At 36.4% G+C, this 115343-nt stretch carries 116 protein-coding genes, 8 tRNA genes, 2 pseudogenes and 2 riboswitches; of the genes and pseudogenes, 91 read left to right on the top strand and 35 right to left on the bottom strand.

Translation table 11 applies throughout. From position 1 onward, the window contains the following. Positions 1 to 375: 375 nt before the first annotated feature. Positions 376 to 2094 (top strand): thiol reductant ABC exporter subunit CydD, encoded by a 1719-nt coding sequence (cydD, locus tag ACKVQX_RS11745; protein WP_409136348.1) that lies wholly within the window; start codon positions 376 to 378, stop codon positions 2092 to 2094. Continuing rightward, positions 2078 to 3781: a thiol reductant ABC exporter subunit CydC gene (gene cydC / locus ACKVQX_RS11740; protein ID WP_409136347.1), complete on the top strand. Its 1704-nt coding sequence runs from the start codon at positions 2078 to 2080 to the stop codon at positions 3779 to 3781. Before cydD ends, cydC begins: the two co-directional genes overlap by 17 nt. Before the next feature lie 46 nt (positions 3782 to 3827). On the opposite strand, the gene ACKVQX_RS11735 is transcribed toward cydC, so the two are convergent. The 4 genes from ACKVQX_RS11735 to ACKVQX_RS11720 form a co-directional block, all read right to left on the bottom strand. Beyond that, the gene (locus tag ACKVQX_RS11735) at positions 3828 to 4508 is read right to left on the bottom strand and encodes an ABC transporter ATP-binding protein (RefSeq protein ID WP_068450392.1); all 681 of its coding nucleotides are present in this window, start codon (positions 4506 to 4508) and stop codon (positions 3828 to 3830) included. Next, positions 4508 to 5596: an ABC transporter permease gene (locus ACKVQX_RS11730; RefSeq protein ID WP_325922439.1), complete on the bottom strand. Its 1089-nt coding sequence runs from the start codon at positions 5594 to 5596 to the stop codon at positions 4508 to 4510. The genes ACKVQX_RS11735 and ACKVQX_RS11730 overlap by 1 nt, the downstream gene beginning before the upstream one ends. A 126-nt stretch (positions 5597 to 5722) precedes the next feature. Then, positions 5723 to 7111, bottom strand: a complete 1389-nt coding sequence (locus tag ACKVQX_RS11725) for a cell wall metabolism sensor histidine kinase WalK (RefSeq protein ID WP_285215539.1) — start codon at positions 7109 to 7111, stop codon at positions 5723 to 5725. Then, positions 7108 to 7782: a response regulator transcription factor gene (locus ACKVQX_RS11720; protein ID WP_285215538.1), complete on the bottom strand. Its 675-nt coding sequence runs from the start codon at positions 7780 to 7782 to the stop codon at positions 7108 to 7110. The genes ACKVQX_RS11725 and ACKVQX_RS11720 overlap by 4 nt, the downstream gene beginning before the upstream one ends. Before the next feature lie 130 nt (positions 7783 to 7912). Between ACKVQX_RS11720 and ACKVQX_RS11715 the strand changes: the two genes are divergently transcribed. The 4 genes from ACKVQX_RS11715 to ACKVQX_RS11700 all read left to right on the top strand — a co-directional run bounded on the left by ACKVQX_RS11715 (position 7913) and on the right by ACKVQX_RS11700 (position 12774). Continuing rightward, a complete protein-coding gene (locus tag ACKVQX_RS11715) occupies positions 7913 to 9157 on the top strand; it encodes an MFS transporter (RefSeq protein WP_068450401.1) in 1245 nt (414 codons plus the stop codon). Between the two features lie 57 nt (positions 9158 to 9214). Then, positions 9215 to 9359: riboswitch (cyclic di-AMP (ydaO/yuaA leader) on the top strand. Between the two features lie 119 nt (positions 9360 to 9478). Then, positions 9479 to 11299 carry an APC family permease gene (locus ACKVQX_RS11710; protein ID WP_087681068.1) on the top strand — a complete coding sequence of 607 codons (1821 nt, stop codon included), beginning with the start codon at positions 9479 to 9481 and terminating at the stop codon, positions 11297 to 11299. Between the two features lie 71 nt (positions 11300 to 11370). Then, positions 11371 to 11802 carry an effector binding domain-containing protein gene (locus tag ACKVQX_RS11705; protein WP_068450405.1) on the top strand — a complete coding sequence of 144 codons (432 nt, stop codon included), beginning with the start codon at positions 11371 to 11373 and terminating at the stop codon, positions 11800 to 11802. Positions 11803 to 11883: 81 nt separating this feature from the next. Beyond that, positions 11884 to 12774 (top strand): DMT family transporter, encoded by an 891-nt coding sequence (locus ACKVQX_RS11700; RefSeq protein WP_087681070.1) that lies wholly within the window; start codon positions 11884 to 11886, stop codon positions 12772 to 12774. 19 nt (positions 12775 to 12793) lie between these two features. On the opposite strand, the gene ACKVQX_RS11695 is transcribed toward ACKVQX_RS11700, so the two are convergent. The 3 genes from ACKVQX_RS11695 to ACKVQX_RS11685 are packed head-to-tail and all read right to left on the bottom strand — an operon-like array spanning position 12794 to position 13926. Next, positions 12794 to 13228, bottom strand: a complete 435-nt coding sequence (locus ACKVQX_RS11695; RefSeq protein WP_068450409.1) for a GNAT family N-acetyltransferase — start codon at positions 13226 to 13228, stop codon at positions 12794 to 12796. Positions 13229 to 13273: 45 nt separating this feature from the next. Beyond that, complete coding sequence (locus ACKVQX_RS11690; RefSeq protein WP_068450411.1) at positions 13274 to 13588, bottom strand: multidrug efflux SMR transporter; 315 nt, start codon at positions 13586 to 13588, stop codon at positions 13274 to 13276. Then, positions 13588 to 13926, bottom strand: coding sequence for a multidrug efflux SMR transporter (locus ACKVQX_RS11685; protein WP_336663870.1), 339 nt, complete (start codon positions 13924 to 13926; stop codon positions 13588 to 13590). Before ACKVQX_RS11685 ends, ACKVQX_RS11690 begins: the two co-directional genes overlap by 1 nt. A 58-nt stretch (positions 13927 to 13984) precedes the next feature. Beyond that, positions 13985 to 14086, bottom strand: a riboswitch (guanidine-I (ykkC/yxkD leader). Positions 14087 to 14200: 114 nt separating this feature from the next. Here ACKVQX_RS11685 and ACKVQX_RS11680 point away from each other — a divergent pair. The 3 genes from ACKVQX_RS11680 (at position 14201) to ACKVQX_RS11670 (ending at position 16636) form a co-directional block, all read left to right on the top strand. Continuing rightward, positions 14201 to 15130 (top strand): 1,4-dihydroxy-2-naphthoate polyprenyltransferase, encoded by a 930-nt coding sequence (locus ACKVQX_RS11680; protein ID WP_068450417.1) that lies wholly within the window; start codon positions 14201 to 14203, stop codon positions 15128 to 15130. A 60-nt stretch (positions 15131 to 15190) separates the two neighbouring features. After that, positions 15191 to 16033, top strand: a complete 843-nt coding sequence (locus ACKVQX_RS11675) for a putative RNA methyltransferase (RefSeq protein ID WP_068450419.1) — start codon at positions 15191 to 15193, stop codon at positions 16031 to 16033. Positions 16034 to 16129: 96 nt separating this feature from the next. Then, on the top strand, positions 16130 to 16636 hold the full coding sequence (locus tag ACKVQX_RS11670; RefSeq protein WP_231726968.1) for a GNAT family N-acetyltransferase: 507 nt from the start codon (positions 16130 to 16132) through the stop codon (positions 16634 to 16636). 39 nt (positions 16637 to 16675) lie between these two features. Here the strand turns inward: ACKVQX_RS11670 and ACKVQX_RS11665 are convergent, their stop codons facing one another. After that, a complete protein-coding gene (locus tag ACKVQX_RS11665; protein WP_087681072.1) occupies positions 16676 to 17149 on the bottom strand; it encodes a VanZ family protein in 474 nt (157 codons plus the stop codon). Between the two features lie 104 nt (positions 17150 to 17253). On the opposite strand from ACKVQX_RS11665, the gene ACKVQX_RS11660 reads away from it, so the two are divergent. The 11 genes from ACKVQX_RS11660 to ACKVQX_RS11610 all read left to right on the top strand — a co-directional run bounded on the left by ACKVQX_RS11660 (position 17254) and on the right by ACKVQX_RS11610 (position 24774). Beyond that, positions 17254 to 18195, top strand: coding sequence for an SEC-C metal-binding domain-containing protein (locus ACKVQX_RS11660; RefSeq protein WP_087681073.1), 942 nt, complete (start codon positions 17254 to 17256; stop codon positions 18193 to 18195). Between the two features lie 55 nt (positions 18196 to 18250). After that, positions 18251 to 19270 carry a YcjF family protein gene (locus ACKVQX_RS11655; protein ID WP_409136346.1) on the top strand — a complete coding sequence of 340 codons (1020 nt, stop codon included), beginning with the start codon at positions 18251 to 18253 and terminating at the stop codon, positions 19268 to 19270. Positions 19271 to 19416: 146 nt separating this feature from the next. Next, complete coding sequence (locus ACKVQX_RS11650) at positions 19417 to 19737, top strand: hypothetical protein (protein WP_068450429.1); 321 nt, start codon at positions 19417 to 19419, stop codon at positions 19735 to 19737. A gap of 21 nt (positions 19738 to 19758) precedes the next feature. Next, positions 19759 to 19965, top strand: a complete 207-nt coding sequence (locus ACKVQX_RS11645) for a hypothetical protein (protein WP_068450431.1) — start codon at positions 19759 to 19761, stop codon at positions 19963 to 19965. 67 nt (positions 19966 to 20032) lie between these two features. After that, positions 20033 to 20557 carry a DUF2179 domain-containing protein gene (locus ACKVQX_RS11640; RefSeq protein WP_068450434.1) on the top strand — a complete coding sequence of 175 codons (525 nt, stop codon included), beginning with the start codon at positions 20033 to 20035 and terminating at the stop codon, positions 20555 to 20557. 502 nt (positions 20558 to 21059) lie between these two features. Continuing rightward, the gene (locus ACKVQX_RS11635) at positions 21060 to 21665 is read left to right on the top strand and encodes a 1-acyl-sn-glycerol-3-phosphate acyltransferase (protein ID WP_068450436.1); all 606 of its coding nucleotides are present in this window, start codon (positions 21060 to 21062) and stop codon (positions 21663 to 21665) included. 90 nt (positions 21666 to 21755) lie between these two features. After that, positions 21756 to 22025, top strand: a complete 270-nt coding sequence (locus tag ACKVQX_RS11630) for a helix-turn-helix domain-containing protein (RefSeq protein ID WP_121177101.1) — start codon at positions 21756 to 21758, stop codon at positions 22023 to 22025. A 179-nt stretch (positions 22026 to 22204) separates the two neighbouring features. Next, positions 22205 to 22711, top strand: a complete 507-nt coding sequence (gene lepB / locus ACKVQX_RS11625) for a signal peptidase I (protein ID WP_231726969.1) — start codon at positions 22205 to 22207, stop codon at positions 22709 to 22711. A 14-nt stretch (positions 22712 to 22725) separates the two neighbouring features. Continuing rightward, positions 22726 to 23181 carry a low molecular weight protein-tyrosine-phosphatase gene (locus ACKVQX_RS11620; RefSeq protein ID WP_087681075.1) on the top strand — a complete coding sequence of 152 codons (456 nt, stop codon included), beginning with the start codon at positions 22726 to 22728 and terminating at the stop codon, positions 23179 to 23181. Positions 23182 to 23374: 193 nt separating this feature from the next. Continuing rightward, entirely contained in the window at positions 23375 to 24091 is a 717-nt protein-coding gene (locus ACKVQX_RS11615; protein WP_068450444.1) for a YebC/PmpR family DNA-binding transcriptional regulator, read from the top strand. A gap of 107 nt (positions 24092 to 24198) precedes the next feature. Then, complete coding sequence (locus ACKVQX_RS11610; RefSeq protein WP_087681076.1) at positions 24199 to 24774, top strand: YdcF family protein; 576 nt, start codon at positions 24199 to 24201, stop codon at positions 24772 to 24774. Between the two features lie 43 nt (positions 24775 to 24817). Here the strand turns inward: ACKVQX_RS11610 and ACKVQX_RS11605 are convergent, their stop codons facing one another. Then, a complete protein-coding gene (locus ACKVQX_RS11605) occupies positions 24818 to 25837 on the bottom strand; it encodes a YecA family protein (RefSeq protein ID WP_087681077.1) in 1020 nt (339 codons plus the stop codon). Between the two features lie 191 nt (positions 25838 to 26028). Here ACKVQX_RS11605 and ACKVQX_RS11600 point away from each other — a divergent pair, with 191 nt between their 5' ends. The 4 genes from ACKVQX_RS11600 to ACKVQX_RS11585 all read left to right on the top strand — a co-directional run bounded on the left by ACKVQX_RS11600 (position 26029) and on the right by ACKVQX_RS11585 (position 30124). Beyond that, on the top strand, positions 26029 to 27729 hold the full coding sequence (locus tag ACKVQX_RS11600) for a M3 family oligoendopeptidase (RefSeq protein ID WP_087681078.1): 1701 nt from the start codon (positions 26029 to 26031) through the stop codon (positions 27727 to 27729). Between the two features lie 113 nt (positions 27730 to 27842). Beyond that, entirely contained in the window at positions 27843 to 28922 is a 1080-nt protein-coding gene (locus ACKVQX_RS11595) for an AI-2E family transporter (RefSeq protein WP_068450451.1), read from the top strand. Positions 28923 to 28965: 43 nt separating this feature from the next. Beyond that, on the top strand, positions 28966 to 29430 hold the full coding sequence (locus tag ACKVQX_RS11590) for a hypothetical protein (protein WP_068450452.1): 465 nt from the start codon (positions 28966 to 28968) through the stop codon (positions 29428 to 29430). Positions 29431 to 29518: 88 nt separating this feature from the next. Next, on the top strand, positions 29519 to 30124 hold the full coding sequence (locus ACKVQX_RS11585; RefSeq protein ID WP_285215529.1) for an alpha/beta hydrolase: 606 nt from the start codon (positions 29519 to 29521) through the stop codon (positions 30122 to 30124). Positions 30125 to 30281: 157 nt separating this feature from the next. On the opposite strand, the gene ACKVQX_RS11580 is transcribed toward ACKVQX_RS11585, so the two are convergent. From ACKVQX_RS11580 to ACKVQX_RS11570, 3 genes are all read right to left on the bottom strand, one after another. Continuing rightward, positions 30282 to 32396, bottom strand: coding sequence for an MMPL family transporter (locus tag ACKVQX_RS11580; RefSeq protein WP_409136345.1), 2115 nt, complete (start codon positions 32394 to 32396; stop codon positions 30282 to 30284). 220 nt (positions 32397 to 32616) lie between these two features. Beyond that, on the bottom strand, positions 32617 to 33618 hold the full coding sequence (locus tag ACKVQX_RS11575; RefSeq protein ID WP_068450457.1) for an inorganic phosphate transporter: 1002 nt from the start codon (positions 33616 to 33618) through the stop codon (positions 32617 to 32619). Positions 33619 to 33629: 11 nt separating this feature from the next. Further along, complete coding sequence (locus tag ACKVQX_RS11570) at positions 33630 to 34250, bottom strand: DUF47 domain-containing protein (RefSeq protein ID WP_068450458.1); 621 nt, start codon at positions 34248 to 34250, stop codon at positions 33630 to 33632. Positions 34251 to 34613: 363 nt separating this feature from the next. Here ACKVQX_RS11570 and fumC point away from each other — a divergent pair, with 363 nt between their 5' ends. After that, positions 34614 to 35993: a class II fumarate hydratase gene (gene fumC, locus ACKVQX_RS11565; protein WP_068450459.1), complete on the top strand. Its 1380-nt coding sequence runs from the start codon at positions 34614 to 34616 to the stop codon at positions 35991 to 35993. Between the two features lie 94 nt (positions 35994 to 36087). Further along, a complete protein-coding gene (locus tag ACKVQX_RS11560; RefSeq protein WP_409136344.1) occupies positions 36088 to 36480 on the top strand; it encodes a DUF3139 domain-containing protein in 393 nt (130 codons plus the stop codon). A gap of 45 nt (positions 36481 to 36525) precedes the next feature. Here ACKVQX_RS11560 and ACKVQX_RS11555 read toward each other — a convergent pair whose 3' ends face one another. After that, positions 36526 to 37482 (bottom strand): TDT family transporter, encoded by a 957-nt coding sequence (locus tag ACKVQX_RS11555; RefSeq protein WP_409136343.1) that lies wholly within the window; start codon positions 37480 to 37482, stop codon positions 36526 to 36528. A gap of 112 nt (positions 37483 to 37594) precedes the next feature. Between ACKVQX_RS11555 and ACKVQX_RS11550 the strand changes: the two genes are divergently transcribed. Beyond that, the gene (locus tag ACKVQX_RS11550) at positions 37595 to 38413 is read left to right on the top strand and encodes a LysR substrate-binding domain-containing protein (protein ID WP_409136342.1); all 819 of its coding nucleotides are present in this window, start codon (positions 37595 to 37597) and stop codon (positions 38411 to 38413) included. Between the two features lie 28 nt (positions 38414 to 38441). Here the strand turns inward: ACKVQX_RS11550 and ACKVQX_RS11545 are convergent, their stop codons facing one another. The 5 genes from ACKVQX_RS11545 to nhaC all read right to left on the bottom strand — a co-directional run bounded on the left by ACKVQX_RS11545 (position 38442) and on the right by nhaC (position 45182). Further along, complete coding sequence (locus ACKVQX_RS11545) at positions 38442 to 40175, bottom strand: FTR1 family protein (protein WP_409136341.1); 1734 nt, start codon at positions 40173 to 40175, stop codon at positions 38442 to 38444. Then, positions 40150 to 41418 carry an iron uptake transporter deferrochelatase/peroxidase subunit gene (efeB, locus tag ACKVQX_RS11540; protein WP_342302951.1) on the bottom strand — a complete coding sequence of 423 codons (1269 nt, stop codon included), beginning with the start codon at positions 41416 to 41418 and terminating at the stop codon, positions 40150 to 40152. Before efeB ends, ACKVQX_RS11545 begins: the two co-directional genes overlap by 26 nt. Positions 41419 to 41423: 5 nt before the next feature. Continuing rightward, on the bottom strand, positions 41424 to 42296 hold the full coding sequence (efeO, locus tag ACKVQX_RS11535; RefSeq protein WP_342302950.1) for an iron uptake system protein EfeO: 873 nt from the start codon (positions 42294 to 42296) through the stop codon (positions 41424 to 41426). Positions 42297 to 42548: 252 nt separating this feature from the next. Then, positions 42549 to 43709, bottom strand: coding sequence for an SAM-dependent methyltransferase (locus ACKVQX_RS11530; protein WP_342302949.1), 1161 nt, complete (start codon positions 43707 to 43709; stop codon positions 42549 to 42551). Positions 43710 to 43790: 81 nt separating this feature from the next. Continuing rightward, a complete protein-coding gene (gene nhaC / locus ACKVQX_RS11525) occupies positions 43791 to 45182 on the bottom strand; it encodes a Na+/H+ antiporter NhaC (RefSeq protein WP_068450478.1) in 1392 nt (463 codons plus the stop codon). A gap of 283 nt (positions 45183 to 45465) precedes the next feature. On the opposite strand from nhaC, the pseudogene putP reads away from it, so the two are divergent. The 8 genes and pseudogenes from putP (at position 45466) to ACKVQX_RS11485 (ending at position 55021) form a co-directional block, all read left to right on the top strand. Then, a pseudogene (putP, locus tag ACKVQX_RS11520) lies at positions 45466 to 46947 on the top strand (sodium/proline symporter PutP). Positions 46948 to 47023: 76 nt separating this feature from the next. Further along, positions 47024 to 47728: a VOC family protein gene (locus ACKVQX_RS11515; RefSeq protein WP_068450481.1), complete on the top strand. Its 705-nt coding sequence runs from the start codon at positions 47024 to 47026 to the stop codon at positions 47726 to 47728. A 240-nt stretch (positions 47729 to 47968) separates the two neighbouring features. Further along, positions 47969 to 49240: a GTPase HflX gene (hflX, locus tag ACKVQX_RS11510; protein WP_068450483.1), complete on the top strand. Its 1272-nt coding sequence runs from the start codon at positions 47969 to 47971 to the stop codon at positions 49238 to 49240. Between the two features lie 308 nt (positions 49241 to 49548). Further along, a complete protein-coding gene (locus tag ACKVQX_RS11505; RefSeq protein ID WP_409136340.1) occupies positions 49549 to 51036 on the top strand; it encodes a peptide MFS transporter in 1488 nt (495 codons plus the stop codon). 321 nt (positions 51037 to 51357) lie between these two features. Next, complete coding sequence (locus ACKVQX_RS11500) at positions 51358 to 52314, top strand: ABC transporter permease (protein ID WP_068450486.1); 957 nt, start codon at positions 51358 to 51360, stop codon at positions 52312 to 52314. Next, entirely contained in the window at positions 52301 to 53254 is a 954-nt protein-coding gene (locus tag ACKVQX_RS11495) for an iron chelate uptake ABC transporter family permease subunit (protein ID WP_068450491.1), read from the top strand. The genes ACKVQX_RS11500 and ACKVQX_RS11495 overlap by 14 nt, the downstream gene beginning before the upstream one ends. Further along, positions 53251 to 54015, top strand: coding sequence for an ABC transporter ATP-binding protein (locus tag ACKVQX_RS11490; RefSeq protein ID WP_068450493.1), 765 nt, complete (start codon positions 53251 to 53253; stop codon positions 54013 to 54015). The genes ACKVQX_RS11495 and ACKVQX_RS11490 overlap by 4 nt, the downstream gene beginning before the upstream one ends. Positions 54016 to 54031: 16 nt before the next feature. Then, a complete protein-coding gene (locus tag ACKVQX_RS11485) occupies positions 54032 to 55021 on the top strand; it encodes a siderophore ABC transporter substrate-binding protein (RefSeq protein WP_409136339.1) in 990 nt (329 codons plus the stop codon). Positions 55022 to 55071: 50 nt separating this feature from the next. Here ACKVQX_RS11485 and solA read toward each other — a convergent pair whose 3' ends face one another. Then, positions 55072 to 56196: an N-methyl-L-tryptophan oxidase gene (gene solA, locus ACKVQX_RS11480; protein ID WP_409136338.1), complete on the bottom strand. Its 1125-nt coding sequence runs from the start codon at positions 56194 to 56196 to the stop codon at positions 55072 to 55074. A 110-nt stretch (positions 56197 to 56306) separates the two neighbouring features. On the opposite strand from solA, the gene ACKVQX_RS11475 reads away from it, so the two are divergent. Continuing rightward, positions 56307 to 56906 carry a phosphatase PAP2 family protein gene (locus ACKVQX_RS11475; protein ID WP_068450501.1) on the top strand — a complete coding sequence of 200 codons (600 nt, stop codon included), beginning with the start codon at positions 56307 to 56309 and terminating at the stop codon, positions 56904 to 56906. A 40-nt stretch (positions 56907 to 56946) separates the two neighbouring features. Here ACKVQX_RS11475 and ACKVQX_RS11470 read toward each other — a convergent pair whose 3' ends face one another. After that, positions 56947 to 58185, bottom strand: a complete 1239-nt coding sequence (locus tag ACKVQX_RS11470) for an MFS transporter (RefSeq protein WP_409136337.1) — start codon at positions 58183 to 58185, stop codon at positions 56947 to 56949. A gap of 118 nt (positions 58186 to 58303) precedes the next feature. Between ACKVQX_RS11470 and ACKVQX_RS11465 the strand changes: the two genes are divergently transcribed. Beyond that, positions 58304 to 59194, top strand: a complete 891-nt coding sequence (locus ACKVQX_RS11465) for a LysR family transcriptional regulator (RefSeq protein WP_409136336.1) — start codon at positions 58304 to 58306, stop codon at positions 59192 to 59194. Between the two features lie 60 nt (positions 59195 to 59254). On the opposite strand, the gene thrB is transcribed toward ACKVQX_RS11465, so the two are convergent. Both thrB and thrC read right to left on the bottom strand, forming a co-directional pair. Then, a complete protein-coding gene (gene thrB, locus ACKVQX_RS11460; RefSeq protein ID WP_068450506.1) occupies positions 59255 to 60160 on the bottom strand; it encodes a homoserine kinase in 906 nt (301 codons plus the stop codon). Beyond that, on the bottom strand, positions 60157 to 61209 hold the full coding sequence (gene thrC / locus ACKVQX_RS11455) for a threonine synthase (protein WP_368634435.1): 1053 nt from the start codon (positions 61207 to 61209) through the stop codon (positions 60157 to 60159). Before thrC ends, thrB begins: the two co-directional genes overlap by 4 nt. Positions 61210 to 61436: 227 nt before the next feature. On the opposite strand from thrC, the gene ACKVQX_RS11450 reads away from it, so the two are divergent. Then, a complete protein-coding gene (locus tag ACKVQX_RS11450) occupies positions 61437 to 62645 on the top strand; it encodes an MFS transporter (protein WP_082701537.1) in 1209 nt (402 codons plus the stop codon). 120 nt (positions 62646 to 62765) lie between these two features. On the opposite strand, the gene ACKVQX_RS11445 is transcribed toward ACKVQX_RS11450, so the two are convergent. Beyond that, a complete protein-coding gene (locus ACKVQX_RS11445) occupies positions 62766 to 63065 on the bottom strand; it encodes a nucleotide pyrophosphohydrolase (protein WP_121177127.1) in 300 nt (99 codons plus the stop codon). Positions 63066 to 63156: 91 nt separating this feature from the next. Between ACKVQX_RS11445 and ACKVQX_RS11440 the strand changes: the two genes are divergently transcribed. Together ACKVQX_RS11440 and menC are read left to right on the top strand one after the other, a co-directional pair. After that, complete coding sequence (locus ACKVQX_RS11440) at positions 63157 to 64329, top strand: M20 peptidase aminoacylase family protein (protein ID WP_087681095.1); 1173 nt, start codon at positions 63157 to 63159, stop codon at positions 64327 to 64329. 9 nt (positions 64330 to 64338) lie between these two features. Beyond that, positions 64339 to 65445, top strand: coding sequence for an o-succinylbenzoate synthase (gene menC, locus ACKVQX_RS11435; protein ID WP_409136335.1), 1107 nt, complete (start codon positions 64339 to 64341; stop codon positions 65443 to 65445). A gap of 42 nt (positions 65446 to 65487) precedes the next feature. On the opposite strand, the gene ACKVQX_RS11430 is transcribed toward menC, so the two are convergent. Continuing rightward, positions 65488 to 66333, bottom strand: a complete 846-nt coding sequence (locus ACKVQX_RS11430; protein WP_409136334.1) for a GNAT family N-acetyltransferase — start codon at positions 66331 to 66333, stop codon at positions 65488 to 65490. 257 nt (positions 66334 to 66590) lie between these two features. Here ACKVQX_RS11430 and ACKVQX_RS11425 point away from each other — a divergent pair, with 257 nt between their 5' ends. The 3 genes from ACKVQX_RS11425 to ACKVQX_RS11415 all read left to right on the top strand — a co-directional run bounded on the left by ACKVQX_RS11425 (position 66591) and on the right by ACKVQX_RS11415 (position 69140). Next, on the top strand, positions 66591 to 67517 hold the full coding sequence (locus ACKVQX_RS11425) for a manganese-dependent inorganic pyrophosphatase (RefSeq protein WP_068450524.1): 927 nt from the start codon (positions 66591 to 66593) through the stop codon (positions 67515 to 67517). Between the two features lie 130 nt (positions 67518 to 67647). Then, positions 67648 to 68355 carry a DsbA family oxidoreductase gene (locus ACKVQX_RS11420; RefSeq protein ID WP_325943715.1) on the top strand — a complete coding sequence of 236 codons (708 nt, stop codon included), beginning with the start codon at positions 67648 to 67650 and terminating at the stop codon, positions 68353 to 68355. 134 nt (positions 68356 to 68489) lie between these two features. Continuing rightward, positions 68490 to 69140 (top strand): FMN-dependent NADH-azoreductase, encoded by a 651-nt coding sequence (locus tag ACKVQX_RS11415; RefSeq protein WP_087681096.1) that lies wholly within the window; start codon positions 68490 to 68492, stop codon positions 69138 to 69140. Positions 69141 to 69266: 126 nt separating this feature from the next. Here ACKVQX_RS11415 and ACKVQX_RS11410 read toward each other — a convergent pair whose 3' ends face one another. Then, positions 69267 to 69800 carry a YceI family protein gene (locus tag ACKVQX_RS11410; protein ID WP_068450528.1) on the bottom strand — a complete coding sequence of 178 codons (534 nt, stop codon included), beginning with the start codon at positions 69798 to 69800 and terminating at the stop codon, positions 69267 to 69269. 268 nt (positions 69801 to 70068) lie between these two features. Here ACKVQX_RS11410 and ACKVQX_RS11405 point away from each other — a divergent pair, with 268 nt between their 5' ends. From ACKVQX_RS11405 to ACKVQX_RS11350, 12 genes are all read left to right on the top strand, one after another. Then, positions 70069 to 70374 (top strand): helix-turn-helix domain-containing protein, encoded by a 306-nt coding sequence (locus ACKVQX_RS11405; protein WP_068450530.1) that lies wholly within the window; start codon positions 70069 to 70071, stop codon positions 70372 to 70374. Positions 70375 to 70454: 80 nt separating this feature from the next. Then, positions 70455 to 71378 carry a UDP-N-acetylmuramate dehydrogenase gene (gene murB, locus ACKVQX_RS11400; RefSeq protein ID WP_068457183.1) on the top strand — a complete coding sequence of 308 codons (924 nt, stop codon included), beginning with the start codon at positions 70455 to 70457 and terminating at the stop codon, positions 71376 to 71378. 90 nt (positions 71379 to 71468) lie between these two features. Then, the gene (locus ACKVQX_RS11395) at positions 71469 to 72230 is read left to right on the top strand and encodes an exodeoxyribonuclease III (protein ID WP_068450536.1); all 762 of its coding nucleotides are present in this window, start codon (positions 71469 to 71471) and stop codon (positions 72228 to 72230) included. Continuing rightward, a complete protein-coding gene (locus ACKVQX_RS11390) occupies positions 72227 to 72586 on the top strand; it encodes a fluoride efflux transporter FluC (RefSeq protein WP_409136333.1) in 360 nt (119 codons plus the stop codon). The genes ACKVQX_RS11395 and ACKVQX_RS11390 overlap by 4 nt, the downstream gene beginning before the upstream one ends. After that, on the top strand, positions 72583 to 72939 hold the full coding sequence (locus ACKVQX_RS11385) for a fluoride efflux transporter FluC (RefSeq protein WP_409136332.1): 357 nt from the start codon (positions 72583 to 72585) through the stop codon (positions 72937 to 72939). Before ACKVQX_RS11390 ends, ACKVQX_RS11385 begins: the two co-directional genes overlap by 4 nt. Before the next feature lie 172 nt (positions 72940 to 73111). Beyond that, a complete protein-coding gene (locus ACKVQX_RS11380; protein WP_068450544.1) occupies positions 73112 to 74230 on the top strand; it encodes a GNAT family N-acetyltransferase in 1119 nt (372 codons plus the stop codon). 114 nt (positions 74231 to 74344) lie between these two features. Further along, positions 74345 to 74764 (top strand): transcriptional regulator MntR, encoded by a 420-nt coding sequence (gene mntR / locus ACKVQX_RS11375; RefSeq protein ID WP_068450546.1) that lies wholly within the window; start codon positions 74345 to 74347, stop codon positions 74762 to 74764. Between the two features lie 38 nt (positions 74765 to 74802). Continuing rightward, positions 74803 to 75660: a S1 RNA-binding domain-containing protein gene (locus tag ACKVQX_RS11370; RefSeq protein ID WP_087681099.1), complete on the top strand. Its 858-nt coding sequence runs from the start codon at positions 74803 to 74805 to the stop codon at positions 75658 to 75660. A 202-nt stretch (positions 75661 to 75862) separates the two neighbouring features. After that, positions 75863 to 76798 (top strand): DUF1002 domain-containing protein, encoded by a 936-nt coding sequence (locus tag ACKVQX_RS11365; RefSeq protein WP_409136331.1) that lies wholly within the window; start codon positions 75863 to 75865, stop codon positions 76796 to 76798. A 131-nt stretch (positions 76799 to 76929) separates the two neighbouring features. After that, positions 76930 to 77901 (top strand): ring-cleaving dioxygenase, encoded by a 972-nt coding sequence (locus ACKVQX_RS11360; protein WP_068450552.1) that lies wholly within the window; start codon positions 76930 to 76932, stop codon positions 77899 to 77901. Between the two features lie 34 nt (positions 77902 to 77935). Next, on the top strand, positions 77936 to 78223 hold the full coding sequence (locus tag ACKVQX_RS11355; protein WP_068450554.1) for a GNAT family N-acetyltransferase: 288 nt from the start codon (positions 77936 to 77938) through the stop codon (positions 78221 to 78223). 111 nt (positions 78224 to 78334) lie between these two features. Beyond that, on the top strand, positions 78335 to 78787 hold the full coding sequence (locus tag ACKVQX_RS11350; RefSeq protein WP_409136330.1) for a DUF4064 domain-containing protein: 453 nt from the start codon (positions 78335 to 78337) through the stop codon (positions 78785 to 78787). A gap of 24 nt (positions 78788 to 78811) precedes the next feature. On the opposite strand, the gene ACKVQX_RS11345 is transcribed toward ACKVQX_RS11350, so the two are convergent. Next, entirely contained in the window at positions 78812 to 79423 is a 612-nt protein-coding gene (locus ACKVQX_RS11345; protein ID WP_409136329.1) for a TetR/AcrR family transcriptional regulator, read from the bottom strand. Positions 79424 to 79779: 356 nt separating this feature from the next. Here ACKVQX_RS11345 and ACKVQX_RS11340 point away from each other — a divergent pair, with 356 nt between their 5' ends. After that, complete coding sequence (locus ACKVQX_RS11340; RefSeq protein WP_068450558.1) at positions 79780 to 80097, top strand: hypothetical protein; 318 nt, start codon at positions 79780 to 79782, stop codon at positions 80095 to 80097. A 61-nt stretch (positions 80098 to 80158) separates the two neighbouring features. Here ACKVQX_RS11340 and ACKVQX_RS11335 read toward each other — a convergent pair whose 3' ends face one another. After that, on the bottom strand, positions 80159 to 81673 hold the full coding sequence (locus tag ACKVQX_RS11335; RefSeq protein WP_068450560.1) for a succinate CoA transferase: 1515 nt from the start codon (positions 81671 to 81673) through the stop codon (positions 80159 to 80161). A 265-nt stretch (positions 81674 to 81938) separates the two neighbouring features. Then, the gene (locus ACKVQX_RS11330) at positions 81939 to 82589 is read right to left on the bottom strand and encodes a LytTR family DNA-binding domain-containing protein (RefSeq protein WP_068450562.1); all 651 of its coding nucleotides are present in this window, start codon (positions 82587 to 82589) and stop codon (positions 81939 to 81941) included. Positions 82590 to 83030: 441 nt separating this feature from the next. Between ACKVQX_RS11330 and ACKVQX_RS11325 the strand changes: the two genes are divergently transcribed. The 4 genes from ACKVQX_RS11325 (at position 83031) to ACKVQX_RS11310 (ending at position 85987) form a co-directional block, all read left to right on the top strand. Continuing rightward, on the top strand, positions 83031 to 83816 hold the full coding sequence (locus ACKVQX_RS11325) for a response regulator transcription factor (RefSeq protein WP_068450564.1): 786 nt from the start codon (positions 83031 to 83033) through the stop codon (positions 83814 to 83816). A 92-nt stretch (positions 83817 to 83908) separates the two neighbouring features. Beyond that, positions 83909 to 84793: a membrane protein insertase YidC gene (yidC, locus tag ACKVQX_RS11320; protein WP_068450565.1), complete on the top strand. Its 885-nt coding sequence runs from the start codon at positions 83909 to 83911 to the stop codon at positions 84791 to 84793. A gap of 118 nt (positions 84794 to 84911) precedes the next feature. After that, positions 84912 to 85157: a hypothetical protein gene (locus tag ACKVQX_RS11315; protein WP_231726970.1), complete on the top strand. Its 246-nt coding sequence runs from the start codon at positions 84912 to 84914 to the stop codon at positions 85155 to 85157. 110 nt (positions 85158 to 85267) lie between these two features. Beyond that, positions 85268 to 85987 carry a D-alanyl-D-alanine carboxypeptidase family protein gene (locus ACKVQX_RS11310; RefSeq protein ID WP_068450567.1) on the top strand — a complete coding sequence of 240 codons (720 nt, stop codon included), beginning with the start codon at positions 85268 to 85270 and terminating at the stop codon, positions 85985 to 85987. Between the two features lie 53 nt (positions 85988 to 86040). Here ACKVQX_RS11310 and cls read toward each other — a convergent pair whose 3' ends face one another. Continuing rightward, the gene (gene cls / locus ACKVQX_RS11305; RefSeq protein ID WP_087681108.1) at positions 86041 to 87510 is read right to left on the bottom strand and encodes a cardiolipin synthase; all 1470 of its coding nucleotides are present in this window, start codon (positions 87508 to 87510) and stop codon (positions 86041 to 86043) included. Positions 87511 to 87672: 162 nt separating this feature from the next. On the opposite strand from cls, the gene ACKVQX_RS11300 reads away from it, so the two are divergent. Beyond that, a complete protein-coding gene (locus ACKVQX_RS11300) occupies positions 87673 to 89064 on the top strand; it encodes an L-cystine transporter (protein WP_285215501.1) in 1392 nt (463 codons plus the stop codon). A gap of 105 nt (positions 89065 to 89169) precedes the next feature. On the opposite strand, the gene ACKVQX_RS11295 is transcribed toward ACKVQX_RS11300, so the two are convergent. The 4 genes from ACKVQX_RS11295 to ACKVQX_RS11280 all read right to left on the bottom strand — a co-directional run bounded on the left by ACKVQX_RS11295 (position 89170) and on the right by ACKVQX_RS11280 (position 93351). After that, a complete protein-coding gene (locus ACKVQX_RS11295; RefSeq protein ID WP_068450572.1) occupies positions 89170 to 90351 on the bottom strand; it encodes an MFS transporter in 1182 nt (393 codons plus the stop codon). A gap of 188 nt (positions 90352 to 90539) precedes the next feature. Beyond that, entirely contained in the window at positions 90540 to 92726 is a 2187-nt protein-coding gene (locus ACKVQX_RS11290; RefSeq protein ID WP_409136328.1) for a heavy metal translocating P-type ATPase, read from the bottom strand. A gap of 84 nt (positions 92727 to 92810) precedes the next feature. Further along, complete coding sequence (gene copZ / locus ACKVQX_RS11285) at positions 92811 to 93020, bottom strand: copper chaperone CopZ (protein ID WP_068450575.1); 210 nt, start codon at positions 93018 to 93020, stop codon at positions 92811 to 92813. Between the two features lie 13 nt (positions 93021 to 93033). Next, entirely contained in the window at positions 93034 to 93351 is a 318-nt protein-coding gene (locus ACKVQX_RS11280; RefSeq protein WP_068450576.1) for a metal-sensitive transcriptional regulator, read from the bottom strand. 397 nt (positions 93352 to 93748) lie between these two features. Between ACKVQX_RS11280 and ACKVQX_RS11275 the strand changes: the two genes are divergently transcribed. Next, the gene (locus ACKVQX_RS11275) at positions 93749 to 93886 is read left to right on the top strand and encodes an Lmo0850 family protein (RefSeq protein WP_165442666.1); all 138 of its coding nucleotides are present in this window, start codon (positions 93749 to 93751) and stop codon (positions 93884 to 93886) included. 149 nt (positions 93887 to 94035) lie between these two features. Here the strand turns inward: ACKVQX_RS11275 and ACKVQX_RS11270 are convergent, their stop codons facing one another. Then, positions 94036 to 95205 carry an FtsW/RodA/SpoVE family cell cycle protein gene (locus tag ACKVQX_RS11270; protein ID WP_082701337.1) on the bottom strand — a complete coding sequence of 390 codons (1170 nt, stop codon included), beginning with the start codon at positions 95203 to 95205 and terminating at the stop codon, positions 94036 to 94038. A 223-nt stretch (positions 95206 to 95428) separates the two neighbouring features. Between ACKVQX_RS11270 and ACKVQX_RS11265 the strand changes: the two genes are divergently transcribed. From ACKVQX_RS11265 to ACKVQX_RS11235, 7 genes are all read left to right on the top strand, one after another. Further along, on the top strand, positions 95429 to 96199 hold the full coding sequence (locus ACKVQX_RS11265) for a hypothetical protein (RefSeq protein WP_307723178.1): 771 nt from the start codon (positions 95429 to 95431) through the stop codon (positions 96197 to 96199). 266 nt (positions 96200 to 96465) lie between these two features. Then, a complete protein-coding gene (locus ACKVQX_RS11260; protein ID WP_068450578.1) occupies positions 96466 to 97533 on the top strand; it encodes a D-alanine--D-alanine ligase in 1068 nt (355 codons plus the stop codon). 15 nt (positions 97534 to 97548) lie between these two features. Beyond that, positions 97549 to 98913 carry a UDP-N-acetylmuramoyl-tripeptide--D-alanyl-D-alanine ligase gene (gene murF, locus ACKVQX_RS11255; protein ID WP_285215496.1) on the top strand — a complete coding sequence of 455 codons (1365 nt, stop codon included), beginning with the start codon at positions 97549 to 97551 and terminating at the stop codon, positions 98911 to 98913. A gap of 68 nt (positions 98914 to 98981) precedes the next feature. Continuing rightward, positions 98982 to 99710, top strand: coding sequence for a carboxylesterase (locus ACKVQX_RS11250; protein ID WP_121177152.1), 729 nt, complete (start codon positions 98982 to 98984; stop codon positions 99708 to 99710). Between the two features lie 308 nt (positions 99711 to 100018). After that, positions 100019 to 101593, top strand: a complete 1575-nt coding sequence (locus ACKVQX_RS11245) for a DEAD/DEAH box helicase (protein WP_068450588.1) — start codon at positions 100019 to 100021, stop codon at positions 101591 to 101593. Positions 101594 to 101727: 134 nt separating this feature from the next. Then, positions 101728 to 102204: a PH domain-containing protein gene (locus tag ACKVQX_RS11240; RefSeq protein WP_068450592.1), complete on the top strand. Its 477-nt coding sequence runs from the start codon at positions 101728 to 101730 to the stop codon at positions 102202 to 102204. Next, positions 102197 to 103675, top strand: a complete 1479-nt coding sequence (locus ACKVQX_RS11235) for a PH domain-containing protein (RefSeq protein WP_087681115.1) — start codon at positions 102197 to 102199, stop codon at positions 103673 to 103675. The genes ACKVQX_RS11240 and ACKVQX_RS11235 overlap by 8 nt, the downstream gene beginning before the upstream one ends. A gap of 37 nt (positions 103676 to 103712) precedes the next feature. Here the strand turns inward: ACKVQX_RS11235 and ACKVQX_RS11230 are convergent, their stop codons facing one another. Next, positions 103713 to 104318, bottom strand: a complete 606-nt coding sequence (locus ACKVQX_RS11230; protein ID WP_068450596.1) for a rhomboid family intramembrane serine protease — start codon at positions 104316 to 104318, stop codon at positions 103713 to 103715. A 69-nt stretch (positions 104319 to 104387) separates the two neighbouring features. On the opposite strand from ACKVQX_RS11230, the gene acpS reads away from it, so the two are divergent. From acpS to ACKVQX_RS11120, 22 genes and pseudogenes are all read left to right on the top strand, one after another. Beyond that, positions 104388 to 104753, top strand: a complete 366-nt coding sequence (gene acpS, locus ACKVQX_RS11225; protein ID WP_285215495.1) for a holo-ACP synthase — start codon at positions 104388 to 104390, stop codon at positions 104751 to 104753. A gap of 94 nt (positions 104754 to 104847) precedes the next feature. Continuing rightward, a complete protein-coding gene (alr, locus tag ACKVQX_RS11220) occupies positions 104848 to 105963 on the top strand; it encodes an alanine racemase (RefSeq protein WP_409136327.1) in 1116 nt (371 codons plus the stop codon). Positions 105964 to 106114: 151 nt separating this feature from the next. Then, a complete protein-coding gene (locus tag ACKVQX_RS11215; protein WP_231726971.1) occupies positions 106115 to 106393 on the top strand; it encodes a transcriptional regulator in 279 nt (92 codons plus the stop codon). Between the two features lie 4 nt (positions 106394 to 106397). After that, a pseudogene (locus ACKVQX_RS11210) lies at positions 106398 to 106747 on the top strand (type II toxin-antitoxin system PemK/MazF family toxin). Between the two features lie 177 nt (positions 106748 to 106924). Beyond that, on the top strand, positions 106925 to 107734 hold the full coding sequence (locus tag ACKVQX_RS11205) for an STAS domain-containing protein (RefSeq protein WP_068450602.1): 810 nt from the start codon (positions 106925 to 106927) through the stop codon (positions 107732 to 107734). Continuing rightward, the gene (locus ACKVQX_RS11200) at positions 107734 to 108105 is read left to right on the top strand and encodes an STAS domain-containing protein (RefSeq protein ID WP_068450604.1); all 372 of its coding nucleotides are present in this window, start codon (positions 107734 to 107736) and stop codon (positions 108103 to 108105) included. Before ACKVQX_RS11205 ends, ACKVQX_RS11200 begins: the two co-directional genes overlap by 1 nt. After that, complete coding sequence (locus ACKVQX_RS11195; protein ID WP_068450606.1) at positions 108102 to 108500, top strand: anti-sigma regulatory factor; 399 nt, start codon at positions 108102 to 108104, stop codon at positions 108498 to 108500. Before ACKVQX_RS11200 ends, ACKVQX_RS11195 begins: the two co-directional genes overlap by 4 nt. A gap of 15 nt (positions 108501 to 108515) precedes the next feature. Next, the gene (locus ACKVQX_RS11190) at positions 108516 to 109535 is read left to right on the top strand and encodes a PP2C family protein-serine/threonine phosphatase (protein ID WP_368634443.1); all 1020 of its coding nucleotides are present in this window, start codon (positions 108516 to 108518) and stop codon (positions 109533 to 109535) included. A gap of 73 nt (positions 109536 to 109608) precedes the next feature. Then, positions 109609 to 109950: an anti-sigma factor antagonist gene (locus ACKVQX_RS11185; protein WP_068450607.1), complete on the top strand. Its 342-nt coding sequence runs from the start codon at positions 109609 to 109611 to the stop codon at positions 109948 to 109950. Then, complete coding sequence (rsbW, locus tag ACKVQX_RS11180; protein WP_068450608.1) at positions 109937 to 110407, top strand: anti-sigma B factor RsbW; 471 nt, start codon at positions 109937 to 109939, stop codon at positions 110405 to 110407. The genes ACKVQX_RS11185 and rsbW overlap by 14 nt, the downstream gene beginning before the upstream one ends. Further along, positions 110385 to 111164, top strand: a complete 780-nt coding sequence (gene sigB / locus ACKVQX_RS11175) for an RNA polymerase sigma factor SigB (RefSeq protein ID WP_068450609.1) — start codon at positions 110385 to 110387, stop codon at positions 111162 to 111164. Before rsbW ends, sigB begins: the two co-directional genes overlap by 23 nt. A 2-nt stretch (positions 111165 to 111166) precedes the next feature. Next, the gene (locus ACKVQX_RS11170; protein ID WP_068450611.1) at positions 111167 to 111766 is read left to right on the top strand and encodes a SpoIIE family protein phosphatase; all 600 of its coding nucleotides are present in this window, start codon (positions 111167 to 111169) and stop codon (positions 111764 to 111766) included. Between the two features lie 57 nt (positions 111767 to 111823). Then, a complete protein-coding gene (locus ACKVQX_RS11165) occupies positions 111824 to 113977 on the top strand; it encodes a Tex family protein (protein ID WP_068450613.1) in 2154 nt (717 codons plus the stop codon). Between the two features lie 71 nt (positions 113978 to 114048). Then, entirely contained in the window at positions 114049 to 114483 is a 435-nt protein-coding gene (locus tag ACKVQX_RS11160) for a SprT family protein (RefSeq protein ID WP_325943725.1), read from the top strand. A 93-nt stretch (positions 114484 to 114576) separates the two neighbouring features. Beyond that, a tRNA-Asn gene (locus ACKVQX_RS11155) sits at positions 114577 to 114653 on the top strand. Position 114654: 1 nt separating this feature from the next. Then, positions 114655 to 114729 (top strand) — tRNA-Glu (locus ACKVQX_RS11150). Positions 114730 to 114739: 10 nt separating this feature from the next. After that, a tRNA-Asp gene (locus ACKVQX_RS11145) sits at positions 114740 to 114816 on the top strand. A 20-nt stretch (positions 114817 to 114836) separates the two neighbouring features. Then, a tRNA-Gln gene (locus tag ACKVQX_RS11140) sits at positions 114837 to 114911 on the top strand. A gap of 15 nt (positions 114912 to 114926) precedes the next feature. Beyond that, positions 114927 to 115002 (top strand) — tRNA-Lys (locus ACKVQX_RS11135). A 72-nt stretch (positions 115003 to 115074) separates the two neighbouring features. Further along, positions 115075 to 115160: transfer RNA gene (locus tag ACKVQX_RS11130), tRNA-Leu, on the top strand. A gap of 31 nt (positions 115161 to 115191) precedes the next feature. Continuing rightward, a tRNA-Arg gene (locus tag ACKVQX_RS11125) sits at positions 115192 to 115268 on the top strand. Positions 115269 to 115271: 3 nt separating this feature from the next. Next, a tRNA-Gly gene (locus ACKVQX_RS11120) sits at positions 115272 to 115342 on the top strand. Position 115343: the final 1 nt, after the last annotated feature.

Genomic DNA, 115343 nt, shown 5'->3' with positions numbered 1-115343 from the left:
TAACGGACCAGTATAATGTTTGCATTATGCTGGTTTTTTATTGTGAGCGAAAGGGGATATTGGGTCGGCGGAACGGGACATTCGCTCGGAGAAATGGGACATTGGAGTGTGGAATGGGACATTGGTTTGTAGAAAGAGACATTCGCTCAACAAAACGAGACATTGGTTCGGCGGAACGGGACATTGGGTTGTGGAATCGAATCATTCACCTCTCATTCTAAAAATTATGACGAAACTTCAAAAACTTTTCACGTTTGTGAAGAAGCGATGTAATTTTTGTGAATGAAAAAGTAATTCTGTCTAGAAAAGGGTATTGGAACAAGAAAAGCATAATAAATTCTTCTATAGTGGAATTAAGAGAGAAGGTGCAATTTCATGATATGGCTACAAAAATGGGCAATGAGACAAAAAGGTGTTTTAGTAGGGAATGCTATTTTTTCTATTTGTATAGGGTTAGCAATTATTGCGCAGTCTTATGCAATTGTTCAAGTTGTCAATGAAGTGTTTATTAAAAAGTCTGCTTTTTCAGCGACATTTCCTTATATAGCAGTATTAATGGGTGCGATTATTATTCGTGTTATTTGTACGAGTGTAAATCGCCAATTAGGTGTCCGTCTATCAACGAATGTGAAAAAACGTGTCCGCCAGTCACTGCTTAAAAAGTGGCAACAAGACCCGCTTCAGATATCCGTCAAAGGACAGACCGGTAGCAAAGTCACAATGTTAATTGAGATGATTGACCAGTTAGAAAGTTATTACCGCGATTATGTGCCACAAGTGATCCAGTCGATGCTTGTACCGTTCATCTTATTAATAGCCGTATTTATGACACATATTTATAGCGGGTTGATTCTTTTATGTACAGCGCCACTTATTCCAGTTGCGTATATTATTGTTGGTTTACAAACGCAGAAAAAATCAGAACGACAATTAAAAGAGCTGACCTTTTTTTCAGGAAAGTTTTTAGATTTAGTACAAGGACTACAAACATTAAAATTATTTGGTCAAGGGAAGCAACAACGAGAAGAATTAGCTGAGAATAATCGTGCTTTTCAAACATCAACGATGAGTATTTTAAAAGTGGCGTTTGCTTCGACATTTTTCATTGAATTAGTTGTAACACTTGGAATTGGACTAGTTGCCATCGAAATTGCGTATCAAATGATTACATTTGAAACGATGACATTTGCCCCTGCATTTTTCATTTTAGCGATTGCCCCTGAGTTTTATAATGCGATTAAAGACTTAGGTAGTGCATTCCATTCAGGGCGTGGTTCTATGGCTGCAGCTGAAATTTTAGAAGAGGAATTAGAGCGTCCAATCGAGCCAGTGAAATGGGGGACACAGTCACTTGAACAACAACCAAGTATTGCGATTGAACAGGGTGCTTTTCAATATGGTGATGCGTTCAAATTAGAACAACTGAATGTGAAAGTCCCTCCGAATAGTCGAACAGCGATTGTAGGACCCACAGGACAGGGTAAGACGACGCTTCTAAACATTCTAGCTGGTGTATATGAAGTAACAGAAGGTCATGTGAAAATCGATGGGAAGCTGCGCCAAGAAGTCTCGAAAGATGCTTGGTTTGAGCAGATTGCCTATATTTCACAACATCCGTATTTATTTACGGGAACGATTGCAGAAAATATTCAAATGAAGAAAGGTGCTTGTGATGAAGTAGCCATTCAGCGAGCAATTGAACAGGCTCAATTAGGCGATTGGATTGCGACATTACCGAATGGTATGCATACAGCAGTAGGCGAAGCAGGTCGCGGTATGTCGGGCGGGGAGAAGCAGCGCCTAGCGATTGCGCGTGCTTTCTATAAACAATGTACAATTGTCTTCTTTGACGAGCCGACGATGGGCTTAGATGTGCAAACAGAACAATTATTACAGCGTGTAATGGATGAATTAGCACAAACACGAACCGTCATTACAGTGGCGCATCGTTTGCATACGATTCAACAAGCAGATCAAATTCTACTCGTTCATAATGGAACAATTGAACAGACAGGTACACATCAGGAATTACTTCAAAAGAGTGCGATTTATCGTGAAATGGTAGGGGGCGAGCGACATGAAGGTACTTGTTAATTTAGTCATGCAAGAAAGAAAAGCTGTTCTCATCTCCATTCTTTTAGGAAGTATTGGTGGTATTACAGCTGCAGGGCTATTTGCGATGAGTGGATATATCATTTCGGAAGCCTCTTTAAAACCACCACTTTACGTTATTTTAATTTTAGCAGCTTGTTTAAAGTTATTTGGTTTTACGAAATCAGTAAGTCGCTATTTTGAACGAGTTGTCTCACATGAAGGTACGTTGAGAATATTGAGTAATATTCGTATGACCTTTTATGACCAACTCGAACGACTAGCACCACGTATCTTTACAAAATATCGTAGTGGTGATTTACTATCGCGTATTGTCAGCGATGTAGAGTCACTTCAAAATTTCTTTTTACGAGTATTTTATCCACCGATTGTTTTGGCAATTGTCTTTATTTGTACGATTTTCTTTACGATGTTTTACTCGGTATGGATTGCGCTCGTTATTCTAGTCAGTCTCATTTTAACTGCAGTTGTTATTCCAACGCTGCGAACGAAAAGACATGAAAAAATAGGGCAACATAAGCTAGAAAAGCGTGCGGCACTTTCAACGGAGATGACGGAAGTTTTATATGGCTATCGAGATTTAACGATTAGTCATACATTACATGAACAAATGGATGAAGTAGCAGCGATTGCGGATGCCTATGCAGAGGAACAGCATAAGGAGAGTAAGGCACTTATTCGTGACCAAGCACTCAATGCATTCGTATCCATGCTGACTGTCGCTTCGGTACTCGTGATTGGTGCATACTTTGTGACAACAGGTTCATTGAATGGTTTATATTTAGCGATGCTCGTGTTAATTACATTGACGGTGTTTGATTTAGCGATTCCAATGGCACTCGTTCCTACATTTGAGAAAGAGTCGGATCAAGCGATGACCCGTTTACAAATGATTGAACAAGAGGACTTTGGTAAAGAAACAGATGTTGGTACATTTATTAAAAAGCAACCATTTTCAATTGCTTTTCAAGATGTATCTTTTCGATACGAAGGGCAAGCTGAAGACACATTACAACACATTCAATTTATGGCTTTACAAGGTTCGCGAACAGCGATTGTCGGCGCGAGTGGCTCTGGTAAATCGACTATTTTCCAATTGATGCTCGACCTCTATAACCCAACAAGTGGGCAAATTCGAATTGCAGGACAACCGCTTGAAGAAATTCAATCCGAAGATTTATGGAAGAAGACAACGGTATTGTTACAACAAAATCACTTCTTCTATGGTACAATTCGTGATAATTTACGTATCGCAAAACCAATTGCTACAGACGAAGAATTAGACTATGTATTAAAAGAGATGGAACTTGATTTTGATTTAAACATGCAAGTGTTAGAGCATGGCGAAAACCTATCAGGTGGGGAGAAGCAGCGACTTGCACTAGGTCGCATGTGGCTGAAAAATACATCTGTTTGGTTACTAGATGAGCCATTTTCTGCACTTGACCCTGCAACAACCAAACGTTTGCATCATAAACTCATTCAAAAAACGAAAGGGAAAACGGTTGTCATGATTAGCCACCGCCTACAAGGGTTGGAACAGATGGACCAGATTCTTGTAATGGATGAGGGACGTATTGCAGAAGTAGGTACACATGCAGATTTAATTGAACAACAAGGCATCTACTATCACTTGAAACAAATCGATGAACATGTTTTACAAGAATGAAAAAAGAGCTGAACCCATTTTGAAATAATGGATTCGGCTCTTTTTGTTATTTACGCAATCTTAATTTTTTGTCGTGAACTTCATAAATTTTATCGCAGTAGTGAAGGACAGATTCATCATGTGTTACCATGATGGCTGCTTTATTTTTATCGTGAACTTCTTTAGCGATTAATTCAACAATCTCTTTACTACGATTGGCATCAAGTGCCGCAGTTGGTTCGTCGGCAAGGATGATGTCAGGGTCGTTCATGAAAGCACGTGCAATTGCAACACGCTGTTTTTCACCGCCTGATAAATGTTGAACTGTCTTTTTCGCTTTATTTGCTAAACCAACTGATTCTAGTAAATCATCTGCACGTTTTTTCGTTTCGTCATTCCAATCACCTGCAAGTTCAGTCACAAGCTTTAATTGATCGTACACATTTAAAAATGGTACAAGATTAGCTGCTTGGAAAATGTAGCCGATTGATTTTAAACGCACGTCCGATTTATCTTTATCGCTATATTGGTTAATATCGCGACCGTTGATTACGACTTCACCACCATCGGCACTTTGTAAAGCACCTGCGATGGATAATACCGTACTTTTCCCTGAACCTGATGGACCGACAACTGCGACAAACTCGCCTTTTTCTACGCTCAAGTTTAAGTCTTTTAAAATCTCGATTTCGTTATCGCCATCTTTAAAATGTTTTTGAATATTGACAAGTTGTAATGGTGTATTCATTATTCAGCTCTCCCCATTGCTTGTAGTGGATCGGCTTTCACAATACTTGTTGTTGAGAATAAAGCACCTAATAGTGAAACAACAAGTAATGCGCCACCGAATTTTAGAATTAACGCAAAGTCAAAGACGAATGGAATTCCGTTCGGCATGATTTGTTGTAAAACGAATGCGAAGCCAATTGCTAAGCCAATGCTGACAACAGATAATACAAGTACTTGTAGCATTGTTGAACCGATTAAGAATTTGTTTTTTGCGCCAATCGCTTTTAAAATCCCGAATTGATTTACTTTTTGAATTGTCATGATGTAGAAGAACGCACCAAGTACGAATACCGCAATGACAATTAAGAACGCAAGCATCATCATTAATGAGCTTTGTTCAGCACTATAACCAGGGATTGTATCGATTAGGTCTTGTTTTGGAACGAATTTACCGTCAGCAACTGCATTTTTCACATCTGCTTTTGTTGTGGCATTATCATTTTTTAGGGCAATTGCATTAAATCCAGCATTCTCTTTGCCACCGAAGATTTTATACCATGTGTCTGTATTCATAATCACTGTTGGTGTATGACTATATGTTTGGTCTTCTGTAAAACCGACGATTGTTAATGTTGTTTTTGAGTTTTCCGCATATAGTTTGTCACCAATTTTTGCGCCTTGTTTTTCTAATGTCTTATCAACAACGACATCATTATTTGATGTGTTTGAAATGGTTTTGCCATCTACAACATTTGGCATTAAGAATTGACTAGGGTTAATTCCCATTAATGTAACGTCTAATTTTTCTTTTGATTCTTTATCCTTTAATGTCATCATTTGAATACCTAAAGGTTGTGCATCGTTCGTTTTTATTTTTTCAACGTCAGTAGCTGTAAAGCGTGAACGATCCATTCGATTATCGGAGTCTTTTGAAACGTAATACGAAACAGCATTCATATTTTTCATAGATGAAGCATTATCATTCGCTAAGCCATTCGCTAAGCCACTGATGATAAATACAAGTGCTGCAACGAAGAATAAAATAAACCCGATGAGGATATAACGTAATTTAAAGAATTTAATTTCTTTTAGTGATAGTGAAAACATAATTTTTTCCTCCCGTTTTTCTTGATACTCTTACTATACGTTCGGAATATGAATAGAATATGAATAAATGGAGGTAAAAAATGGAATATAAAAAGAAACCGCTCGATGAAGCGATTTCTTCTTTGATTATTTTAGTTGTTTTGGTAATGAAATAGTAAAGACTGTACCCTCATCTAACTCACTATCAATTGAAATAGAGCCATGATGTAGTTGTACCATTGATTTCACAATTGCCATACCTAGTCCTGTTCCTGTAACAGTATGTGTGCGTGAAGTATCTGCACGATAAAAACGGTCAAAAATACGTTCTTGCTGTTCTTTTGTCATACCAATTCCAGTGTCTTTAAATTGTAGAATAACACGCGAGTCTGTTTCACGAAGCGAAACATCAATCTGCCCACCTTCTTCATTATATTTAATCGCATTCGTTAAAAGGTTATCGAAAATGGTATTTAGGAAAGTTGCATCGCCTTCAATGACGCAAGAAGAAGGGAGTGTGTAACCGACCATTAATCCTTTTTCGCCAATTTGCCATTGGTACTGTCTGATGAGTGAACGAATTTGCTGCGCAATATCAACTTCAGTTGGTTGAATCATTGATTTATTTTGATCGAGCGATGTGAGAAGAAGAAGTTGTTTCGTTAGTTCAGATAGTCGTGTAATCTCACGGTTAATGATTTGAATATATTGTTTCTTTTGTTCTTCTGGTAAATCTTCTTTTTCTAATAAGTTCGTATAGCCTTTGATATTAGATAATGGTGATTGAATATCATGCGACACATTGGAGATGAATTCTTTACGTGTGGTTTCATTTTTTTCAAGTTGTTCTGCCATATGTGTAAAGCTTTTTGCAAGCTGTCCAATTTCATCGCGGTGTGTCACATTCAATGCTACATCAAATTTACCATTAGCGAGTTGTTGTGTTGCAGATGTTAATGTGCGAATCGGCTTCACTAAATATTTTGTGCTAATGAATACAAAAACAATACTAAGTGCAATCGTGAGAACAAAGAGAATACCAAAGAGAATATGCATTTCGCCGAAGAGTAGTTTAATATCAGGGCGAATAAAGAGTGCATAGTTTTTGCCGTCATGCTTTAAAGGAACACCAATCGAGTTTTGCAATTCATTCGCAAAGAACCCTGTAACAAAGGTGGATTGAGGGAAGTTTTGAATACCATGAAAGATATTACCGTCTAAAACTGATTCGATTTCTTTTTTACTTAGATTTTTTTCACGGAAATCTGAGCCGAAAAATTCACCTTTTAGATTCGGTTTTACGAGGTAGAATTGATAGCCAACTGCTGCTGTATTTTCGAGATATTCGGTTAAGTTCATATCTGGATGACGATCTGCAAATTCTGCAATATCGAGTGCGATTCGTGTATTCTTTGCATCATTTACTGGTTTTAGCTTTTGTTGATAATAACCATTTGAAATGAGAAAGGCAATAACACCGCTACCAATCATAATCGCTACTGTATAAACGACGAATTTTGTATAGAGCGATTTCATTCTGTTTCCTCCAACATGTAACCAACGCCGCGAATCGTCTTAATTTGAACGAATGGCGAAATCTCTTTAAAATGTTCGCGCAGACGTTTTACATGTACATCAACTGTACGCTCATCTCCTGAAAAATCAGCGCCCCATACTTGCTCAATTAATTGGTCACGACTTAAAATTTGTTTTTTATGCTGAATAAAATAAACAAGTAAATCAAATTCTTTCGGCGGTAAGAACAGTGAACGTTGGTCAACTGTTACTTCAAATGTGTTTGTATTCACCGTAATATTTCCGATGCGAAGTAATGTATCTTCTTGTACATCATAGCGACGAAGAAGTGCTTTAACGCGGAATAATAGTTCGAGTGGTTCGAATGGTTTGACGAGATAATCGTCTGTACCTGCTTCATAACCTGCTTCTTTATCCGTAATTTGGTCTTTCGCTGTTAATAATAAAATCGGGATATTGTATTTTTTTCGAATCTCTTTTGTGAGTTGTAAACCGTCCATGAAAGGCATCATGACATCAACAATTGCCAAGTCACAGCTATGTTTTTTTAGTTGATCCAATGCGTCCATACCATTTGCAGCTTTGATTGTTTGATAGCCTTTTTCGAGTAGGTGTGTTTCCACTAGTTCTACAATGCGCGAGTCATCATCGACAATTAAAATAGTCGTCATATTTAAAACTCCTTTTTTCATCTATAGTGTCAATATAATACGGAAAGTGTGTGTCTGCCAACTAAATCCTCTTTACAGAATGACTGTATCTGGTAAAATGTTACGATAACCGAAATAAAGGAGGACATCTGTGGATTTTCAAATTGAAAGGCGTGCAACGCGTAATTTAATTACTTTTTTTATTAGTAAAATGCTTACATCTCTTGGTTTTACGGTATTCAGCTTTGGTATTAGTCTCTATATTTTATCGATTACAGGCTCGGCATTATCATTCGCAACGAATATCGTATTTAATGTTGTACCGCGTGCATTAGCGGCACCATTTGCAGGATATGTCGCGGATCGTTTTCCGAAAAAACGAATTGTTGTCGCGAGTATGACAGGTATTACGTTATCTGTTGTTTTATTAATTATACATACATGGCTATTTGGTTTATCTGTTGTTGCAATTTATACAATTACCGCTATTTTCTCAACGATTGGTGCATTTAATGGCGTAGCATTTTCAAGTGCGATCCCTAATATGGTGGGGAAAAAGCGTCTACAAAAAGCGTTATCATTTAATCAAATTTCCTATTCAATCGGCGGGATTGGTGGACCTGTTATCGGGGGGATGTTATATGGTTTTGTCTCGATGCAAGTATTCTTAATTTCGATGGCAGTCGCTTATTTTATCGCGTTAATTTTAGAAGCCACAATGGATTTTACATTATTTGAACAACATCAAAAACGTGAAAAAGAAAGCATGCTACAAAGTATGAAAGAAGGGGTAAAGTATTTAAAAGAAAAACCACTTGTGAAGTCTCTTTTATGGATGAATATTTGGTTAAACTTCTTCAATTCAGCAATTAGTGTAGGCATTGTTTTTATCCTTGTAGAGCAATTAAAAATGCCTTCTACGAATGTAGGGATTATACAAGGAGCAGGTGCTGTTGGAATGTTGATTGCGTCCATTTATTTATCTGTTCGTAGTGATTTACGAAGACCACTTATTTTCATTCGACGTGCAGTTATTCTCGCTTGTATGTTCATTGGAAGTATCGCAATTCCACTCTTTTTCGATTTTTCAAAAGAGCTAACTTTTGTTTTTTATATGATGGTTTTATTCAGTATATCCGCAATGAATATTTGCTCGAATACCCCGATTGGCGTACTTATTCAGCGTTCGGTAGAAGATCATTATCGTGGACGTGTATTTGGACTGATTGAAACGGTCTCTGTCGGCATGGGACCGATAGGCTCTTTATTATTCGGTGCATTATTTGATTTTATTGACGCAAAATTTTTATTCGTAGGAATTGCCCTTACTTTATTCTTACTCATGATGCACTATGCAAATCGAGCGCTAAGAATTTACGAAAAAAATTCAACTTAAATATTTACAAATGACGTAAGTGGGAGTATTATTACAACACAATTTAAAAAGTTTCAAATTTCTAAATCGCTGAAGTTAAAAAACGCGGGGGAACCACATAAACAGGAAAATGTATTCCTTGGGGTGAATCCTTTTGAAAAAGGTAGGGCTACTCTCAGCCCGAATCCGACAGCTAACCTCGTAAGCGTTACAGAGAAGAGATGGAAACTTGTTAGGCAAAAAATTACTTGTCTACAGGTCTATTTCTCGTGCCTGTAGGCTTTTTTATATTCTTTTTAGCGAATCATGGAGTTTGAAACATATGAAGGAGAAGTGTAAAAAATGGGTTTATGGAAAAGATATGTGATTGGTCGCCCATTAAAGTCAACTGAGTTGATGGATCAAAGATTAAGTAAAACAAAGGCACTTGCGATTTTATCTTCAGATGCATTGTCGTCTGTCGCGTATGGACCAGAGCAAATTCTCATCGTATTAATGGCTGTTGGTGCAGCTGCATTTTGGTACTCCATTCCAATCGCTGTCGGTGTAATTGTTTTATTGGTCGCACTGATTTTTTCATACAGACAAGTGATTCATGCTTATCCACATGGTGGTGGCGCATATGTCGTCTCAAAAGAAAATATAGGGAAGAATGCAGGTTTAGTCGCAGGTGGCGCCTTACTTGTTGATTATATTTTAACCGTTGCAGTAAGTGTTTCAGCAGGAGCAGATGCAATTACATCAGCTTTTCCAGCGCTTCATAATTATAATGTCGAGATGGCAGTAGTATTCGTCATCATCTTAACGATTTTAAATTTACGAGGTGTAACGGAATCAGCGACGATTTTAGCTTATCCAGTGTATCTGTTTGTTTTATCTTTATTCATTTTAATTGGCGTAGGTATTTATCGTATTCTAAATGGTGAAGTACCGACAACGAATCATACAGCAATTGGAACACCAGTTGCTGGGGTTACACTTTTTTTATTACTAAAAGCTTTTGCTTCTGGTAGTTCGGCTTTAACAGGTGTTGAAGCAATCTCTAATGCGATTCCAAATTTTAAAAAGCCTGAGCCTGTCAATGCGACAAAAACATTGTTAGCAATGGGTGGTTTACTCGCTCTTCTTTTTTCAGGAATTGTGTTTCTAGCGTACTATTACGGTGTAACTCCGAATGGACATCAGACAGTTGTATCTCAAATTGCACAGGAAAGTGTAGGTAGAGGGATTTTCTACTTCATTATTCAAGGAATGACAGCGTTAATTTTGATATTGGCTGCTAATACAGGTTTCTCAGCTTTTCCATTACTCGCTGTTAATCTTTCAAAAGATGGCTATATCCCACGCATGTTCCAAGTACGTGGTGACCGTTTAGGTTATTCCAATGGGATTGTCTTACTAGGGATTGGCGCGATTGTCTTAATTATTTTATTTGGGGGTAAAACAGAGAGTCTTATTCCACTCTATGCGACAGGTGTATTTATTCCATTTACACTGGCACAGGCAGGAATGATGCGAAAATGGTTACGAGAACGCCCAAAAGGCTGGCAAGGGAAACTGACAATCAATACAGTGGGAGCGATTATCTCATTTACTGTCGCAGCCATTTTCTTTGTTACTAAATTCGGATATGTATGGCCGATTCTCATTTTTGTTCCGGCTATGGTCATCATCTTCCATCGTATAAAATCGCACTATGATAGTATTGGTCCACAACTGAAGTTAACAGATGAAGTGTTACCAGAGATGAACGGGAACGTCATGATTATTCCGGTTTCAGGCATTACAAAGATGGTGCGTAATTCATTAAACTATGCAAAAACATTGAATCCCGATATGATTGTAGCAGTGTATGTTTCTTTCGATAAGGAAGATTTAAAGGCATTTGAAGCGAAATGGAAGAAGTGGCAACCAGACATTCGTTTAGTTACACTGTATTCACCATATCGTAGTTTAGTGAATCCACTGACAAAATTTATTGATAAAGTGGAGAAAAAAGCACGTGAAAAAAATTATTATGTTTCCGTTATTGTGCCACAATTCATTGTAAAAAAAGGCTGGCATAATATGTTGCATAATCAATCAAGTTTATTAATTCGTACCTATTTACTTTATAAGAGAAATGTTATTTTAATTACTGTTCCATTCCGTTTAAAGAAATAATGTTTTAAAATGGTTGAAAAGGGAAACGAATTGTTTTAAATGGATAGTTTAAGGCCAAGGGAGTAGACGTTATGTATGTACGGATAGAGGAACAGGTAGGGTTTAGAATTCGCGGTTTTCGTACGAATGTGGTAACGCAAGCATCGATTATGGAGATACGAAAGAAGTTAAACCAAGCTTTAAAAATACAACATCGTGTACCGAGAGTGACGTATGGTGTATTCTTTCCCAAAGAACATGAGGAATTAAGCGTCGCAGCTTATTATGCAGGAATTGTAGGTGCTTCAACGATTCCACTCGAGAATGCAGAAGATGTTGTCATCTCGTCAGGGCGTTATGTGATTGCGACGAGTACAAATGAAAAGTATGATGCTTTTGCTTTCTTTCATCGGATTCGTCAAGCGGATTATTTTCGTTTTCGAAAGGCACCGATTTTAGAGCAATACGCATATAATAAGGAAACAGGTGAGGAATCCGTTGAGTTGTGGGTTCCGATTATCTAGAGAGTAAAAGGCATTCTGCTTTTTACTCTTTTTTCATGGTATAATAGTCAGAATATTCCTGAATAGAGAGAAGGGGACAACATGAATATGCAAGCAGCCATTCAGCTAACAATCTCGATGGCAATTTTCGGTTCGGTTGGTTTTTTTACGATTCAAACAGGTATTCCAGCAGAAGAATTGGTATTTGTGCGGTGTATTTGTGCGACATTGTTTTTAGGTGGTTTATGGCTTATAACGAAGAGTTATAAAACAGAACAGTGGTCACGAAAAGAAGTTATTCAAACGATAATTTGCGGTGTGTTTCTCGTATTTAACTGGGTGTTTTTATTTAAAGCATTCAATGAAATGGAGATCTCGCTCGCGATTTCGATTTATAATTTAGCGCCGATTTTTGTCCTGATTTTGGGCGGAATCTTTTTAAAAGAGCGTCTAACGATTCCGGCAATTTTAGCCATTGTCGTATGCTTTTTAGGTAGTATCTTAATCGTAGGGGTACAACAAGTTGGTTCGCTTCATTTACTATGGAATGAGGGCTTCATCTATGCGATGTTATCGGCTATTTGCTATGCGATGACGATGTTTGTGGGGCGAGGGGTAAAGCATTTATCTACATATGCACTAACGTTTGTTCAAACGATAGTTGGGATTGTCATCTTATTCCCAACGGTGCAGTTTGATGTATTTCATGGATTAACGACGAGTAACTGGTTGTATATTTTAGGAACAGGCTTTATTCATACAGGTTTTGTGTATTACTTATTCTTTAATAGTATTCGTAACTTATCCACATTACTCGTATCTGCACTTGTATTTGTCGATCCATTAGTCGCTATTTTACTCGATATTTGGATTTTAGATTTCCGACCAACGATGACGCAGATTCTCGGTATGCTGTTCATCTTTGGAGGGATTATTTATACAGTGATAAAACCACCGAAAAAAGAAAATATAACAAAAGAAGTCGCTTCCTAAACAGAAACGACTTCTTTTTTTAATGTAGCGATTTTGTCATGAGTACATGCTCAATTCCAGCATCCATAAATACGTCAGATTGAACAGTGTAGCCTAACTTTTCGTAAAAACCAATAGCGTGAACTTGTGCATCTAATTTTGCTTTAGTTGCACCACGTGCTGCTGCAAGTTCTTCTAGCTTTTGAATGATGACCTTACCGTAGCCGTGTTTACGCTCTGTTAATCGAATGGCAACACGTTGGATTTTTCCGTAGTCGTCTACTAAACGAACGCGACCTGTACCGACAGCTTGACCGTCTTTTGTTAATAGAACATGTTCACATTCACCGTCTAATGTGTCATAGGCATCAATTTCTTCTTCAATTGGTACATGCTGTTCTTCTACAAATACTTCTTTTCGAATTGAGAATGCTTTTTCTAAATCTGCTGCATCTGTAATTTTAAAAATCTCCATGTTAAAACACCCCTTCAAACTTCATAAGTGTTCTCATTATAAACGCTAAGAAAATAATTTTAAACCGATAGCAGCAGCTAAAATGAGTGTAATAAATACAATGCGACGCCAGTCTTTCGATTCTTTGAAGAAAATCATACCGACAAGTGCACCACCAGCAGCGCCAATACCCGTCCAAACAGCATACGCAGTTCCCATAGGGATTGTTTCCATTGCATAAGAGAGTAAGGCTAAACTAATACCAAAACCAATAATCAGTGCTACAATCGTTTGCCAATTACGATAAAGTTGCCAGCGATTCATCATGGCAACGCCAAAAATTTCACAAAAACCTGCTAAAATAAGCGCAATCCATGCCATTATGATTGACCTCCTTCTGTATGGTCGGGTGTTACCATTTTGAGTCCGATCACACCGATTAGTAATACACCGATTAATGCAATTTTCATAAATTCGATTGGTGCATCAAAGAGAACGATATCGCTTAGTACGGTTCCAGCTGTACCTAATCCGACAAAGACAGCATAAACTGTTCCGATAGGTAGGTGATCACCTGCATTTAATAATAATTTGAATGTGTAAACGAGTGCGGCAATGGTAAGTAACCATTCCCACCAAGTATCTGCGTGTTTTAAACCAATAACCCAACAAGTTTCGAGTACAGCAGCAAAAACAACAACTGCCCAGTGCTTCATTATAAATTCCTCCTTCTATGTACATAAAAAAACCTGAGAGCTTGACTGCATCATGCAGTGAAACTCCCAGGCTTTTGTCCTTCCGTGGCACATCAAATTGATGCGAGATTTCTCTCGGACCAGTCTAAACAAATTTGTTTACGGAACCCTAGAAATCCTTCTGTACGCTTTAGTTGCCTTTACTGTATCAAACTTTTTGTTGAAATTCAACTTTAGCAATCAAACGAAAAATCATGTAGAATAATAGAGTTATAGAAAGTACGAAAGGAAGTAAGTTATGGCGAAACAAACAAATCAGCCGATTGAAGATATTAGCACGCTAAAATTGATGTGGCAATTAACACGTCCACACACATTAACAGCAACTTTTGCACCTGTTATTTTAGGGACAATGCTCGCGCTTAATGATGGTCCAATCAATTGGCTTTTATTTACGGCAATGCTTGTCTGCGGTTTGTTTTTACAAATTGCGACGAATTTATTTAATGAATATTATGATTTTAAAAGAGGTTTAGATACTGTTGATTCAGTAGGGATTGGTGGTGCGCTCGTACGACATGGTACAAAGCCATCTTCTGTATTGGCATTCGCTTTAATCTTATACGGTCTATCCGTATTAATCGGAATTTATATTTGTATGAATTCTAGTTGGTGGCTTGTGGTCATCGGAATTATTGGTATGTTAATCGGCTACTTGTACACAGGTGGTCCAATGCCGATTGCTTACACACCATTTGGTGAACTTTTTGCAGGACTGAGTATGGGAATTGGCTTTATTCTTATTGCTTACTTCATCCAAACAGGTGACGTGAGTATGACGAGCTTTTTAGTATCTGTACCACTGGGTATTTTAGTTGGTGGTATTAATATGTCGAATAATATTCGTGATATTAAAGAAGATACAATTGGTGGTCGTAAAACACTTGCGATTCTACTAGGACGTGAAAAAGCGATTCAGTTGCTGGCGATTTCGTTCATCGTATCGTATGCGTGGATTGTCGGTTTAGTCGTATTCGGTGTTGTTAGTCCGTGGTTACTATTAGTCTTCATTAGTGTGCCAAAACCAATTGCAGCAATTAAGAACTTTAAAGAAGGCGAAGGCATCCCGATGAAACAAGGTTTGGCGATGAAATCAACTGCTTTAACAAATACATTCTTTGGTTTCTTATTATCAATTGGTTTAATCATTGAATATCTTATAAAATAACAAAAGTTGCGGAAGACGAATACGCGTTTTCTGCTTCTTTTTTTGAGAGGAATGTGAAGAATGTTATCTAAAAAACAAATGAGCGCACAGTGGCTTCAAAAGAATGCACAGCTATTTCGCTGCCCACATTGTGAGCAAGCATTTCACATACAAGAGGAAAAAACACTTGTATGCAAAAATGGTCATAGCTTTGATTTAGCAAAACAAGGTTATGTTAATTTACTAACGCATCCAGTTCAATCAATGTACGATCAAAAATTATTTGAAGCGCGTAAACAAGTGCTTGATGCCATGTTATATGCGGATGTATATGATGTGATTTTACAACAGCTGACGAACTTACCTGAAGTGATGACGGTATTAGATACAGGTTGTGGTGAAGGAACGCATCTTTATAAATTAAAAGAACAATGTGAACACGAAATGATTGCGACAGGTATTGACCTTTCAAAAGAAGGAATCGTGGCGGCTGCAAAGAACTATACCGATATTTTATGGGTTGTAGGAGATTTAGCGAAAAGCCCCTATGCATCGAAGAAATTCGACGTCATTTTAAATATTTTATCGCCTGCGAACTATGAGGAATTTAAGCGTTTATTACAGCCGAATGGCAAAGTGATTAAAGTCGTTCCACAGAGCGGTTATTTAAAAGAGTTACGAAAACAATTCTATGCGACATCCGAGAAAGAGGATTACTCGAACAGTCAAACAGTTGAACGATTTAAAGAGAGTTTTCCACATGTGGATATCTTCCGCGTGACAACGACAAAAAAGATATCCACAGAACTTGTCCCATTACTTGCGCATATGACACCGATGGGTTGGCATCAAGAGAAGAAAATCGAAGACTTACAGTTAGATGAAATTACAATTGATGTCGATATATTGGTTGGTTCTTTATAAAAGAAAGTGTTTTAGAATGGTTTAGCTGTGGGTAAAGGATGGAAGGTAATCTGTCGAAAACTTTGCGATGTTTAAATCGCTAAAGGAGCTAAAATCATGCTAGAAATACGAAAATTAGTAGAAGATGATGCACATGCTTACTGGGCGCTTCGAAAAGAAGCATTACAAGAAGTCCCAGAAGCTTTTGCGATGTCTTATGAGGAAGCAGTAGCAATTGAAAATCCAATTGACCTCGTACGTGAAGTGACACGCTCGAGTGCCGAGCAGTTTTATGGTGCTTTTTTAGATGGGGAGTTAGTTGGTGCAGCTACATTGCAAAAAGAGAAAATGATTAAAATGTCGCATCGTGCGCAAATTGGCGCAGTGTATGTATCTGGAAAAGCACGAGGTACAGGTGCAGGTGTCGCGTTAATTCAAAAAATCATTGATGATTCTAAAGAAGATCCTGATATTGAGAAGTTGAATTTAAGTGTTGTGACAACGAATGAACCAGCATTTTCACTCTATAAAAAATTAGGTTTTGAAGTAGTAGGCATTGAAAAGAAGTCTATGAAAAAAGGACAAGAGTATTATGATGAATATTTGATGACACTTCTACTCTAAACGATAAAACACATCCTTCCATATACGAAAGGATGTGTTTTATCGTTTTGATTTCCATTTACGAATCAACGCTAGAATAAGAACAAATAATGTCAGTAGTAAAAATCCACCGGATGTATCTAACCACACATCTGACATGGTAGCTGTGCGACCATCTGTGAAGTACTGATGGAATTCATCTGCTAAGGCGAGGATGAATGTGATGATAAGCGCATATACATAGCGATATTTTCTTGGGAATAACGCGATATAGATGGCGATTGCCATCGCACCGAAAGATAACATATGTGCAGCTTTTCGTACTAAAAATTCAATGAAGTAATAGTAACCACGTTCTTCAACAGACACTGTAATTCCCCAATAGGGAATTTTAAATAGTGATAAGAAGTTGTAGAACGGTTGATTTGGTAAGAGTTGTTGTAAGGCTGGTACGATAGATTGTTGCTCATAACTTTGACTAGATGAAATGAAAATAATAACGATTAATAAAAGTAACGGAATATATTTTTTCATATTAAAAAAATAGCATACTTTAAGGTGAATTTCACTGTTTAGCGGAATGTTTCTAAAGGTGTTATAGTGTTACAGTAAAAGTTTTTTTAAAAGGAGTAGGAAAAATGATTGGACGTAATGATCCATGCCCATGTGGTAGTGGAAAAAAATATAAAAAGTGTTGTGCGAATAAAGAGGCAGTAACAGTAGACGTTGTTGTAGACGAAGAAATGGAGCGTGTACTTCAAAATTTCTATGAGTTATATCCAAAAAAACAAGATTTTGAAGCATATCATGCGGTAGGCGCAAAATGGAATGAAGCACTGGGTGACAAACTCGATATCGAATTAGTAGAAGCAATTGCCATTGACTATTTCTTCTTTGAAGAACGCTTAGATATTTGGACAGGCTATTTAGAAAAAGTATTAAAAGATACGATTCGCCCAGCTTTAAAAGAACGCTTAGAGAAGTGGTCACACCCGTCTTTATTAATCGGAAAAATTAAAGAAGTAAAAGACAACTATATGATTGTTGAACAGAGCGATACAAAGGCTCTTGTGCAACTAAGACGCGAAGGTGAACGTCCTATTCCAGAGAATGTTCATGTATTTTGCTTCATATTGCCAATTGATGAACAGCGTCATTTAGCGATTTCGAGTATGATTTTCTTCCCAGTCGATCATACAGCGATTTTTGAACAGTTCTTTAAAGAAAAAACAATGGGCGATTCAATGGAATTATGGAAGAAACTTGTTGAGAATGGTTTTGAAGGTAATGAATTTACAGATTTTGAAACAGAAGTTTTCGATCGAATCATGGCATACTTAGAAGAACAGGGACGCGACGCAGAGCGTATTCTACAACTGACGCAAGACTTTGTTGTTGAAAAACAACCAAAAGCGCGTAAACCAGTCGCAATTGCAGCAGGCGCAATTCGTTTCGGTAATGACCATGGTTATTTCGAAAAAATCGATACAACGGTAAAAGCGATTGCGGAGTATTTTGATGTTTCAGCATCGTCATTAAATAAATATGAACGTGAATTAGCCGAGTATGCGGGTATTTAATTTGTAAGAACTAGTCAGTCACATAGCTCGGCATTATAAAAGGAGTGAGCAATACATGGAAAAACAACCTTTTTCAGATGAGCAATTCGATAAAATTTTTGCGGAGCAGTCAGCCGAAATTAATAAACAATTGGATCAAGAGATTTTAATTGCGATGATTGGTGATGTCAATGCAGGAAAATCTTCAACAATTAATCGTCTAATGGATGGGGAAGTAGCGCGTGTAGGTGCAAAACCAGGTGAGACAGTGTCGATTGAAAAATATGCACTACATGACAAAATTGTTTTTGTGGATACACCTGGGTTACAAGATGTGAACAGCGAAAATTCACAACAAACATTGAAGTTTTTTAAAGAAGCAGATGTTGTTTTATTCTTTTTAAATGCTGCTGGAACGGTGCTGTCAGATTATGAATTACAAACGTTAAAACAAATTCGAGAAGTGAACCAAGATATTTTAATTGTCTTAAATAAGATTGATGCCGCTGAAGATGTAGGCGAGTTAGTCAAATATATTCAAGACAATACAGCTTATAACTATCCAGTCGTTCCGATTTCTTCACGTACAGGTGAGAACATGTCGATGTTACAAAACCAAATTTTGCGTATTTTAGAAAAAGGAAAAAAGGACGTGCTGATGGCAACACACATGGCAGATAAGTCATCTACTGCGAAAAAGTGGATTTTAGCTTCTGGGGCTTCTGCTGCTGCAATCGGTGCAATTCCTCTACCAGGAGCAGACTTTGGACCTTTAACTGCATTACAAGTAGCGATGATGATTAAATTAGCGAAATTATATAATAAGCCGATTACAAAAGATCGCGCAAAAGAGATGATTATTGCGACTGTTGTCGGAAGTGTTGGCCGAACCATCTTCCGTCAGGTTGTGAAGTTGATTCCTGGAGCTGGTTCAGTTGCAGCTGGGTCGGTTGCAGCTACGATGACGATCTCGCTCGGCTATGCTGTAAAATATGCCTATGAGCGTGATATTGACTTAGATGCAAACTCACTCAAACCACTCTATAATATGTTCTTAAAAGAAGAACAAGAAAAAGAGAAAAAGAAGAAAAAATAGATGTGTAATTAGGACTTCATTCAATTGAAGTCCTTTTTCTGTAAGTAAAACGTTTCTTTTCCGTTAATTTAGAATTTTTAGAATATTCTTTTCATTTTATGTTAGAATTATAAAATCGAACCCTAATATAGAAAGGACGTTATAGAATGAAAGGAAACGGAAAATATTTTCCACTCCATGAATTTTTACAACAACAAGAAAAGGAACAAGTAATTTTAAGTTTTAAAAAAATTGAAGAAATCCTACAAACCTCGCTTCCACAGTCTGCATATAAGTATCAAGCATGGTGGGGAAATACAAGAAGTGGTACATATGTGCAGTCTGCTGCTTGGTTAGAAGCTGGTTTTCGGGTAGAATATATACAATTCGGTGAATATGTCGAGTTTCGGAAATCTGCAAAGGCATTATTAACAAAGAAAAGAAGTCGGGCGAGTCGAAAAATTGAAATGCATCTTATAGAAAACTAACAGCATAAAGGAGTGTGATCCATGTTTAAACAATTTGTATGGATTATTTCACTTGTCGTCATAGGCTCTTTAAGTATTACATTTGCCTTTACGCGCAATTTAGAAGCTACAGTATTTTGGACTATATTTAGTCTGGGTACAATTTGTAATCTTGTCGGTGTACTGATTTTATATATCACGTTAAAAAAATTAGACCGTATTCAAGAACCAAAGCGCACTAAATTGTGATATGTTTTCTAAGGGAAATTAAGGGAATCAGTTAAAACAATTCGTATATTGGTTAGGAGGGCTTTTTATGCTCGATACGATTATCCTTATTATTGTGATTAACGTAGCTTATATGACCATGACAACATTGCGCCTGATTCTCGTTATTAAAGGATATCCAAAAGCAGCCTCTATTTTATCTGTTTTAGAAGTCTTTATTTACTTAATGGGTTTGACAATGGTGCTTGATAATTTAGATAATCCTTGGAATATGGCTGCATACTGTCTAGGTTGGGGATTAGGTGTTTATATTGGTAGTTTAATCGAAGGTAAACTAGCGCTAGGTTATATTTTATTTGAGATTATTATCAATTTAGAAGATGCTGAAATTGTTCATGAATTACGCTCAAAAGGTTATGGGGTTACATCTTGGTTAGCAGATGGAAAAGACGGTCAAAAAATTTGTATGACGGTTATTGCGAAACGTAAAAATGAAAAAAAATTACGAAATACCGTTTTAGAAATGTGGCCGAAAGCATTCATCATTTCTTACGAGCCAAGTAATTTAAGTGGTGGATTTTTAGTCAAACAGATGAAAGTTAGAAAAAAATAAAGACGTAAAATTCATTTTACTTTATGCATAATATGGAGAAAAAAGGGTAACCGTAGCGTATATGGTTACCCTTTTATTGTAAAAAATAGCAAAATACTTGTATTCCTTTTGGTAAAAATTTATGATGTAAATAGTAGGGAGTTAAATAGATAGTAATGAAAAACTCGACATATTCCACTCCAGAAGGACAAAATAATCGTTTCTTACAAAAAAGTGAATGTTGTTACCGTTTTCATAAGCTGTATAATCATTGATATAACAACTTTTATTAATATTTATCGAAAATGTGTCATAAAGATTTTGAATTGAATAACAATTTTAAATTTTTTTGTACATTCAGTACACATTTTTTCCATTTTATTTTACAATGGAATTAAGGGGAAATAGATAACAGATTCACTGATACATTCGCACTTTATATTTAGAATCGTTTATACTAGTAAAAAGATATAAATTTTTTAATAATAAACGATTAGATTGTTTACGTATGAAGGAGAGTATTATGTATCGCGTTGTAGGATTTTTAGTTCGATGGTTTTTAGGCATATTCAATAAGGTGAAGGTGTACGGTAGAAATAATTTACCAACTGATGGTGGTTATGTGCTTGCATGTACACATAGTGGCTGGATTGATATGTTGAATCTTGGAATTTCTATCTACCCGAAACCCATTCATTTTATGGCCAAAAAGCAACTGTTCGATCAAAAAGCATTAGGGTGGTTCATTACAAAAATGCATGCTTTTCCTGTAGATCGTGATAATCCAGGACCAAGTGTCGTAAAAGTCCCAATGAAACTAATTAAAGATGGTGAGATTGTCGGGATTTTTCCGAGTGGAACACGAAATGCAGAGGCTTCTAATTTGAAACAAGGTGCAATTACGATTGCACAGCTGAGCAAAGCGCCAATTATTCCAGCTGCATACATAGGACCGAACACACCAAAAGAAGTATTTTCTAAAAAGAAGGGTTACATCATTTATGGTGAACCTATTTATGTCAATGCAAAAGGAAAAGAAGGCAGAGAAGCATATACGCAACTGTTAGAGCAGCAACTTGGGGAGTTACTGACACAATTGCAAGACAACATTAGACAAGACAGCAAGTGATATTTGAATACAGGGGATTTCAAATGAGCCGAGCGAAACATATGGAATGGAGAAATGACAACAAATAAAACAAAATAGGGGTGTAGTGTAATGGTATCAGTAGAGTTATATGAACAAGAAAGTAATGTAGTGGTTGAAAAAACGGCATTAGAGAAAATGGCTGAGAAAAGAAGCCAAATTATTTTCAAACAACGTATGACAGTAGGACTAACACAGTCACAGCTTGCTGAGCGTGCAAATGTTACACAAAAAACAGTAAGTCGAATTGAGCGTGGCGATACAAAGGTGCGTGAAACGACATTACAAAAGGTTTATGCAGTGCTTGGCATTACAGCACAGCACTTAGAAGAATTAAAATAATAAACTCATGACTATTCAAGCGGAACAAATTCATCGTTTGAATAGTCTTTTTTATAGGAAATAGGGGTATATATTGATTATGAATGTGAGAAAATGTCATAATTAGAAGAACGAAATAACAGAATTAAGGTGATGAAATGGAACAGGAAAAGAAGAAGACAAGTAAGGGTAAAGAGGTTATGTCATGGGTTTGGCCAATTCTAATTGCGATTTTAATTGCAGTGGGTGTACGTTATTTCTTATTTGCACCTGTAACAGTAAAAGGTGAATCAATGGAGAACACATATCATGATAATGATCGTGTAATTATTAGTAAGGTAAGTAAAATTAAGCGTTTTGATGTCATTGTATTTAAGTCACCAGTGGAAGATGATTACTATATCAAGCGTGTAATTGGTTTACCAGGTGATAATATCGAATTCAAAAATGATGAATTATTTATTAACGGTAAAAAATACAAAGAAGATTATGAGCAAGATCATGTAAAAGAATATCAAGCGGATGGATTAAACTTCACAGAAGACTTTACGATGAAAGATGTAACAGGCGATGTGAAAGTGCCAGATAACTCTTATTTCGTAATGGGTGATAACCGCCAAAATAGTAGTGACAGTCGTGATTATGGCTTTATTAAAAAGTCAGCTGTTAGTGGCGTTGTACTGTTCAAATTCTTCCCTTGGAATTAAGGAGTTCGTAGAATATGAAACATCGTATTTTATTTGTTTGTCTAGGGAATATTTGTCGCTCACCGATGGCTGAAGCTACTTTTCGAGCGATGGTTCAACAAAAAGGTGAGCTGGATGGATGGGTGATTGATTCAGCAGGTACAAGTGGTTGGCATGAAGGAGAACCACCACATCGAGGGACGCGTCAAAAGTTAAAAGAACACGCTATTTCAACAGATGGAATGGTCAGCAGACCTCTTGTACAAGAAGATGGGCAAAAATTCGATTACATTGTTTGTATGGATCATGATAATATCGAACAGACGAAACGAATAATCGGTAAGACCCATGCAAAAATCATGCGCTACTTAGATGTTATAGACGAACCAAAAGATGTACCAGACCCTTATTACACGGGTGATTTTGAAGAAACCTATCAATTGTGTATGGAAGCAAATCAGCGTTTATATGATGAAATAATGAAGGCATAAAAAAGAGAGTTAATTGATTTCATGTGAGTGAAGTGAATTAGCTCTTTATTTGTTAACAATGATAAATAGGCAATTGAATGAATTTGGTGTATAATACTACAGTAAATTAATGGCTCGTCCATGTCGGGCGACAGTATAACTGCCCACCCGTCGACAATTTAGGTATTCTAATTTTGAAAGAGAGTGAATTTTAATGGGACGTAAGTGGAATAACATTAAGGAAAAGAAAGCCGCAAAAGATAAAGATACTAGTCGAATTAATGCTAAATTTGGTCGTGAAATCTATGTAGCAGCTAAATCAGGCGAACCAGATCCAGTATCAAATGGCGCTTTAAAAATCGTTTTAGAGCGTGCAAAAACATATAGTGTACCAAAACATATTATTGATCGTGCGATTGATAAAGCAAAAGGAAATGTAGACGAAGTTTATGACGAACTACGCTACGAAGGTTTTGGTCCAAATGGTTCAATGGTAATTGTTGATGCCTTAACAAACAACGTAAACCGTACAGCTTCAGACGTTCGTGCAGCATTCGGTAAAAACGGTGGGAATATGGGTGTTAAAGGTTCTGTTGATTATATGTTCAATAAAACAGCTGTATTTGGTGTAGAAGGTAAAACAGCAGATGAATTACTTGAAGTATTCATCATGGCAGACATCGATGTACGTGATGTTTTTGAAGAAGGCGATGTAACGATTGTATATGCAGAACCAACTGATTTTGCGCGTGTAGATGAAGCGTTAAAAGCAGAAGGTATTGAAGAATTCACAGTTGCTGAAATTTCAATGCTTCCACAAACAGAAGTTCAATTAGACGAAGCGTCGATGGCTCAGTTTGAAAAAATGATTGATGCATTAGAAGAACTAGAAGATGTCCAACAAGTGTATCATAATGTAGAACAAGCCTAATATAGAATGGGGAATCACGATATTTGAAAGTGGTTCCTCTTTTTTTATATTACGCAACATACAATTGATTGGAGCGTTCTATATTCTATAGAATAGGAGTGATTTTCATGGGTTGGAAAAAGATAACTTTGTTGAGCTGTATAGCATCAGGCGTAATCTTTTGGCTTGGTACGGATTATATAATGAATAAAGGTACTAAACCAAAAGCAGATGGTAAAAGTAACTATGCTATCGTATTAGGTGCAAAAGTGAACCCAGGTGCAGTTCCGTCAAAGTCCTTAAAAAATCGTTTAGATGCAGCAGCAGAATACGCTAAACAATATCCACATGTACAACTCATTGTTTCTGGTGGTCAAGGCGATGATGAAGACGAGGCAGAGGCAGTTGTCATGCGTGACTATTTAATCGAGCAAGGGATTGAAGAGCATCGCTTAATTGTAGAAAAGAAATCAACTTCCACCTATGAAAATATTAAATTCTCATCTCAATTCATTCCACTTAATCAAGAAAAAATTACACTGATTACAAATGACTTCCACTTAGCACGCGCACAAATGATTGCAAAACATTTTGGTTTTAATGTAGATGTAGTAGCTGCTCCTACACCGAAAACAATTGAATTTACTGCACGCGCGAGAGAACGCGCAGGTCTTATCTTACAAAAAGTAAAATTATGGCGTTAAAAAAAGAGAGTCGATCCTTTACGGAACGAACTCTCTTTTTTGATTAAGCTTCTAAAAACTCTGTAATTTGCTTACGGTATTTAGAAAGTGATGAAGCAGAAACACCATAATATTCAGCAACATCTTTTACTTTTGACAAGCCGCCCTCTGGAATCATGTTCGTTGCTTGTCCAGCTAAAATCGCACTTGCTGCAACTGTTTCTGGTTTCTTCGCCTTCACTGTTTCTGAATCTAAGAACTGTTGAAGTTTTTCTAAGAAAGCAGCTGCTTCTAAGTTATATTCAGCTAAGTATTTTTCAGCAAGTGTTTGAACAGATGATTCTTCGTCTGCTACAGCCACTTCTTTTTTCGGAGCTTCTTCTACAACAGCTTCTGTTTCTACAACTTCCGTTGCTTCTTCTTCTACCATTGGCGAATTGCTTTCACCGAATACTTTATACAGTTCGTATGAATCTGTAATACCTGCTTTTAGCTTTTCTAATAAAGCGTTCTTTGTTACTTCGTCATTCTTAGGAATGAATAAAGCAGAACTCTTCACAAGTAAGCCATTTTCACCTAGACGAGGGTCTGGTAATGCGATACCGAATAACCATTCGCCTGGTGTATTACCTTCAGAAGTTGCAGGGATTTGATATGTCTTGCCATCAACTTCATCTAAAAGTGTAATCACTTTTTCATCATATGATTCAACGTGTGCCAAAATGAAACGAGGATTATGCCAATTTTGGATAATCTCTTTTACTTGCTGACGCATTGTTGTTTCACTTTGGTTTGCAATGAATGCTTGCCATTGCGCTGGTTCTTCAATATATACAGATGTTTCAATGTTAATTGCATTGATTAAAAAATCAGGGAAAACAGAAGAAAGTTCTCCTAGCAATTGTTGATAACGTTGATTCATTTTGTAGTTTGAAGCAGGATTAACCTCTTGGATGAATGTACGCTCTAGACGATTCAATTCATCATTTACTAAGTTCATAAGATTGCCATCAGCATTCTTACCGTGACACTTCTTATATTTTTTACCACTGCCACATGGACATGGATCGTTACGACCTACCAATGTCTAGCACCTCACTTTAAAAATTGGGCATAGAAATAGATTAGCATAAATCTGAGGAAAATATAAGTTCTTAACCTTTATTTTTAAATATAGGAAGAATAAGCGCTACAATTCGTTGCAATTTTCCAAAATTTATTGAATAATATAATAAATATTTCGAAAATCGAAAAGAATAGAAAAGAGGGACATACATGACAATTACATTTGATGAGTATCAATATGCACGACCAGATATTGAAGAGATGAAAAAAGATTTAATGCATCTTGTAACAAAGTTTAAAGAAGCTTCAACAGTAGAAGAACAGGAACAAGTACTGGATGAAATGAATGTTATTCGCAATCGCTACGGAACAATGGATAATATCGCGTATATTCGTTCTTCAATCGACACGAATGATACATATTACCGTAAAGAGCGTGAATTTTTAGATGAAAACGGTCCAATTCTACAAGAAGTGAAAACAGCTTGTTATGAAGCGTTAGTCAATTCAAAATTCCGTAAAGAATTAGAAGAGAAGTATGGTTCACAACTCTTTTCTTTAGCAGATTATGAACTAAAAGGTTTTTCAAAAGAAGTGATTGAATTGATGCAACAAGAAAATAAACTAAGTACAGAGTATTCAAACTTAATTGCTTCGGCTCAAATTGAGTTCCAAGGTGAGACATATACATTGGCACAACTAGCGCCATTCGCTGAATCAAAAGATCGTGCAACACGTAAAGCAGCACGCGATGCCAGTTCATCATTCTTCGCAAAACATGAAGCAGAGTTTGATCGCATCTATGATGAATTAGTAAAGAATCGTCATGCACAGGCGATTAAGTTAGGCTATAAAAACTATGTGGAGTTAGGCTATGTTCGTATGAACCGCGTCGATTATAATGCAGAGATGGTAAAGGGATACCGCGACCAAATTCGAGATGTTGTTGTACCATATGTGACAGAATTACGTGAGCGTCAGCGTAAAAGAATTGGCGTTGATACATTAAAATTCTGTGATGAAGCATTCACATATGCAACAGGAAATCCTACGCCAAAAGGTGATGCTGAGTGGATTGTTGCACAGGGCGCGCAAATGTATAAAGAACTGTCACCGCAAACGAATGAATTCTTCCGTTATATGCAAGACCGTAACTTAATGGATCTAGTTGCGAAAAAAGGAAAGCAAGGTGGCGGCTATTGTACATTCATCGAAGATTATGAGTCACCATTTATTTTCTCTAACTTTAATGGAACATCAGGAGATATTGATGTTTTAACACATGAAGCAGGTCATGCATTCCAAGTATATTCAAGTCGTCATATTGGCGTGCCTGAATATTTGTGGCCGACTTTTGAATCAGCAGAAATCCATTCGATGAGTATGGAATTCTTCACATGGCCTTGGATGGAGCTATTCTTCAAAGAAGACACAGAGAAATATAAATTCTCACATCTTGAGAGTGGTTTAATGTTCTTGCCATATGGTGTATCTGTCGATGAATTCCAACATGTTGTGTATGAGAATCCAGAGATGACACCTGACGAGCGTAAAGCTGCATGGCGCGAAATCGAGAAGAAATATTTACCACATCGTGATTATGATGGCGATGCATATTTAGAGAAGGGTGGCTTCTGGCAACGTCAAGGTCATATTTTTGCAAGTCCGTTCTATTACATCGATTACACATTGGCGCAAGTATGTGCATTCCAATTCTGGAAACGCTCACGAGAGGATTATCAAGCAGCGTGGAAAGATTATTTAGCACTGTGTCGCTTAGGTGGTTCAAAATCTTTCACAAAGTTAGTTGAGGCAGCTCATTTAACGTCTCCATTTGAAGCAGGATGTTTAGAAGATGTTGTAGTAGCGATTAAAGCTTATTTAGATAATGTTGACGATACAAAATTATAAATAAATGAGATGAGAAATCGTACGCGATGCGATTTCTCATTTTTATTTCGTGTTAGATTTTCCTATTCTGTGGAAATATTCTATAATATGTACAAGAAATGGAGTGATGTACGTTGACGAAAAAAGTGTGGTTCCAAGCAGGTATTGGACTCCTTTTAACATTATTAATTATTAAGTATTTTATGGAGATTAAACATATCTTCTATCCAATCGCTGTTATTCTAAGTGCGATTTTTACACCTTTATTAATTGGTGGGGTTTTGTTCTACATTACGGAACCGCTACAACGTTTTTTAGAGAAAAAGAAATTCCCGCGTTGGTCGAGTATTCTCAGTATCTTCTTACTACTGATTGGATTAGTGGCAATCTTTGTATCATATGTATGGCCATTAATTGCTACTCAGCTGAATAACTTCTTAGCTGCATTACCTGGATTTATCGACGAAGTAACAAAGTGGTCGAAATATGTCGTGAACCAACGTGAGCATTTACCAGAACAAGTTCAAAAATCGATTGATGGAGCGATTAATGGAATTAAGGATTATGCACTATCAACGAGTAAATTTGTACTTGATGTGATTTCAAAAGTCGTTGCCTGGGCATTTGTTCTGATTTTAATTCCATTCTTCTTTGGCTATATGCTAAAAGATCATGAGAAATTTGCACCGCGTATTTATAATTTGTTTACAGGTAGTCGTCGTGAGTGGGTTAAGAAGACGATTGCAGATGTGAATGAAGTGCTACGTAGCTACATTCAAGGTCAGTTATTAATTAGTTTCTTACTTGCGCTGATGATGTTCATTGGTTATTTAATCATTGGTTTAGACTATGCATTATTATTAGTGATTTTCGCATTCTTTATGAATATCATTCCATTCATTGGACCATGGATTGCCTTTATTCCGGCACTTGTAATTGGTTTTCTGGATAGTCCAATTCAAGCATTATGGGTATGTGTTGTGACACTCGTTGCGCAACAAATTGATGGTAACTTGATTACGCCGAATGTGATGGGGAAAACATTAGATATTCATCCATTAACAGTTATTACGATTATTTTAGCAGCAGGAAATATCGCTGGTTTCCTCGGTATTCTGTTAGGTGTACCGTTCTATGCAGTTATGAAGGCAATTATCAAAAATATTTATGCGCGTCGATTAGAAATTCGGAAAGCCGTCACCAAAGAAATATAAGGAGTGTTATACTTAATAACAACTGATTTTAAAGGAGTTTATTATGCTAACATTTGAAGAAAAAAAAGAGATTATCCGTCGCTTTCCAGAATTAACGGAAAAACCGATTTCAATGAATCGCTTGAACTATCATTTTGAAGGTAGTCGCTACGAGAAGAAAATTGTTGTAGAGAAGTTACACCCGAATGGTAATGGCTTTGTCTATGTAGGGGATTTACTTGCTTATGATGCAGATGATCGTGGTCTTGTGAACATTCGTGACTTTGATGAAACACAATTAGTTGAAGTAATCGAAGATGCAATTATGTATTTATCAGAAGTAGATGAACCGAAAGAAGAAGTTGTCATTGAAGAAAGTTGGAAGAACCATAAAAATGACCAATTACTTCTTGTGCATGAAGAACCATTTTGGAATGTGTATCATGCATTCAATTTAGAAGAAAGCTTTGGAACGAAGGAAGATGCAGAACAGTATCTACGTGAAGAAGGCTTTAAAAAAGAGAAATAATAGAAGAAGGAGCGAGTTCATTGACGAACTTGCTCTTTTTTTATATAATTATCTTGAATTCGAGATAATTATGAAGAGGGGGATTTAAATGGAACATGTATTTATAAAAGGCTCAAATGAACAAGCCCCAACATTTTTATTACTGCATGGAACAGGTGGTAATGAAAAAGATTTACTTGGTTTAGGACGAGAGATGAATCCAGAAGCATCATTACTTGGTGTACGAGGCAGCGAAGTAGAGAATGGTATGCCACGCTTTTTTAAACGTCTAGGAATGGGTGTTTTTGATTTAGATAATTTAGAACTACGTACAAAAGAATTAGCAGCATTTATTGATGAAGCAGCGAAAGAGTATGATTTTGATCGTGACAATGTCATTGCGATTGGCTATTCAAATGGGGCGAATATTGCTGCGAACTTATTTTTCCAAGTAGGAAAAGTCGTAAAAGGCGCAATTTTACATCATCCAATGATTCCACGTGAAGATGTGACACTACCAGACCTTACAGGGTTGCGTGTATTCATTACAGCAGGAGAAAACGACCAGATGTGTCCAATTGAGCAATCAACGGGCTTAAAAGACTATTTAGAGGACGCAGGAGCAGATGTAAAAATGTATTGGCATCAATATGGTCATCAATTAACAATGGATGAAGTACAGGCTGCAAAAGAATGGGTAGAGCGTTCTTTTTAAAATGATTCAATAAATAAACGAGCCTGGGACATAAGTGTAAAAAACACATTCCACATGAGCATAAGAAAAACTGGAATCGCGCTGTGGCGCGGTTCCAGTTTTTCGTTGCGAACTCTAAAAAGAGAAGATGACATGTTTTATCCCAGGCTCGTTTTAATTATTTTGCATTTCTTTTATTTTTACGGAATGGTAACCACCAGTTCCAATCACCGAATAGCTTCATTAAACTTGGTACTAGAAGAAGACGGATAATCGTTGCATCAATTGCGATGGCAATCGCAATCGCAACACCAATTTGTTTTACAGGCATGATATCTGTAAATGCGAATGAGCCCGTTAGTACAATCATAATGAGTGCTGCAGATGTGATGATTTTACTTGTTTGCGTTAAACCATCAATTGTAGCTTTCGTGTTACTACTTCCTTTTTCATATTCTTCTTGAATACGAGAGATTAAAAATACTTCATAGTCCATACTCAATCCGAATACAAGACAGAATGTAATGACCGGAATGATTAAAACAATACTACCTGCATCTAATCCAAAGTGACCGTACTGGAAGATATATACGAGTAAACCGAATGCAGCAGTTAGTCCAAAGATATTCATAACAATCGCTTTTAAAGGGATAATAATCGAGCGGAAAGCGATTAAAAGAATAATGAACGTCGTCACGATAATAATGAGACCTGCTTCAACAACATGATCTGAAATTTCATCGAAGATTTCTTGATTATATTTCGGCGCACCGGCTAATTTAAAGTTTGGTTTTGACCAATCGCGCGCCCATTGTTGTGCTTCAGAAGAATCACCCGCCACATTTAATGTAATAGGAATCATTAATTGATCTTTGTGGATAAAAGCATCCTGTGCTTTTTCTAGATTCGTTTTCACCTGTGGGATTTGACTAGCTTGATTCCATTCTTTTACCGTTTTAATATCTGCTGTTGTGAATGCAGTTTTTACATCTTTTACGAGTGAGTCTTTCTCAAGTTTTTTCTGAAGTGAAAGAATCTCTTTACGACCACCATCGTTATCCCAGCCATCTTTACGTTCAACTAAGGCATAAACCATTGATTGGTTATCTAATTTAAACTCTTTATCTAATTTTTCATATGCGACACGTGCATCATATGTTTTCGGTAGTGCATCAATTTGTGGAATTGTTAATTTAATATCCTTAATCGGAATCATCATAAGTACAAGTACTGCAAGTGATGCGATGACAACGAGTACAGGTCGCTTCATAACTGTTGAAGCGAAAGCATGCCAACGTGATGTAGCAGTTGGTTTTACACGAATAATTGTCCACTTGTTTAGACGATCACCTAGTAGTGTTAAAATTGCTGGAGATAATGTCAGAGCTGTAAAAACAGCGAAGAATACAACAACTGAACCACCTAATGCGATATTTTCAAATAGTTCGACGCGAATAACACTAATCGCGGCTAGACCAATCATGACACAAATAGCAGAGAAGATAATGGATTTACCCGCTGTTTGAATCGCGATTTGAACAGCATGCTCGACAGATGTCCGTTGTCTTTCTTCTCGATAACGATTAATGAAGAGTAGCGAGAAGTCAATACTTAAGGCGAGTCCGAGCATCGGAATAATATTTAAAATGTAGACGGATAGCGAAACAGAATCACCGATAATTACCATTGCAAAGAATGTCACGATAATCGTAGAAATCCCGATTAAAATAGGAAGAATCGAAGCGACAACAGAACCGAATGCTAATAGTAGAACAATGACTGCGATTGGTAAACCGATTAATTCTGCTTGCATTAAGTCTTTTTGACTCGCTTCATTCATATCTTTTGAAATGACAGGACCACCTGTATATTCAATATTTTTATCATCTTTTGTGAGATTACGAATATGTTCTACGACAGGACCTAAATCTTGAGAACTTTCATCAAAGTTTAAAACTGCATACGACAGGTTTTTAGAATATTGATCTTTTTCTTTGAGCGGTGAAATGATGGAGTCAATTTCAGGCTCTTCTTTTTTTAATTCATCCAATGTACTTTTAATTTTCTTATCAGATACATCGTTAAAAACAACAAGAATAGAATCGGCAGGTACATCAAAATTTTTGTTTAGTTCTTTCATGACAGCTTGATGCTCAGCATCTACTTTGAAGCCGTCACCCTTTAAATAATCGGGGATTTTGACTGCGAAGAAAGCACTGATGACGATGAAAATCACCCAGAGAGCGACAATGCTTTTCGCATGTTTCGTAATAAATTGTGAGTAGCGAACCATGGTGACACCCTTTCTAACATACTTTGTTTTCAGTTTACAAAATTTCAAAAAGGAATACGAATAAAAGAAATCACTTTTTTACCGTTTTAGAAGATTAAAAGGAATAGATGTATTTTCGAGAATTATTTGGTAAACAGAAAAAGTACGGAACAAAATAAGTCGAGTGCTCGCAATAAAAAAAGAAATCACGCCATCGCGCAATTTCTTTGTGAGTAGACTTTTATAAGAATAGATTGAAAAATAGGAAGATTAATGCACCAAGTGCTGCTGAAATTGGCAGTGTAATAATCCATGTAATGACGATATTTCGCGCCACACCCCATTTAACGCCTTTGACATTTTGCGCTGCACCTACACCCATAATAGAAGATGAGATGACATGTGTTGTCGAAACAGGTAAATGAATTTGTGTTGCACCGAAAATGATTAAAGCAGAAGATAAATCAGCTGCTACGCCGTTTACTGGACGAATCTTCATGATTTTACCACCAACTGTTTTGATGATTTTATAACCACCAATTGATGTACCAAGACCCATCGCAGTTGCTGCAGCAATTCGTACCCACATTGGTACGCCAGCATCTGCTGATAAATAGCCACCAGACATTAAGGCAAGAGCGATAATCCCCATTGATTTTTGTGCATCATTTGTTCCGTGTGAGAAAGACTGAAGTGCAGCAGTCGCAATCTGTACATGACGGAAACGTTTATTTGAGCGATATAAGTTACGATTTTTAAAGATGACCTTGAATAGAGACATCATTAAAAATCCTAAAATAATTGCCATGAATGGTGATAGAATTAACGCCTTAATAATTGTAAGGAAACCTTCAAAATTAATAACGCCCATACCACCAGCGATGACGGCAGCACCTGCAAGTGAGCCAATTAAAGCATGCGATGAACTAGAAGGGATACCGAAGTACCACGTTGCCAAGTTCCAAATAATCGCGGAAATTAATGCTGCTAAAATGATAACGACACCATGATTTAAAGCAAATGGGTCTACAATGTCTTTAGCGATTGCAGTTGCCACACCTGTAAAAGTGATTGCACCGATAAAGTTCATTATAGCAGCCATTGTTACAGCCACTCTAGGCGATAATGCACGCGTAGAAACGGCTGTAGCAATGGCATTTGCAGTATCATGAAAGCCATTGATAAAGTCGAACGTAAGTGCAGCGATGACGACGACGATTGTTAATAGAAATACAGTATCCATTTCGACATCTCCTATGCGTTACGCATGATAATTGTATCCATCGCATTGGCTACGTTTTGGCAGTAGTCAGCTACTTCTTCAAGTTGTTCGTAAATATCTTTGAATTGTGTAATACGAATTGGATCTTTTTCATGTGAGAATAATTGTTTGATTGATGTACGTAATACCTCGTCACATTTACGTTCGTAGTCTTTAATAACAATTGCGTGTTCACGCATGTTTAACAATTTACGATTTAATAAATGTTTCATCGCAGCGACAATTTCATCTGTGCTAAGTGTGATGTACTTTAAGAAATCACGCATATAGTCATCTACTTCTGTTAACGAGAACATCTCAAAGTGTGCAATACATCCTTCAATTCCATCTAAAATATCATCCATACGAACGGCTAACTCTAAAATATCTTCACGTTCGATTGGCGTCATAAATGATTTATTTAACATTTGGATTAACTGATGAATCAGTTTATCACCATCTGTTTCGTATTTTTTTAGTGTAACGCTAAGTTCCTTTAAATCAGCGATGCTTGTGATGCGAAAATCGTCTGCATAGTGTGATGCAGCATTTAGGTTTTCAGCAATTTGATAAAGTGCGGCAAAGAATGGATCTTCTTTTTTTGAGCTGAACATGTAAATCCTCCTAGTTTGAAACAACCATATAAGTTTTTAAACGCAACTATAATAATAACAAATTCAAAACGAATACCGTATAAAAAAAGCAATTAATCTTAATAAAATTTACAATCTTGTAACATACATATTTAGGGAAATACGGCTTATAGATTGATGTGGTGCGTATTCAAGAAACAGTTGTTTATTTAAATAGGAAGAATTTATATAAAAGTAGGCAAAAATCTATAAAGGTTACAAAAAGTAAGTTAAAAACTAGTTCGCGTTCCATTTCGACTTACTTCAAGCAAATGGCAAGATAAAACATCTTAAAAGCGTTATGATAAAAGAGTAGTATAGATTGAAGAAATGGAGATGAACAATATGGAATATCGTATTGAACATGATTCTATGGGAGAAATCAAAGTCCCAGCAAATAGTAAATGGGGCGCTCAAACGCAAAGAAGTACAGAAAATTTCCGCATCGGTTCAGACCGCATGCCAATTACTTTTATACATGCATATGCGATTTTGAAAAAATCAGTCGCAAAAGTTTGTGTTGATTTAGGAACACTTTCAGAAGCGAAAGCTGAAGCTATCACTTTTGCAGCAGATGAAATCATTGCAGGTAAATATGACGACCAATTCCCACTTGTTATTTATCAAACAGGTTCAGGTACACAGACGAACATGAATGTGAATGAAGTCATTGCACATATCGGTAATGAATATCTAGCTGAAAAAGGTGTAGAAGAACGTCTACATCCAAATGATGATGTTAATAAATCTCAATCTTCAAATGACTCTTTCCCAACAGCGATGCATATCGCAACTTCTCTAGCTGTTGAACATAATTTATTACCTGCTTTAGCGCAAATTAAAGCAACACTACAAGCGAAATCAGAAGAATTTATGCACTTAATTAAAATCGGTCGTACACATCTACAAGATGCGACACCTCTTACATTAGGACAAGAAGTAAGTGGTTGGTTGTATATGGTTGAAGCGTCTGAAAAGATGATTCGAGAAGCTGCACAACATATGCGCGAATTAGCGATTGGCGGTACAGCAGTTGGTACGGGATTAAATGCACCAGAAGGATTCGATGAAAAAGTAGTTGCTGAAATTTCAAAACAAACAGGTCTTGATTTTGTTCCTTCTCCAAATAAATTCCATGCACTTACATCACATGATCAAATTACAACGACACATGGTGCGATGAAAGCATTAGCAGCAGACTTAATGAAAATTGCGAATGATGTACGTTGGTTAGCGTCTGGTCCACGTTCAGGTTTTGGTGAAATCTCGATTCCAGAAAATGAACCAGGTTCTTCAATCATGCCAGGTAAAGTCAACCCAACTCAATGTGAAGCTGTCACAATGGTAGCCGTACAAGTAATGGGGAATGATGTAACAATTGGCTTTGCGGCTTCACAAGGTAACTTTGAATTGAATGTCTTTAAGCCAGTGATTTTACACAACTTCATGCAGTCTGTTGAACTATTATCAGATGCAATTCGTAGCTTTAATGAGCATTGTTTAGTAGGGATTACGGCGAATGAAGATAAGCTAGAACATTTCTTAAACAATTCACTAATGCTTGTAACAGCTTTAAACCCTCATATTGGCTATGAAAATGCAGCGAAAATTGCGAAGTTAGCGCACAAAGAAGGCTTAACTTTAAAAGAAGCAGCGATCCAAAGTGGTCTATTAACAGAAGAACAATTCAACGAATGGGTTGTTCCAAGTAAGATGATTAAATAACTAAAAAAGCGTATAGGTGAAAAGCACGATTCTTTTCATCTATGCGTTTCTTTTTATATAAATATGTTATTTTATAGAAAAGGAGGGGATTTATATGAAAAAGTTATTTTATACGTTAGCAATTATAATCGGAATTTGTGTCATTGTTGTACCACTGCTATTTATTTTTGTGTTGAATAATGGCAACCCTTATACAAAATACATAGTAGAAAAACATGTCCCGAATCATTTAGAACAGCAAGGTTACACAGAAAAAGATTTACGTGAACAAGTTTATGTAGAACCAAAAGAAGCTTCACATGACGGTTTTTATCAAGGACAGTATCAAGTAGTTTTTAAAGATGAACCGAATATAACGTACTACTATGGTGTAGCGAAAAAGGGCAAAGAAGTACAACAGTTTTGTGAGAAAGAAATAGTGCAAAATGATGCAACAGAATACATTACAACAACTACAAAACATAGTGAAAGTAACTGTACCAAGTAGTATTTAATAAAAAAAACATCGCGTCTGAAAGCGATGTTTTTTTTATTAAATTTCGACTTCTTTTTTAACCGTCTTTGCAACAGGTGCTTCTTTCTTTTGAATGAATAAGAAAGCAAGGTAGCGTACCAACACAATACCTGTAATAACAATAGCTAGAGCCACTTCTGTATAAGCGACAAATTGGAAGTAAGGCCATTGTAGAACATCATGTGCAAGTGTTGCTGCAATCCCTGTAATCACAAGCGGGAATGTGAATGCTGCAAAGCTTGGATAGAAAGCAAGTTTGAAAATATTGTGTAAGAAATACAATACGACAAAGAATAGAATCTGACTAACAATTAAACTACTAGCTACAATTGCTGTATTCGGCGCATCTGTGATTGCTAAATAGCCGGCTAAACATAATGATGTAGGTGCAGTTAGAATCGTTAGAAGTGGCATAGCAGCTGGTTCATTATAATGTGTTTTAATTAAACGGTAAATCATCATTGGTACGAGTACGACGTAATTAATAATCGCTAGTACGAAAAAGATTTGACCGATTAATAAATTGAATGTTGGTGATGTAAATGTAATAACACCAATACCGATATATGTGATGAACCAACTAGGGTATAAACTTTGTAAAGTTAAGTCATGTTTAATCACAAAATGATAGGTAAAGTGTGCCATAAAGCCAAGATGTAATACAATCGCACCATACCATAAGACATTAGCTAATAAGACAAAACTTTCAAATTGATGAATGTATGCAGCGATACCGAATGTTGCCATTGTGAACGTCGGTGCAACAGCTGCAATCATCGGATTTTTTAATTCTTGTTTAATTGATTGGAAGTCCATTACAACGCGTAGTGTAAGGAATGCAATTAGTAGAATAGCAATCCATACGAAGATATGACCCACTACGTCGAATTGACGTTGTAACATGAAGTTTCCAAGTGATACAATCGCTAAAATTAGACCAGCCATTGGAATCGGAATTTTTTTGATGAATGACATCGAATCATCTCTTTCTTAGTTGATACCTATATTATAAAACGAAATGTATTATAATAAAAATAAATTATTAAAATCATAATTATTATAAAAATTAATAATAGGGGTGGAAAATATGTTTCAGCGTTTTACGATTTTTATGCAGGCATATAAATTACGCAATTTTTCAGAAGTCGCGAATACATTGTTCATTTCGCAACCAACAGTTTCTGTCCAACTGAAAAAGCTTGAAGAAGAACTACATGTTACGCTATTTATTCGACAAGGTCCGAAAGAAGTGATTCCGACAGAAGAAGCAGACTATTTATATCGCCAGTTATTAAATTTGCGTGACGAATGGGATCACGTATTGGAGCAACTACAGCATATTAAAGAGAAGAAGGAAGTATGTGTTATTGCATGTTCTAATACATGTGCGACGAATTATATGCCGCGTATATATCGTGATTTACAAGATGCTTTTCCGAATATTATTTTTGAATTGAAGCAGATGAATTCAGATGATGTCATGAAGCAGATGGAACAACATGAGGCGCATATTGGCTTAATTGAAAAACCGCTTATGCATGAAACATTTCGGCGTTTTCCAATCTTTGAAGATGAGTTAGTGTTAGCAGGGAAAAAGGACGCAACACAATGGTTGATGAGAGAGTCGGAGTCGGGTATTTATTATTACAATCAACGCTTTTTAGAAGAACAAAACGTCCATTTACCGATTTTAAAAGTGAATTCAAATGCCTTAATTGTAGAATTATTAAAGCAGGGAGAAGGTCTCACTATTTTATCGAAAGATTCGCTTGTACCAGGCATTCCATATGATGAACATTATACGTATCATCGTCTTTTTTATTGTGTGACGAGAACACATCCAGCTACGAGCCAAATGAATGATTTAAACGCCTATATAGAACAAAAATATGCATTAAAAAAATGAGATTCAATTAAGAATCTCATTTTTTATATTACTTTTCATTTTTTCGTTTATAGATGATTGTACCAATCACCAGTACGATTAAAATAAGTTGTCCAATGATGGTTTCCCACGTCGGATAGAACCCGATATTCGGATAGACAGGTAAACCTGAAATGATGTTCGTACTCATACGGTCTGTTAATTGAAGTGTATGAATACTTACACCGATAATTTTAAATGCGAGTAAGTAGATTAGTACAGTCGCTACAGCGAAGAAACGGTGTACAGGAATTTTCGCACTCACTTTTAATAAGAAGAATGCGACTACTGCTAGAATTGCGATGGCTACAGCAATACCAAGAGCGAATTGACTTGTGGCCATTTTTGGTGCGATTCCTGCATAGAAAATTAATGTTTCGGCACCTTCTCGGAATACCGATAAGAAACTAATTGCTGCCATGGCGAATACCGATTGTTTCGACATAGCATGGTTCATTTGTTTTGAAATATAAGCGTTCCATGCTTTGACATTTGATTTACTGTGCATCCATACACCGACACCAATCATCATAGCAGCTGCTGCAAGTCCAACATAACCTTCAATCATTTCACGACTTGAGGCAATAGAATCAGAATTGAATAGTGTAGACATTAAGATGGCTGCCACTGCGCTTAACCCCACACCAACGCCAGCTCCAATATAAATCCATTTTGCCATATGTTCTTGATTTGATTTTTTTAAGAATGCAACGAGCGCTAAAATAATTAATAGTGCTTCCAAACCTTCGCGTAGAAGAATTAATGCAGCATCCCACATCGTATAGTTTTGATCACCATCAACTAATTGGATTTGTTGTTTAAAGTCTGTTAATTGTTTTTTTAGTGCATCTGCATCCACCGATGATTTTGTTAGTTTACCAGCAATGATGGGCATATCACTTTCGATTTTTGTGTACAGACCTGCATTTTTTGTACTAATATCACTTTCGACATTTGGCCATACTTTAATGAATTCTGTAATCGTAGCAGAAGCTTTTGAGTATTCTTTTTGGTTTATGTAATCATTTGCTTCATCAATTAAATCAGTTAAGGTTTTAAGTGAATAGCCTTTTTTTACAGCACCAACTTCTTTACCATTCGCAAAGTCTGTTACGTCTTGTTTTAATGTATTAAATGTATTTTGTAGTGAATCAAAGTTTGGATTGTCACCTTCTAATTCTAAGCGAAGTAGCGACATTTGTACTTCAATCTCACCATATGCCGTCATATCAAATTGACGAACTGGTTTTTCATTTTTTGTCCAAAAAGCATTGAATGTTTTATAACCTGTTAAGGCAGTTTCGACATTCTTGGATTGAATCGCACGTTCTAATTGATTTAGAGCAGGTGTCATCGCCATTAATACGTCTTGGCGCTCTGATTTTTCATCTACGGGATTTTCTTCTGTTTCAAGATTTGCAATCCCTGTTGAAAGAGCTGTTAATGCAGCGAGACGTTCTTCTTTATTTTTCGCTTTTTCAGCAGCAGCAAGCGCATTATTTACCTCAGTTGCTGCTTTTGAATCTTTACGATTAGAAGCTTCCCAGTCTTTTTTGAATGTGGCAATGGCTTCTTTTGCTTTTTCATCATTTCCTTGTTTCGAATTCGTGATGGCATCACTAATTGAAATAAATAGATGACTATAGTTATTAGCGGGTTCTGCAAAAGCAGGCTTTGTGTAAGAGCCTGCTAGTAATAAAAAGATTAATAAGATTGAACTAAAGCGTGTTAAAAAGTGCTTCACCGATAAAACTCCCTTTTTTCACACCAGGGAAGCAAGCGAATAGAGCACTGCCTCGATGGGTAATATATTCATTCATTTTATCCATACGACCTAAACTATTTTGAATCTTAATGAACTGATTCGGATCTTTTTGGAACGAAATGAATAATAAGCCTGCATCATGTGTCCCCGTTGAGTCCATAACACCAGAAGCATATGAATAAGAACGACGTAATAAGCGCACATTTGCTTTCTTTGCTAAAAAGACATGTGATGTTTCAGGGACTACATTTTCACCATTTTTATCTTTGCGATCAATTTCCATCGCTTCGAATTCACTTGTTTTACCAAGTGGCGCCCCTGTATCACGATGACGTCCAAATGTTGCTTCTTGTTCATCAAGTGCTGTACGATCCCATGTTTCTAAGTGCATTTGAACTTTACGTGCCACAAGGTATGTACCACCTGTAAGCCATGATTTTGATTCACCTGATTGGATAAATACAACACGATCTGCATCTGCCGCGTCACGTGGGTTTTCTGTACCATCTTTGAATGCAAATAGATTACGTGGTGTTTCAGGTTTGCCATTCTTCATTGGAATGGCATTGAATCCAGCTTGCGACCATTTTAGTGAAACTCGACCTGTTGCGATACGAATTAAGTTACGCACTGCATGGAAGGCTACTTGTGGATCATCTGCACATGCTTGAATGCAAATATCGCCACCAGAATATTCTTCTTGTAACTGATCTTTTGGGAAGTGTGGTAAGTCTTTTAATTCTTTTGGTTTTTGATCACCAAAATCGAATTTTTTAAATAGCGATGGACCTACACCGAATGTCAGTGTTAGGTTCTTCGCATCAAGACCAACCGCTTCACCTGTATCTGCAGGAGGTACCATGATGTTTGTGACATCACCAACTGTTTCGCCATTCATTAGTTTTACAGCAGCAGGTGTCCAATCTTTAAATAATTGGGCTAATTCTGCTTTTGTTTTCACAAGAACAGTTAACGAAGCAAAATAAATATTTGTTTGTGAAGGCGTCATAATACCTGATTGATTTTTTCCATAAAATTTTACTTTATTTTTTACGTTTGTCTTGTCTTCTTCAACTGCATTATTTCTACCAAATGCAGAGAGAATACCACCCATACCTGAAGCACCGATGGCTACACCTGCTGCGCCCACGCCAGTCATTTTTAACATTTGACGACGTGAGATTTTCTTTTCAAACAAATTATCTTTTTTTTCTTCGGTCATTTAAATCACTCCAAGATTGTTCCCATTTGAGCTAATGGCTCGCCAAGTTGATTAACAGCTAGAGAAAGAGCTTGTGTATCTTCTTTTTTCAATTTTGTGTAAGATACAAAACCACCATCTTTTGTTTCATGTTTTGCTAATAAATCGTTTACGTTTTTAAATTGTTTTGTTAGATTTTCAGCAAGTGCAGGGTCTTTATCTTGAATTTTCTTTTCTAAGATTGTAAAGATTTTTTCTGCACCTTCGATATTGGCTTTAAAGTCATATAAGTCAGTATGAGAATAGATTTCTTCTTCACCTGTAATTTTTGATGTTGATACTTCATTTAATAAATCAACCGCACCGTTGACCATTAGTTTTGGTGTTACTTCAACTGTTTCAACACGTGCGCGTAATTCTTTTGAATCGGCTAATAGTTGATCTGCAACTTTTTCATAGCCTTTAGTTGTTTTTTCTACCCATAATGCGCGCTCTAACTTGTGGTAACCAGACCAATCTTCCTCGCCCTTACCTTCATCTTTTACATCAGCTAGACGTGCATCAATACGTGGATCTAAATCGCCAAAGCTTTCAGCAATTGGCTCTGAACGTTCAAAATACATACGAGCTACTGGATAAATTTCTTTTGCTTTTTTCATATCACCAGCTTTTACAGCGTTTACAAAATCTTCAGTAGAAGATGTGAATTTGTCTAATTGATCAATTGCAAATTCTTTGTAAGCAGCAACTTCTTGATCAAGTTGAACTTGCTCTGTTTTAGGTTGCTCAGCTGTTTTAGCTGTTGCATCCTCTTTTTTTGCATCTTCTGTGTTTCCGCATGCTGCTGTTAATACTGTTCCTGCTAAAAGAATAGTAGCTAAAATTGATTTTGATTTCATTATGATCCTTCTTTCGATTCGTTATTTATTACTAACAATGATAATCATTATCAGTTGAAAGTCAATACTTTTTCAATAAATAAAAAGAGAGAAGAATGTTTTAAGAAATTTCTCAAAAAGTGTATCACGAAAAAGTGAAGAATTATAGAAGTTTTTCGAAAATCCTTTCAAAATAAATAAATAGGAAGAAAGCGTGTGTGAAATAGAAAAAACACACCATATTTTCGCTTGGAAAATAGGTGTGCGAGTCGTTTATAAATAATCTTTTAATTCATTTTCTAAGAAAGGTTTTGCATGTAAAAATTGCGTGAAAGCATCGTAACGCGAACGTTGTTCTTCGGTCGGTTTTTTACCTGTTTTATAAGCGCGAATGAGAATATTTTTAGGCGTGTTTTCCATATCGATAAATTCTAGTAATTGCGCTTCATAACCTACAAGTTGAAGAATTTCAGCTCGAATGGAGTCTGTGGCAAGTGCAGCAAAGCGTTCTTTCACTAAACCATGTTGCAACATGATATCGAGTGGAGAAGCGTCGAGTTGTCGGTTCAGCTCATGTTGGCAACAAGGGACACTTAGAATGACGTTTGCATTCCATTTGACCGCGCGCGATAATGCCATATCTGTTGCAACATCACATGCATGAAGCGTAACGACCATATCGACTGCATTCTCATCATTGTAGTCATTAATATCACCAACTAAAAATTCAAGCTGGTCGTATTGAAGATCGCGTGCAATCTCAGCACAATGTTCAATGACTTCTTTTTTAAGGTCGAGACCTGTCACACGTAAGTCGAGTCCTTTCATTTCGTGTAAATAGTGATATAGCGCGAATGTCAGATAGGATTTACCTGAACCGAAATCTAAAATACGAATTGTGCGGTCTTTTGGTAAGTGTTCAAGTGAATCATCGATAAATTCAATAAAGCGATTAATTTGCTTGAACTTATCGTATTTTTGTTTTTTGACTTTGCCATCTTCTGTTTGCACACCAAGTCGTATGAGGAATGGATGTGGGACATCAGGATCTAAAATATATTGTTTTTTACGGTTATGTGATAGGTTCACTTGTTTTGTACTTTGTTGGTTATTCGTTTTAAAAAGAACTTTATTCTTCTTTGATAATTGAATTTGAATCGCTTCTTCTTTGAACTCACCTTGTAGCTGTCTGAAATCTTCAAATAGTTGTTTGACTTTTTCAGCTACTTGGTCTAGTGTCACATTCTCATGTTTTAAAATACGTTCGTATTGATATTCGAATTGAATGTGATAAATTCCTTTGAGTGCAATCGGTTTTAACTTTACGCGCTTTACTTCATTTGATTTTTGACGCGGTTGACTAATCGTTGCAGAAATAAGTTGTTCGGTTGTTAGTAAAGTCGTTACACGCTCTAACATTTCTTGAAATTCCATATAAAAACTCCTTCTACTTTATATGCGTTTAAACTATGGGTAAGTTTAACACATTTTCAATAGAAGGAGTATGACAGTCGATTATGATTCGTCTGACTTTAAATACGTTAATGTTTTGCCTGTAAAACCGAATAGAACGGTTAAAATCGGTGATAATAAGCAGAAGAAAGCGAATGGGAAGTATTCAGTTGTTGGAACAGCTAAAACAGTTGTAATAAAAATACCGCAAACACTCCATGGAACGAGTGGATTTACAACCGTACCAGCATCTTCTACTACACGTGCTAAGTTTTTACTATGAAGTCCTGCTTTTTTAAATTGATCTTGGAATGCTTCACTTGTTAATAAAATTGATAAATATTGTTCACCAATCAATGTATTAATACCGATCGCTGTACCAGCAGCTCCAGCAATTACTGAGCGTGGACGACGTAATAAATGTTCAACTTTTAACAGAATCGCTTGAATAATACCTAGTGTGAAGAGTAATCCACCCATTGATAGCGCAAGTAATACTAAACCGATTGTTGAGAACATACTGACTAAACCACCACGTGTTAGTAAGGAATCAATCTCTTTTAAACCTGTAGTAGATTTGAAGCCATCGTATAGAATAGACATCACTTCAGTAGCTGTATAAGGATGAATAAACAGCCCAATAATAATTGCAACGAATGATGTAATCGCTAATGTTGGAATGGCAGGTACTTTTTTAAATGCCATGATGACAAGTAGTGCGACAGGGATAAAAGCATACCAATGAATTAAATCTGTTTTTAATAATGCTTCTTTGAATTGGTCGATTGCTTCCGTCTGTTTTAATTCTTTCGTTGGCGACAAAATTGCAAACAAAATGGTTGAAATAACAAGGGCTGGAATAGTAGTCCAAGCCATATTTTTAATATGATCAAATAAATCAACTTGCATAATAGAAGATGACAAGTTCGTTGTATCAGATAATGGTGACATCTTATCTCCGAAGAAAGCACCTGAGACAATAGCACCTGCTGTAATCGCTAATGATAAATCCATAGCAGAAGCCATACCGATGAATGCTACACCGACTGTAGCGGTTGTTGTCAGTGAACTACCGACTGCTACACCGACTACACAAGCAATTAAAAAGACAATCGCGAAAAAGAAGTGTGGTGAGATTGTTAAGAAACCGACGTAGATTAATGAAGGAATTGTACCTCCCATCATCAGTGCGCTAATCAAAATTCCGATAAAGAAGAAAATAAAAATAGCGCCTAATCCCGCACGCGCACCGTCCATCATGCCGAGTTCTAAATCTTTAAATGAAATCCGTTTAAATGCACCATAAATAAGTAATAACAAAATGGAAATTAAAATCGGAATATGTGGAAGTGCACCAAATTTAATAATGGATACACTCATAATCGCAATAATTCCTAAAATTAGAAGGAGGGCTTCTAATACAGAAGGAGCGATTTTAGCTTGAATACGAAACATAGTGTGACCTCCTTTAAAAATCTATGTAAATGTGTCATGTTATACTTTTTTGCTTCAACGCATTGAAGTATAAGCTAAATTTTAGCATAGTTCATTAGATAGTCAATATAGAAAAACTGAAATGTTTCTTTAAAATAGTTATTTATACGTTTGAACGAGAAATTTTGTACGTATAATATACATTTTATGTTCCCTATGGTATGATTTTTATACATCACAATAATACCCATTTAATGGTTATTATACAAAGGGAAACCTAATTCTTACATAAGTGGGAAATGATATGACAGATAATACATATCAATTATTGGCGATTATTCTTTATATGGTTGCAATGCTTGCAATTGGCTGGTACTCGTTTAAAAAGACGAGTAACTTAACAGATTATATGTTAGGTGGTCGTTCACTTGGACCTGCTGTAACAGCACTAAGTGCAGGGGCATCTGATATGTCAGGTTGGTTATTAATGGGGTTACCAGGGGCGGTATATGCTTCTGGATTAGTAGAAGGCTAGATTGCAGTAGGTTTAACAGTCGGTGCATATTTGAACTGGTTATTAGTTGCACCACGTCTACGTGTATATACACAAGTATCGAATAACTCGATTACGATTCCGAGTTACTTAGATAACCGTCTAAAAGATTCATCTAAATTATTACGTATTGCTTCAGGACTTATTATTTTAGTATTCTTTACATTTTATGTATCGTCAGGTATGGTATCCGGCGGTGTATTCTTTGAAAGTTCATTCGGTTATAGCTATCATTCAGGTTTATTACTAGTAGCAGGTGTCGTAGTTGCTTATACATTATTCGGTGGATTTTTAGCCGTAAGTTATACAGACTTTATTCAAGGTTTAATTATGTTTTTAGCTCTAGTTACCGTACCAATTGTCGGTGTATTTGTAACAGGAGGCATTGGTGAAACAGTAACATCGATTAAAGAGGTTAATCCAGATTACTTAAACTTCTTTGCGACTGCTACGACAGCAGGTGTCATTTCTTCATTAGCTTGGGGATTAGGTTACTTCGGTCAACCACACATCATCGTGCGCTTTATGGCGATTTCAAGTGTAAAAGAAACAAAGCAAGCGCGTCGCATTGGTATCGGCTGGATGATATTAAGTTTATTCGGTGCGATGACGACAGCATTAGTCGGTATTGCTTACTATCAACAACATGGTTTGACATTGAAAAATCCTGAAACGGTATTTATCGCGTTAGGACAAATTCTATTCCATCCATTTGTAGCAGGTATTATGTTAGCCGCAATTCTAGCTGCGATTATGAGTACGATTGCCTCTCAATTAATCGTTACATCTTCAGCATTAGTTGAAGATATCTACAAAGCAGTATTTAATAAAAGTGCGTCAGATAAGCACTATGTATTTATGGGACGACTAGCTGTATTAGTTGTATCATTATTTGCGTTATGGGGTGCATGGGATCAAGATAATACAATTTTAGAATTAGTTGCATTTGCATGGGCTGGCTTCGGTTCAGCATTCGGTCCAGTCATTCTTTTAACATTATTCTGGAAGAAAATCACACGTTGGGGTGCTCTATCAGGTATGGTTGTCGGAGCAGTTGTTGCTTATGTATGGGGACAAAATAAAGAACTGCATGGAATGCTTTATGAAATCGTACCAGGTTTCTTCTCGGCATTCGTTGTTGTGATTATTGTCAGTCTGATGACATATAAACCAAATCCAGAGATTGAACGTGAATTTGAAGAGACAAAAGAGATATTACGCCGCGATAAATAGGGTATAATCAAACTAACAAACCGTAGTTCCATATTTTAGTGGGCTACGGTCTTTTTAAAAAATAAGGGGTGCTCGTATGTTTGAATTAGATCATGTCGTTTATTTTACGAAGAAAAGTCCTGAAGAAGTAGCAGCGAATGAATTGATATCAGGCATTCATCCTGTTGTAGGCGGACAACATCTACAATGGGGAACACATAATGCGTTATTTTATACGAAGTCAAGTTACATTGAATGGCTATCAGTCGAAAATGAAACTAAAGCAAAAGAAAGTCGTCATCCGTTAATCGAACAATTACTATTTGATGTAGATGGACGTGAAGGATTTGCTTCAATTTGTTTACGTTCTGAGAATTTAGAGAAGATGGATCGCTACTTTAAAAAGATGGGCTATAAAACAAGTGGAGTATTGCCATCTGAACGTAAAACAGCGAGCGGAGAAATTCGTCGTTGGAAAATGCTTTTCATTGATCAAAAAGTGGGAAATGCGTTACCATATCCGTTCTTCATTGAATGGGAGCAAGGAATGGAAGAACGTCTTGAAACGTTGCGTGAAGATGGTACGTTAAAACCAGATAACGAAGAATTGACGATTAAAAAATGTATCTTCCATGTACATGATGTTGAACAAAAACTAACGCAATGGGCGCGCTTATTATCATTGCCAACAAAGGATCATACATTACGACTTGATAATACAATTTTTGAATTCGTGGAATCAGCAGATGAAAAAGAACGCCTACATACGATTGAAGTTGTGAAGGCTTGGACAATTGAATAGCAGTATGATAGGATAAAATTAACTTTTTAGGACGGGAGGCTTTTCGAAATGGTAATTCGTATTCGATTGAATGATGCAACATGCAATTAAATACATCATATACGGCGAATTACGTCTTCTATTCGATTAGTCATCAATTTAAAAGGAGGGAGTAAGCGTATGTTTGCTCTGTCCTTTTTTTATTTTGTCAAAAAAGGGTAGATGTAATTTGCCCGTATAGTAGATGAAGGAGGAAGTTTTTTGGATCAAATTATAGAAAAAGCGATATTAGTTGGTGTGAATTTACGTCACGACCCACACTTTGAATATTCAATGGAAGAATTAGCGAATTTAGCAGAGGCATTAAATGTAGAGGTAGTCGGTGTGATCACGCAAAATTTAGAGCGTGTGACAGCTTCGCATTACGTTGGTACGGGGAAAATTGATGAGGTACGTAGTTTATATGAAGCAATGGACGCTAACTTAGTTATTTTCGATGACGAATTGTCACCAGCACAAATTCGTAATTTAGAAAAAGACTTAGATTGTAAAGTTATTGACCGCACGATGCTAATTCTAGATATTTTTGCGCGTCGAGCAAAAACAAAAGAGGCACAGATGCAAGTTGAGATTGCACAGTTACAATATATGCTACCACGTCTAGTCGGTATGTATAACTCATTATCACGTCAAGGTGGTGCGACTGGCGGTGGTTTTGCGAACCGCGGTGCTGGTGAAACGAAGTTAGAGCTTGATCGTCGTAAAATCGAGGAGCAAATTACAAAACTTCGTCGCGATTTAGAAGTTGTAAAAGAACAACGTGAAACACAGCGCAAACAACGCCGTAAAAATAATATTCCGGTTGTATCACTTGTTGGTTATACAAATGCAGGGAAATCAACGATTATGAATCAACTGCTAGCGCGTACGAGTGATGAAGAGCATAAACAAGTTTTTGAAAAAGACATGTTATTCGCTACACTAGAGACTTCAGTACGTCAAATTGAATTAGAAGACCGTAAAAAGTTTTTACTAACCGATACAGTTGGTTTTGTTAGTAAACTACCTCACCATTTGGTAAAAGCATTCCGCTCGACACTTGAAGAAGCACGCGATGCAGATTTACTATTACATGTAGTGGATGTCTCGAATGAAGATCATGAATATATGATGGAAGTAACGAATAAAACATTACAAGCAGTTGGCGTAGAGGGTGTACCGACGATTTATGTTTATAATAAAGCAGATTGTACAGAAATTACGTATCCATATGTGAATCAGAATCGCATTTGGTTATCGGCTCGTGATGGTAAAGGACTAGATGAATTAATCGGTATGATTCGTTCAGAAGTTTTCTCAGACTATGTCACACTTCGCGTATGTATTCCATATGATCGCGGCGATTTAGTTTCATTTTTAAATGAAAAGGCGAGCATTAAAGAAACAGCTTATGAAGAGGATGGTACGCATTTAAAAGTGGAAGTTCGTTTAGAACATGAACCGAAACTAAAGCCATTTATCATAACAGAATAAAGTTAGAAGCGTTCTATAGTGGGGTATATTTCCTCTATGGAATGCTTTTTTATATGGATGTGTATTTTTAGAGAGGACAGATAGAAAAAAGTGTATATGATGGAAATACAAGAAAAGACTTAAATTTTATGACGTTTGTTGTTAATAAAGCGTTTTTAACGTAAAAATTAAGTCTTTTTTATTGAAAAATGAGAATTTTCTAAATTTTGACAAGTTATTTTTGTGTGTGTATAATGGACATACTCTTTTCAAAAAAAGATATTGATTAAATTATTTGACTATTTAAGAAATTGAAAGTAGGAGTTTATATGGAAACAAAAGAGCAAATTGCGAAGTCAGTTCCACAAAGAGGCTTCTTCGGTCACCCGAAAGGTCTTTTCACACTGTTCTTTACAGAGTTTTGGGAGCGCTTCTCTTACTATGGTATGAGAGCCATCTTACTTTACTTCATGTACGATACAGTAGCAAATGGCGGTTTAGGTATTGATAAAACAACCGCTACATCAATCATGTCAATCTATGGTTCATTGGTTTACATGTCTGGTATCATCGGTGGTTGGGTTGCCGACCGTATTTTAGGATCACGTAGAACCATCTTCTGGGGTGGGGTACTGATTATGCTTGGTCATATCTGTTTAGCATTACCAGGCGGTATTACATTATTATTCATCTCAATGGTATTTATTATTTTAGGTACAGGTCTATTAAAACCAAACGTATCATCAGTTGTAGGTGACATTTACGAGCCAGGCGACAACCGTCGTGACGCTGGTTTCAGTATTTTCTACATGGGGATTAACTTGGGTTCATTCCTAGCGCCATTAGTTGTAGGTGCTGTTCAAAAGAACTATAACTATCATGCAGGTTTTAGTATTGCTGCAATCGGTATGTTCTTAGGTCTTGTCATGTATAAAATTACAGAGAAGAAAAACTTGGGTATGGCTGGAGCAAAACCGACAAATCCATTAAATGAAGAAGAACGTGCGAAATTAATTAAAAATTCAATTGTTGTCTTAGTTGTTGCAGCAATTTTATTAGCGATTGCTGGATTCTTTGGCTGGATTTCAATTAGTAATGCTGTAAACTTCTTCACAGTAGTTGGTTTATTAGCACCAATCACTGTATTCATTTGGATGTTTACATCGAAGAAAACAAAAGCAGAAGAAAAATCGCACTTACTTGCATATATTCCGTTATTCATTACAGGTGTTATGTTCTGGATTATTCAAGAGCAAGGCTCAACAATTTTAGCGCGTTATGCAGAAGGTCGTACAGATTTAACAATCGGTTCATTTGAGATTGCACCAGCTTGGTTCCAATCATTGAACCCACTATTCATTATCATCTTTGCACCAATTTTTGCAGCTTTATGGGTGAAATTAGGTAAACGTCAACCATCGACACCAATCAAATTCTCATTCTCATTATTCTTTGCAGGTGCATCATTCTTAATTATGATTATCCCAGCGGTTCTATCTGATGGTCAAACATTAGTAAGTCCATTCTGGTTAGTTGCATCATTCTTATTAGTTGTATTTGGTGAGTTATTAATGTCACCTGTTGGTTTATCAGCAACAACTAAATTAGCACCAGAAGCCTTTGCTGCACAAACAATGGCATTATGGTTCTTAACAAGTACAGCAGCACAAGCACTAAATGCACAATTTGCAAAAGTGTTTGATAAAGTATCTGAAGTACAATACTTCGGTTTCTTAGGTGGAGCAGCCATTGTTCTATTCTTAATTATGTTAATGTTAAGTCCATGGATTTCACGTAAGATGGGCTCAATTAAATAAGTTCTTTCTATTATAAAAGGAATCGTATCTCATTGATACGGTTCCTTTTTTGATTGTACACAATTGAAATGTGTCGAAAGTGTGTCTTTTCATGTAATTTTACTGTAAACAGAAATAAATTATAGTATTGAAGAATCCTTATATTGTAAGGATTTACAGTGGTTTTTATCGTATGAATATATCATTTGTAAACGGATTAACTGATAATACTTATCATTTAGTCATTGAAAATGATTATCAACATGCTATAATGTAGAAGTGAGTAAATGATAGTCATTATCATTTCATCTACTCAAATAAATAACGACATTGGGGATTACAATGAAGAAAAGATATCTTTTTATAGCGCTTATATTGTTATCACTTCTTTCATTATTTGTAGGAGTGAGTCGCATATCACCAATGGACTTACTGGACTTCGGTTCAGAAGAGACACAAATCTTTTTGATTAGTCGTGTACCAAGACTTGTAGCGATCATCTTAGCAGGTGTAGGGATGAGTATTGCAGGTTTAATCATGCAAAGCTTGAGCCGTAATAAGTTCGTATCACCAACTACTGCTGGTACGCTCGATGCAACCAAACTTGGTATTTTAGTATCCATGATGATTTTTGTAAATGCAACCCTACTTGAGAGAATGGTCGTTGCTTTTGTATTCGCGCTAGCCGGCACGCTATTATTCATGCAAATTTTAAATCGAATCAAATTTAAAGACGCCATTTTTATTCCTTTAATCGGGATGATGTTTGGTAATATTCTAAATTCAATTACGACATTCTTTGCGTATAAGATGAATATTATTCAAAACTTATCAACTTGGCTACAAGGGGATTTCTCAACGATTCTGAAAGGTCGTTATGAACTTCTTTACATAAGTGTTCCGATTCTCATCATTGCCTATTTTTATGCCAACCGTTTTACAGTTGCAGGAATGGGAGAAGACTTTGCTAAAAACTTAGGGATTAAATACAAACGTATTGTAAACTTTGGTTTAGTGTTAGTGGCACTTATTTCAACATCTGTTGTATTAACAGTTGGTGTGATTCCATTCGTTGGATTAATCATTCCAAATATCGTCTCGATTTTCAAAGGCGATAACTTAGCGAAAACATTGCCGCATACTGCTTTACTCGGTGCGATTTTCCTACTCATTTGTGACATTTTAGGTCGAGTGCTCATCTATCCATATGAAATCTCAATCAGTCTCATGGTAGGCGTTATCGGTAGTGCCATCTTCCTTTATCTATTAATGAGGGGGCGAGCATATGCGCAACAATAAATTAAAACTTACGATTCTTGCCGTTTTAGTATTAATCTCAGCAGCTTTATATGTGTTTTATAACTTGAATGGTAGTTATCATTATGCATTTCCACGTCGCTTAATCAAAGTATTAGCGATGGCGATTACGGGTGTAGCGATTGCATATGCAACCGTTACATTCCAGACGATTACACATAATCGTATTTTAACACCAAGTATTATGGGACTCGATTCGATGTACATGTTGCTGCAAACCGTTATTATTTTCTTATTCGGTTCAGCAAGTATTTTCGTATTAAATCAAACATTGAACTTCTTTATCTCGATGATTGGTATGATTGCATTCGCATTAATACTTTACCGCTTTATGTTTAGAAAAGAAGGGCAGCCTATTTACTTCTTATTACTTGTTGGGATTATCATTGGGACTTTACTCGGAAGTCTATCAACATTCCTTCAAGTACTAATTGATCCAAATGAATTTATGAATGTACAAGATAAGATGTTTGCGAGCTTCAACAACGTCAATCAAAACTTAGTTTGGCTATCACTTGTAATTGTTGTACTAACGATTGCATATGGTTGGACGAAGATGGGTGAACTCGATGTACTTTCTCTTGGTCGTGACCATGCTCGTAACTTGGGTGTGAATTACGATGGCGTTGTGAAAACAATGCTAGTTCTATCAGCAATCTTAATTGCTACATCGACAGCTCTTGTTGGTCCAATTACATTCTTTGGTTTGATTGTTGCCAACTTATCGTATCAATTCTTCCATACATATAAACACTCTGTATTAATCACAGGGGCGATCCTCTTCAGCTTATTTGCTTTAATTGGTGGTCAGTTTATTGTAGAAAGAATCTTTACATTCTCGACAACGCTAAGTGTCATCATTAACTTTGTCGGTGGTATTTACTTTATCTACTTATTATTGAAAGGAAGTCGTGCATCATGATCTCAGTAAAAGATATTTCAAAAATGTTCGGTAAGAAAAAGGTAGTTGATGCGGTAACGGTTGATATCCAACCAGGAAAAATCACATCTTTTATCGGACCAAATGGTGCAGGTAAATCGACATTACTTTCAATGGTGAGTCGCTTGATGAATGCCGATTCAGGTGAAGTATTGTTAGATGCTTCAGATGTAAAATCATTTAAATCAAATGAATTCGCAAAACGTGTTTCGATTTTAAAGCAATCGAACTTCATGAATGTTCGCTTAACCATTCGTGAACTTGTTGCCTTCGGTAGATTTCCTTATTCGCGTGGTCGCTTGAATCAAGAGGATGAGGAAATGGTAGACAAAGCGATTGCTTATATGAACTTAGAAGATATGCAACATTCATTTTTAGATGAGTTATCAGGTGGTCAGCGCCAACGTGCTTTTATCGCAATGGTTATTGCACAAGATACAGAATACGTGCTATTAGATGAACCACTTAATAACTTAGACATGAAACATTCCGTTCAAATTATGAAAATTCTTCGTAAATTAGTCGATGAACTTGGTAAAACAGTTGTCATTGTTTTACATGATATTAACTTTGCATCTGTTTACTCAGACCGCATTGTCGCTTTAAAAGATGGACGAATCGTTAAAGATGGTCCGACAGAAGATATTATTAACACCGCTTCATTGAAAGAGATTTATGATATGGACATTCCAATTCAAGAAATGAATGATTGTCGTATTTGTGTGTACTTTAATTCAAAATAAAAGGAGATTTTTAATCATGAGAAAATGGGTATTCGCAGCCGTATTAATGTGTTTAGTATTAGCTTTAGCAGCATGTGGTTCTTCAACAAAGGATGAAAAATCAAACGCAGCTTCAAATGATGATACAATTAAAATCGAAAATAACTTCGGTGTAACAAGTGAAGATGGTAAATCAACAAACACAGTAAAAGAAACTGTAAACGTACCAAAAGACGCTAAAAAAGTTGTCGTATTTGATATGGGTTATTTAGATACATTGGATGCTTTAGGATTATCAGATCGCGTAGTAGGTGTACCACAACAAAACATTCCTGCTTACTTAAAACAATATAAAGATTCAAAATATGCAAATGTTGGTGGATTAAAAGAGCCTGATTTTGAAAAAATCGCTGAATTAAATCCAGATGTCATCTTTATCTCAGGTCGTCAAGCTTCTCAATTCAAAGAATTTAACGAAATCGCTCCAACTGTATATGTAGGTATTGATACAACAAACTACATGGATTCATTCAAAGCAAACACTGAATTAGCAGGTAAAATCTTCAATAAAGAAGACGCTGTAAAAACAGAATTAGCAAAAGTAGATGATCAAATTAAAGAATTAAATGAAAAAGCAACAAAAGCAAATGAAAAAGCATTAATCGTATTAGGTACACAAGGTAGCTTAAGTGCATACGGTGCAGGTTCTCGTTTTGGTTTAATTCATGATGTATTTGGCTTTGGTCAAACAGACAAGAAAATTGAAGTATCAACACATGGTCAAACAGTTACTTCAGAATATGTTTATGAGAAAAATCCAGATGTATTATTCGTAATCGACCGTGATTCAGCAATCGGCGAAAAATCTTCAGTTAAAAAAGATTTAGAGAACGAATTAATTAAGAAAACAAATGCTTATAAAAACGGTAAAATTGTTTACCTAAATGCTGAAACTTGGTACTTAGCAGGTGGCGGTATCGAATCAGTATCACAAATGGTAACAGATGCTTCAGCAGCATTAAAATAATAATGATGAGAAAAGGGTAATCGCGATATAAAGCGATTACCCTTTTTATGTTATGAATTTTTAAATCTCTCTAAAGAGAAGAGAGATAAGTCAAAGTTTACATCTTTTTTATTCGTCATATCCACAAGTAATTCTCCAATAGCACTCGCGAATTTAAAGCCATGTCCACTAAAGCCACTCGCTAAAACAATTCGGTCATTTCCTGGGAAATAGTCAATAATGAAGTCTTCATCCGGTGTCATATCGTACATACATGTTTTACCGAACTTCAAATTTTGAATACTCGGCATATATTCATGTAAGAATTCATCTAATTCTTCTTGGTCTGAAAGGCTAAAATCGTCTCTGTCATTATTTGGATTGATAGCGACGCCTCCATCATGTCGTCCAATTTTAAGACCCATACCATTCACACTTGGAAATCCATAGTAAGTTGCATTTTCTAATTCAAAACTAAAGCAAGGAAAGTTTTGTTCTGAAAATCGTTCATCTGAATCGTACCATGCAAAAGTTTTGCGCAAAATTGTGACAGGAAGGGGTAAATGAATAGAAGACATCAATTCTTTTACGAAAGCACCTGCCGTTACAATGAGATAGTCTGCGGTATAGCAACTTTTATTCGTTTTAACTTCTACATGCCCATCTCCTTCTGTAATGGATACGACCTTTTCGTTAAAAGCAAATACAGCGCCTTCTTGAGCCGCCAAGTCTTTATAGGCACGAATACATTCCTCTACATGTAAAAACCCAGCATTCGGCTCGTAAGCCCCAATTTCATTGTGTACTAAATTTATACCTGTCCATCTCTTTTCGATGTCACTTGTCGAAAGTTTCTCGATCGGTAATTGAAAACGTTCCGCACTTTTAAATACATTTTGCATGAAATCGGTATCTTCTTTTCCAATATTCAATACCCCAACTTCTTCTAAAAGTTTTCTTTTTGTGAGATGTTCAGCTTCTGTAAATAATGTAGCAGCACGAAGCGCAAGAGGTACATACTGAGCTCCCTCGCCATAGGCATAACGAATAATACGTGTATCCCCATGATGTGTTCCAAATGTATGAGGTGGTTCATATGTATCAATTAGTAACGTTTTGTAACCATTTTTTGCAGAAAAGTAACTTGTCGGCATTCCCATGGAACCTGCACCGATAATAATCGTATGATAATGCATAATGAATTCCTCCTTTTCCTCCAGTATAATGTAAAGAATAATCTGAAAAATATATTTTGGAATAAAAGGTGGTTAAATAGTAACGAGAAAAGAAAAGGAAGTGTTTTTCGGTGAAATATATTTTAGGAATTCTCACATTTATTGTATTCCTTATTTTCGCATTTAATTTAAAATCAGTTTGGGTATATGACTTTGATGAGTGGGGAAGTCATTTATTAAAGGGGAATGAGTTTTTAATTCCGTTCCACTATATTGGTGAACCGATATTTGTTGTCATCGTCGCGGTTCTCTTGTTAATCTGGCTATGGGTTAAAGCACAAAACTTTCGTGGTATGATTTTTGTATTAATTACGATTGCAGGTGGCAATCTCGTGAATTTATTTGTGAAAGGTCTTATTAAACGAGATCGACCATACATTTTAGAACAATTGACAAGTTTTAGTTTTCCTTCAGGACATGCAATGACGGGATTACTTTATCTGTTAACAGTGGCTTATATTACGACAGAATATCAAACGAAAAAGACCAAAGTTATCGCGATGAGTATTGCGACTGTCGTTGCGATTTGTATCGGTTTATCACGTGTTGCCGAGTCTCGACATTATTTATCAGATGTAGTGAGTGGTTGGGCGCTGGGATATACGGTATTTGCACTTGCTTTATTATGGTACGAGCGTCGAAAACGAGTATTTAAACAACTTGAAAAGTAGAAAAAAGGTGAATCGTTTGTGAGAGCGATTCACCTTTTCTTTATGTGCTTTTTTTATGTGCTAATCGTTTTAGAGCTACACGCTTTTCGCGTTGTTCAAATAGAATGTATTTGTGTAAGGCGAATGTTAATCCGACACCAAGGATTAAAATACCACTTACGAAACAAACAACACCGAACCAACCGAATGATAGCCAGAAGAAGCCACCGATTGTTCCACCAACACTGGAACCGACGTAATAAAAGAATAAATAAAGCGATGAAGCTTGTGCCTTATCATGTGAAGCACGTGCACTTACCCAACTACTCGCAATCGCATGTCCACCGAAAAAGCCGAATGTGAATAATGCAATACCAATTAAAATAAAGAGTAGACTACTGAAAAGAGTTAAAACAGCGCCACTTAGCATAAGTAGAATCGCTAATAAAATCATCGCGAATTGACCATGTCGATCTGCTAATTTTCCCATCCATGTAGAACTGAATGTCCCCACTAAATAGACAACGAAGATACTGCCTACAAGTGTCTGACTTAGGTTATAGGGAGGGGCGATTAGTAAAAAGCTAATATAATTATAAAGCGTTACGAATGAACCCATTAAAACAAAACCAAGACTAAACAACAGAAGTAGACCTGGATCTTTTAAGTGTTCAAACATAGAATGTGCTAAAGGTTTAAAGGCTAATTTTGCAGGGACGAAATGTTTCGATTTTGGCAGTAAAAGATAGAATGCGACAGCTAGGATTAAACTTAAAACACCGATGGAGAGCATCGCGATATGCCAATCATAGATATCACTGACAGCCCCCATCATAACGCGTCCTGCAAGGCCACCAATTGAGCTACCACTCACGTAAAGACCCATCGCAATGCCTAAGCTTTTTGGCTCAATTTCTTCTCCTAAATAAGCCATGGCGATCGCAGGGAGACCAGCGAACACAGCGCCTTGGATAATACGTAATGTGAGTAGTGCACCAAAAGAAGGGGCAAAGGCAATTGCGATTGATAAAATGGCTACAGCTACCATTGAGAAAGTCATTAAATTTTTTCGTCCCCATGCTTCAGAAACAGAGCCGACAATTAACATACAAATAGCGAGTGCAACAGTTGTTAAAGAGAGCGAGAGAGAAGCTGTTGCTGGTGAGATATTAAATGTATCAGCAATCATGGGAAGAACAGGTTGCGTCATGTAAAGATTGGCGTACGTACTAAAAGCACCCGCAAATAAAGCGAATGTGGTAAAACGAAAAGCGCGTGATCCTTTTTCAATGTATTCCACGATAGCAACCTCCGAAATTGTTGTTTCTTTTTATTATAATGAGTTACAATTCATAATAACAATCTATTATATTGATTGAATTCATTCGATTTGGTTATGAATGGAAGGGGTGGGGGATATGGATTTACAACAGTTAAAGTATTTTCAGACGGTTGCACGTTTAGAACATATGACGCGTGCAGCGGATGTTTTGAATATATCGCAACCAGCGCTCAGTAAGGCAATTTCACAACTTGAACATGAAGTAGGGGCACCGCTATTTGAACGAGTAGGACGTGCGATCCGTTTGAATCGTTATGGCGCTCTATTTTTAGAAAGAACCGAACCAATCACTCAAATATTAGACGAAGCTAAACAGGAAATACGTGATTTGGTTGCACCGAATTCTGGCACAGTTGCGATTGGTTTTACACACTCGATGGGGACGAGATTAGTTTCAAGAGCTGTTCAGGCATTTCAAAAAGAGTATCCGGAAACGAATTTTGAATTTGTTCAAAGGAACTCGCTACCGCTTGTACAACACTTAAATAAAGGTCTATGTGATCTTTGCCTAATTCCCTATTTAGAAATGGATATTCCGATTGATTGGCGGGAACTATGGCGAGAAGAAGTATATGTGATTGTTCCTTTACACCACCGTTTTGCCAAACAAGATACGGTTCGATTACAAGATTTAGCAGAAGATCCTTTTGTAACGATTAAGGAAGGAAACTCCTTGCGACAAATTCAGAATCATGTTTTTGAACAGGTTGGTATTTCTCCTGATATCGTATTTGAAGGGGAAGAATTTCATACGGTCGCAAGTTTTGTAGAAGCAGGTTTTGGGGTGGGGTTGTTACCTGATTTACAGAGAATTGATGGCTATCAAATTAAAAGGTTGCATGTAACCGATGTAGTTTGCGAGCGTCGAATTGGGATTGCGACGATGAAAGACCGCTACATTCCACAAGTTGCGAAACAATTTGAAGCATTTGTGAGCGAACATTTATATCATTTCACACAACTATAAAAAATAAAAGGTAGAAGCCATTTTATAGGACTCCTACCTTTTTGTAATGAATCATTTTATCTATCTGTTTTGAACGGTCACTTGCACACCTTGTGTGTCAACATGTGCTGCTTTGATTGTATAGTCAGGTAAGTACTGTTGCATCTTTTCAACGAATGCATCTACTTTAGACGAGTCAATTAATGAAATCATCGTAGGACCTGCACCACTAATAGAAGTACCGAATGCTCCGTGATCGCGTGCTAATGTACGAATTGTTTCGTAATTTGGAATTAAATGAGCGCGGAACGGTTCATGGAATAAATCTGCTTCCATAAATTGTCCAGCTAATGCGTAGTCTTGTTTTAAAAGAGCTGCGACAAGTAGGTTACTATATGCACTTGCATGTACTGCATATCCTTTTTCATATGTAGTAGGGAGCGCTTTACGAGCCTCGGCTGTTTTTAATTCGACATTTGGAATAAAGACAGCGAAAGCAGCATCTACTTGTTTTTCATTAACTAAGTGGAGTTCGCCATTTGGTAATGTCGCCCCTACAACTAATCCACCACATACAGAAGCAGCAGCGTTATCTGGATGACCTTCAATCTCAGAAGATAATGCACATTTTGCTTGTTCATCTAATTGTAAATCACATACGACATTGACAAGTTCGATTGCAGCGACAATCGCAGAAGCACTACTACCTAAACCACGTGCAAGTGGTAATTCACTATACATGTCCACTTTACAAGCTGGTAGTTGTACATTAAATTTTTGCGCTACTTGTTGCGCCACTTGATAAACAAGGTGATCTTCCACGATCATTTCAACTGGTAAATGAGATGAATGGTGTACAAACTGCCACTCATTTTGTAATGTAACGTCTAGTTTTAAGTAAAGACCTAATGCGAGTCCAACCGAATCAAATCCCGGTCCAAGATTTGCCGTACTTCCAGGAACGGAGATGGACCACATTTTACTCATAGAACACCCTCGATGTATTCGCGGATTTTTTCTTCGTTATTTGGTAAAGAAACCATGCTAATTGTTGACGCAGAAACAGCTGTATCAGGGTCTTTTAAACCGTTACCTGTTAAAATGGCTACGACTTTACTGCCTTTTGGAATTGAACCATTTGCAACCGATTGAATAACACCTGCCACAGAAGCAGCTGAACCTGGCTCAGCAAAAATACCTTCTTTTGCAGCGATTAAACGGTATGCATTTAAAATTTCTTCGTCTGTTACAGCACCAATTTTACCATGTGATTCATCGCGTGCTGCTTCAGCTAATTTCCAGCTTGCAGGGTTACCGATACGAATCGCTGTTGCAATTGTTTCAGGTTTTGCAATTGGCGCGCCTTGTACAATCGCTGCAGCACCTTCAGCTTCGAAACCGAACATTTTTGGAAGTGTTGTACCTTTTTTCTGGTTATATTCTTTAAAGCCTTTCCAGTAAGCGCTAATGTTACCTGCGTTACCTACAGGAATTGCTAAAATATCAGGTGCAGCACCTAATTGGTCGCAAATTTCAAAAGCAGCTGTTTTTTGACCTTCTAAACGATAAGGATTTACAGAGTTTACAAGTGCTACGTCTGTTGTTTCAGAAATATCACGTACTGCTTGTAATGCTTCGTCGAAGTTGCCGTCGATTTCGATAATTTTTGCACCGTACATATATGCCTGAGCTAATTTACCTGCTGCTACTTTTCCTTTTGGAATTACAACAAGCGATTGAATACCAGCGCGTGCTGCATATGCTGCTGCTGCCGCTGATGTGTTCCCTGTTGAAGCACAGATGACGCACTTACTACCATCTTCTACAGCCTTGGCTACAGCCATTACCATACCGCGGTCTTTGAACGAACCTGTTGGATTTAATCCTTCATATTTTACGTGAAGATCGATTCCTAATTCTTCTGATAATGCGTTTAAACGGATTAAAGGTGTATTCCCTTCATGTAAAGTTAATGCTGGTGTTTTGTCAGTTACGGGTAAATATTCTTTGTATTGTTCAATTAAGCCTTTCCACATATAAATGCGCTCCTTTTTTGTACGTTCTTCAATTACAGTTGTTCATCTTGAAAAGACAACTGTTTTTCTATAAAAGACATTTTAACTTATTTTTGCATTTATATCTATAGTTCTTTAGAAATTTTCGGAACAATTTGAATTTGTAAAGGGATTGTCACAATAAATGAAAAAGGTTATAGTATGTATATTCTAGTGACAAGACAGTTGGAGGGTTTTACGTGACAACAATGACAAAAGGCAAAAAGAAGCCGATTACACGAAATAAATTATTAGCAATTGCAGGAGTTGGCTGGCTCTTTGATGCATTAGACGTAGGAATTTTATCATTCGTTATTGCAGCTTTAGCAGTAGAGTGGAATTTAACGCCGACAGAGATGGGCTGGATTGGTAGTATCAACTCGATTGGTATGGCTGTTGGTGCACTCGCATTTGGTTTGATGGCAGATCGTTTTGGACGAAAATCTGTATTCATGTGGACGCTCGTTATTTTTTCTGTAGCAAGTGGTCTATCAGCTGCTACAACAACGCTAGCAGCTTTCATGGTACTACGATTCTTCGTAGGAATGGGGCTCGGCGGGGAATTACCAGTAGCTTCAACATTAGTTTCTGAAAGTGTCGCACCAAAAGAGCGTGGACGTGTAGTCGTTCTTTTAGAGAGCTTCTGGGCAGGTGGTTGGCTACTTGCAGCGATTATCTCGTATTTTGTCATCCCGACATACGGATGGCGCGTGGCATTAATCTTAACAGCGATTCCAGCATTCTATGCGATTTATTTACGTATTAGTTTACCTGATTCACCAAAATATGAGGCGAATAAAACAAAAAGACAATCTATTTGGAAAAATATACAGTCTGTTTGGAAGAAAGAATATGCAAAGAGTACACTCATGCTATGGATTGTCTGGTTCATGGTGGTCTTCTCTTATTACGGTATGTTCTTATGGCTACCAAGTGTTATGGTCATGAAAGGATTCAGCATGATTCAATCATTTGAATATGTACTGATTATGACACTTGCACAATTACCAGGTTATTTTACAGCAGCTTGGATTATTGAAAAAGTAGGGCGTAAATTTGTGTTATCACTTTACTTACTTGGTACAGCAGTAAGTGCTTTAACATTCGGTTTTGCAGACACGACAGCGATGCTACTAGTATCAGGTATGTTCCTATCTTTCTTCAATTTAGGAGCATGGGGTGCATTGTACGCTTATACGCCTGAAAATTATCCAACAATTATTCGTGGGACAGGTTCAGGTATGGCCGCTTCTGTAGGTCGTTTAGGTGGAATTTTCGGACCGCTATTAGTTGGGGTGTTAACAGCGAGAAGCGTGGATATTAGTAGTATTTTTACAATTTTCACGATTGCGATTGTCATTGCCATTATTGCAATTATCTTCTTAGGAAAAGAAACGAAACAAATGGAAATTGATTAATAAAGAAGTGTAGTGATGCATTTAAAAATCACTACACTTTTTTATTTTAATAAAAACAGAGTGTTTATGATGTTAATTATTGAAATATTCCATTATCATAATATTAATAAGTTAAACACATTATTTTTCGGGTACTGGATATTTAATGAGATTTTTGGCTAGTTTTTCAGAAACAGCCTGTTGTAAATCAATATCCATGTGATCAGCGAGAGCAACTAAGTAAATGAATACATCAGCTAGTTCTTCTTTAATTGCTTGGTGATACGTAGCAGTTGCTTCTTCACCTGTCTTCCATTGAAAAGGCTCTAATAATTCATTTGCCTCAAGTGAAATTGAGATAGCTAAAGCACGTGCATCTTGATTAAGGTGCCAACCGCGCTCTTTTCGGAACTCTAAAATTTCTTGTATTGTTTTTTGCATGAAAACGCACTCCTTAAAAATTCATTTAGTTTCATTATAACGGACCGATTGATTATATAATGTATGTAAGTAGAAAAGGATGGGGATTAAAATGAATAGTGACTTGTTAAAGACATTAAAGCCAACACTAGATGAAGTATTTTCACATTTGCATGAGAATCCAGAAAAAAGTTGGAGTGAAATAAATACAACCAAATATATTGCAAATTTACTAGAAGGTCATGGGTTTAAAGTACATCTTTTTGAACGTATTCCAGGTTTATATGTTGAGTTTGGTAGTGGCAGTCCGGTTGTCGCTCTAAGAACAGACATGGATGCGCTATGGCAAGAAGTAAACGGCGAATTCCGTGCGAATCATTCATGTGGGCATGATGGACATATGACAATGGCTATTGGTGCTTGTTTATTTATTCAAGAATTAATTGATAAAAATCAATTTTCAATGGACGAAGGCGGTACAATTCGCGTCATCTTCCAACCTGCGGAAGAAAAAGGGCAGGGTGCGTTATCGGTCATTGATACAGGGCTAATGGATGATGTAGATTATTTATTCGGTGTACATGTTCGCCCAATCCAAGAATTAAAAGATGGTGAATTTAGTCCAGCACTTCATCATGGTGCATCACGCCAAGTATCGTGTGAAATTTATGGTGAAGAGGCACATGCTGCTCGTCCTCATCTTGGAAAAAATGCGATTGAGATTGGTAGTAGTTTAGTAGACGCTTTGAAGTCGATCCATGTGGATACAACAATTCCTTGGTCTGTTAAAGTGACACGCTTCCAAGCAGGTGGTGAGGCAGGGAATGTTATTCCAGGTAAAGCCATTTTAACGATGGATGCACGTGCGCAAACAAATGCTGCAATGGAACAGTTAGGTGAAGGGATTAGCCGAAGTATTCGTGCCGTATCAGAAATGTACGAAGCGCATATCGAACAAAAAGTGTTATTAGATATCGCTGCTGCAGAGGTAAGTGACGAAGCGAGAGATATTTTGAAAAAGTCGATTATTGAAGCAGTAGGTGAAGATCATTTAGGTGAAGAAATCATCACACCAGGAGGAGAGGACTTCCATTTCTATACAAAACGTCGTCCTCATATTAAAGCGGCTATGCTTGGTCTTGGTTGTGGATTAGTACCAGGACTTCATCATCCACATATGACATTTAATCATGACCAATTAATTGTCGGTGTAGATATTCTATCACGCGCTGTTATGACAGCATTAGAGCAAGCAAGACAGCAATCAGCACCAGTGTTAGGGTGATAAACGAACATGAAAATTGAAAAAGTTGTTTTACGAAAAATGAAAATGCGAATGAAGCACCCTTTTACGACAAGCTTTGGTACGGTACAAGATAAAGTATTTATTATAGTAGAGGCTTATGATGATCAAGGTTTCTGTGGTTACGGTGAGGGGGATGCCTTTGAAATTCCGTGGTACACAGAAGAAACAGTCGAAAGCTGTTGGCATATGTTGCGAGATTTTTATATACCGAGATTACTCCATGTAGATTTTCAGCATCCCAGTGAAGTACGTGAACTTTTATCGGTTTATCGCCGTAATCCAATGGCAAAGGCAGCTATTGAAACAGCGATTTGGGATGTCTATGCCAAACGAATGAATAAACCACTGTATCAGGTAATTGGCGGTATCCGAAATGAAGTAGAAGTAGGCGTAAGTATTGGATTACAACCGACAAGCGAGCAACTATATGAAAAAATAGAGCAGGCATTACAAAATGGTGCGAAACGAATTAAAGTGAAAATTAAGCCAGATAACGATGTTGAATTAGTCAAAACGATTCGCGCGCGCTATCCAGATGTACCGCTTATGGTTGATGCGAATTCAGCCTACACATTAGAAGATCTTCCTTTATTAAAAGAACTAGATGCCTATAATCTATTGATGATTGAGCAACCACTTGGAGCAGACGATTTAATAGAGCATGCGACGTTACAAAAAGAATTAAAAACACCGATTTGTTTAGATGAGAGCATTTGTAGTTTGAAAGATGCAAAAACAGCTATTGCCCTCGATGCTGGACGAATCTTTAATATTAAAATTGCGCGTGTTGGTGGTATTGAAGAAGCTAGATTAATTCATGAAGAAGCGAGTAAAGAGGGTATTAAGATGTGGGGTGGCGGTATGCTAGAAGCAGGTATTGGGCGTGCGCATAGTGTTGCGATTGCGACATTAACAGATTTCACATTACCAGCTGATACTTCGGGTTCTCGTCACTATTTCGAAGAAGATTTGATTATTCCTGAAGTTGTTGTAGAGAAGGGTGTTATTCATTTACCTGAAAAAGCAGGTATTGGATATGATGTAAATCTAGATGCTTATGAACGATTTACAACAGAATATTTAATATGCAAATAATAAAAGTAGCGAGTGGTTTTCAGCCCATTCGCTACTTTTGCTTTATGCGTAAACTTCTTCTTTTGTGGTCTCTGTGTGCGTAGGCGGTTGTGTTAACATTTTACCTAAGAAAATTTCATCATAAAATTGTCCATTCACGTGAATTGCATGTAATCTTGTACCCTCAACTTCAAATTGTCTACTTTTATAATACGTCAGTGTATGATGATTACCATCTAATACAGATGCATCTAATCGATCAATCTCTTGTTCTTTTGCCCATTCTTCTACTGCACAAAGTAAGTCATGTGCAATTTCGGCTTTTTGATATTCTGGCATGAGTTGAATTGATGTCATGGCACGATGTTGGAATCCTTGTGAGATATGTCGCCAGACTTGTGCAACACCACGAATATGTCCGTCAACAACTGCCACAAAAAATTGTCCGGCATTTTTAATATTCCAATGCGAAATTCTTTTACGTAAAGCGGATAAAGTATCAGGAGCTTGTAAGAAATCATAGTGATTCATCGGCTCTAATTCTTTTAAACGATGCATAAAACGCGTTAAATTGCGTACATCATTTAGCTCAGCTTGGCGAATAATATATGTGCATGTTGCGTCATTTGTTGTTTTGTTTTGTTGTACTTGTTGAGCAGAGCGTTCAAATTGTACATAAAAACCAAGCTGTATTTTTGAAACGAAGTAGTTTTTTTCTGTCCACGCTAAAAAATGTTGTAAGGGTGGTTTTGTTTTTGTCCACCAGCTCCTATTTAAATAAGCTGCATTTGGCAACTTTTGTCCAATAATCGTTTCTATTTCAGAAAAAGAAAGTTGAATCACCGGTTCTTTTAATACATGAAAATAGTTGGCTAAAGGAATGTATTTCTTTTCGATTGCATGTTCCATAGTTCGACCTCTTTTTCATTTCGTTTATATCAAAATAATATCATAATTAACGATTTATTAGATGCTAATCGGACTATATATAATATAATAGACAAAAAATTGTTAAAAAATAACGATTTTCAAAAGAGTTAAAGGTGAAATAGTAAGTAAACGAATTTTTAGTTTCGGCGTTTCATTTCATTTTTTTTCATTTATAAATATGGTAAAATACATAGGATTAAATAAGTAAGTACATTTCTTTAGGAGGAATTTAGAATATGAGCAAAATTTTAGTTTTCGGGCATAAAAATCCAGATACAGATACGATTACATCTGCATTAGTTTATGCTTACTTAAAACAACAACTAGGTGTAGATGCAGAAGCAGTACGTTTAGGTGAAGTAAACAATGAAACGGCATTCGCTTTAGAAAAATTCGGTTTCGATGCACCACGCCTTGTTGAAAAAGTTGCACCTGAAGCAGCAGAAGTGATCCTAGTAGACCACAACGAATTCCAACAATCTGCTGAAGATATTCAAGATGTAACAATTAGCGAAGTAATCGATCATCACCGTATTGCAAACTTTGAAACAGCGAACCCACTTTACTACCGCGCAGAGCCAGTTGGTTGTACAGCAACGATTTTAAACAAAATGTTCAAAGAGAATGATGTAGAAGTTCCAGCAAACTATGCGGGTTTAATGCTATCTGCTATCGTATCGGATACATTATTATTAAAATCACCTACTTGCACGCCACAAGATGTGAAAGCAGCGACAGAATTAGCTGCTAAAGCAGGTGTTAACTTAGAAGAATATGGTCTAGCAATGTTAAAAGCAGGCGCAGACTTATCAGATAAATCACTAGAAGATTTATTATCACTTGATGCAAAAGAATTTGAGATGGGTTCAAGTAAAGTCATCATTGCACAAGTAAATGCTGTAGACGTAAATGATGTATTAAGTCGCCAAGCAGAACTTGAATTACTATTAAATAAAGAAGTTGCAGAAAAAGGGTTAGACTTATTCTTCTTCGTTGTAACAGATATTTTAAATAATAATTCAGTTGCAGTACCAGCAGGTTATTTAGCAACACGTTCAGCTGAAGCATTTGGTACGATTTTAGTGAATAATCAAATTGAGCTAAAAGGTATAGTATCACGTAAAAAACAAATCGTTCCAACATTAACAGAAGTGTTTCAATAATAAAAAATACGCGCATTTGCTTTAATAGTAAGTGCGTATTTTTTTAGTTCTTTAAATACCTATTAGGGTATGAGCTGATAAATTGCTTTTCGATTCCTTTTCCTTATAGAATGGATGAGAGGTGATTGGAATGAAAATCGAAGTATGGTCAGATTATGTATGCCCATTCTGTTACATTGGCAAAAGAGAATTAGAAAAAGCGATTAAAAATACAGGTTTTGAAGGGAAAATTGATGTGGAATTTAAAGCATATCAATTAGATCCAACAACACCAGCAGAATCAGACGAATCGATGTATACAGCACTAGCGCGTAAATTTGGTTCTTCTGAAGAACAAGCAAAAGCACAAACAGAAGGTATTGCAGCTCGTGCAAAAGAAGTCGGCTTACATTATGACTTTGATAAAATGACTCCTGCAAATACATTTAAAGCACATCGTCTATCAAAATTTGCAGGCGAGCATGGTCTTGAAAAAGAGATGACAGAACGCTTACTAAAAGCTTACTTTGAAGAAGGTATGAAGATTGGGAATACAGATGTCTTAGTATCACTTGCAACAGAAGTAGGGCTAGAGGAAGCAGCTGTACGTGATTTACTTACAGATGATCAATTTGCAGCAGAAGTACTTGCAGATATCCAACAAGCACGTGAGATTGGTGTACAAGGTGTTCCATTCTTCGTACTAAATGAAAAATATGCTGTATCAGGAGCACAACCAACTTCTGTATTTGAACAAGCAATTAAACAAGTTGCCGAAGAAGAAGGCTTACGTCCAGGGTTAAAAATGATGGGTTCAGGTGGATCTGGTGTATGTAAAGACGGACAATGTGAACTTTAATAAAGATTTGCCTACGATTTTCAGTCGAAAGTCGTAGGTTTTTTGATTGACTTAAAAAACGATTTTCTGTATGATTAATTTATCTCGAAATCGAGACAATAATAAAATTGATTATATAAATAGGAGAGATTATTTTGACAAACGTATTAGTAGTAAAAGCAAATAATCGTCCTTCAACAGAAGGCGTTTCAAGTAAAATGTATGAAGTATTCATGGAGTCTGTAAAAGGTTTAGACAACGTAAATGTAACAACTTACGATGTATATGAAGAAGATACTCCATACTTCGGTCAAGACGTATTCAACGCTTACGGTAAATTAGCACAAGGCGAAGAATTAAACGAAGTAGAAGCTGCTGTAATGGCTGCTCAAACAAAAGCACGTGAAGCAGTAACAAACGCAGATGTAGTTGTATTTGCTTTCCCACTTTGGAACTTAACAATCCCAGCTAAATTACAAACATTCATCGATTACGTATATGCTGCTGGATTCTCATTCAAATATGACGAGAACGGTAACTTAGTATCATTATTAACAGATAAAAAAGCGATCATCTTAAATGCTCGTGGCGGTATCTACTCAACTCCAGAAACAGCTGGTATGGAAATGGCAGTAAACTACATCAAAGCAGTAGTTGGCGGCGTATTCGGTATGGAAATCATTGATGAAGTAATCATCGAGGGTCATAACGCAATGCCTGCAAAAGCTGAAGAAATCAAAGCAGCTGGTTTCGAAGCAGTAAAAGCAGCAGCACAAAAATTAGCGAACGTAACAGTGAACGCTTAATTCATATAATCAGAGTCGTACATTCGTGTGTGACTCTTTTTTATTTATTTTAAAAATAAATCGAGAGACATCGCACCAATGGGCACAATGTCTCTCGATTTAGATTATATACTTTTTCTTTTGAGTTTAGTCTAAAGGATTTGCTTCAATTTCAACATGGATTTTAATTTCTTCACCAACAAGTACGCCACCTGTTTCTAAAGTTGAGTTCCATGTTAAGCCAAAGTCTTTACGGTTAATTTTTGTGTTTGCTTCGAATGCTACAACTTCTGCACCCCATGGGTTACGTCCGCGACCAGCATATTCTACTTTAAATGTAACAGGTTTAGTTACGTCACGAATTGTGAAATCACCTGTTAGGTCGTATTCTGCATCATCTGTTTTTTTGATATCTGTCGCAACAAATGTCATTTGTGGATATTTTTCAGCATCTAAGAAGTCTTCAGAACGTAAGTGCGTATCGCGATCTTCGTTACGTGAATCAATGCTTGCCACGTCGATTGTGAATTTGATTTCAGCATCTGTTAAATCTTCTGGATCTAATTTTAAGTCTGCAGTGAATGTATCGAATGAACCACGTACTTTTGCAATCATCATATGTTTGACTTCGAAACCTAAGTTTGAGTGTGCGCCATCTACTTTAAATACTTGTTTTGTCATTATAAATCCTCCTAGAATTGTTTATTATTTGGTATTGAATACATCATAACGCATTTTTATCTCGAATTCAAGAGTTTTTAATTCGAGATAAAAACATTCGAGGTAATGGAAGATGTTTTGCGACGTTTCTTCACAAATCTTCTACACTCACTTTTTCCCCTTATCCTTATACTGAAACATAAAGATTTGTTCATTTTCGCACAGATCATTATTACAATTAGTCACACACACAAGAAATCTGTACAATAGAAAGTACGAGGTGAAGAAGATGACACAAAAAGAATTATGTCCTCGATTATCCAAAGCGATGGATTTGATTGGGAAGCGTTGGGTCGGTTTAATTTTGTATGATTTATTAGATGGTCCAAGACGTTTTAATCAAATACAATCGAGTTTACCAATTAGTGGGCGTTTACTATCTGAACGTTTAAAGGAATTAGAGAAAGAAGGGATTGTTGAACGTCATGTTCATACAGAAATACCCATTCGCGTAGAATATCAATTAACAGATAAAGGTATGAGTTTAGAAAGCACAATTCGTGCGATTGAAAAATGGTCGAAAGAGTGGCTTTAATGAATAAATACAGGTAGAATGTCTAATGTATATTCACGTTTTAAATGAACTTATTCGAGAAAGGAATGTATGTTTCAACTATGAAATTACAATGGGCAAAAGAACTAGAAGCAATTGTTGACCCTCAGCATATTAAAATTGATGAACCTTTAAATAAATATACAATGACAAAATTAGGAGGGCCTGCGGATGTATTTGTCATGGCGACTACAGAAGAGCAGGCAGGTGCAGTTGTAAAATATGCACGCAAAAATAATATCCCTATTTTCTTATTAGGAAATGGATCGAACATGGTCATTCGTGATGGTGGAATGCGTGGAATCGTACTAAACCTTTCAAAACTAAATCAAATCCATATTGAAGGTACAACTGTATATGCACAATCAGGTGCGCTTATTATTGATGTATCAAAAGCAGCAGCAGCAGAATCACTAACAGGTTTGGAATTCTCATGTGGTATTCCAGGTTCAGTTGGCGGTGCGATGGCGATGAACGCAGGCGCATATGGTGGCGAAATTAATGATGTCATTAAAAGTTGTAAAGTTTTAACACATGAAGGCGATGTAGTTGTTCTGTCGAAAGAAGAATTAGAATTAGGCTATCGTAAAAGTGTGATCCAATCAAAAGGCTTCTATGCACTTTCTTCTGTTTTTGAATTACAAAAAGGCAATAAAGAACAAATTGATGCAACAATTGCAGATTTAACGCATAAACGTACATCAAAACAACCGTTAGAATATCCTTCAGCAGGAAGTGTATTCAAACGCCCTCCAGGCATGTTTGCTGGTAAGTTAATTCAAGATAGTGGCTTACAAGGAAAAGGTGTTGGTGGTGCAGAAGTTTCAACAAAACACGCAGGATTTATCATTAATAAAGGCAATGCAACAGCAACCGACTATATCAAGACAATTGAAATGGTTCAACAAGTTGTGAAAGAAAAATTCGGTGTAGATTTAGAAACAGAAGTGCGTATTGTTGGTGAGGATGTAGCACAACCTAAATAATTTTAAAAAGCTACTAGAAAGTTCGGAACCTTATAAGGAAACGAGCTTTCATAGGAGCTTTTTTACATAGGAAACGGGAGGAAATCATATATGAAATTCGTATCGTGGAATGTAAATGGTATTCGAGCAGTTGTTAAGAAAGGATTTATGGAATACTTTCAAGCTGTCGAGGCAGATTTCTTTTGTATTCAAGAATCAAAATGCCAAGAAGGTCAAATTGAATTAGATTTACCAGGCTATTATCAATACTGGAACTATGCTGAGCGAAAAGGCTATTCTGGTACAGCCATCTTTACTAAGCATAAGCCGCTTTCTGTACATTATGGTGTGGGGGAACAAACAAGTGAAGAAGAAGGTAGGATTATTACGCTTGAATATGAAAAATTTTATCTGGTGAATGTATATACACCCAATACTAAACGTGACTTATCTCGTCTTTCTGGACGTATGGAGTGGGAAGTGGAATTAAAAAATTATTTGCAACAATTAGATGCGAAAAAGCCTGTCATTTACTGTGGAGATTTGAACGTGGCACATGAAGCCATTGATTTAAAAAATCCAAAAACAAATGTAGGTAATGCTGGATTTACAATGGAAGAGCGACAAGCGATGACCGCTTTACTCGAAGCGGGTTTTACAGATACATTCCGTTACCTTTATCCTGAAGAAGAAGGTAAATATAGTTGGTGGTCTTATATGAATAAAGCGCGTGATCGCAATATCGGTTGGCGTATTGATTACTTTATTGTGTCGAACCGAATTGCTCATACGATTCAAAAAGCTGAAATTCATGATGACATTTTAGGGAGTGATCATTGCCCAGTATTACTTCAGTTAAAGGAAAGCGAATGAACTTCTTAGCGGTATTTTTAGGAGGAGCTGTTGGAGCAACCCTTCGCTACTTTGTTATTCTATGGTCACCTGCTGAGGCAGTATTGTGGATTGTGAATATTGTAGGCAGCTTTTCGATGGGGGCTTTACAAGCATACTATTTACAAAAGTTCGCACCCGTTTGGAAAGTATTTTGGACAACGGGCATACTAGGGTCATTTACTACTTTTTCATCTTTTTCAGCAGAATGGTTTACTTATTTTGAAGTAAATCCTTTCTACGCAAGTCTCTATGCAATTGGAATAACAATTAGTTGCTTTCTAGCTGCATTCATAGGCTTTTTACTCCTGCGTAAGAGGGGAGAACGGATAGTATGATTTTATGGATTGCACTAGGTGGAGGGATTGGAGCAATTCTTCGTTACGTAACAGTTCTTATTTTCGAAAAATATCAAAGCCCTTTTTATATAGCTACATTTATTGTAAATGTTATTGGTAGTTTGATTATGGGATTCATGATTATTTATAACATACAAAGTCAAATTGTCTTCGCGTTTATTACGTTAGGTATATTAGGTGGTTATACGACATTCTCTACTTTTGCCTTTGATTTTGTTCGTTTAGCACAACAGAAAAAATATATAACTGCGATAGTTTATACGGGAAGTACACTTATTGTAAGCTTTATCTTCTTTTTAATAGGGCTGTACTTAGGTGGAAGAATTGTATAAATAAAAGCTCTATTACATGACCTTGACATGTAGTAGAGCTTTTTAAATGTATATGAAAAATTGAATAATATGCTAGATTTTAATATACTCAATACATTCGAAGAAATGACTTTATTCGAACCTGTATAAAATAAAAATGATTCATATAAAATAGAAAAAAGAGGGAAATACAATGGAATTAAAGGAATGGACGATTGAAGAACAAGAACCATTGATTCAATTTTTAACAACGAATGTATGGCCTTATCACGTGAATTCTCATCCAGGGAGAGAATTAATTGAAAAGGCGATTGAAGAAGGCGGCTATGAGTCAGACGATGTGAAGACGTTTTGGGTAGAGAATACAGATGGTGAAAAAGTAGGTATTGTTCAACTCTATGATTTACAAGATGAAATTCCAATTTTCGATTTAAGAATTGCAGAAAAGTATCGTGAACAAGGTTATGGTCTACAAGCACTTCGATTAGTTTCAGAATATGTTTTTAAATTACCTGGTAAAATTCGTTTAGAAGGTCATACACGTCAAGATAATGTTGCAATGCGTAAAACATTTGAACGTGTAGGCTTTGTGAAGGAAGCGCATTTTAGAAAGGCATGGTACGTACCAAAAGAAGGTGAATACTACGATGCAATCACATATGGTATTACACGCGAAGATTTTTTATCGGGTGTAAAAACGCCAGTTTGCTGGGATGACGTAACAGAGGAACGTCCAAAGCCTCAAATTAATTGGGACTTTGAATCGAGCTTTGAGTCAGAGCGCTTAATGATTCGCATGCCAGAATTAGATGATACAGATGCTGTATTTGAAGCACAAAAGCGTTCTGCGCGTTCTTTAAAAGCCTATATGCCATGGGCTCAAAAAGAAGCTATACGTGAAGAAGTACGTGCAACATTACGTGAAGCAAATGCGAATTTCTTAGCACGAAAAGATTTACGCCTCCACGTATTTTTAAAAGAAACAGGAGAGTTTGTTGGAAGTTCAGGGCTACATCGAATTGATTGGGAAATTCCGAAATTTGAGATTGGTTATTGGATTGATGACCGTTTTGAAGGGAATGGATATATGACGGAAGCAGTCAAACGTATTACAGAGTTTGCTTTCGAAGAATTAAGTGCGAAACGAATTGAAATTCGCTGTGATCGAGATAATGTTCGTAGTCGTGCTGTTGCAGAAAGAACGGGATACGAACTAGAAGGTATTTTACGAAATGATTGTTTAGATGCAAGTGGTCTTCACCTTCGTGATACCTGTGTTTACGCTAAAATTGATGAAAGTTCTTCTCATTGATTTCAAAAAAAGTTCTGATTAGTACAAATAATTGACCTTTCTCTTGAAGTAGTTACGTTTTATGTTTCCATGTAGTAAGATAGAAGGATAAGACATTGAAAGAGAGGGAACTAGATGCCGACACCTAGTATGGAAGATCACATCGAACAGATTTATTTATTAATTGATCAGAAGGGCTATGCACGTGTATCGGATATCGCAGAAGCTCTATCAGTGCTTCCTTCTTCTGTTACAAAGATGGTTCAGAAGTTAGATAAGGATGGCTATTTAGTGTACGAGCGTTATCGTGGTTTAACTTTAACTTCAAAAGGTACGAAGCTAGGAAAGAGATTAGTCGATCGCCATAGCTTATTAGAAAAGTTATTGCGTCTCATTGGTGTGAATGAGGAGCTGATTTATCATGATGTGGAAGGAATCGAGCATCATTTAAGTTGGAATTCAATTGATCGAATAGCAGATCTGATTCAAGTGCTAGAAGAAAATCCCGAGTTTCTTCAAAAGCTTGAAGTTGTTAGGAATCAACAAGAAGATTAACAACAAAACCCGTTCTTTAGTGCGAAAGGAGTCATAAAGTGACACAATTACAAGTAGGCGACGTTACAAAATTAGTCGTAAAGGAAATTTTAGATTCAAAATATATTTTAACGAATGATGAGGTAGATATTCCGTTAAATGCATCAGATGTAGAAGAAGAACTTCAATTGAATGATCATGTTGAAGTATTCTTATATGCTGACCGTCGTGGCGACTTAGCTGCAACAACAGCAATCCCGCATATCTTAAAAGATGAATATGGTTTTGCAAAAGTATTACATGTAAGTGAACATGATGGTGCAAAAATCGATATCGGTACTTCGCGTGAAGTATTCGTTCCAGCAGAAGATCTACCAACACTTCGTGAATTATGGCCAGAGCCAGGCGATCATCTATATGTGACATTACGTGTTGATCGTAATGGTGGACTATTTGGTCGTTTAATTAATGAAGATCGTTTTTTAGAGCTTTATGAAGACGCAGACCCATCATTATTCAATCAAAATATTGTAGCAAGACCATATCGTTTATTACCTGTAGGTACATTTTTAATTGGTGTTGATGTACCATACCGTATTTTTGTTCATGAATCAGAGCGTAAAGCAGAACCAAGACTAGGTGCTGACGTAACCGTTCGCGTGATTGAAGTAAAAGAAGACGGTACAGTGAACGCTTCCATGTTACCACGTGTATATGAGCGTTTATCAGAAGATGCAGATCAAATTTTTGCCTACCTTCAAGAAGCAGGCGGTAAAATGCCATTCGGTGATAAATCCTCACCTGAAGAAATTAAAGAGATGTTTAACATGAGTAAAGGAGCTTTCAAACGTGCATTAGGTACATTAATGAAAGCAGGAAGAATTGTTCAAGAAGATGGATGGACTATTCTAAAATAACTTCTATTCGAAGTCATTCCAACTCCCCTCTCATTTTAACAGGAGGAGCCGTAGCTTTATGCGTAGGTATCCTCCTTTTTTTTTCATACTCAATTGTATAAAAAAGATGTTATAAATGAATAAAGAAACCTTTCCCTTATTTTTTCGTATTATTGTATAGCGCGAAAGAAGCAGAAGAATTTGTAAAGGAGTGTAAGAATACATGAAAAAGCAAGTAATCGCAGTTGTAGCAGCTATTGGTCTGGCAACAACGTCTATTGCAGCACCAACAATTAGTTTAGCTAGTACAGCTACACAAACGAATAAAGATGCAGTAAATGAAAAACTAGGTGTACCAATCGCTGTATATGGTGATTCATTAACAGCAGATGAAAAAGAAAAAGTGAAGAAAAGTTTAAATGTAGCAGCAGATGAGGAAACAGAAGAAATCACTGTTACAGGAGCGGATATTGCGAAGTATATTCAAGATGGTAATCCACGCGCAAGATTATACTCATCAGCAAAAATCACGCCACAAGATAAAGGCAAAGGCTTAGCGATTAATATTGTCACACCAGATGATATTACAGAAGTAACGTCTGATATGTATGCCAATGCAATGTTAACTGCAGGTGTAGATAATGCAAAAGTAGATGTAGCGGCACCAAAACCTGTAACAGGACATTCTGCATTAGCAGGTATTTATAAAGCATATGAATCAACAACAGGTAAAAAGCTCGATAAAGACCGTACAGATGTAGCAAACCAAGAGTTAAATGTAGCAACAGGTTTAGCAAAAAATTCAAATGTTTCAGATGAAAAAGTAAGTCAGTTACTAACAGAAATTAAGCAAGAAATTGCAAAACAAAAGCCAGCTACAAAAGAAGAAGTAGCTCAAATTGTCGATGATAAACTAAGCACATTAAACATTCAACTAAGCGACCAAGATCGTCAAATGCTAGTTGATTTAATGGATAAAATCAGTAAATTAGACATCGACTTTAGTAAATGGTCTTCACAACTAGATGACTTAAATAACACAATCAAAGATAAACTAGACAATATCAAAAATGATATTAATAGTGATACTGGTTTCTGGGCGAGTGTGAAGAACTTCTTCCAAAACCTTGTAGATACAGTAAAAGGTTGGTTTAACTAATTAGATAAAAGCAATTGATGTAGAGCTAAAAACATCAATTGCTTTTTATTTTGCAATTTAAAATAAAGCATGTTAAGATAAATGCAATAAATATCTCGAATTCAAGATAATTTTTAAAAGGAGTGTTTTATATGACATTACAATTAGGTGGTATTCACCACGTATCTTCTATTACTTCACATATCGAACGAAATCACGATTTTTTCACACGTATTTTAGGAATGCGCCTAGTTAAAAAAACCGTAAATCAGGATAATACATCTTCATATCATTTATTTTATGCGGATGCAGTTGGAACACCAGGTACAGATATGACATACTTCGATATCCCAATGGCAGGTAGAACACATGAAGGTGTATCGAGTATTAATAGCACAGCATTTCGTGTGAAATCAGAAGAAGCACTCGCATTTTGGGTTCAACGCTTCGATGAGCTTGGTGTTGAACACGGAGAAATTGAAGAACGTTTTGGACGTAAAGTATTGCCGTTTCGAGACGAAGACTTGGCGCGTTTTTTACTTGTTGTAGATGACGGTTCGGGCATTCCATATGGAGAGCCTTGGAAAGTGGATGATATTCCACTTGAATATGCGATTGTTGGATTAGGTGGTGTGACATTGACACTGCGTAATACACAGGCGACAGAACGTGTTTTAACAAAAGTACTTGGTTTTGAATATATCGGAAGCTATCCATCACTTGTGCCAAACCAACCGAACATCTTAGTATTTTCAACAGGTCTTGGAGGACCAGCAGGAGAAGTGCATATTGAACAAAGACTCGATTTACCGATGGAAAGACCAGGTAGAGGCAGTGTGCATCACGTTGCGTTTAGAGTAAACAATTTTGAGGAATATGATGAATGGGTTAAAAAATTTGATGAACTTGGTTATGTAACATCTGGAAAAGTAGACCGTTACTATTTCCGTTCAATGTATTATCGTGATCCAAACGGCATTCTGTTTGAACTAGCAACAGATGAACCAGGTTTTGATGCAGATGAACCATTAGATGAAATGGGAAATAAATTAGCACTTCCACCATTTTTAGAACCGAAACGTACAGAAATAGAAGCGAGTCTTCATCCACTTAAAATTCAATAAATTGTGGTAAACTATGGAAAAGGAGGTTGATGAAATGGAATTTAGTTTAAAACAAGACGGAAATCAAGGTGCTTATATCCATGAAGTCAATGGAGAAAATGTTGCTGAAATTACGTGGACGCAATTAGGTGATGTTATGGTGATGGATCATACATTCGTAGATGATTCGCTTCGAGGGCAAGGTGTTGCCAAACAATTATTAGATACTGCAGCGAACTACGCGCGTAAAAATCATTATAAAATGGAGCCAGTTTGTTCATATGTTGTCGCAGCTTTTGAGCGTTCGAACACATATGATGACATAAAAGTATCAAAAGCATGAAACCAAAAGCCATCTTTTCCGTAGATTTACATGGGAAGATGGTTTCTTTTTATGAAATTATTTGAAATTAACCCAATAATGTGTAGAATAAAAAATTGAAAGGATGAGAATATGAAAAGAACTGTAGAGAAAGTATTAACGATGGCAGCTATTATTTGTAGTTTACTAGGAATAGGTTTAATGTCTGTTATTATCTTCGGTATGGGGGTTGCTTTTGATGATCCAAATACGGTTGAAGAAATTGTAGTCGAACAAAATCAGACAGGGCAAGAACAAATAACTGTTGAGGAGATGCAAGAAGCTATTGATGTCATTCAACCGTTCGTTAATACATTTGGTTGGGTGATTGTCGCATTATTAGTGATTTCAGTTGTTTTAGGTATTATCGCGTTTGTTTATCTAATGAAGAATAAAAGCATGAACGCAACAGGTGGTCTATTAATCGCAGCAGGTGTACTATCAGGATTGATTAGTATTACATCAATTTTATATTATATCGCAGCAATTATGTGCTTTGTACGTAAACCAAAGCCAACCGATCAAACATTACCACCTATGCAATAAGAAAAAGAACAGGAGAAGTGCAGATTACTGCAATTTCTCCTGTTCTTTTTTTAACAGCTCACCTTGAATGAGTTGAAAGATATTTTTCTTAATATGCTCTGGCACATGTGTGAATTCAGTTTCAGGCTTATAAATAAAGGTATGTTGTACCATCGACAATGTTGCACCGATAATACCAACTTGTAATAACTTCAAATCGATTTCCATTATTCGACCTTGTTTCATTCGCCTTAAAATTTCATGATCTCCATGTGTTAATTCATATAAACTCGTTGTATATTGTTCTGATAGCTCAGGGTGGCGAACCGCTTCCGTAAATAAAATTGTAAATTGTGGACGGTTAGCAAAAATCTTTTCAAGTAAATCAGAAGTCCATAGTTGAATTAATTCATCATTCGGCAAAGAAATAAGTTCTTCTTTTGTACGATTAAATAAAACACTTGGTTGAACAGTAGCTAATAATAAATCATGTTTATTTTTAAAATATTTATACATAGCAGCTTCCGAAATATCAGCCTGCTTTGCAATTTGTGCTGTTGATGTACAGTCGTAGCCTTGACGATAAAATAGACTGCGCGCGATATGTAAAATACGTTGTTTCGTTAGATTTCCTTTTGTACTCTTTGGTTCATACATATTGAATCACCTCAAATGAGCAAATACGTCATAAAAAAAGAGAGTAGTTTCCGCTACCCCCTCTAGATGAAGTTAAAATCGAAAAATCCGTTCAACAACTAAGACGAGCGAACAGATTATTGACGAGATTCTAATTCTCTCTACATAAAAGTTAGTGTTCACTAACTCTAGAATCCTTATATATTATACATACAAAATATAGGTAATGTAAACAATTTATTTCAAAAAAAATAGAATTTGTATCATTTGAAATATTAGGTCACTTAAATGTAATATAGAAAATAGTAAATGTTAGGTTGAGGAAAAGTTGTTTCGGGTATAATAGTTTTAATGAACTTAACTGGGAGGAATTTATTATGAGTAAAAAGAAAACATTATTATTAGCAAGTTTAGCAGCAGGAGCTTATGCATACTTAAAGAAACCAGAAAATCGTGAAAAAGCATTAGCTGCTTTCAACAGCACAAAAGATAAAGTAAATGAGTACGTAAATGCCAATAAAGATAAAACAGGTGAAGAGCGTCATAATGATGAAAAAGTTGTACATGCAACACACTATGATGATAGCATTACTGGTAATCCTGAAAAAGACTACAAAATTGAAGAAAATGAAATGGTAGCAGAAGGTGGTTTAACTTCTGTTCAATACCAAAATGAAGAACAAGAAAAGAAATAATTGTGTAAAAGAAAAGGAATCACGTCCTCATAGCGACGTGATTCCTTTTTTGTATCATAAATTAAGCATGTACAGGAGGAAGCATTTGACCATATTGAGCTAGGTTCGTATGGAATGAGAATGCTTTTTCAAGTACGTGAGGTGTATGCCCGCCGCGTGTATTCGCTTCTTCTAAGTAAGCGCGTAACGCTGGTTTGTAATCAGGGTGTACACATTTTTCGATAATTAGTTCAGCGCGTTCGCGTGGAGCTAAACCACGTAAATCAGCTAAACCTTGTTCAGTTACAACAACATCTACATCATGTTCGTTGTGGTCAACGTGTGAAACGAATGGTACAACTGATGAGATTTTGCCTTCTTTAGCATATGATTTTGTAATGAAGATGGACGTACGTGCAGCACGAGCGAAGTCACCAGAACCACCGATACCATTCATCATTTTGTTACCTGCTACGTGTGTAGAGTTTACGTTACCATAAATATCAAACTCAAGTGCTGTATTCATCGCGATTAAACCCATACGACGAACTAATTCAGGATGGTTTGAAATCTCTTGTGGACGTAAGCAAAGTTTATCTTTATAACGTTCTAAGTTACCAAATACAGCGTCCAATTTTTCAGCTGTAAGAGAAGTTGCACAACCAGAAGCGAATTTTACTTTACCAGCATCGATTAAATCGAATACAGAGTCTTGTAGTACTTCTGAATAAACTTCTAAGTCTTTGAATTCTGAGTTTGCCATACCGCCAAGAACAGCATTTGCTACAGAACCAACACCTGATTGTAATGGTGCAAGAGTTTCTGTTAGACGACCTTCTTTTACTTCTTTACGGAAGAAGTCGATAATATGATCTGCGATTTGTTGTGTTTCATCGTCAATTGCAGTCATTGTAGTTGGTGTATCTACTTGATCTGTTAATACGATTGCAGCTACTTTATCAAAGTCTAATGGAATACCGATTGTACCAATGCGATCTGAAGCGTTTACAAGTGGAATCGGTCCACGTTCGCCCTGTGCTTCTGGTACATAAATATCATGAATACCTTCTAATTGTTCATATGAAGCCAAGTTTAACTCAATGATAACTTTTTTAGCTGTTTGAACATAGATTGGTGAGTTACCAACAGAAGTTGTTGGGATTAACATACCATCTTCAGTAATTGCGACAGCTTCTACTACAGCAACATCAATTGCATCGATAGCATTTTGACGTAAGTATTCAGCTGTTACTGATAAATGTTGGTCCACAAAATACATATCTTGCTTATTGATATGACTGCGCATTGTGCGGTCTAATTGGAATGGAAGACGTTTATTAACGATTCCAGCGTCTGACATTAAAGCATCAATATCTGAACCTAATGAAGCACCTGTGAATACGTTTACTTTAAATTTTTCACCAGCATTTGCACGATCAACTAATGCCATTGGAATAGCTTTAGCATCTCCAGCACGAGTGAAGCCACTTAAACCAAGAGTCATACCATCTGTAATAATACGAGCCGCTTCTTCAGCAGACATTACTTTATGAGCAAGTGCTGTGGCGCGTAATCTTTCTTCAACTTTTGCAACCATGAAAAACTCCCCTTTTCTATCTAGAATAAATATTATTTTTTTGGAAAATTTAGTTCAAAAAAATTTTATCACTAAATTGTCACATATAGTTCTTTAATGCATGAAAGGGTTTAAAAAATGATTAATAGGGAAAATATTTGCTGAAAATAGAAAATAGAATATTTCTACAATATAGTTTTAACAATACAATAACAAATGAAATATGGTATAAAAAAGAAAAAATCCAAAGTAGCTATTAAAAGCATACTTTGGATTTACATATAAACTAAAAACCTAAAGAGCGACGGAAGTAACTTGCATAGCGTTGGCTGACAGGTATTCTTGTGCCGTCTTTCATGATTAATAAAAATGTTGAATGTGAGTCTGGTTGGATTTCATCGATGAAATCAATGTTAACGATATATGAGCGATGGCATCGAATAAAGGTATCTGGCGATAAGAATAATTCTAAATCACTTAAATTTAAACGGTGGTAACCTTCTTTAGACATCGTCTTAACGAAAGTTTTGCGAAGTTGTGTTTCTAAGTAGATCACTTCATTGTGTTTTACAGGGTACCAGCAATCATCAATTTTGACTGTAATATAATTTGTTAAGAATGGTGATGGCTTTTGTGGGAATACCGCTGTAATTGCACCTTTTGGCTCGCCTTCTTCCATAAGTGGAATTGACATACCGTAATAAGGAACACCAAAGATATCTGGTTCAATAAATGAATTAATTTTTTGACCATAATCTAGTGCTTTATGTGTTGCCGAACCTTCTGGAATTGGGTCACCCGGCTTGATTTTTAAATCAATCTTTTTACTTGGTTGGTAATAAAGATACTCTTTTGTGTCTGAAACAACAATTGATGTATTGTCCGGGAAAAACTCCTTAATAACCTCTATCAATTCCTCAATTGATCTTGGATCCATTAATTCATACCTCGTTTCTTTCCTTGTCTTCTCATAATCTTATTTTACACACTATTATAACATTTTACTACATCAATGAGGTAAATTTAAGAAAAGAAAATAAAACAACCTGAAAAAAGTAGTTATATGATAAAATTGAACGATAAATAGCTTCATTTTATGGAATTACAGTCGAAAAAAATAGTATATATCTGTGAAAAAAATGCAAAATTTATCATAAAAAACAGGAACGTGGTCTTTCCCTTTAATTAATATTAATGTATAATTTTTATAAAAAACAGGTATTTTGTGTGTAAGGAAAGTAAGTATAAAGGCTCAATTTATATTTTTTTACATTTTTTGTGTGAATAGGGTTAAAACTATTTTCATATTACTATTTTCGTTATATAGTATAAAGTGGGTTATTACAAAATGCGTAATTTTAGAAAGATGGGGAAGCTTATGCTACAACACCAATATTCGATTTCAGAAGCTATTTCAAAGCGATACTTTCAAGAAATTGAAACGATGAATCGCTACGATGGTATCGACAAATTCTTTGATATTGAAGCGCAATTAGTAAGAGAAATTTATCAATTAGAAGAAGAAGCTGCAAAAGAAACACTAGGCAAGCTAATTGATATTCTTTCAGAGCGTTCAGGCAAGCACTTTTTCCGAGCAATTCGACACTACTTCGTTGTTTTATCTTCTGTGGTAACACGCAAATTAGTAGAGAATCAAGCTCCATTTAAAAAAGCATTTGCATTTAACGCAGCATGCGTAGAGATGATTGATGAAAGAATGAACGATGCTGAATTTTTACAGTTCGCAGATGACTTAATTGAATTTTACATTTATGTAATTTCAGAAAGAAAACAGCCTTCTTATAAGCATCAAACTGTAAACAAAGTAATTATGTACATAGATGACGAAGTAGAGACTGACTTATCAGTTGAAGATATTGCACTTCATTTCTCAATCAGTACATCACATTTATCTCGAATTTTTAAGGAACATGTGGGCATTACATTAGTTGAATATTTAAATGTACGTCGTGTGGAAGAATCACAGTATTACTTGCGTCATACGAACAAAAGTATTTCAAACATTTCTGAGCAATTCCACTTCTGTAACCAAAGTTATTACACGCGAATTTTCAAAAAATATGTTGGGTTAACACCAAAACATTTCCGCGATCAAGTTGATCATGAGTATTTCCGTTTTCAACTACCAGAAAGAATTTTATAAAATGTCTTAAATGTACCTTTCTTTGATTTGATTAATTGTACTAACATACTGTATACTTCACAGTAGTGAAAAAATTGATGTAGGTGAAAATAGTGAAAAAGAAACTAGGATTAATTTCAATCCTCGGTTTAGCGCCGTTTATTTTAGCGGGATGTGAAGCAGTAGAGAACCAAGAAGGCTTCTTCTATAGCACATTCGTAAAGCCGATGGAGTTTTTAATTGATTTCTTTGGTAATACAGTTCTAGATGGTGGTTATGGTGGTGCCATCATTATTATCACAGTTTTAGTACGTCTTATTTTAATGCCATTCATGATTCGTAACTATAAGAATCAACAAGGTATGAAAGAAAAAATGGACAAGTTAAAGCCTGAAATGGACGATATTCAAAAGAAATTAAAGCAAGCGAAGTCTAAAGAAGAGCAAATGGCTCTACAACAAGAAATGATGGGACTATATAAGAAGCATGGTGTAAATCCATTAAACATGGGTTGTTTACCAATGATTATTCAAATGCCGATTATCATGGGTCTGTACTATGCAATTCGTTATTCTGCAGATGTACAATCGCATCACTTCTTATGGTTCAAACTGGGCGATCCGGATATTGCGATGACATTAATCGCGGGTGCTGTATACTTCTTCCAAGCACAAGTATCTCTATGGACAATTCCAGAGCAACAAAAGAAACAAATGAAGCTTATGATGTACATCTCACCGATTATGATCATGTTCATTTCGTTCACAAGTATGGCTGCTTTACCTCTATATTGGTCTGTTAGTGGTGCACTACTTGTACTTCAAACAATCATTGGACGTAAGCTATATCCACCAGCAGTACCAGAAGGTCAAGAACCTGCACCAAAGAAAAAGCTATTCGGTGGTACAGTTGAATCTGAACCAGAAGCTCCCGCTGAAAAACGTAAATTAACACCAGCAGAGCGTGCTGCGAAACAACAGAAGAAAAAGAAAAAATAAGTGTTGAGCTTAGACAAAGGCAGTCTCTCTATTTACATAATACAATTGAAAATCCATCTGTGATTCTCAGTTGCATGTAAAAGAGGACAGCCTTTTTTATTAGAGGAGGAAAATAAACGTGTCGAAAAGAATTATGGGAATCGCCGTTTTAATTACGAGTGTATTAGCGGTATTCTTACTAATTAAACAAAATTTCAACTGGGCAGTATTTTGTATTACACTTATGTTTACATTAACAAATGCAGTGCGTGCAAAAGATATGGCTTCAAAAGGTTTTGAAAAAGAATCACGCTGGATGCGCAATTTATCGATTTTCTTCGGTATTGCTTCAGCAGGTATTCTATTTGTGAACCTTTTTATGTAAGTAACGTCTTACAATTGAATCAATCAAGTAATGAAAAGTGCAGGATCTCTTGATGAGATGCTGCATTTTTAGTGAAGATAAAAGGAACAGAGAATAAAGGAGGAAAAGTGATGCGATTAAAAACATTTACATGGACTGCAACACTTTTACTAAGTAGTAGCATTCTATTAGCAGCTTGTAGTGAGCAAAAAGAGCAATCGAACGAACCCAAAAAAGAACAAACATCACAGCAAACGACTAACACTGAAAAAGAACAAGAGAAAAGAGATGCAGGTGGTTATATTATTAATCAAAAAACACCTAAAAAAGAACACTATGTAAAAGGTGTTTTAATTGCGAACAAAGTATATCCAATGCCTCAAAATTTTGCGCCAGGTGAAAGTAAAGAAGCTCGAAAAGCATTTGAACAATTAAATAAAGCGGCTAAAAAAGCAGGATATACATTTGATGCATTTAGCACATATCGCTCATACGATCGTCAAAAAGTTTTATATGATGGCTATGTGAAAAGAGATGGAAAAGAGGCTGCAGATACGTATAGTGCGCGTCCAGGGTTTTCCGAACATCAAACAGGCTTAGCCTTTGATATCGGTGAGGTAGGAAAGCCAGGAGACTATGCGGATGACCGTTTTGGTGAAACAGAAGCAGGTAAATGGTTAGCTAAAAATGCACATAAATATGGTTTTATTATGCGTTATCCAAAAGGAAAAGAAAAAGTCACAGGGTATAAACATGAATCGTGGCATTTCCGCTATGTAGGTGAAAAAATAGCGACAGAAATTTATGAGAATAACTCGACATTAGAAGAATATCTCGGTGCAAAAGGATAATAAAAAAGAACTCTTGTATGATTATAAACAAGTCATACAGGAGTTCTTTTTCGTTATAAAATAGGTGATAGCAATCGAGAAATAGATTCTTTCAGTTTAATGATGGTTGAACGATTTTTATATTTTTCAGGTGTTAGCTCAGAAGAATATAAAATATCGCGTTCAAATAGTTCAGCCAGTTGATGTGCTACATCGGTATCATAGATAAACGCATTTGCTTCAAAGTTTAATTTAAAGCTTCGTGAATCAATATTTGCCGTTCCGACAGAAGCTGCTTCGTCATCAATTACGACCATTTTTGTGTGTAAAAAGCCATTTTCATAAACATATACTTTTGCGCCAGCTTCAATTAATAAACCAACATAATAGTAAGTTGCCCAGTAAACAAAAATGTGATCTGGTTTATTTGGAATCATAATGCGTACATCAATTCCAGATAGACAAGCAATGCGTACAGCGTTAATAAAAGCATCATCGGGAATGAAATAAGGTGTTTGAATATATACATATTTTTTAGCCATATTAATTAATTTAATATAACCGTTTTTAATTGCCTCCCAATCTGAGTCAGGTCCAGATGATACGATTTGAATAGCTGTATTCCCTTGACGATAAAATGTTGGGAAGAAACTATCTTCATACTCTAAATTTTTACGATCAGATGCTTGATTCCAATCAAGTAAAAAACGTGTTTGTAATGGTTGAACAGAGCTGCCATTAATACGTAGATGCGTATCACGCCAGTAACCAAATTTCTCTTTTAAACCTAGATATTCATCACCTACGTTAAAGCCACCGATATAACCAACTTTTCCATCAATTACAACAATTTTTCTGTGGTTACGATAGTTCATACGTGGGTTGATTAAAGGAAGAACAGACGGGAAGAATACTTCTACTTCTCCTCCTTGTTCAATTAAAGCTTTAAAATCTTTTTTATGCACACCGCGTGATCCCATTTCATCATAGAGGACTCTCACTTGTACACCTTGCCTCGCTTTTTCAATGAGTGCATCTAAAATGCGTGTGCCTAGTCGATCTAATCTAAAAATGTAGTATTGAATATGGATATGATGTTTAGCTTCAGCAATATCTTCTAAAAGACGATCGAATTTATCTTGTCCATCATCGAAGATATGAATGTGATTATCTTGTGTTAAAACAGCGTGATTTGATAACAAGTTCATGTAGATAAGTTCTTTATATTTTGAAGCTGTTTCAGATAATTTATATTCAAAACTACCTTCTTTAATCGATTCAATTTGATAGTCAACTAATGTTTCGATACCAATCTTTTTACGTCCACTCCATCTAAACATACGTCGTCTTGTCAGTTTACGTCCAAGTAGTAAATATAAAATAAACCCGACAATGGGAATAAAGAAAAGTACGAGAAGCCATGCCCAAATCGAAGATGATTCGCGTCTTTCCAAAAAGATAATAGCAAGAGCAAGTATGATATTGAAAAATAATGTCACCGAAACGATATATGAAATGAGATGAGTTGTATCGCTAATTAACATGATTTCTCCCTCCTAATTTTTCCTTATAAGTATATCTTATTCCTTCATTGGAAAGAAGTAATATTATATTTACGAATAAAACATACTTGACCGATAGGTATTGTTATATTATTATGTGAAAAGCAACGAAAGAATATCTTTTGTCAAAGAGGAGGAACATCCATGAGTATCTTTTTAACAATATTAAATGTTGTTATTTTAATTGGTCTTATTAGTTTATTAGTCGTTATGAATAAAAAGAAGGTATCTTTTTCTAAACGTGTATTTACAGGTTTGGGACTAGGGATTTTATATGGTTTAGCATTACATTTTACATATGGTGCTACATCAGATATTTTGGTTCAATCAACCGATTGGTTTAACATTATCGGTTCAGGTTATGTGAAATTACTACAAATGGTTGCAATGCCATTAGTATTTATCTCAATTGTTGCGGCATTCACGAAAGTAATTGTCGGTAAGAATTTTGGTAAGATGGCATCCATTATTTTAATTACACTTGTTGCAACAACAGGTATTGCAGCAGCAGTAGGTATTGCGTCAGCAGCAAGTTTTAATTTAGATGCAAGTTCATTAATGAATGGTAGTGCAGAACAACAACGTGGTGAACAAATTGTTCAAAAAACAGAGGAAATGGGCGACCGTACTTTACCACAACAAATTCTTGATCTGTTACCTACAAACCCATTCTTAGACTTAACAGGCGCTCGTCCAACTTCAACAATTGCAGTCGTTATTTTTGCAGCGTTTTTAGGCTTTGCTTATCTAGGTGTACGTCGTAAGGATGCAAAAACAGCTGATTTAATTAAAACAGGAATTGAAGCGATTTATGCATTAGTAATGAATGTTGTAAAAATCGTTTTACGTTTAACTCCATTCGGTATTTTAGCAATTATGACTTCAACAGTTGCTACTTCTGATTTCGGTGCGATTTACAACATGGGGAAATTCGTCATCGCTTCCTATGCAGCATTAATTGCAATGTTTGTTATTCATTTAATCATCATTAGCTTAACAGGTGTTAGCCCGATTACGTATGTGAAGAAGGTTTCAACAACATTAATCTTTGCATTCACATCACGTTCGAGTGCAGGTACTTTACCTTTAAATATCCAAACTCAAACGAAACGTTTAGGGGTGCCAGATGCAATTGCGAACTTTGCGGCATCATTTGGTGTATCAATTGGTCAAAATGGTTGTGCGGGTGTTTATCCAGCGATGCTTGCAGTTATGATTGCACCAACTGTCGGTATTAATCCACTTGAACCAAGTTTCATCTTTACATTAATTTTAGTTGTAGCTATCAGTTCATTTGGTGTAGCAGGTGTTGGTGGTGGTGCAACATTTGCAGCAATTATCGTACTTTCAGCAATGAACTTACCAGTTGCTTTAGCAGGTGTATTAATTACAGTAGAGCCATTAATCGATATGGGACGTACTGCGTTAAACGTAAGTGGTTCAATGGTTGCTGGTGTAACATCAGCTCGTGCAACAGGTGAATTAGACAAAGATACATTCAACTCAAAAGAACCTCAAAACTTAGCAGAAGTTTAATAAAGAGAGCACATCTATCATACAAATAGGTGTGCTTTTTATTGTGATAAATAAATAGGCTCGGCATGTATTGTGAGATACAATATACCGAGCCTGTTTTTTTAGTTAAGTTTTTTCAACCTTCACTTGTGGTTCACGTAATGTCTTTTTACTTGCTTTGAATGTTAAGATGACAAAGATTGATAATAGACCGAGTGAAGCCGCAATGATATAAGGTAAGTTGATTTGCATTGTAAATACCCATGTAAAGAACATTGGACCGATAATTCGACCTAAGTTATCCATTGAGTAGCTTAAACCAGCGGCTGTACCATACTTACCACCAGATTCTTTTGAAGCAAGCGAAGTAGTTAATGTACGAGCTAGTGCGTTACCTGCTGTAAATACACAGAGTGCAAAACCAGCGAATGCTAAACTACTTGTGAATGGGAACATAGCGAGTCCAACTGCGGTTACGACTTGTGCAATAATGATGAAAATCCATTCGGAACCATCTTTGATTTTACGAACGACACCGCCTTGGATCGCAAAGTCGACTAATCCACTAAATAAGAATAGTGAGCCAAGTTGAGCCGATGTAATATTAATCTTATCAATTTGGAATAGTTGAAGTGTTGATTCAACACCTGCTAATAAGAATGTCACCATGAATGAGAAGAAGAATAGATAACGTACACGATATTTTAAAAGAGTTGAAGCTCCTTTTGGAATGATTGCACGTTTTTCGGCTTCACCTTTACGCGGTGGGTCTTTTAACACAAGCGATGCATAAACTAATAAAATAAGTAATAAAATAGATGATACATAGAATGGCATATTAATACTAATTGCACCAAGTAATCCACCAATTGCTGGACCGAAAATGAAGCCTAAACCAATCGACATCCCCATGAAGCCCATATACATATTACGATTTTCATCTGAAGATGAGTCACCGATAAATCCAGTCACCGATGTATAAAGTGCGCCAGAGAATAAACCACCGATAATACGAGATACATACATCATGATTAATGAATCAGAGAAGATTGCAAAAATTAAGAAGCTCATACTGAAGCCGAATAACCCGATGAGAATAAGTCTTTTTCGTCCCATTTTATCAGAGAGACTTCCCCAAATAGGTGCCGTGAAGAAGCTAGCGAGAGAATAGACAGTTAATAGGCCACCCACATGAATATCGCTAAATCCTTGTTCGGTTACTACAAGTGGTAGAACAGGAATAACAAGCCCAAATCCAACATATACGAGGAATTGAACGGATAAGAGAAGCATTAATGATTTATTCATAGTATGTCCTCCTTTCTTTCATTTTGTACACTCTATACTATACTAAAAAAATCAAATATGCCTAGTAGATTAAAGAGGAATAGATAAAAATAATCCATTCTTTACCTATACACGTAATCAAGTAACTTAAAACAGTAAAGAGCATAAAAAAGAGAAGCGACGATGTGTCAGCTTCTCCTTAAGAGTGTTTATACTTTTGTACGTTGTAAGCGAAGGGCATTGAGTACAACAGATACAGAACTAAATGCCATGGCAGCACCTGCAACCCATGGAGCTAGTAAGCCGATTGCGGCAATTGGAATTCCAATTGAGTTATAAGCGAGTGCCCAGAAGAGGTTCTGTTTAATGTTTCGAACAGTGGCACGACTCATTTTAACAGCTTGTACAACACGCATTAAGTCACCTTGCATAATTGTAATGTCAGCGGCTTCAATTGCTACGTCTGTTCCTGTTCCCATCGCAATCCCGATATCTGCCGTTGCAAGAGCAGGCGCATCGTTAATACCATCGCCAACCATTGCAACTTTTCCGTCTTTTTGAAGTCGTTTGATTTCATTTGCTTTACCAGCTGGTAATACATCTGATACGACTTCATCAATGCCAACTTCTTTAGCAATTGCTTGTGCAACAGCTTCTCTGTCACCTGTTAGCATAACGGTTTTAATACCTAAAGCATGCAATTCAGCCATTGCTTGTTTTGAAGTTTCTTTTACTTCATCTGCTACAGCAATCGTGGCTACATGTTGTCCGTTAATTGCACCGTACATAATCGTTTTTCCTTGTTCATCGAAATTTTCAATATCGTGAATTGTAATCATACGATTTTCAAGTAGACGTTGGTTTCCGACAATTACTTGTTTGCCTTCAATTGTTGCTTCAATACCATGACCTGAAATGGCTTGGAAATCCGTTGCAGCTTGAACTTTCATTGTTTCTTCGACATAGTGCACAATCGCTTGTGCTAAAGGATGTTCAGATGCTTTTTCAGCAGAAGCAATCAGCTGCATTACTTCTTCCTCATCATGTGAGCGATTCACATAGAAGTTTGTAACAACAGGTTGTCCTTTTGTAATGGTTCCTGTTTTATCGAAAACGATTGTATCAATTGTACGAGTTTGTTCCAGAGCTTCGGCAGTTTTGAAAAGAACACCCATTTCAGCCGCACGCCCTGAACCAGCCATAATGGATGTCGGTGTTGCGAGACCAAGTGCACATGGACAAGCAATAACGAGTACCGCAATGGTATGTTCAAGAGCTGTAATAAAGCTTGTATCGACAACCCAGTACGTAATGATGAATGTTAAAACAGCAATCCCGATCACAATCGGAACAAAAATCCCTGAGATTTGATCAGCAAGACGTTGAATAGGCGCTTTTGAACCCTGCGCTTCTTCTACGATTTTGATAATATTTGATAACACCGTTTTATTACCTGTATTCGTTGCTTTAATACGAAGTGTACCATTACTGTTAACAGTAGCAGCAAATACATTGGAACCACTGGTTTTATCTACAGGTAAACTTTCACCTGTTAACATGGATTCGTCTACAGCAGATGAACCTGATACTACTTCACCGTCTACGGGGATAGATGCACCGGGGCGAATGACTAAAATATCGCCTACTTGGACTTCTTTTGCAGGTACTTCGAGTAGCTCGCCGTCTTTTTCAATGAAGGCTGTTTTAGGTTGTAAGTTGAGTAATTTTTTGATTGCGTCAGAAGAATGACCTTTTGCACGCGCTTCAAATACTTTTCCAAGGAGTATTAATGTAATTAATACAGCACTCGTTTCAAAGTATAAATCGAGCATTTGTCCTTGTTCAATGGCTGCTTCATTTCGCAGAACAACATATACGCTGTAAAAGTAAGCAGCAGAAGTTCCGAGGACGATTAATACGTCCATATTGGCGCTCTTATTACGGAGTGCAAAGTATGCTCCTTTATAGAATTGCCAGCCGATACCAAACTGAACAACTGTTGCAAGTCCCCATTGTACATAAGGATTCATAAATAGTTCAGGTACATATAGGTGGGATGTAAAAGAAAAATGTGCGACCATTGTCCATAAAAGTGGTAAAGAGAAAATAATGGAGACAATGAGTTGTGTTGTTTTACGTTTGATTTCTTTTTGCTTATAGTCTGTACCTTCTTGTTCATCTTGATGAACAACAGCGTCATAGCCCAGTGATTGGATTTTCTGAATGACATCTTCAGCGCTCATATCGTTATGGATAACTACTTTACCTGTTTCGAGTGCCAAGTTAATATTAGCTTCGATACCATCCATCTTATTTAATCCACGCTCAATCCGGTTGGCACAAGCTGCACAGGTCATTCCTTGAATATCGAGATTAATTTCATTTGATTTACTCATTATGTCCAGCTCCTTTTATACCTATATGGGGTATATTTTTCTGTAAGGAATGGGCTGTCTTAATATAAGACAACCCAATATAAATTATTTTACAGTGTATCCTTCTTCTTCAATTGCAGCCTTCATATCTTCTACAGAGGCTTGTCTAGGGTTATACGTTACTTCAACTAATCCTTGATCCAATGTAACGCGTACAGTTTCGACACCATCAATGGCACCTACACTACTTTCAACTGCTTTTACGCAATGTCCACAAGACATTCCTTCAACATGTAATTGCATTTCTTCTGTCATATTCAAGCACTCCTTATTTTTTCATTAATTTTTGCATCGTAACGACTAATTCGTCTAGTATTTCTTCGTCACCATTTTGTAGGCGATCTTTGACACAACCTTTTAAATGTCCTTCAAATAATACTTTTGCAACAGAGTTTAGTGCAGATTGTGTTGCTGAGAGTTGTGTGATGATATCGTCACAATATACATCTTTTTCTACCATACCCTTAATTCCACGAATTTGACCTTCAATACGATTCAATCGCGTCACCAGATTTTTCTTAACATGTTCTGGGTGGTGGCTTTTACGCTCTTCATTATTTGTGTGACACTCAGGAACAGTTGTCATAAAGCATCGCTCCTTTACGTTCATTTGTATGGTTATACTTTAACATACCTAATGGGGGTATGTAAAATAGAAAGACTATTCCGGTGAGTTACGATATATATAACATAACATACGCTATAGGGGTATGCAAGAAAGTGAAATTAAAAGTTTAAAGTAGATAAAATAGTGGTAAGTATAAGATAAAATAGTGGTAAGTATAATTTGTATTCAAATTTTTTGTGAAATAAAATTGTAAATTTCTTGTAAAAAATTAAGATGTAACAATATTGATAAACAATTTAATGACAAAAGATGATATGATAGATGTAAGAAAAAAGCAAATAAAAAACCGTCAAGTATGAAACTTATTTTCTTGAAAATCGTTTTAATTCATGACAGCAAGGAGAGGTGTAAGAGTATGAAGAGAGAAGTAGATGTAACGAAAATTATTTCTAACTTATCCAAAATTGGTGTGAAGGCAACTGCAACGAAATCTCGTCTAGAATTACTTAAAGCACTCGCGCCGCCAAAAAACAAACCACAAACACATAACTAATTTGATGTGGTGCAAGGCACTTCAACTTAGTTTGTACATATGAAACAATCAATCAGGTATCCTTCTTTAAAAAAGGGTAGCTGGTTTTTTATTATGAAAAAAACCTGTGACGTTCACATTTGAAGTGTGAATCGTGCACAGGTTTTTAATTAATCTTCTTTTGTCGTAAACATGTAATCACCATTATCATTTTGAATAGCAGCCATAATACCTACGAGTAACATATTGGATACGAGTGAGCTACCACCATAACTTAGGAAAGGTAGTGTAATACCTGTTACAGGAAGAACCCCCATCGTCATCCCGACATTCTGGAAAATTTGGAATGTCAGCAAGCTGATAATTCCTGCAGTTAATAACGATGTATATTGTGACTTATTTGATAAGGCAATTTGTACAAATCGATAAAGTAATAAGAATAAAACGATCAATACGAATGAAGCACCGATGAAACCGACTTCTTCGCCAATATTAGCAAAAATAAAATCGGTATGTTTTTCAGGTATATAAACATTATTACCTGATAAACCTTTACCAAATTCTTGTCCAGAACCAATTGCTAAAATCCCTTTTTGTGTTTGATAAGCAGAGTCACCATAACTAAAAGGATCAAGCCAGCCACGAATACGTGACTGTTGGTGAGGAGATAATTTTGTCAAAAGGTTATTTTGGAAAAAATCATTCATAAAGATATAGATATAGGCAACAACTGAAACAATCGCAATCGGAACTGCTAAAACTGGGAATAGAATTTTCTTCGAGATATTTGAGAAAAACAGCATTGGGAAAATCATCGCAAAGTATAACATAATCATCCCAGTATCTGGCTGTTGATAGACAATTAATGATGGTGGTAATACAAGCAAACCGATTTTGCCGAGTAATAAGAAATCATGTTTGATTGATTTTACGGGATATCGTTCCGTATGTTTCACAATAATGTAAGCCGTCAAAATGAGTAAGGCGAACTTTAAAAATTCAGATGGCTGAAATGTCCCGACGAATGGAATTTGATACCAAGACTTTGCATTATTAATTGGTTTTGCGATACTTTCAGGTGCTACAATTAATAGTAGCAACATCACAAATGTGAAGATATACATACCAACACCGAGTGTTTTTAACTTATTAATATCGGTTTGGGCAATCACAATCATGACAATAATACCGACTACATAAAAAACAAGCTGTTTAATAACAAAACTTTTTGGGTCGCCGTACTGGTTTGAGCCTGCAACGGCTGTATAAATAAATGTACAACTGATTGCGCAGAGTACAATTAAAAGCGTCAAAATTTTCCCGTCCACTTTTATTTTCATTGAGCAAACTCCTAACTTATATTAAACTCCAAAGTTGAAAAGAATATGTATCTACCTTAAAATTCCACAACTTATAACAATTCAAACGAAAAATGTAAAATAACTTTTGGCGTACAATAACGCTTATTATTGTAACACGCTTCATACCAAAGATGTGACGAAAACAGATCACAAATGTTTCATATTTTCGTATTTCATTTTATAATAGATAATGGGGAGAGAGGTGATTGACTTGTCGAAAAAAATACGCACTGCAGATGATTATATGAGACATTTATATATACATACGAATGAATTGAATCAATTCGTTATTTTTAGTGGGTTGAATTTACAAGATTTCATTTTTTCAGTCGATCAGCTTGGAAATCTGCTGCTTTTAAAAAATATTCAAAATGCAGAAGAAGGTTCTTTTAATATGCATACGCGATTAGCTTTTGTTGAACAGAATGAGCTAACAAAATTTTCCAAGCAAATGAGTGATAAAAAAAGCGACTTGTGTTGGATCGATTTTTCCGATGAGAAAAAGTTAAATCTTTTAACACCACAAGAGCAAGCAGAATTATTATACATTGGGCATAAAAAAGAGCCGATTCGTTCACCATTTTATCATCAGCTACAAAATCGATTTGTTTATTTAGAATCAAAAAGCGAGAAGTTTACAAAAGTATATGTGCGCGATTTAGAAGAAGTCTCACAAATTGTAACAAGATGGTTCAATCATTTGATTCAGATGAAAGAACGTTCACTTTCATTTTGGAGAAGAAAGCCACTCTCACGTATCCCACATTATACGGCGACAGACTATGAACAAATTAGAGAAGATGCAAAAGATGGTATATTACTATCATTGTATCGTGTTGAGAAACCAAAAGTGGCCTATGTTTTAGAAGTTCGTAATGTAGCAGACATTCAATTCCCAGATGAAATTTGGGATGATTTAAATGCTATTTTAAAACATGATGCAACAACAACGATTCAAGCAAATATTCACTAATTAGCCTAGAGCATTCCAACGTCTTGAACGACTCGGGATGCTTTTTTGGTGAAAAAAATATGAAGAAGGATAACTTTTTACGTTTTTCTGCCCCAATAAATGTTGAGAGTGCTATGATAGAAATGTTATTTTGAAAGCTTGAAATTTGGGTATATGTTAAAAGGTTCATTCGTGCAACCTTCTAAAATAGAATACGTCTTGTAAAGTTCAAAGATTTTCAGATTCCAAATAAAAAGAAAATAATGGAGTATATGGAGGAAGTCAAAATGAAGAAAAAATTGGGTCTTTTATACGGTGGTCAATCAGCAGAGCATGAGGTGTCTTTATCAACAGCAAAAGCGGTGACACAAGCGCTAAATTATGATCAGTACGAAATCGTGCCAATTTATATTACGCGTGAAGGTGAATGGGTGAAAGGCGCTTATTTAACAGCACCTGTAGAAACAGTAGAAGCATTACAATTCAATCAAGGAAAAGATGCGCAACCACATGACATCTCAAGTTTCTTACTATCACAACAAGAGCGACCTTTTGATATTGTATTCCCACTACTACATGGTACATACGGAGAAGATGGCACAGTACAAGGATTTTTAGAAGTATTAAACATTCCTTATGTGGGGTGTGGTGTACTTGCTTCATCTGCTGGGATGGATAAAGTTGTTATGAAGCAACTATTTGAAATTGCAGGTCTTAAACAAGTTCCTTATGTGTATTTTATTCGTAAAGAATGGCAAAAATCACAGCAAGCACTTGTAAAAGAGATGGAAGAAAAATTAACGTATCCAATGTTTGTAAAACCAGCTAATCTGGGTTCAAGTGTCGGTGTTAATAAAGCTTCAAATCAACAAGAATTAATTGAGGCAATCGATGTAGCTTTCAAATATGATCGTAAAGTCATTATCGAAACAGGCGTGGTTGCACGTGAAGTAGAAATGGCCGTTCTAGGAAATGATGAACCAAAAGTATCTGTTCCAGGTGAAATCAAGCCTTTAACTGATTTCTATGACTATGATTCAAAATATAAAGATAGTAGTACAGAATTATTAATTCCAGCACCTGTTTCAGAAGTAGTTGAGCAAAAAATGACGGACATGGCAAAACGTGCCTTTAAAGTATTGGACGGAAGTGGTTTAGTACGTGCCGATTTCTTTGTAACAGCAGATGATGAAGTATTGATTAACGAAGTGAATACATTACCAGGTTTTACACCTGTAAGTATGTATCCGATTCTGTGGAAAAATACAGGTCTTTCATATCCAGAATTAATTGAAGCGCTAATCACACTTGGAATTGAGCGTTTTGAAGAGAAACAACAACTTCATTTTCAATAAGGTGGCGGAAGTAAAATGAAAAAAACAGTTCAACAAGTAGCTAACTGGTTACAACAAGAGGCTGTGAATGGTCAACAGGAATGGATTACAGGTGTGTCGATTAATACACGTACCTTACAACCAGGAGATTTATTCATTCCTTTTAAAGGTGAAAAAACGAACGGGCATCAGTATATTCAACAAGCAATTGAAGCAGGTGCAGCGGCGACACTTTGGCAAAAAGATGAACCAAATATGCCGACGAATATTCCTGTTATTTTAGTAGATGATGCAGAAGAAGCGTTACAGCAGATGGCGAAAGCGTATCGTGCAGAACATCAAGCAACTTTTATTGGTATTACAGGTTCCAATGGTAAGACTTCAACAAAGGACTTACTTGCTGGGACGCTTATGCCGTATTATAAAGTTCAAAAAACAGAGGGTAACTTTAATAATCAATTAGGTATGCCTCTTACTATTTTATCTTTAGACGAAGATACAGAATTTGCCATTTTAGAGATGGGTATGGATGGTTTTGGACAAATCGAGTTTTTAACGAAGCTTGCAAAGCCGCATCATGTCATCATTACAAATATTGGTGAAGCGCATATGGAGGCACTTGGCTCTCGTGCTGGTATTGCGAAAGCCAAGTTTGAAATCATTCAAGGGCTACAAGAAAATGGACGTTTATTTTTTGACGGCGACGAACCATTATTACAAGAATTAGTCGCACAAGAACAAGGACTACAAACGACGTCATTTGGTTTTGAAAGCACGAATGATTTATACGCAGATCAAATTGAAACGAATGAAGAAGGAAGTCAGTTTGAAGTGCATGGTTTATTAAATGGACAGTTTATGATTCCTGTACTCGGTAGCCATCAAGTGAAAAATACAGTAGCAGTTATGGGAGTAGCACATACAATCGGTTTGACAGACGATCAAATTCGCACTTCCTTAAAACAAGTATCCCTTACAAATATGCGTATGCAACTTGTAACATGCGGTCCTTTACTCTTCATCAATGATGCGTATAATGCAGCACCAACTTCAGTTCGTGCAGCACTTACGTTCATGTCTACAACTCAAATGCGTCCAAATAAATGGGTTGTACTTGGTGATATGTTAGAGCTTGGTGAACAAGAAGGACAATATCATCATGATTTAATCGAATCAATTGACTTTGATGAGATTCAAACAATTTGTTTATATGGCTCTCGTATGAAAGTTTTATATGAAGCAATTAAGATGCAATATCCAACTGTAGATGTTGTTTGGTCTGAACAAGCATATGAGCCAATTATTCAAAAAATTGAACAACAGGCTGATGAAAAAACGATGATTCTTTTAAAAGGCTCTCGTGGCATGGCGCTTGAGACAATTCTAAAGCACTTCCAATAACATACAGTGAGAAAACGACTAATGTGGGTATAGTACATTAGTCGTTTTTTTTAATGGAGGGAGCCTACTTGAAACGAGGAATATTGTTTATTCATGGATTTACGGGGAATACAACAGAAGTGCAACCGTTAGTCGACTATTTAATGGGAAAACGCTCCGAATGGACATGTTCAGTCGTAACATTAACAGGTCATGGTGAGGCACTCAATTTGAAAGGAGTTAGTTCTGAACATTGGTTTCGTGATGTTGAAAATGCTTATCGCCTACTTGAAAAACAAGTGGATGAAGTCATTGTCGTAGGTTTTTCAATGGGGGGATTGTTAGCACTCTACCTCGCTTTACGTTACCGTGTGAAAAAATTAATTCTTTTAAGTACAGCAGCAAAATTTGTGGATGTAAAAAAATTATTTCTCACATGTAAGGAACTGATCAAACAAAGAAAGCAGTTAACAACTGCACAGGCACGTTTTTTGCAAGCTGCCATCAACCAGACGCGTCATATGACGGTACCAACAATGAAACATTTTTTAAAAGTGGTACATACAGTCTTACCGTACCTACATCGAATTCACCAACCAACGATGATTATACAAGGTGAAAAAGATGGTGTTGTACCAAAGGAAGCGGCATCATTTTTATATGAGCAGATTCAATCGGTTGATAAGCAAATGTATTTTTCAAAAAGTGGTGAACATCATATTTGTTATAGTGACGATCAAAACGAGTGGTTTGAACGAGTATTTCAATTTATAATAGCCGATAAAAGAAATCAGAATATTATGCCTGATTGTAATTGATTGCATACAAGTCTATGTCGTGTTAGAATGATTAGAGCAATGGATACATTTTATATGAAGACTCTCCATACATTGATGAGAGAGTACTTTTTTTTTGAACATTACGGTCGATTCTATATTACCGTTAAAAAGCGTAGAATTGAACCGCTCGGCAAAGACCGGGCTTTATTTTATCTAAAGTTACTCTGCATTCCACAGAGATATAATAGTTAAGGAATTTTCCTAACATGAGGCTCGATTTGCCCTAGTTTTCATCTGAAAATGTAACCATTTGTCAAATTCAAACACGAAAAAGGAGAATGAGAAGTTTGACAAATTTTTCAGAACTAAATATTAGCGAATCAACATTAAAATCCCTAGAACGCATGGGATTCGAATCAGCAACACCAATCCAAGAAGGTACAATTCCACTAGCAATTGCAGGCAACGATATCATCGGACAAGCACAAACTGGTACTGGTAAAACAGTAGCATTTGGTGTACCACTAATCGAAAAAATTGACCCTAAAAATCAAGCAATTCAAGCATTAGTAATTGCCCCTACACGCGAATTAGCCATCCAATGCTCAGAAGAAATCTACAAAATTGGTCACGGTAAACGTGCTCGTATTCTTTCTGTATACGGTGGACAAGACATTAGCCGCCAAATTCGTGCATTAAAAAATAAACCACAAATTATCGTAGGTACTCCAGGACGTATTTTAGACCACATTAAACGTCGTACGCTTAAACTAGAAAACGTTGAAACGTTAGTATTAGATGAAGCAGACGAAATGTTAAACATGGGATTCATTGAGGATATCAATGCAATTCTTGAAAACGTACCGGCTGAGCGCCAAACACTTTTATTCTCAGCAACAATGCCTCCAGCAATTCGTAAAATTGCAGATACATTCATGACTGAGCCAGAAAGCGTAAAAATTAAAGCAAAAGAATTAACAGTGGATAACATTGAACAATTCTTCGTAAAAGCACAGGAACGCGAAAAATTCGACGTTCTATCTCGTTTATTAAACGTACACCAACCAGAACTTGCAATCGTATTTGGTCGTACAAAACGTCGTGTAGATGAATTATCTCACGCATTAAGCATTCGCGGTTACCTTGCTGAAGGTATTCACGGTGACTTATCTCAAGCAAAACGTCTTTCTGTATTACGTCAATTCAAAGAAAATAAAATTGATGTATTAGTAGCAACAGACGTAGCAGCTCGTGGTTTAGATATTTCAGGTGTAACACATGTTTACAACTTTGATATTCCACAAGATCCAGAATCATACGTTCACCGTATTGGTCGTACAGGTCGTGCTGGTAAATCAGGTATGGCAGTTACATTCGTAACACCTCGTGAAATGGGTTACTTACGTATCGTTGAAGAAACAACGAAAAAACGTATGACACCTTTAAAACCACCTACTGCTGATGAAGCTTTAGTAGGACAAAAGAAATTAGCTGTTGAACAATTACAAGAGTTAGTTAATAAAAATAATGCGAGTGGTTACCGCAGTATGGCTGAAGACTTATTAGCTACAAATGATGCAATTGATTTAGTTGCAGCAGCTCTTAAATCATTAACGAACGAGCCAGATGATACACCAATCCAAATTTCTGAAGAGCGTCCATTACCAATGCGTCGTGGCGGCGGAAATGGTGGCGGTTCACGTGGTGGACGTAGCGGCGGTGGATACCGTGGTGGTTCACGTAGTGGCGGTTCACGCGGTGGAGATCGTCGTGGTGGCTCACGTAGTGGCGGTGGAGATCGTCGCGGTGGTTCACGCGGTGAACGTTCTTCAAGCGAACGTCGTGATGGTGGTTCACGTGGCGGAGATCGTCGTCGTGATAACCGTGGTGGCGAACGTCGTCGTCGCTCAAGCGAAGATTAATCAACATATACAACTCATGAATGGCTTTCGAGCGATTCATGAGTTTTTTTATACATAAAAAAATGGAACGCTTTTTGTTATAATACGTATAATTAAGTAGATTCCAAATCTTTGGAAAAGGAGGCATATCTAAGGTGGATGAATTAAAATATCAAATTGATCCAAAAGGATTAACCGTTTGGCGAATTCATGCATGTATTTTTTCGGGCATTGCATTATTAATTACTGCTCTTATTTTTTTCTTAACGTATTATTTTGAATGGTATAAATGGATTCCATATACAGTTTTAGGGTTATGGGTAATTGAAGCTTTTTGTGGTATTTACTTATTTCCGAAAATTCGCTGGCAGCGCTGGCGTTATGAAGTGCGTGAACAAGAAATTGAAGTGCAATCAGGGTTGTTTGTAGTTGAGAGAACACTCGTACCGATGATTCGTGTACAGCATGTTGATACGGTGCAAGGACCGATTTTAAAGAAGTATAATTTAGCAGAAATTTCGATTTCAACTGCAGCAACTACACATACGATTCCTGCTTTACAAATGGAAGAAGCAGATGAATTACGAAGAAGAATTTCTAAATTAGCAAGGGTGGCTGAAGAAGATGTCTAATGAACAAGTTATGCGTCTACACCCTATTACAATCGCCATTAATTTTTTTAATGCGATTAAAACATTATTATTACCTGTTGTCATTTTTGTATTTAGCGCGAAATTAGAGCTTAGTTTAGACCCATCAGACGGTGAGAATTTTTATCCGACGCTTGCTTTACTTGGAGGAGCGATTCTCTTCTTATGCATTGTTTTTATATTTGCATGGATTAAATGGCGTAAATTTATTTATTGGTTTGAAGATGGCGAGTTGCGAATCGAATATGGTTTATTCGTAAAAAATAAACGGTATATTCCATTTGAACGCATTCAAACATTGAACTATAAAGAAGGGATTTTACATAGACCTTTTAAATTAGTACGTGTGGATGTTGAAACAGCTGGCGGTTCAGCAGATGCAGAAGTCAGTTTGACTGCGATTACCCGAGAGCAAGCCAGTCGAATTGAACTTGAAATGAAAAAAGCAAAACAAGAAGTGGTTGTAGCTGAGGATGGTACAATCGAAGATGTCGCTGAAATTCGTATTGAAAAAGAGTTTATCTATCAAATCAACACGAAGGAATTAATTTTATTAGCAACAACTTCGAGTAGTATGGGGATTTTATTCTCTGCTGTCGCTGCAATTGCTTCACAGTTTAATGATTTTATTCCGTACGAGCGCATTTACGGAGAGGTGCAGAATATTGTTCGTTTTGGAGTCCTCTTTATTATTTTAATTGTATTAGGGGCTATCTTATTATCATGGGCAGTAGCAATTCTCATTTCTTATTTTGTGAACTACGGTTTTAAACTTGAAAGAACAGAAGAACAGCTCTTTTTATCAAAGGGGCTTTTAGAGAAAAAGAGAACGACACTTCAAATGAATCGTGTACAAGGAATTCGTATAATCGAAAATCCAATTCGTCAATTATTTGGTTACTGTCGTGTCATTATTGATAGTGCAGGTGGTTCAGGCGATGAAAAAGAAGATCAAGTCGTCCTACTACCTTTCATAAAAAAGAAAAATGCAATTCGTATTTTACAAGAATTATTCCCCGAGTACGTTTGGGAAACAACGTATACAAAGGTGCCAAAGAAGTCTTTAATTCGTTATTTATTAAATCCAATCTATGTACCACTTATTCCAGTTGGATTCGTTAGTTATTACTTCTATCCATATGGTATGTGGAGTATTGTGCTGATTCCGCTTATACTGTTGCGTGCATATTGGCAGTATAAAACAGCTGGTTTTGCAGTAAATCATTTACAGTTAACGATTGTACATCGTTATTTCAGTAAAACAACATTTGTTGTGCAGAAGAATCGAATTCAATCGATGCGCGTAACACAGAGTTATTTTGCTGAGCGAAAAGACATTGCTTCATGCCATGTTCATATTATGTCGAGTACGACAGGTTTTACAGCACACCTGAAGCATTTTGATTTACAAGCGATCAGTCAACTATTTAAATGGTATCAACCGAATAAATAAAAAAATGAGAAGCAGCGAACAAGCTACTTCTCATTTTTTATTTTTCTCTAAAACGACGGATACGTTTTGGTGTAAATTGGAACATTCCCAAAATAAAACCGACAGCTAATCCAACTAAGTGAGCTGTAATATTAATGTTTGATTGGACGAATGTCATAATAACAGAAATTGCAACTAAAGGAATGATTAATTGTTTTAGTTGCGGTAAAATTTTGCGCGTGTGATATACCAATGCTAAGTAAGCGCCAAAAATACCAAAGATTGCACCGCTTGCACCAAGTGAAGCATAGTTTAGTGGCTCAACAACATAGGTTGCAACATTTGCAAGTAAACCTGAGATGAAATAGATGGAGAAGAATCGTAACTTACCGGCTAATTGCTCTAACTCAGGACCGAATACATATAAACCAAACATGTTGAAAAGTAAGTGTAAGAAGCCACCATGTAAAAACATGGCTGTAATAAGTCGCCAATACTCACCTTGAGAGATGGAATAATTATATGCGATACCAAGAGCATATAGATTGTTTCCTATACCTGGAATCAAACCGAGTAGATATACGACCAAGTTCATACCGATTAAAACAGAAATTACGGGGTACTTTTTAATATAAAGTGAAAGATTTTCAGTTCGATTAAACATTTTGTCACCTCATCGTGTAATATAAATATTATACATGGAACAGTTCGTAGAGAGAAGGGAGAAGCGAAGATGATTAAAGGAATTGGCTTGGATATAGTTGAAATTGCACGTATTCAAAAATCAAACGATCTAAGCCCTAAGTTTAAAATGCGTATTTTAACGGAGCGCGAAATGGCTATTTTTGAGCAATTAAAAACAAGAAGACAACTTGAGTTTTTAGCAGGACGTTTTTCAGCGAAAGAGGCTTATTCAAAAGCGAATGGTACAGGGTTAGGGCGAGATTGTAAGTTGCATGATATTGAAATCTTACCGAATGAAAAAGGACAACCCATTCTTTATTTTAAGCAACAAAAAGTAGATGGATTCGTCAGTATCACACATTCGAAAGAATATGCTGCTGCTCAAGTCGTTTTAATGGAAAAAAACTCACAATAAATGGTTATTTTCTGAAAAAGTAGGGTAAACAAAGAATGTTGGTATATACATTCTTTACCTTAGTATGAATAAAAAATAAAAAGAGGTAATGAACATGACACATTTTAGACCAACAACAGCTCGTGTTGATCTGACAGCTATACAAAAAAACATTGAAGGTTTGCGAAATCACCTACATACTGATGCGGAAATTATTGCAGTCGTAAAAGCAAATGCATATGGTCACGGAGATGTAGAAGTCTCAAAAGCAGCGATTGAAGCAGGCGTTACGATGTTAGCAGTTGCTACGCCAGATGAAGCTTTACACCTTAGAGAAGTGTTTTCAGAAACACCAATTTTAGTATTAGGTGCGGTACCTATTTCATTTATTCCATTTGCAGCGAAAGAGCATATTACACTAACAGTCTTTTCAATGGATTGGTTAGAAGCGGCGAGTGAACAATTTTCAACTTTAGACGTTCCTGTTAAAGTACATATGAAAATTGACAGTGGAATGGGACGTATTGGGGTACGAAATGAACATGAGATGCTTACACTATACCACGGTATTCAATCATCACCCCAGTTTGAACTTGATGGTATTTTCACGCACTTTGCAACGGCAGACGAGGAAGATTCTACATACTATGACCAACAAAAAGATGTGTTTATACACTTAGTCAATCAGTTACCAACCAAACCTCGTTTAGTTCATGCAGCGAATACAGCAGCTTCTTTATTAAAGAATCATGTAGAGTTTGATGCAGTCCGCTTTGGTATCTCTATGTATGGCTTACTACCTTCAACTTATGTAGGAGAACATCTACCTTTTACAATTCATCCAGCACTTCAACTTGAAACAGAGATTGTTCACGTGAAACAATTGAAAAAGGGTGAACACGTAGGATACGGTGCAACCTATGAAGCACAAGAAGACGGTGAATGGATTGCTACTTTGCCAATTGGTTATGCTGATGGTGTATTACGTGGTTTACAAGGGCAAGAAGTTCTTGTAGGCGGTATTCGCGTACCAATCGTAGGTAGAATTTGTATGGATCAGTTAATGATTCGATTACCGTTTCATTTCCCAGTAGGTGAGAAAGTTGTTTTAATTGGTAAACAAGAAAAAGAACAAATTACGATGCAAGAATGGGCAGATCGTCTTCATACAATTCCATATGAAATAGCATGTATACTGACTGCGCGCGTACCAAGAGTTTATTATAAATAATGATAAAAAAATGTTATAAATTTAGAGAAATCTATTTTTTTATGGCATAACTCTTAGAAAAGACCTTTCTTTTCTATTGCTAGAATGATAAGATTGTTCTAACATAGAAAATTTCGATATGATAAAAGGGAACTTTTTGGAGGTGCGAGCTGTGGTTCAAAACAGTATAAATGAAACGATTCTACCGAAATCATCAAATATAGTTACAGAGAACATCGAGCAAGCTTATCAACAATCTATTACATCTGAACAAAATTTATATGTACCAACAAAACGATATAAAAAGATGACTCATAAAAATGATATACGAGAAGCTATGGTTAAGGGATATACCGAAATGTCCCAAATTAACTTAACTATATGTAGTGAATGTCTACATTTAGAGTATGAAGCAGAACATATGGTGGAGCGACTCGTTTGCGGAGGATGACAATTTGAATGTAAAACGTGGAGACGTTTTTTTGCTGACTTATCACCTGTAGTGGGATCAGAACAAGGCGGTACTCGACCAGTTTTGGTAATCCAAAATGATATCGGGAATCGCTTTAGTCCTACAGTGATTATTGCAGCAATTACAGCGCAAATTCAAAAAGCAAAGTTACCAACCCATGTCGAAATTGATGCAAAGAAATACGGATTTGAGCGAGATTCAGTTATTTTGTTAGAACAACTACGGACAATCGATAAATCCCGTTTAACTGACAAAATTACACAACTCGATCAACCACTAATGAAAGAAGTAGAAGATGCTTTGGCTATTAGTTTGGGATTATTAAAATTTTAAAAGCTATACATAGAGCGAAAACATCAGGTTTTTTTAAAATCTGGTGTTTTTAATTTCTTAAAAATGGTAATAGTATTAGTGGTGCTTTCTCGATTTTTATAAAACAAGGAATAAAAAGTGAATAAATGTAAGATTTGAGATACAATTGCATATATAACAAATAGGGAGGGTTACTGATTGGAAAAAGCCACGATTCGATTTTTAAAAGAGCATTTACAAGAAGTTGAAGATGTTTGGCAAGAACAATTAAGAGCTGATGAGTCAGAGATGGCTACGGGTAGTCTTCAAGAAGAATTATTTGAAAAGACGCTAGAGCAAACGATGAGATACATCAGAAATTTTTTGAATCATTTAGATATCCAAAAATTTGTCCAAGAATTAGGAACACTTAATAGAACAGCTGTCCAATTATTTCCCTTTATCGAGGCTTTTGAAACGAGTACATATTATGTATTGCGGAATCAAAAAGATAAAAAGCCAGCAGAGTCAATGGAGATTTTGCAATATTTACGTAAAATAGTTCATTCTCTATCTATAGAATTATTAAAGTATGAACAAGAACGCTATAATAAAATTATTCATTTACAAAAAATTGCCTTACAGGAACTATCTACACCCATTATTCCTGTATTTGATCGCGTAATTGTCATTCCGATTATTGGTGCTATTGATAGGGATCGTGCAAAGCAAATTATGGAAAATGTTTTACATGCAGTTGTATCGAATAAATCAGAAGTTGTACTAATTGATATTACCGGTTTGCTAGTTCTTGATACAGTGGTAGCTCATCATTTAATAGAAGTCGTAAATGCTATTCATATTGTAGGTGGTAAAAGTATGTTAGTAGGAATCCGTCCTGAAATTGCGCAAACGATTGTCCAGTTAGGTGTTAATTTATCAGATGTCACGACATTGGGAACACTTCAAGAAGGAATAGAGAAAGCACTAGAAGAGACAAATCGATGCATTCGTGAGGTGATTCATTAATGGTGCTGAACATCCCAATTTTAAAATTACAAGATTGTCTAATTGTATCGATTCAATCAGAATTAGATGATCCTACAGCTATGCAATTTCAAACGGATCTTTTACAAAAGTTGAGTGAAGTAAAAGTTAGAGGAGTTGTAATTGACTTAAGTTGTATTGAATTTATTGATTCCTTTATTGCTCGTATTTTGGGCGACATTATTCGTATGACCTCTTTGATGGGAGCAAAAGTAACAATTACTGGTATTCAACCTAGTATAGCTATTACACTGGTGGAGTTAGGAATTTATTTGAAAGACGTCATTACAGCACTTGATTTAGAAGGTGGTCTTACGAAACTCCAGAAAGCACTGGGGGGCAGAAAGATATGAGTAAATCTTTTGTTGAAATATTAACAGAGTGGGATATTGTTGAGGCACGTCAGCTTGGAAGAAACGAAGCGAAGCGTATTGGATTTGGCGCGGTAGACCAGGCGCGTATTACGACTGCAATTAGTGAATTAGCACGAAATATTTATTTATATGCAGATAAAGGCCGAATACTGATTGAAACAATTGATATGAGCGGTACAAAAGGGATTAAAATTGTTGCACAAGATGAAGGACCAGGTATTGAAGATATTCGTCTTGTCATGCAAGACGGTTATTCAACTTCTCAAGGCCTAGGTGCTGGTTTGCCAGGTGTGCGCAGATTAATGGATGAATTTGACATTCAAACGACCGTCAATGAAGGAACAATTGTGAGAATCATTAAATGGCTCCGATGAGGAAGTGATGAGTGCATGACAAATGAAATAAAAAAACAGTACACAATGCTTCTAGGACAATATTTACAGTATCAAACTGAGCGTAATTTATATTTAGGCCAAAACTTTAGTAGGCGTTTGGTACAAAAAGACATTACACCAGAAGAAGTAATTAGTATTCATAAAGATTCTCTTGCGGAAATTTATGAAGGTAGTGAAGAGTTTACGGATGGTATGAAAAATGCTTTGGACTTTTTAACTGAATTTATGATTCAATATGGTTTAGCTTTACGTGAACATAAAATTTTGTTGAAGAACCAGGAAGAAATGGATCATGAACTAGAACTTGCTGCGAATGTTCAAAAGACAATGTTAAAAACGACGATTCCAACAATTGATGGTCTTTCTATCGGGAGTATCTCTGTTCCAGCTCGGAAAATGAATGGAGATTATATCTATTACCAAGGAGATTCCAAACGTTTTGTCGGAGTAGGTGTCGCGGATGTAGTAGGAAAAGGTATTCCGGCTGCACTTTGCATGTCTATGGTTAAGAATGGTTTAGATACACTTGGGCAGCCGAGTATCAGCCCCTCTTATGCTATGGATGTTTTAAATCGCATTGTAGAAAAAACTGTAGATGATAATATGTTCATTTCCATGTTTTATGGACGATATGATGTCGTGCAATCTACATTTACTTATTGCTCAGCTGGACATGAACCTGCATTATTGTATCGTGCAAAAGATGGTAAATTTATTGAACTAGAGTCTGAAGGTCTATTATTAGGCGTATTACCTGATGTTCATAACCAAGAGAGAAGTGTACAGTTGGCAAAAGGCGATATGGTAATTATTATGACAGATGGTGTAACTGAATGTAGGGTGGACGATCGATTTTTAGAAAAGTCTGAATTAACCGATTTGATTTTTAAACATAAAGACAAAATACCACAGCAATTAGCAGAGGCTATTTTCCATGAGATTGAAAAATTATCACACTTCCAAAATCTTGCAGATGACTTAACTTTTGTTGTATTGAAAAAAGAAGATGATTAGCCTATGTTTAAGATGTTTGAAAAAAAGGTATTCAGTATTAATAGACTGTTATAAAAAATTGGGGTGCTAAAATATGAATTTTAAAATAGAGATTAATAAAGAGGAAAATAAGGTGTTAAGTATGGTGAGTGGAGAAGTTGACGCTTTCACTGCTCCGAATTTAAGAGAAGAATTATTAGCTGTTGATATTCAAGAGGATATGCTAGTTGAATTGGATTTGTCAGAAGTAAGTTATATGGACAGTACAGGGCTAGGGGTCATTGTAGCTTTCTACAAAAATGTAACAGCAAATAAAGGAAAGCTTGTTTTGGTAGGACTATCTCAACGTTTACAAAGACTGTTTGACATTACAGGTCTTAGCGGAGTAATCCATATAGAGAAAGAAGGGGCTGTGAACGACCATGAGAGAATTTGATTATTTCGAAATGAGAGTACCATCGAAAACTCAATATGTTGGAATAACTAGATTGGCAATTTCAGGATTAGCAAACCGAATTGGTTTTTCTTACGATGACATTGAAGATATTAAGATTGCTTCAAGCGAAGCAATTACGAATGCAATTCAACACGCTTATCCAGAAGCAGAACAAGGTGAGGTAGTTGTTGGTTGTGCTATATATACTGATAAAATTGAAATTATGATTGCTGATTACGGTAAGAGCTTTGATTTTGAAGAAGTTAGAGAAAAAGTAGGACCTTACGACGAAGAAACAAATGCAGAATTTATAAGAGAAGGTGGCCTCGGCTTATTTTTAATCGAAAGCTTAATGGATGAAGTAAAAGTCTTAAATGACAACGGTGTTACAGTTTTCATGACAAAATATGTTGCACGAGAGCAGGTGAAGGAGCATGTGGAAACGGACACCTTCTAAATCTGCTTCTAAGGAACAAGTATTAGAATGGATCCAAAAGTATCAAGAAAATGAAGATGATGATGCACAAACGAATTTGGTATTACATTATCAATATTTAGTAGAGTCAATTGCGCGAAAATATTCCAATGGACGTTCCTATCATGATGATATTGTTCAAGTAGGTATGCTGGGTTTACTAGGAGCAATAAGACGTTTTGATCCAGACTTTGGAAGAAGTTTCGAAGCTTTTGCGGTGCCTACGATTATTGGTGAAATTAAGCGTTTCTTACGAGATAAAACTTGGGATGTTCATGTTCCTAGAAGAATCAAAGAATTAGGCCCAAGAATTAAATCGACCGTTGAATTACTAACAACTGAATTGCAGCGTTCGCCAAAAGTTTCAGAAGTTGCTGAACGATTAGAAGTAACAGAAGAAGAAGTGTTAGAAGCGATGGAGATGAGTCGAAGTTATCAAGCGCTTTCGATGGATCATTCAATCGAGTCTGATTCAGATGGTAGTACGGTTACATTATTCGATGTAGTTGGAAGAGAAGATGAAGAGTACGAAAAAACTAATCGAAGAATGATTGTAGCAGATGCAATGAGCGTCCTTTCAGAACGTGAAAAGCAAATCATTCAATTAACTTATTTAGAACAATTAAGTCAAAAAGAAGCTGGTGAAAGATTGGGGATATCTCAAATGCATGTTTCACGACTTCAAAGAAAGGCCATAAAAAAATTACAACAAGCAATTATTTCTTCTGGGGGTGTCTAATTATGCAGACAGAAGGTAGAAATAATTTTATGCATTATACAACGATGATTCGAGCTAAAAATGATGCTACTATTAGTGGTGATGCATTGACTGTTAAATTACTTGAAAACATTTGTATTTTAGCAATAGCAGATGGTCTGGGTAGCGGTACTGAAGCAAATGCTTCAGCTACCGTTGTTATTAAAGAATTAGAAGAAAATCCCGAATTAGAATTAAGTGAATTGCTTAGGCGTAGTGATTTAAAAATGTTAGGGTTACGCGGCGCTGTGGCTGCTGTCATGCGAGTTTGTTTTCAACGAAACCATATTCAATTTGCGAGTATTGGAAACATTTCTTGTTATATATTTCGACCTAGTGAAGGTAAGGTAATCTATCCGAGACAGATGAGAGGTTATCTTTCAGGACGGACTCAACATTTTGTTGTGCAAGCATTAGAGTATAAAAAAGGAGATTTTTTCTTATTACATACGGATGGGATAGAAATCACAGATATTCGAAGCCTACTTTTAGAGAATGAATTTATTAAATTGCAGCAAGTACAATCATCTTATTTAACCTTAAAAAACGATGATGCAAGTTTAATCGCAGCACGCCTATTCTAAGTAGAATAGGCTTTTTTTTATGTATTTTGATACACTACTAATATTGGAGGGATTCAAATGGAACGAGTAACTATGAATAAATTAATAGCACAAGAGTTAAATATTAAACTACAACAAGTGAATCAAGTAATTGAATTATTAGAAGAAGGAAATACAGTTCCTTTTATTGCACGTTATCGTAAAGAAGTAACCGGCTCTTTAGATGAAGTACAAATTAAAAATATAGAAGATCGTCATCATTACATTCAACAACTTGAACAAAGAAAAGAAGAAGTGGTGCGATTAATAGATGAGCAGCAAAAATTAACACCTGAACTTGAAAAATCAATACGTGATGCTACTGTGTTGAAGAAGGTAGAAGATTTATATCGTCCATACAAACAAAAACGAAAAACAAAGGCGACAGTCGCAAAAGCAAAAGGTCTAGAACCTTTTGCAGAATGGTTACTTACACAATCAAATGAATCACCTATTAAATATGCGGAGCAGTTTATAACTGAAGAGGTAGTGACAGTAGAAGATGCTTTGCAAGGAGCTTGTGATATTTTAGCAGAGCAGTTTGCAGATGAACCAACTATTCGTGAACAAATTCGAAAAATCACATGGCAAGATGGTGTGATTCGCACTACAGTAAAAGATGCTACTCAGGATGAAAAAAGCGTTTTTGAGATTTACTATAATTATGAAGAACCACTTAAAAAAGTAGTGCCACATCGTATTTTAGCGATGAATCGTGGTGAAAAAGAAGAAATTTTAAAAGTGGGCATACACGTAGAACCTGTAAAGATTCATACAGCTATGCGAAATAAATGGTTAAAACCAAAAACGTCACCAGCACATGTGTATTTAGAAGAAGTAATTGCAGATAGTTATAAAAGATTGCTTGCACCTTCTATTGAAAGAGAAGTAAGAAGTGAATTGACAGAGAGAGCCGAGAATCAAGCGATTCATATCTTCTCTGAAAATCTTCGTAACTTATTATTACAACCGCCAATGAAAGGTAAATATGTATTAGGTTTAGATCCTGCTTATCGTACAGGTTGTAAATTAGCAGTGGTAGATGATACAGGGAAGTTTTTAGACCTATCGGTAATTTATCCACATCCACCTAAAGCAAAACCAGAAGAAGCTAAAAATACATTACTTCAACTATTAAATAAATATCCGATTGATATTATTGCGATTGGTAATGGTACGGCATCACGTGAGTCAGAAGCATTCGTAGCAGAAGTATTAAAAGAAGCTTCAAGTAATACGGCATATGTCATTGTGAATGAGGCAGGAGCAAGTGTGTACTCTGCTTCTGAGGTAGCGCGTGACGAGTTCCCTGATTTACAAGTAGAGCAAAGAAGTGCGATTTCAATTGCGCGTCGTTTGCAAGATCCGTTAGCAGAACTGGTTAAGATTGAACCAAAGGCAGTTGGAGTAGGGCAGTATCAACATGATGTATCACAAAAGAAGCTAGTATCTTCTCTTGATTTTGTTGTCGAAACAGCTGTAAACCAAGTAGGTGTGGATGTCAATACAGCGTCTTCATCACTATTACAACATATTTCTGGGTTGTCAAAGACGGTAGCAGAGAACATTGTGCGTGTAAGAAGTGAACAAGGTAAATTTACTGCACGTACACAATTGAAGAAGATTCCACGTCTTGGTGCAAAAACGTATGAACAGGCGATTGGTTTTTTACGTATTTCAGATGCGAAAAACCCTTTAGACGGTACAGGGATTCATCCAGAGAGTTATGCATTAGCTAAATCTATTTTAGAAGTAGCAGGGCTAACAGTAAAACAGATTGGAACAAAAGAAGCCGAAGAAGCGATTTCACATTTTACAATCGCTGAACTATCAGAGCGTTTTAATGTGGGAGAGATTACGGTTAAAGATGTAATTGATATGTTAATGAAGCCATCGCGTGACCCGCGTGATGCTTTTCCGCAACCATTACTGAAGCAAGACGTTTTAAAAATGGAAGACTTAAAGGTAGGGATGGAGCTACAAGGGACTGTCCGAAATGTTGTAGACTTTGGTGCCTTCGTAGATATTGGTGTGAAGCAAGATGGTTTAGTTCATATTTCAAAATTGAAAAAAGGTTTTGTAAAACATCCTTTAGACGTTGTAGCACTTGGTGATATTGTAACTGTCTATGTAGATCAAGTAGATGAGAAAAAAGGACGCGTATCATTAACCATGATTGCGCCTGAAAAATAAGTTATACTATAGAGTAAGAATGAAGAAGGCTATATGCTTATTCATTCTTATTTTTTATGGAGGAAATGAATATGAATTATGAACAATTAACTTTGTGGGTACAAGAAGTTTCAATGACATACTTTAAAAAACCATTTCGACATCAAGCTGTATTTAATAAACGTCTTCGAACAACGGGAGGACGTTATTTATTACAAACACATAATATTGAGATTAATCCAAAGTATTTAGAGGTGTATGGAGAGGAAGAAGTAGAAGGAATCATTAAACACGAACTTTGTCATTATCATTTACATATAGAAGGAAAAGGGTATCGACATGGGGATATGGATTTTCAAATGTTAATGCAACAAACAGGTTCACCAAGATATTGTAGACCAATCACAGCATCGAAGTGGTTATATATTTGTGAAAGCTGTCATCAAAACTATCCTAGAATGAGAAAGATAAATACTCAAAAATACTGTTGTAGCAAGTGTTCGGGAAGAATCTATTTAAAAAAATAACTTTTTTTGAAAAAGTAGTTGACGTTTTGAAGAAAGCTCTTTATAATAGTAAAAGTCGACAAGGTGATACGCACTTGAACGACATCATATTACTCCGTTGTAGCTCAGTTGGTAGTAGCATCTGACTGTTAATCAGAGGGTCGCAGGTTCGAGTCCTGCCAACGGAGCCATGGCCCCTTGGTCAAGCGGTTAAGACACCGCCCTTTCACGGCGGTAACACGGGTTCGAATCCCGTAGGGGTCACCATTTAAATATTGGTCCGGTAGTTCAGCTGGTTAGAATGCCTGCCTGTCACGCAGGAGGTCGCGGGTTCGAGTCCCGTCCGGACCGCCATTTAAATTCAAATTAAATATTGGGGTATAGCCAAGCGGTAAGGCAACGGATTTTGATTCCGTCATGCCCTGGTTCGAATCCAGGTACCCCAGCCATTTTTATTTCACCACGAGTCATTAGCTCAGTTGGTAGAGCATCTGACTTTTAATCAGAGGGTCGCAGGTTCGAATCCTGCATGACTCACCATTTTCTTTTAAAAAGTTATTGACATATAACATTTCAGTTGATATGATATTCTAGTAACTCGAATTTGAAGATGCGGCCGTGGCGGAATGGCAGACGCGCTAGGTTGAGGGCCTAGTCGAGGTAACTCGGTGGAGGTTCAAGTCCTCTCGACCGCACCAAAACATTTTAAAACAATATAATTTATTTTATGCGCCCGTAGCTCAATTGGATAGAGCGTCTGACTACGGATCAGAAGGTTGTGGATTCGACTTCTGCCGGGCGCACCATATGCGGGTGTAGTTTAGTGGTAAAACCACAGCCTTCCAAGCTGTTGTCGGGAGTTCGATTCTCCTCACCCGCTC

The organism is Kurthia sp. ISK08 (genome assembly GCF_046159805.1).
GTDB classification, from domain to species: domain Bacteria; phylum Bacillota; class Bacilli; order Bacillales_A; family Planococcaceae; genus Kurthia; species Kurthia gibsonii.
The sequence above is the reverse complement of the archived record's forward strand: the minus strand, read 5'-3'. Positions and strand labels throughout refer to the sequence as shown.

Bases quoted from the DNA above. Each gene is read 5' to 3' on its own strand.
- rsbW (WP_068450608.1), top strand. From the start codon at position 109,937: ATGAGAGAATTTGATTATTTCGAAATGAGAGTACCATCGAAAACTCAA.
- acpS (WP_285215495.1), top strand. From the start codon at position 104,388: ATGATTAAAGGAATTGGCTTGGATATAGTTGAAATTGCACGTATTCAA.
- ACKVQX_RS11360 (WP_068450552.1), top strand. From the start codon at position 76,930: ATGACATTACAATTAGGTGGTATTCACCACGTATCTTCTATTACTTCA.
- ACKVQX_RS11330 (WP_068450562.1), bottom strand. From the start codon at position 82,589: ATGGATCCAAGATCAATTGAGGAATTGATAGAGGTTATTAAGGAGTTT.
- ACKVQX_RS11395 (WP_068450536.1), top strand. From the start codon at position 71,469: ATGAAATTCGTATCGTGGAATGTAAATGGTATTCGAGCAGTTGTTAAG.
- ACKVQX_RS11355 (WP_068450554.1), top strand. From the start codon at position 77,936: ATGGAATTTAGTTTAAAACAAGACGGAAATCAAGGTGCTTATATCCAT.
- cydD (WP_409136348.1), top strand. From the start codon at position 376: ATGATATGGCTACAAAAATGGGCAATGAGACAAAAAGGTGTTTTAGTA.
- ACKVQX_RS11505 (WP_409136340.1), top strand. From the start codon at position 49,549: ATGGAAACAAAAGAGCAAATTGCGAAGTCAGTTCCACAAAGAGGCTTC.
- ACKVQX_RS11590 (WP_068450452.1), top strand. From the start codon at position 28,966: ATGCTAACATTTGAAGAAAAAAAAGAGATTATCCGTCGCTTTCCAGAA.
- ACKVQX_RS11340 (WP_068450558.1), top strand. From the start codon at position 79,780: ATGAGTAAAAAGAAAACATTATTATTAGCAAGTTTAGCAGCAGGAGCT.
- ACKVQX_RS11430 (WP_409136334.1), bottom strand. From the start codon at position 66,333: ATGGAACATGCAATCGAAAAGAAATACATTCCTTTAGCCAACTATTTT.
- alr (WP_409136327.1), top strand. From the start codon at position 104,848: ATGACACATTTTAGACCAACAACAGCTCGTGTTGATCTGACAGCTATA.
- ACKVQX_RS11420 (WP_325943715.1), top strand. From the start codon at position 67,648: ATGAAAATCGAAGTATGGTCAGATTATGTATGCCCATTCTGTTACATT.
- ACKVQX_RS11270 (WP_082701337.1), bottom strand. From the start codon at position 95,205: ATGAAAATAAAAGTGGACGGGAAAATTTTGACGCTTTTAATTGTACTC.
- ACKVQX_RS11635 (WP_068450436.1), top strand. From the start codon at position 21,060: ATGTATCGCGTTGTAGGATTTTTAGTTCGATGGTTTTTAGGCATATTC.
- ACKVQX_RS11670 (WP_231726968.1), top strand. From the start codon at position 16,130: ATGCTAGAAATACGAAAATTAGTAGAAGATGATGCACATGCTTACTGG.
- ACKVQX_RS11575 (WP_068450457.1), bottom strand. From the start codon at position 33,618: ATGGATACTGTATTTCTATTAACAATCGTCGTCGTCATCGCTGCACTT.
- ACKVQX_RS11630 (WP_121177101.1), top strand. From the start codon at position 21,756: ATGGTATCAGTAGAGTTATATGAACAAGAAAGTAATGTAGTGGTTGAA.
- ACKVQX_RS11450 (WP_082701537.1), top strand. From the start codon at position 61,437: ATGACAAAAGGCAAAAAGAAGCCGATTACACGAAATAAATTATTAGCA.
- murF (WP_285215496.1), top strand. From the start codon at position 97,549: ATGAAAAAAACAGTTCAACAAGTAGCTAACTGGTTACAACAAGAGGCT.
- ACKVQX_RS11720 (WP_285215538.1), bottom strand. From the start codon at position 7,782: ATGACGACTATTTTAATTGTCGATGATGACTCGCGCATTGTAGAACTA.
- ACKVQX_RS11585 (WP_285215529.1), top strand. From the start codon at position 29,519: ATGGAACATGTATTTATAAAAGGCTCAAATGAACAAGCCCCAACATTT.
- sigB (WP_068450609.1), top strand. From the start codon at position 110,385: ATGTGGAAACGGACACCTTCTAAATCTGCTTCTAAGGAACAAGTATTA.
- ACKVQX_RS11620 (WP_087681075.1), top strand. From the start codon at position 22,726: ATGAAACATCGTATTTTATTTGTTTGTCTAGGGAATATTTGTCGCTCA.
- nhaC (WP_068450478.1), bottom strand. From the start codon at position 45,182: ATGTTTCGTATTCAAGCTAAAATCGCTCCTTCTGTATTAGAAGCCCTC.
- ACKVQX_RS11410 (WP_068450528.1), bottom strand. From the start codon at position 69,800: ATGACAAAACAAGTATTTAAAGTAGATGGCGCACACTCAAACTTAGGT.
- ACKVQX_RS11390 (WP_409136333.1), top strand. From the start codon at position 72,227: ATGAACTTCTTAGCGGTATTTTTAGGAGGAGCTGTTGGAGCAACCCTT.
- ACKVQX_RS11730 (WP_325922439.1), bottom strand. From the start codon at position 5,596: ATGTTTTCACTATCACTAAAAGAAATTAAATTCTTTAAATTACGTTAT.
- cls (WP_087681108.1), bottom strand. From the start codon at position 87,510: ATGTTAATTAGCGATACAACTCATCTCATTTCATATATCGTTTCGGTG.
- ACKVQX_RS11350 (WP_409136330.1), top strand. From the start codon at position 78,335: ATGAAAAGAACTGTAGAGAAAGTATTAACGATGGCAGCTATTATTTGT.
- ACKVQX_RS11660 (WP_087681073.1), top strand. From the start codon at position 17,254: ATGATTGGACGTAATGATCCATGCCCATGTGGTAGTGGAAAAAAATAT.
- murB (WP_068457183.1), top strand. From the start codon at position 70,455: ATGAAATTACAATGGGCAAAAGAACTAGAAGCAATTGTTGACCCTCAG.
- ACKVQX_RS11300 (WP_285215501.1), top strand. From the start codon at position 87,673: ATGAGTATCTTTTTAACAATATTAAATGTTGTTATTTTAATTGGTCTT.
- cydC (WP_409136347.1), top strand. From the start codon at position 2,078: ATGAAGGTACTTGTTAATTTAGTCATGCAAGAAAGAAAAGCTGTTCTC.
- ACKVQX_RS11640 (WP_068450434.1), top strand. From the start codon at position 20,033: ATGCTCGATACGATTATCCTTATTATTGTGATTAACGTAGCTTATATG.
- ACKVQX_RS11650 (WP_068450429.1), top strand. From the start codon at position 19,417: ATGAAAGGAAACGGAAAATATTTTCCACTCCATGAATTTTTACAACAA.
- ACKVQX_RS11705 (WP_068450405.1), top strand. From the start codon at position 11,371: ATGTATGTACGGATAGAGGAACAGGTAGGGTTTAGAATTCGCGGTTTT.
- ACKVQX_RS11195 (WP_068450606.1), top strand. From the start codon at position 108,102: ATGAGTAAATCTTTTGTTGAAATATTAACAGAGTGGGATATTGTTGAG.
- ACKVQX_RS11665 (WP_087681072.1), bottom strand. From the start codon at position 17,149: ATGAAAAAATATATTCCGTTACTTTTATTAATCGTTATTATTTTCATT.
- ACKVQX_RS11680 (WP_068450417.1), top strand. From the start codon at position 14,201: ATGGCGAAACAAACAAATCAGCCGATTGAAGATATTAGCACGCTAAAA.
- ACKVQX_RS11485 (WP_409136339.1), top strand. From the start codon at position 54,032: ATGAGAAAATGGGTATTCGCAGCCGTATTAATGTGTTTAGTATTAGCT.
- ACKVQX_RS11385 (WP_409136332.1), top strand. From the start codon at position 72,583: ATGATTTTATGGATTGCACTAGGTGGAGGGATTGGAGCAATTCTTCGT.
- ACKVQX_RS11655 (WP_409136346.1), top strand. From the start codon at position 18,251: ATGGAAAAACAACCTTTTTCAGATGAGCAATTCGATAAAATTTTTGCG.
- ACKVQX_RS11690 (WP_068450411.1), bottom strand. From the start codon at position 13,588: ATGGCATGGATTGCGCTTATTTTAGCAGGTTTTTGTGAAATTTTTGGC.
- ACKVQX_RS11230 (WP_068450596.1), bottom strand. From the start codon at position 104,318: ATGTTTAATCGAACTGAAAATCTTTCACTTTATATTAAAAAGTACCCC.
- ACKVQX_RS11465 (WP_409136336.1), top strand. From the start codon at position 58,304: ATGGATTTACAACAGTTAAAGTATTTTCAGACGGTTGCACGTTTAGAA.
- ACKVQX_RS11295 (WP_068450572.1), bottom strand. From the start codon at position 90,351: ATGAATAAATCATTAATGCTTCTCTTATCCGTTCAATTCCTCGTATAT.
- ACKVQX_RS11695 (WP_068450409.1), bottom strand. From the start codon at position 13,228: ATGGAGATTTTTAAAATTACAGATGCAGCAGATTTAGAAAAAGCATTC.
- ACKVQX_RS11160 (WP_325943725.1), top strand. From the start codon at position 114,049: ATGAATTATGAACAATTAACTTTGTGGGTACAAGAAGTTTCAATGACA.
- thrC (WP_368634435.1), bottom strand. From the start codon at position 61,209: ATGTGGAAAGGCTTAATTGAACAATACAAAGAATATTTACCCGTAACT.
- ACKVQX_RS11190 (WP_368634443.1), top strand. From the start codon at position 108,516: ATGACAAATGAAATAAAAAAACAGTACACAATGCTTCTAGGACAATAT.
- ACKVQX_RS11445 (WP_121177127.1), bottom strand. From the start codon at position 63,065: ATGCAAAAAACAATACAAGAAATTTTAGAGTTCCGAAAAGAGCGCGGT.
- ACKVQX_RS11600 (WP_087681078.1), top strand. From the start codon at position 26,029: ATGACAATTACATTTGATGAGTATCAATATGCACGACCAGATATTGAA.
- ACKVQX_RS11200 (WP_068450604.1), top strand. From the start codon at position 107,734: ATGGTGCTGAACATCCCAATTTTAAAATTACAAGATTGTCTAATTGTA.
- solA (WP_409136338.1), bottom strand. From the start codon at position 56,196: ATGCATTATCATACGATTATTATCGGTGCAGGTTCCATGGGAATGCCG.
- ACKVQX_RS11725 (WP_285215539.1), bottom strand. From the start codon at position 7,111: ATGAAATCGCTCTATACAAAATTCGTCGTTTATACAGTAGCGATTATG.
- ACKVQX_RS11310 (WP_068450567.1), top strand. From the start codon at position 85,268: ATGCGATTAAAAACATTTACATGGACTGCAACACTTTTACTAAGTAGT.
- ACKVQX_RS11425 (WP_068450524.1), top strand. From the start codon at position 66,591: ATGAGCAAAATTTTAGTTTTCGGGCATAAAAATCCAGATACAGATACG.
- ACKVQX_RS11345 (WP_409136329.1), bottom strand. From the start codon at position 79,423: ATGTATGAACCAAAGAGTACAAAAGGAAATCTAACGAAACAACGTATT.
- thrB (WP_068450506.1), bottom strand. From the start codon at position 60,160: ATGAGTAAAATGTGGTCCATCTCCGTTCCTGGAAGTACGGCAAATCTT.
- ACKVQX_RS11280 (WP_068450576.1), bottom strand. From the start codon at position 93,351: ATGACAACTGTTCCTGAGTGTCACACAAATAATGAAGAGCGTAAAAGC.
- fumC (WP_068450459.1), top strand. From the start codon at position 34,614: ATGGAATATCGTATTGAACATGATTCTATGGGAGAAATCAAAGTCCCA.
- mntR (WP_068450546.1), top strand. From the start codon at position 74,345: ATGCCGACACCTAGTATGGAAGATCACATCGAACAGATTTATTTATTA.
- ACKVQX_RS11610 (WP_087681076.1), top strand. From the start codon at position 24,199: ATGGGTTGGAAAAAGATAACTTTGTTGAGCTGTATAGCATCAGGCGTA.
- ACKVQX_RS11405 (WP_068450530.1), top strand. From the start codon at position 70,069: ATGACACAAAAAGAATTATGTCCTCGATTATCCAAAGCGATGGATTTG.
- ACKVQX_RS11165 (WP_068450613.1), top strand. From the start codon at position 111,824: ATGGAACGAGTAACTATGAATAAATTAATAGCACAAGAGTTAAATATT.
- ACKVQX_RS11335 (WP_068450560.1), bottom strand. From the start codon at position 81,673: ATGGTTGCAAAAGTTGAAGAAAGATTACGCGCCACAGCACTTGCTCAT.
- ACKVQX_RS11365 (WP_409136331.1), top strand. From the start codon at position 75,863: ATGAAAAAGCAAGTAATCGCAGTTGTAGCAGCTATTGGTCTGGCAACA.
- ACKVQX_RS11490 (WP_068450493.1), top strand. From the start codon at position 53,251: ATGATCTCAGTAAAAGATATTTCAAAAATGTTCGGTAAGAAAAAGGTA.
- ACKVQX_RS11275 (WP_165442666.1), top strand. From the start codon at position 93,749: ATGAAGAGAGAAGTAGATGTAACGAAAATTATTTCTAACTTATCCAAA.
- ACKVQX_RS11440 (WP_087681095.1), top strand. From the start codon at position 63,157: ATGAATAGTGACTTGTTAAAGACATTAAAGCCAACACTAGATGAAGTA.
- ACKVQX_RS11615 (WP_068450444.1), top strand. From the start codon at position 23,375: ATGGGACGTAAGTGGAATAACATTAAGGAAAAGAAAGCCGCAAAAGAT.
- ACKVQX_RS11515 (WP_068450481.1), top strand. From the start codon at position 47,024: ATGTTTGAATTAGATCATGTCGTTTATTTTACGAAGAAAAGTCCTGAA.
- ACKVQX_RS11710 (WP_087681068.1), top strand. From the start codon at position 9,479: ATGGGTTTATGGAAAAGATATGTGATTGGTCGCCCATTAAAGTCAACT.
- ACKVQX_RS11290 (WP_409136328.1), bottom strand. From the start codon at position 92,726: ATGAGTAAATCAAATGAAATTAATCTCGATATTCAAGGAATGACCTGT.
- ACKVQX_RS11530 (WP_342302949.1), bottom strand. From the start codon at position 43,709: ATGGAATTTCAAGAAATGTTAGAGCGTGTAACGACTTTACTAACAACC.
- ACKVQX_RS11500 (WP_068450486.1), top strand. From the start codon at position 51,358: ATGAAGAAAAGATATCTTTTTATAGCGCTTATATTGTTATCACTTCTT.
- ACKVQX_RS11495 (WP_068450491.1), top strand. From the start codon at position 52,301: ATGCGCAACAATAAATTAAAACTTACGATTCTTGCCGTTTTAGTATTA.
- ACKVQX_RS11560 (WP_409136344.1), top strand. From the start codon at position 36,088: ATGAAAAAGTTATTTTATACGTTAGCAATTATAATCGGAATTTGTGTC.
- lepB (WP_231726969.1), top strand. From the start codon at position 22,205: ATGTCATGGGTTTGGCCAATTCTAATTGCGATTTTAATTGCAGTGGGT.
- copZ (WP_068450575.1), bottom strand. From the start codon at position 93,020: ATGACAGAAGAAATGCAATTACATGTTGAAGGAATGTCTTGTGGACAT.
- ACKVQX_RS11570 (WP_068450458.1), bottom strand. From the start codon at position 34,250: ATGTTCAGCTCAAAAAAAGAAGATCCATTCTTTGCCGCACTTTATCAA.
- ACKVQX_RS11645 (WP_068450431.1), top strand. From the start codon at position 19,759: ATGTTTAAACAATTTGTATGGATTATTTCACTTGTCGTCATAGGCTCT.
- ACKVQX_RS11700 (WP_087681070.1), top strand. From the start codon at position 11,884: ATGAATATGCAAGCAGCCATTCAGCTAACAATCTCGATGGCAATTTTC.
- menC (WP_409136335.1), top strand. From the start codon at position 64,339: ATGAAAATTGAAAAAGTTGTTTTACGAAAAATGAAAATGCGAATGAAG.
- ACKVQX_RS11555 (WP_409136343.1), bottom strand. From the start codon at position 37,482: ATGTCATTCATCAAAAAAATTCCGATTCCAATGGCTGGTCTAATTTTA.
- efeB (WP_342302951.1), bottom strand. From the start codon at position 41,418: ATGACCGAAGAAAAAAAAGATAATTTGTTTGAAAAGAAAATCTCACGT.
- ACKVQX_RS11675 (WP_068450419.1), top strand. From the start codon at position 15,191: ATGTTATCTAAAAAACAAATGAGCGCACAGTGGCTTCAAAAGAATGCA.
- efeO (WP_342302950.1), bottom strand. From the start codon at position 42,296: ATGAAATCAAAATCAATTTTAGCTACTATTCTTTTAGCAGGAACAGTA.
- ACKVQX_RS11735 (WP_068450392.1), bottom strand. From the start codon at position 4,508: ATGAATACACCATTACAACTTGTCAATATTCAAAAACATTTTAAAGAT.
- ACKVQX_RS11580 (WP_409136345.1), bottom strand. From the start codon at position 32,396: ATGGTTCGCTACTCACAATTTATTACGAAACATGCGAAAAGCATTGTC.
- ACKVQX_RS11325 (WP_068450564.1), top strand. From the start codon at position 83,031: ATGCTACAACACCAATATTCGATTTCAGAAGCTATTTCAAAGCGATAC.
- ACKVQX_RS11170 (WP_068450611.1), top strand. From the start codon at position 111,167: ATGCAGACAGAAGGTAGAAATAATTTTATGCATTATACAACGATGATT.
- ACKVQX_RS11185 (WP_068450607.1), top strand. From the start codon at position 109,609: ATGAATTTTAAAATAGAGATTAATAAAGAGGAAAATAAGGTGTTAAGT.
- ACKVQX_RS11235 (WP_087681115.1), top strand. From the start codon at position 102,197: ATGTCTAATGAACAAGTTATGCGTCTACACCCTATTACAATCGCCATT.
- ACKVQX_RS11550 (WP_409136342.1), top strand. From the start codon at position 37,595: ATGTTTCAGCGTTTTACGATTTTTATGCAGGCATATAAATTACGCAAT.
- ACKVQX_RS11260 (WP_068450578.1), top strand. From the start codon at position 96,466: ATGAAGAAAAAATTGGGTCTTTTATACGGTGGTCAATCAGCAGAGCAT.
- ACKVQX_RS11380 (WP_068450544.1), top strand. From the start codon at position 73,112: ATGGAATTAAAGGAATGGACGATTGAAGAACAAGAACCATTGATTCAA.